The sequence below is a fragment of the Pseudomonas sp. Pseusp3 genome, from assembly GCF_047304225.1.
In the GTDB taxonomy this organism is placed as follows: domain Bacteria; phylum Pseudomonadota; class Gammaproteobacteria; order Pseudomonadales; family Pseudomonadaceae; genus Aquipseudomonas; species Aquipseudomonas fluorescens_CD.
Genome location: NZ_JBGLYV010000008.1, coordinates 1 through 102350, shown reverse-complemented (window position 1 = coordinate 102350; position 102350 = coordinate 1). Strand labels below are relative to the sequence as shown.

Sequence of the window (102350 nt, the reverse complement as noted above, 5' to 3'; positions counted from 1 at the left end):
TACGTCGCCAGTTCCGCCCACAACGAGTTCGCCGCCGGCACCACCTACACCGACACCTTCGCGGTGAGCAGTGCCGATGGCACCCTCACTTCGGTCACCGTGCATATCCTCGGCACCAATGATGCGGCCGTGCTGTCCGCCAACATCGCCAACCTCACCGAGACCAATGCTGCGCTGACCACCGCCGGCACCCTGACCATCAGCGACGTCGACAGCGCCGCAACCTTCGTCGCGCAAACCAACACCGCCGGCAGCTACGGCCAGTTCTCCATCGGCACCGGCGGTGCCTGGACCTACGTCGCCAGTTCCGCCCACAACGAGTTCGCCGCCGGCACCACCTACACCGACACCTTCGCGGTGAGCAGTGCCGATGGCACCCTCACTTCGGTCACCGTGCATATCCTCGGCACCAACGATGCGGCCGTGCTGTCCGCCGACATCGCCAACCTCACCGAGACCAATACCGCCGTCGACATTTCCACCGGCGGCACCCTGACCATCAGCGACGTCGACAGCGCCGCAACCTTCGTCGCCCAAACCAACACCACCGGCAGCTACGGCCAGTTCTCCATCGGCACCGGCGGTGCCTGGACCTATGTCGCCAGTTCCGCCCACAACGAGTTCGCTGCCGGTACCACCTACACCGACACCTTCGCGGTGAGCAGTGCCGACGGCACCCTCACTTCGGTCACCGTGCATATCGCCGGCAGCAACGACTCACCGACGATCACCTCCAACGGTGGCGGTGCGACGGCTTCGATCAATGTGGCAGAGAACACCACGGCGGTCACGACGGTGGCGGCGACCGATGCTGATCTGCCGGCGCAAACGCTGGGCTACAGCATCGTCGGCGGAGCGGATGCCGCGAAGTTCTCGATCGTTTCAGGCACAGGCGTGCTGAGCTTTATCTCTGCACCCAACTTTGAAGCACCGACTGATTCGGGGACGAACAACGTCTATGACGTGATTGTGCGGGCATCGGACGGCACGCTGTTTGACGACCAGGCGATCGCGGTAACCGTGACGGGAGTCAACGACAACTCCCCGGTGATCACCTCCAACGGTGGCGGTGCGACGGCTTCGATCAATGTGGCAGAGAACACCACGGCGGTCACGACGGTGGCGGCGACCGATGCTGATCTGCCGGCGCAAACGCTGGGCTACAGCATCGTCGGCGGAGCGGATGCCGCGAAGTTCTCGATCGTTTCAGGCACAGGCGTGCTGAGCTTTATCTCTGCACCCAACTTTGAAGCACCGACTGATTCGGGAACGAACAACGTCTATGACGTGATTGTGCGGGCGTCGGACGGCACGCTGTTTGACGACCAGGCGATCGCGGTAACCGTGACGGGCGTCAACGACAACTCACCGGTGATCAGCTCCAACGGTGGTGGTGCAACGGCTTCGGTCAACGTGGCGGAGAACACCACGGCGGTCACGACAGTGCTGGCGACCGATGCTGATCTGCCGGCGCAGACGCTGAGCTACTCGATCCTGAATACGGCCGGGACGGACTTCAGCAGGTTCTCGATCAGTTCGAGCGGGGTGCTGACGTTCACTTCGGCGCCCGATTACGAGAATCCCCAGGATATCGGTGGCACCGACGGCGACAACGCCTACGTTGTGGACGTTCAGGTGGCCGACGGCAATGGCGGAACCGACACGCAGACCATTACGGTAAACGTGCAGAACGTCGTTGAGACGCCAGTTGATACCGTGGCTCCAACAGTGACTTCCATTACTGCGTCCCCAATGTTAGAGAACAACGTAAGCGGCAAAATAACCATCACATTCAGTGAAGCTGTGATTAACTTCGATATCAGTGATTTCAGTGTCACCGCAGGCCGCGGAACCCTCAGCAACTTCTCCGGTAGCGGCACTACTTATACAGTGGATTTCACAAGAACCGGCAATGGATCTGTAAAAGCCAGCATTGCAAACACCTACACGGACTTGGCTGGTAATACGGGTGTTGCGTACACCTCTAGCGCAAATCTCCCGGCAGGTGTGGCTGGCGAACCCATCAATCTAGCCCTCAACGTTCCGTCGGCCGATATCAGCGGCCCGATAACGGTGGCCATCAGCGGTGTTCCCTCGGGCTGGAGGTTCAATGCAGGTACCGACAACGGCGACGGCACCTGGACCGTGCAAACCAGCGATCCCGGCGCATTGACTGTGACAACTCCAAGCGACTTCGCCGGTGCGTTGGTGCTCGATGTCAACATGCACTGGAGCAACAGCGATGGCAGCACCGCCAGCGCCAATGTGTTCAACAACGTCGAAGTCTATGCCCCGGGCACGCCGATCTTCGCCTTGTCCGCCGACGACAACCTGACCGGCTCGTCCGGTGCCGACACCTTCGTCTTCGCCCAGCCGATCGGCAACAACGTCATTTACAGCTTCGACGCGGCGGCGGACAAGATCGACTTGATCGGCTTCACGGGCGTCAACGATTTTGCGGATGTGAGTATCGTCAACGACGCGAACGGCAATGCCGTGCTCAGCATCAGCGCCGACCAGACGATCACGGTCAAAGGTGTGGATGCGGCGGCGTTGAGCGGGGCCAACCTGCTGTTCGATGTGGACCCGGTCACGACCAATACGGGCACCATCACCATTGCCGACGGCGCGATCATGCCGTTCGGTGGCCGCATCGACAACAGCGGCACCATAGCGCTCGGCTCCACCGGCCGCGGGACCGATCTCGAGATTCTGTTCCGTGGCGCGACGTTGACCGGTGGCGGCCAAGTGGTTCTGTCCGACAGCGCACATAACGTGATTTTTGGAGGCAGTGCAGACACGGTGCTCACCAATGCCGACAACACCATCTCGGGTGCCGGCCAGTTGGGTGCGGGGCAGATGATGCTGGTCAACTCGGGCCTGATCCTGGCCAGCGGCGTCAATGCGCTGGTGATCGATACCGGTAGCAACGCCGTCACCAACACTGGCGTGCTGCAAGCGAGCGGCAGCGGCGGATTGGTGATTGAAAGTGCGCTCGTCAACAGCGGCAGCCTGTGGGCGAACGATGGCAATATCACCATCCACGGAGATGCCACAGGCGCAGGAAACGCGACTATCAGCGGTTCGGCGATGCTGGAGTTCGGTGCTGCCTCCGATCAGCATGTGACGTTTGACAGCGGTGCGGCAGGCACGCTGAAGCTCGACATGTCGACGGCGTTCAGTGGCAGCGTCAGCGGATTTGCCGAAGGTGACAGGCTGGATTTTGGCGATATTGCGTTCGGCGCCAATACGCAGATTACCTATGCAGCGAATGACGCAGGCACCGGCGGCCTGTTGATCGTGAACGACGGCGCGCACGCGACGCAGGTCGCGCTCAATGGCCAATACGCGGCGGCGGGATTGCAGGCGAACACCGAGGGCAGCGGCAGTGAGCTCGCCTACGATGCAGCGGCGGCAAACCACACGATGCTGGGCGGCCTGGCCAACGACATTCTGGTCGGCGGTGCGGGTGACGATCTGTTCATCGGCGGGCTGGGCGACGACACGCTCAACGGCGGCCTCGGCAACGATACCTTCGCGTTTGCTGCCGCAGGCTTCGGCAACGACTCGATTCAGGGCTTCGACGTCGATCCGGCCGGAGGGCAGGACTTGCTCAACATCGCGGGGCTGGGGATCAGCAGCGAGACGTTCGCTGCCAACGTGAGCATTACGGCTGATGGGGCGGACACGCTGATCGGGATCGGAATGGACTCTATTCGCCTTGTCGGTGTTAACAGTGCGGGTATCGATCAGGCGGACTTTATCCTGTCGGCATGATGCGTTTGCTGCTGGTCGCACATTGATGCGCGGTTGCAGAGCCCATCGCGGATAAATCCGCGGTGGGCTCTGTGCGTGACGCTGGCAACTGCGCTCGCGCAAAGGCGGATCGGGTATCTCAACACGGTGCGTGCGTCGTTAGAAATCGAAGAACACCGTTTCCGATTCGCCTTGAAGGCGGATATCGAAGCGGTAGGCCAACTTCCCGTCAACCGTGCAGCGCTTGGCGATCAGGGATTCACGCCGATGTGGCTGTTCGATCAGGTTCAATACGGGATCCACTGCATTGGCCTCGGATTCGTCGTCGAAGTACATTCGCGTCTGCAAGTGAATGTTGATGCCCCGAGCGAACAGCGACACATTGATATGCGCTGCCATCGGCACACCCGAGGCGTTCTTCACCAGGCCAGGTTTCACGGTTTCGATCGTCCATTCACCGACATCCGTGGTGGCCGTACGGCCAAAGCCGTTGAAAGGTTTTTCCTGATCGTAAGCGGTGTCGTAGAGGCCGTCGTGGTTCGCCTGCCAAAACTCCAGAAATGCGTCACGAATCAAATGTCCATTGCCATCGTAAACGTGACCCATCAATAGAATGTGCTCACCGGGCGCGCCCGGTTTAGCCATGACGTTCCAGATTTCCTGCTCGCGCGGCGGGTTGCCGGCCGCCTCCAGTGCCAGTCCGATATGCACATAGGGGCCGGCCGTTTGCGACGGGGTTTCAGGCAGCAGTTGAACGGGCATGTGCAGGCCTCCTCAGCAGTTTTCGAAGTGAGTCTTGCGCTGGCCGCGCAGGACGATATCAAAGCGATAAGCCAGGCAATCCATAGGATTGGCCATGCTCATATCAAGCCTGGCGATCAGGCTCTGCACCGCGTCCGGATTGGCGATCGACTTGACGATCGGGCACATGGGGATGAGCGGATCACCTTCGAAATACAGCTGGGTAATCAGGCGCGTGGAAATTGACGGGCCACTGATGGAGACATGGATATGGGCCGGCCGCCAGTCGTTGGGGCCGTTGCGCCATGGATAGGGGCCGGGCTTGACCGTGCGGAAGCTGTAGTTGCCATCGCGGTCGGTCAATGCACGGCCGACGCCGCCGAAATTCGGATCAAGGGGAGCCAGATAACTGTCTTTTTTATGCCGGTAACGGCCACCGGCATTGGCTTGCCACATCTCCACCAGGGTATGGGGAATCGGCTTGCCGTACTGATCGCAAACCCGACCCGCGACAATGATGCGTTCGCCAACGGGCAAGCCGCCATGATTGAAGTTCACCAGCAGATCGTTATCGTGCCGGCCCAGTTTCAGGTGGGAAAAATCCGGACCGCTGGTTTCCGATAACGATTGAGGGATGCTCACCAGTGCCTGGCGGGGGGATCGCGGGATCGAAGTCTTGTAGTCAGGCGTCAGGGCTTTGGGGTGCCAGTTACGGTCACGAATGACGAAGCGGCTGTCATGCGCATCAGACATGTCGGTCTTCCTGTTGTCAGGGTTAGTCAGAGGCAAGCGCTACATTGGCGGCTACCTGTGGCTCAGTCTCCCTCGTTGCGCCCCAACCCGAAATTGAAAAAACCGACTTTATCCATATCCAAAAGGTTATGGATATTTCCCCTCACGATATTCTTGCCCGACCTCCCGCAGAGCCTCCACGCACCACTGCGCTGCCGGTGTCACAGGCATCGCAGGGTTTGTACATAACCCTACAGAACCGCCTGGCTCACGCATCCTCAGATCCAACTCCACCAACTCACCTTGCCGCAAGTCCTGTCGGACTGCGTCGAGAGGCGCGATCCAGATTGCCTGACTGCATTGCACGTAGCGCCGGCTCAGGGCTACCGACAGGGTTTCCAGGCGTTGGCGTGACGGGGTAATTCCGTGCTGCACAAACAGGCCGTCGGCGAATTTCCGGATCGTCGTTCCCGCCAATGGCAATACCACTGGATAGTCTTCGAGGTTTTTATGCCCCAGTGGATCGGTCAGCAGCGGATGGCCGCAACGTACCACCAGGGTCATGGATTCGCTGTAAAGGTGCTCGAACGACAAGCCGAGAATCGATGGGCTATCGGTCATTCTGCCAATCACCAGATCCAGCTCACCGACACGCAGTTGGGACAATAGGTAAGCGCTTGGCCCGGTCACGACACTGACCGTCAACGCGGGTTGTCGGTCGTGCAGACGGCAGACAACTTCAGGAACCAACAGGCTTTCGACGGTGGATAGCACGCCCAGTCGTACGGTAATCGGCTCATGTACACCGGAGCGCAGGCTGTTGACCCCTTCACGTAGCGATTGCACGCTCGGTCCCGCATAGCGCAAAAAGGCCACTCCGGCCTCGGTCAGTGTCGAGCCCTTTTTTCCCCGCTCAAACAACGTGGCAGCCAGCAGGGTTTCCAGTTCCTTCAGCGTTTTGGAGAGCGCTGGCTGGCTGATTGCCAACTTGTCGCAAGCTCGTGCCAGGCTGCCCTGGCGCGCGACCTCGAGAAAGCAGACAAGATGACGGAATTTGATTCGGGTATCGATGTTCAATCTGTGCGCTGCCTTCGTGGTTATCGGTCGACATTCGGCAGTTCGCAGCCGGGGATCACTCGTCCCAGTTTGACCGCCTGGCGATAAAGCACCTGCATGAGCTGCATGGCGGATTCGCCAAGCGGCTCAAACCGCGAGTAGACAAAGCTGATATCGAAATGAATCGCCTCAACCAGCGGTACGACGATCAGGCCACTGTCCTGGGCCACGAACTCATCAATGATGGTCAGCCCCATGCCTTGCTTGACCAGGGCGACCGCTTCGTTGGCATTGGTGAAATTCAGCATGGAGCACAGGTTCAGGCCCTGGCGTTCGATCTCGTCGGCCAGCAGCCGGCCAAAAGGCATGTCGGGGCGAAACAGCAACAACGGCTGGTCGACCAGTTCGTGCAGTGACAATGAAGATCGGTGGGCAAAGGGGTGATCAGCCGGCATTACACAGACCATGCGTGCGCGCATGAAGGCCAGCGAGTGCAGGTGGTCATGGATCAGCGGCAGCGCCGAAACAGCCAGGTCGACTTTCTTCGAGAGGATCTGGTTGGGCATGTCGCCCATCAGCGTGGTTTGCCATTCAATGTTGAGCGATGGCAATTCCCGCTTGAGTCGGGCCAGGGCGAACGGGATGACCACCGTCGACAGTGAAGCACTGCAGCAGATGCGCAGCTGACGGTGGGGGCCGTTGGCCAGGGCCAACGCACACTCATTGACGGCCAGCGCAGCCTGGTAGACACGCTCGACTTCCCGGTAAAGGGTCACGGCTTCGGCGGTGGGCACCAGGCGATTGTTGATGCGCTGGAACAGGCGGTAGACCAGCCGACTCTCGATATAGGTGATCAGCTTGCTGACTGCCGGCTGCGACACGTAGAGCATTTTTGCCGCACCGCTGATCGAGCCGGTCAGCATCACCGCCCGGAACACTTCCATGTGCCGCAGTTTGAACAGCATCGTGTTGGCGTCGGGGCCTTCGCCGTAGGGCATGGGTCATTAACCTTTGGTTATTGTTCGAGCGATCTCTGTATGAGCGCTATTGATCGCCTGGTCGTATCTTCACTGCCACGGCATCGCCCACGCGGCGAACAATAACAAAGATCAGTGAGCAGGCGCAGTGACGCTTGGCGGGAGCAGCCTTGAGCATCTACGACGAACCCAAGATCGATTGCCATAACCATCTGTTTGACCCCGCGCGCTTTGCCTATCGCGCCGACACGATTTACGCACCCGCCGGGCAGGAGGTCGCGACCCTGGAGCAGTTCGGCCGGGTCATGGGCGCCTATGGTGTGCAACACGCTTTGCTGGTGGGGCCGAGCAGTGGCTACCGCACGGACAATCGTTGCCTGCTGCATGCGCTGGGGCAAAGCGAGGGCCGCTTCAAGGGGATTGCCGTTGTCGACCATGACACCGGCCTGGATGAACTGGCCGCGCTCAAGGAACAGGGCGTGGTGGGCATTGCGTTCAATCCCGCGCTGGAAGGCGTGGACGTCATGAGTGATGCGGCCGGGCTTTTCGGGCGGCTCGCCGAACTGGACCTGTTCGCCCAGATCCAGGTCCATGGCAACCAACTGGTCGAGTTGCTGGGCTTGATTGAATCGACTGCGCCGCGGCTGCTCATCGACCACTGTGGCCGTCCCGACGTCCGCGCAGGCCTCGGTCAGCCAGGGTTCCAGGCGCTACTGGGTCTGGCCGCGAGCGGCCGGGCCTGGGTGAAAATCTCCGGCATGCAGAAGTTCGCCGCTCACGATCATCTCGATGAGCAAGCCGGTGCCTACGTGCGGGCGCTGCTCCAGGCCTTTGGCCCGGATGCGTGCGTGTGGGGTTCGGATTGGCCGTTCATTCGCGAGCAATCGCGCGTGGACTACGGGCCGCTGCTCAAACTGGCCGAGCGACTGATGCCCGATTGCAGTGTAAGGCGAAAGGTGATGTGGGACACGCCACGGCGACTGTTCGGTTTTGGCGAGCATTGAGCCGACCCAGGGCAACAGCGCTACCTGTAATACCCCCGATAACAACAAGGAACAAAACGATGACGACCGACAATAGATTTGCGGCGGCAACGCTCGCCTGTCCGACGGCGCAAACCGCCAGAACCCGCACCCGATTCATGATCCTGGCGCTGATTTCCGGTGGCACCATGATCAACTACCTGGATCGCAGCGTCATGGGTATCGCCGCCCCCAGCATCAGTGCCGACCTGGGCCTGAATGCCGTCATGATGGGGCTCATCTTCTCGGCATTTTCCTGGACCTATGCCGCCGCGCAGATTCCCGGCGGCATCCTGATCGACCGGTTGGGCACGAAGTTCACCTATTGGCTGGCGCTGACGTTATGGTCGTTGTTCACCGGCCTGCAAGGTCTCGCCCAGGGCTTTCTCTCGTTACTGGGTTTTCGCCTGCTGGTGGGCGCCAGCGAAGCACCGTGCTTTCCCACCAATAGTCGGGTGGTCGCGACCTGGTTCCCGCAGAGCGAGCGCGCTCGGGCGACCGGCATCTACACCTTCGCCGAATACGTCGGGCTGGCGTTTCTCACGCCGTTGCTGTTCTGGGTGCTGCACGCCCATGGCTGGCGCGTACTGCTGATGGCGGTGGGCATCCTGGGTGTTCTTTATGGCCTGGTGTGGTGGCGCAAGTACCACGAGCCCCATGAGTCGATCACGGCCAATCAGGCCGAGCTCGACTACATCGCCGAAGGCGGCGGGGTGGTCGATGGGGGCCAGAAGGCCACGCGATTCTCCTGGTCGCAGATTCCTGCATTGCTCAAGCATCGCAACATGCTGGGGATCTGCCTGGGGCAATTTGCCTGTAACTCGACGAACGTGTTTTTCCTGACCTGGTTCCCCACGTATCTGGTCACCGAGCGGCACATGCCCTGGCTTAAGGTAGGCTGGGTGGCGGTGCTGCCGTTCATTGCGGCTTCCCTGGGCACCCTGGCCGGAGGCTGGCTGTCGGACGCGTTGCTGCGCCGCGGTTACTCGTTGAATGTCGCGCGTAAGTTGCCGGTGATCGCAGGTCTTTTGACCGCATCGGTGATCGTGCTGGCCAATTACGTGGACTCCGACGCACTGGTGATCGCCATTCTGTGCGTGGCCTATTTCGCCCAGGGCATGTCGGCGCTGGCCTGGATGATCGTCTCCGATATCGCCCCCAAAGGCTTGCTCGGCTTGAGCGGTGGTGTGTTCAACCTGTTCGCCAATGCCGCCGGCATCGTCACCCCGTTGACCATCGGCGTCATTGTCACAACCACGGGCTCGTTCGTCTGGGCCCTGGCTTTCGTCTCCTCGATCACCGTACTGGGTGCGCTGTGTTACCTGTTCATGGTGCGCGATCTGCGCCGCCTGCCCGAAATCCAATCCGTTCAACAAGGAGCACTTTGATGACCCGATACCTTGAAGGCCAGACGGCCATCGTTACCGGCGGCATGCGTGGCATTGGCCTGGGCATTGCCCGTCGCTTGCACAAGGCTGGCGCGCAGATCGTCATCTGGGACCTGGCGGTCGATGGCTGGGACAGCGTCGCCAACGGCTTTGAACCGGTGATGCGGAAAGCCGTCAATGTCGCCTCACTGGCGTCCGTCGAGGCGGCTTTCGGCGAGGTCGTTGCCCAGCAGGGCGGCGTCAAAATCCTGGTCAACAATGCCGGTATCAATGGACCGGTAGCCCCTTGCTGGGAGTACCCGACAGCGGCCTGGGACCAGGTCATCGCCATCGACCTGACGGGCGTGTTCCATTGCTGCCGCACGGTCATCCCGCACATGCGCAAGCGCGGCTACGGGCGCATCGTCAATGTCGCCTCAATGGCCGGCAAGGACGGCGTGCAATACATCTCCGGTTATTCGGCGGCAAAGGCCGGTGTCATCGCATTTACCAAGGCAGCGGCCAAGGAGTTGGCCCAGGACGGCGTGCTGCTCAATTGCATTGCTCCGGCCATGGTGGAAACCGGGCTGATGGCGGAAATGACCCCGGAACACATTGCCGCGAGCAAGGCCAAGATTCCCATGGGGCGTTTCCTGCAAATCGAGGAGATCGCCAACATGGTGACCTGGATCGCCGGGCCCGAGTGCAGCTTCACCACAGGCTTTGTGTTCGACCTCAGTGGCGGCAGGGCCACCTATTGAGTGGCCTGGGTGTCGCGCACCTCACCGCGCTGGAGCTGGCGCCCGATGCCCTGGTACGAGAGGCGGCGCGCGCCGGTTTCAGTTCGGTCGGCCTGCGCCTGCACCCGGCCATGGCGGGTGGTGTCGCTTACCCGCTGGCGCCGGGCAGTCAGGCGCTGCAGCAGTTGAAGACGATGCTGGATAGCGAAGGCGTGGTGGTCAACGAGATCGAATTCGTCGAGCTGACGCCGCAAGTGGACGTCGCCGGGTTTGCGTCGCTGCTCGAGTCCGGGGCACAACTGGGGGCGCGTTGCCTCACTGTGTCGGGCGACGATCCGGAGCAATGCCGGCTCACGGACAATTTCGCTGCCGTGTGCGAGTTGGCTGCCGGTTATGGCCTGCGTGTGGATCTGGAATTCATGCGCTGGCGTCACATTGGCAACCTGCAACAGGCCGTCGCTTTGATCGCGGCGGCGGGGCAGGCCAACGGCGGCGTGCTGCTGGATGCGTTGCACCTGTTCCGCTCCGGCGGCAACGCCGCTGCCGTGGCTCAACTGGATCGGCGTTACATCCACGGTGTGCAGTGGTGCGATGCGCCGGCGCTGGCGCCCACGGGGGAGGGGATCATCCGCGAAGCCCGCGAGGGTCGCCTGCCGCCCGGTCAGGGACAGTTGCCCTTGGCCGAGTTGCTCGATGTCCTGCCACCCCGGCTGCACTGGAGCGTGGAAATCCCATGCCCCGCGACATGCGCACCTGAGCGGCTGGCTCAGGCTTTCTCGATCACCCGGGCCTGGTTGGCCAGCCATTCCTGATCCCCGGTGTTGGCAGGCTGTCGTTCAAGTTATAAATGCTGCGGCTTTAAATCCGTTCCCGATTTTTGGAACAACGCCGCTCAGCACCATCCGGGTAATGGTCGCCGCTGCGCACTTGTAGTCTGCGTCGTTCGGTTTTTGTGTGCCGGTAATGAGTGACATCTGCCATCCCAGATTGGTATAGGTTCGGGTTGCCGACCAAATGAAGAGCATCAAATGTTCGGGATCAGCCGGCGCGAGCAGACCACGATCAATCCAGCTGCGCAGGCAATCGACGTTGCGCTGGGCCTCCACTTGCAGCAAGTTCTTGCACTCCTCAGGTAAATGTTTTCCACCAAACAACAGTTCGTGGCTAAAGACTTTTGAACTGAGAGGGTTTTCTTGAATGATGCGAATCCGGGCGTGTATGTAGGCCTGCAAGCCAGCCACCGGGTCGTCGCTTTCTCTTAATGCCGCTGAAGCTTTGAGCAGTGGCTCGACAAAACTCAGCAGTACTTGAGCGTATAGATTCTCTTTGCTTTGAAAGTAGTAATAGAGATTGGCCTTGGGAACCCCGGCACGCGCTGCGATATCACGGGTCTGGGTTGCGTCGAAGCCAGTCGCTGAAAACTCTTCGCTGGCGGCCTTCAGGATCAGGTGCTGATTGCGCTGGCGGATGCGAGTCACTGCGGGCTTGAGAGAGTGATCCAGCGCGCTGCATTGGTCACCGGTTGCGGTGTTGGCGATTGTCATAAGGTTGGGTCGAAGCCTGGGTCATGGCTTTATCTTTGAAATCAAGTATCGCAATATACAAAACTATATAGCGCATGGCCTGCACTTTCTTACCAAGGGAATGAATGATGAGTACGTTTTTGAGCGGCAAAGAAGCGGTAGGTGAGCGTTACGAACTGGAAACGATGCGTCATGCGCAGCAGATGACCTGGAAGGCTATCGACCGGATCGCCCGTGTCATCACACCCGGTATGCGTGAATCCGAGGCGCAGTTGCGAGGCAAAGAGATTCTGGCGGAACTGGGCATGGACCGGATCTGGCACCCGTTGCTGGTTCGCTTTGGCGCCAACACGCTCAAGACTTTCAAGCAACGCTCCGATGGCGACCCCGAGCTGGGGGCCGACGACATTTTCTTCATCGACATGGGGGTGGTGTGGCAAGGGCACGAAGGCGATGCCGGCGCGACCTTCACCACCGGCACCGATCCAGAAATGCTCGCCTGTGCCGCAGCGGCCAAGGAGCTGTTCAACCGGGTCGAAAGTTTCTGGCGCAGCGAGCGTGTTTCCGGGGTGGCGCTTTATGACTTTGCGGACGCTCAGGCACAGGCCATGGGATGGAAGCTCCACCTCGACATCAAAGGCCACAGAGTCAGCGATTTTCCCCACGCGATTTACCGGGGCGGCGACCTCGGGGATCTGGATCATTACCCGAACACCGGCCTGTGGATTCTGGAAATTCAGATCACCCATCCCGAGCGTCCGTTTGGCGCGTTCCATGAAGACTTGCTGATCTGAACAACTTCGGAGCTTCCATGTTCCATCCAACCGAGCAACCGGTAATGCTTTTCTCCTATGGCACCCTGCAAGATCAAGCCCTCCAGTTGTCCACTTTCGGGTTTGAGTCAAAAGGGCGGCCGGACAGCCTGCCGGGTCAAGTCAGGCTGAGTTTTCCGTGATGTTCGGGGTCAGGCGGTAAAGCCGAACAGGCGTTTTGGGGTTTCCCAAAGAATCTGCTGGCGGTCACTGGCATTCGGGAACATCTCGCCGAAGTTTGTCAGAACGGTACCTAACTCCATGTGTTGGTGCGCGCGCAAGAACGGCCAGTCCGTGCCCCACATGCAGTTTTCGGCAGTGAACGCCCGCAAAAGTGCAAGCTGGTATGGCTGGGCATCGGCATACGGGTAGCTCTGCCTGGAGTATTGCGACAGCCCGGAGAGTTTGACGAAGGTGCGTCCGTTGCCGGCAAGAGCCAGCAGTGCCTGGAAGGCCGGCTGTTGCAAGCCGACGCTGGCATCGGGCCGGCCGGAGTGGTCGATCAGCACGCGGGGGCGTGTGCGCTGCAGCAAGGGCAACAGTGCAAGCAGTTGATCGTCTTTCACCTGGATCTGGGCGAACAGGTCCAGCTCGGCCAGGCGTCCCATCAGGGTGTCGACCTTCAGGAAACGCTCGGGACCCAGCAGTGCCGCATTGAGCGCCACGCCGACTATACCTTGTGCCTTGTACTGCGCGAGCGTCTCGCTGGAGACATCGTTCGGCACCACGACGACACCTTTATGGCGGCCCTTGTTGCGCGCCAGCGTGTCCAGCAGACAACGGTTGTCGTAGCCATAGGCGGAGGTTGGCTGCACGATCACTGAATGGCGAATGCCATAGGCCTGCATGACCTGTTCGTAATACGCCGCGGGTCCGACCTCAGGCCCTGCCGGTTGGTAGGTGGAGTCAGTGGGGTAGGGGTATTGGGCAGGGTCGATCACATGATGGTGGCAATCGATCTTGGGTTGCGACAACAGGCTCAGTAGTTGGGAATCCATGACGGTGCCTGGCAATTGATGGGGGTCTTCCTTGTTGTTGAGTGAGGTGGCCTGGCTCAGGATCGGCATGCCGAGCGCGGTGCTGGCTGTCAGCACAATGGAGCTTTTCTTGAGCAGCGAGCGGCGGGAAAAACCGCTGTCATCGAGACGCGTGACCATGTTCAAACCCCTATTTTATTAGTATGTGCGGCTACGGAGAGTCAATCACCGCTACCGCCGTCAAGGCAGTAGCGTCGACCTTAAGGCAAGCGTTTCCCGATCGTCGCCTGTGAAGTCATTAAGCAGTTATCGGTTTTTTTTATCGGCATTCCTGTATGGCCGCGCGGCACGCCTCAAATATCCGATAAACAAAACAGATACCCGTTTAAGGATTTCCCAGAGGCGCGGCAGGCACCTGCGGCTTTAAAGTCACGCTCAACGTTCGGCTGTCGGGCGGCCTCTGGCCTGCGCCAATCCCCAAGCCGTTCGGCATTTCTACAAAAATAAGAAGGTGAAAACATGAGTCACGAAACGGTCGACATCAAAGCGTGGATCGATAACCGTCCGGTTGCCAGGTACCAGTGGCTCATCATGAGCCTGTGTTTCTTCATTGTTCTATTCGATGGCCTCGATGTGGCGGTCATGGGGTTTATCGCGCCTTCACTGATTCAGGAATGGGGGTTGTCAAAAGCCGCATTCGGCCCGGTCATGAGCGCGGGCATGGTCGGGCTCGCCATTGGTGCGTTGACGGCCGGCCCTTACGCTGATCGCTTGGGACGCAAGAAGGTGCTGCTGTTTGCGGTGACCGGATTCAGCGTGCTGAGTCTTGCCTGTGCATTCGCCCGCAACCCCTACGAACTTGCGGCCTTGCGGCTGTTGACCGGCGTGGCCCTGGGCGCCGCGATGCCGAACACCACCACGCTGCTTGCCGAATACCTGCCAGAGCGCAACCGCTCGCTGTTCATCACCATCATGTTCACCGGTTTCAACATGGGCTCGGGAATGGGCGGTTTGGTCGCCGCCTGGTTGATTCCATTGCACGGCTGGCAATCGGTGTTGCTGGTCGGCGGCATCCTGCCACTGGTGTTGCTGCCTTTCCTCTGGTTGCTGTTGCCGGAATCCGCACGTTTCCTGGCGGCCCGCAATGCACCTGCTGCACAGATCGCCAAAGTGCTGAACAAGTTGGGTGGCACCTTTTCGGCCACCACGAAATTCACCATGACCGAGCCTCAGGCACAGCATAAAGCGCCGGTGCGCATGCTGTTCACCGAGGGCTTTCGGTTCGGCACTGTCGCACTGTGGATGACCTACTTCATGGGCCTGCTGGTGATCTACCTGACCATGGGCTGGATGCCGACCCTGTTGCGCGAAGGTGGCCTGTCCATCGAGCGGGCGGCGACCATCACCGGCCTGTTCCAGATTGGCGGTACGGTCGGCGCGATTGCGGTAGGTTGGGCCATGGACCGGCGCAATCCGAACAGGGTCATCGCCACGTCCTATGCCTTGGGCGGCGTGTTTATCCTGCTGTTGGGGGCGTTCAGTCTGGAATCGAGTCTGTTGGCGTTCGGTGTAGTCGCGGCAGGTTTTTGCATGAGCGGCGCGCAGACCGGACTCAACGCTTTTGCTCCCGGTTACTACCCGACCGATTTCCGCGCCACAGGCGTGAGCTGGATGCTGGGCATCGGTCGCTTCGGCGCTATCTTTGGTTCTCTCATCGGTGGTGCGGTGCTCAGTCTCGGGTTGGGCCTGCCGTTGCTGTTCGCCCTGTTGAGCGTGCCGGCCTTCATCGCCGCACTGGCGATCCTGGCCAACGGTCATGCGCGGCGCCAGGCCAACCAGGCCTTGCTGACGCAATAATCTTCTTCGCAAAAAGGAACTCATCATGGCACGCATCATCGGTGGCCTCGCTGTATCCCATACACCCACCATCGGCTTTGCCGTCGATCACGACAAACAGAATGAGGCCGCCTGGGCGCCGATCTTCGAAGGCTTCGAACCGATCAAGCTGTGGTTGAAGGAGCAACAACCGGATGTGTTGTTCTACATCTTCAACGACCACGTGACGTCGTTTTTCTTCGATCACTATGGTGCGTTCTCCCTCGGGGTCGATGAGCGTTACGAGGTGGCGGACGAGGGCGGTAACCCCCGCTCGCTGCCAGCGGTCGGCGGGCATGCGGCGCTGTCGCGGCATATTGGCCAAAGCCTGATGGCTGACGAGTTCGACATGAGCTTCTTCCGCGACAAGCCGCTGGACCACGGTTTCTTCTCGCCGATGTCGGCGCTGCTGCCTTGCGAACCTGAATGGCCGGTGGAAATCGTGCCGCTGCAGGTCGGCGTGTTGCAGTTCCCGATCCCCAGCGCCTTGCGCTGCTACAAGCTGGGCCTGGCCTTGCGCCGGGCCATTGAAAGCTATCCCGAAGACCTGAAAGTGGCCATTGTCGCCACCGGTGGCGTGTCTCATCAGGTGCATGGCGAGCGTTGCGGTTTCAATAATTCGCAGTGGGACGAGCAGTTCATTGATCTGCTGGTCAACGACCCGGTACGGCTGACCGAGATGACCCATGCCGAGTACGCCACCCTCGGGGGCATGGAGGGTTCGGAGGTGATCACCTGGTTGATCATGCGTGGCGCCTTGTCGGCCACGGTGAAAAACCTGCATCAGGACTATTACCTGCCGTCCATGACCGGCATCGCGACACTGTTGCTGGAGAACCAGGATCGGCCGGTTCCGGCTGATGTGAACACACGCCATTTGCAGCATATGCAACACCAGTTGGTCGGTATCGAGAAACTTGAAGGGACCTATCCGTTCACCCTGGAGCGCAGTGCCAAGGGTTATCGCCTGAACAAATTCCTGCATCGCATGATCGAGCCGCAATGGCGTCAACGCTTTCTCGATGCCCCGGAGGCGCTGTTCGAGGAAGGCCGCTTGAGCGAAGAGGAACGCGAACTGCTGCGGCGCCGTGACTGGCGCGGATTGATCCAGTACGGGGCGATCTTCTTCGTATTGGAAAAGCTTGCTGCGGTACTCGGCATTCCCAACTTGCAGGTCTACGCGGCGATGCGTGGGCAGAGCCTGGACGAGTTCATGAAAACCCGGAACCAGCAGGTGCTCTACTCGGTGGCGGGTAAAGCACCGCGCTGATCATCAGGGGCGACGGCCCCGTCAGTTCTCGGCGACCCTGCCCGGGTCGCCATCACCCATTTTTCGCTTGATCTCACCGTGCCCGGCAAATAAGGGCGCAGGGCATTCCTTTACCCAAAAACCGGAAAACAATAACAATGAAAATCACCGTTAATCATCGAGTCGTTTGCTCGCTGGCAGTTGCTTGCGTGTTACCTCTGGAAGGACAGGCTTCAGGTTTTATCGAAGACGCCAGCGCCAATCTGAACCTGCGTAACTTCTACATCAACCGCAACTTCACCAACCCGGCGTACCCGCAAGGGAAAGCCGAAGAGTGGACGCAGAACTTCATCCTCGATGCTCGTTCCGGTTTCACCCAAGGCACGGTGGGATTTGGCGTGGATGTGTTGGGGCTCTATTCGGTCAAGCTTGATGGCGGGCAGGGCACGGGGGGTACGCAGCTGTTGCCACTCGATAGCGATGGGCGTCCTGCCGATGACTTTGGCCGTCTGGCGGTCGCCGGAAAAATGAAAGTGGGGAAAACCGAACTGAAGGTCGGCGAGTGGATGCCGGTGCTGCCGATCTTGCGGTCCGATGACGGCCGCTCGTTGCCGCAAACCTTTCGCGGCGGCCAGGTCACCTCGCAGGATATCGATGGCTTGACCCTGTATGGCGGCCAGTTTCGGCAGAACAGCCCGCGCAACGACTCGAGCATGGAAGACATGTTCATGCAGGGTAAAACCGCGTTCACGTCCGATCGCTTCAACTTCGTCGGCGGTGAATACAGCTTCAACGACAAGCGTACCTTGATCGGCCTGTGGAATGCCGAGCTCAAGGATATCTATCAGCAGCAATACTTGCAGCTGGTCCACAGCCAGCCACTCGGTGCCTGGACGTTGGGCGCGAACCTCGGTTACTTCTGGGGGCGCGAGGATGGCAGTGCGCGGGCCGGCGATCTGGACAACCGTACCCTCTCGGTACTTCTCTCTGCGCGCTATGGCGGCAACACCTTCTACGTCGGCCTGCAGAAACTTAGCGGTGATGATGCGTGGATGCGGGTCAACGGCACCAGCGGCGGAACACTGGCCAACGACAGCTACAACAGCAGCTACGACAACGCCCGGGAGAAATCCTGGCAACTGCGCCATGACTACAATTTCGTCGCGCTGGGCATTCCCGGCCTGACCTTGATGAACCGCTACATCAGCGGCGACAATGTGCACACGGGCAGCGTCACCGATGGCAAGGAATGGGGGCGTGAGTCCGAACTGGGCTACACGGTACAGAGCGGCACCTTCAAAAGCCTCAGCCTGCGCCTGCGCAACTCCAGTATTCGCCGCGACTACAGCAGCAACGAGTTCGACGAAAACCGCCTGATCGTCAGCTATCCCTTCAGCCTGCTGTAGGAGCGAGCTCGCTCGCGATGGACATCAACGATAACGCGTGCAGTCTGAATGAACGTGTTTTCCGGACGTTTTTCGCGAGCAGGCTCGCTCCTACAGGGGATTGGCGTTGTATTCAAACGCTGCGCACGAACAACAACCAATGTAGGAGCGAGCCTGCTCGCGATGGACATCAACGATAACGCGTGCTGTCTGAATGAACGCGTTGTCCGGACGTTTTTCGCGAGCAGTGGATTGGCGTTGTACTCAGGCCCGGTGTACGACGAATAACCATTGTAGGAGCGAGCCTGCTCGCGATGGCTGTGCGTCAGTCACAAAGCAGATTTTGCTGTTCGCGGATCACCCGGCGAATCACATCCATCAGGGCTTGCGCCACGGGCGAGTGCAGACAACCACTGCGATAAGTCAGTCCGATGGCCCGGGTGGTCTGTTTCAACTCCAGCGGCAGGATGCACAACTCGCCCGAAGCAATCTCCTGTTCCAGTTGGTGGGCGGACACTGCCGCGAGCATGTCCGAGCGCAGCAACAGCCCGCGAATGATTGCCATGTCGCCGCTTTCCACTACCGGCTGGGGCGGCGCAATGCCGAATCGGGTGAAGCACTCATCGAGCATCCGCCGGGCTGGCGAGCCGGCACGTGGCAGCACCCACTGGGCCGCGCCGAGTTCATCGTGCAAGGTCGTTTTTGAATAGAGCGGATGATCACGCCGTGCCAATACCACCATGTCTTCCGTGAGCAGCGCCTCGCCGGTAAGGTCACTGGCATAGGCTTCCGGGCGCAGGGCGCCGAAAATGAAATCAACATCGCCAGCGCGTAGATCGGTCGCCAGCAAATCAAACGGACTTTCGTTGGTGATCACCCGGATCTGTGGATGATCGGCCATCATGCACACAATGGCCTCGGGCAATATACGGGTGCGACCCAAGGGCAGGGCACCGATATGCACCACGCCTTGCAAGACGCCGCGCAGAGCGGTGATATCGGTCTCGATATGGCGCAATTCGTTCAGCGCCCGGCGGATCGGAAAGAGGATTTCCTGGCTGGCGCGGGTTGGCTGCAATCCGCGAGGCGTGCGCTCGAACAGCGCTTGGCCGCAGCCGTTTTCCATGACCTTGATGGTCGAACTGATCGCCGGCTGGCTCAGGCCGAGCAGGCTGGCGACGGTCTGCATATGCCGGGTTTCGCAGAGTTTGACGAACACTTGCAGGCGCCGGGCCTGGAACAGGTACAGCGGCTCGACCGCTCGTTTGTCCGCGCCATCCAGCATTCGCGGCACACTGTCCAGCTCGGCCAGCACGCGACGCGCCCGAGGCAGCAAGCGCTCGCCGAAAGCGGTCAAACGCATACCGTTGGCGTGGCGTTCGAACAAAGGCACATCGAGACGGCTCTCCAGCTCGGAGATCGACCGGGTCACGACTGACTGAGCACGGAATAGCGCCACAGAGGCTTTGGAAACACTCCCGTGATCAGCCACCCGGACAAAGGCGCGTACGTGCATCAGGCTGGGCAGTTCGGTGGATTCCATGGGGCGCGGACTCTTCAAATAGTCATTTCGAGCTGGACTATGCCGCCGCCCTGATTGAGTAGCAATAAAAAAAACGCATACCTCCAACACTTCAACGCATTACTCCTGGAGCAGGTCGCGGTGCGATGCTCGTTCGAAACGCAGGAGGAGTATCCGCAATGGTCGATTCACCGAAAAACGCGCTGGTCGTCAGCGCCCACTCTGCCGATTTCGTCTGGCGCGCCGGCGGTGCCATCGCGCTGCATGCACAACAGGGTTATGCCGTGCACATCGTCTGCCTGTCCTTCGGTGAGCGCGGTGAGTCCGCCAAGCTGTGGCGCAAGGGTGAGATGAGCGAAGAGAAAGTCAAAACCGCCCGGCGCCAGGAGGCTCAGGCCGCAGCGGATATCCTCGGTGCCAGTGTCGAGTTCTTCGACATCGGCGATTACCCGATGCGTGCCGACAAGGAAACGCTGTTTCGCCTGGCGGACGTGTTTCGTCGCGTCCAGCCCGAGTTCGTCCTCAGCCACTCGCTGAAAGACCCGTACAACTACGATCACCCGTTGGCCATGAACCTGACGCAAGAGGCACGTATCGTCGCCCAGGCCGAAGGCTACAAGCCGGGTGAGAAAATCGTCGGTGCACCACCGGTCTACAGCTTCGAGCCGCACCAGCCCGAGCAATGCGAATGGCGCCCCGATGTGTTGCTGGACATCACCTCGGTCTGGGACAAAAAGTACGCCGCCATCCAGTGCATGGCCGGTCAGGAACACCTGTGGGAGTACTACACTCGTGTCGCCCTGCAACGAGGTGTGCAGGCCAAGCGCAACGTCGGCATCACCTCCAGCCGTGACATCGTTTATGGCGAGGGTTACCAGAGCATCTTCCCGCGCGTGACGGAGAATCTGGCATGAGCGAGCTGATCGGAAAAACCGGTGTCGTCGTGTGTAACATCGCCAGGGCCGAGCAGGTTTTGGTCGATGAGCTGGGGCGCTTCGGTGTCGCGACCATCCACGAGTCGCAGGGGCGAAAAGGCCTGCTGACGTCTTCGATCACACCGATTCAACGAGGGGCGGCCATCAGCGGCTCGGCGGTGACGGTGCTGGTTGCCCCGGGCGATAACTGGATGTTCCATGTGGCGGTGGAGCAGTGCCGGCCCGGCGATATTCTGGTGGTTGCTCCCAGTTCTCCGTGCACCGACGGTTACTTCGGCGACCTGCTCGCCACTTCGCTCAAGGCCCACGGCGTGCGCGCCCTGGTGATCGATGCCGGCGTGCGTGATACCCACACCCTGCGCGAGATGGGCTTCCCGGTCTGGTCCCGCGCCATCAGCGCCCAGGGCACGATCAAGGAGACCCTTGGTTCGGTCAACCTGCCGCTGGTGTGCGGCGGTCAGTTGGTCAACCCCGGCGACGTGGTGGTAGCCGATGACGATGGTGTGGTCATCGTGCGTCGCGGCGAAGTTGCGCAGGTTGTCGAAGCCAGTCGTGCGCGCGCCGACCTCGAAGAGCAGAAGGCGTTGCGTCTGGCCAAGGGCGAATTGGGGCTGGACATATACAACATGCGCCAGCGGCTCGCGGAAAAGGGCTTGCGCTATGTCGACAGCCTTGACGAACTCGGAGATTGAGCATGGGCCAGACACGTATTCCTTGCCTGTTGATGCGTGGCGGGACGTCGAAAGGCGTTTACTTCCTGGCCCGCGACTTGCCCGATGAGCAAGCGCTTCGAGATCGCGTACTGCTGGCGGTCATGGGCTCGCCGGATGCGCGACAAATCGATGGCATTGGTGGCGGCGACTCACTCACCAGTAAGGTGGCGATCATCAAACCTTCCGCGCGCGCCGAAGCCGACGTCGACTTCCTTTTCGCCCAGGTACTGGTCGATGAACCGCGTGTCGATTACGGCCAGAACTGCGGCAACATTCTCGCCGGTGTCGGGCCGTTTGCCATTGAGCGCGGACTGGTGCCCGCGGCGGGTGATGTGACCCCGGTGCGCATTTTCATGGAAAACACCGGGCAGATCGCGATTGCTCATATACCGACGCCGGAGGGTACCGTCAGCTATTCTGGCGAAGCACGTATTGACGGTGTGCCCGGCAGCGGTGCGCCGCTGGTCGTTGAGTTCAAGGACATCGCCGGCTCCAGTTGCGGCGCATTGCTACCCACCGGTAACGCTGTCGATGTGTTCGATGGTGTCGAGGTCACCTGTGTCGACAATGGCATGCCGGTCATTGTTATCCGCGCCGAAGACCTCGGGCTCAGTGGCTACGAGCACCCTGAGCAACTGGATGCCGACACCGGGTTGAAGGCCCGACTTGAATCGATCCGATTGCAGGCCGGTCCACGCATGGATCTGGGGGACGTGAGCCAGCGCAATGTGCCCAAGATGTGCCTGATTGCGCCAGCACAAGCGGGTGGGGCACTCAGCACCCGCACCTTCATTCCGCACCGATGCCATACCAGCATCGGCGTGTTCGGTGCGGTCAGTGTGGCGGTTGCCTGCCTGGTCGAGGGCAGTGTGGCGGCGGGTGTGGCGTGTGTCGTTGAGGGTGACGTCAAGCAACTCTCGGTTGAACACCCCTCGGGAGAGTTCACCGTAGAATTGCGTCCTGGGCATGATCGTCTGATGAGTTGCGGTCTGATGAGAACAGCCCGATTGCTACTGGATGGGACCGTATGTATTCCGCGGACGCTATGGCCAGGCAACCAGGGCAGTTGAGCGTTGTGTTCAAGGGGGCAGTGGGTGGACGAGCGCTTCTGGTCGGTAGCTACCTGATGCGAAAGACTGTAATTGACCCAAAGAAACGATTTTCACGCGCTAACCCGGGATTAGCCATGCCCGGTATTTCCTGCATATTTAATCCAGGTATCAAGCTCTGTAACCATTTTACTGACCTCACTATCTTCCCGTTCCGAGGGGCGAACGATTGCGTTCCAGGCGATATCCAGGCCGTCATTCAGGGCGGCCCACGCAAGCTCCCCACGCTCCAGGCTGGGGGTTACCAAATCCCGTTGTAATATGCTGATTCCGTATCCCGAACGGACCAGTTCGACGATGGCTTCGATCAACTCCACCGTGATCATGCGGCGCGGCAAGATGCTGGCGGGGGCGAAGAAACGGTCGTACTCCCAGCCACTGGCGCGATCGGTCGAATACGTCACCAGGTTGTAAGTCTTGAAGTCTTGCGCGTAGATATTTTTCCTTCCCGCAAGGGGGTGATCGGTTGCCATGATTGCAATCAGGTCGTCCCGAAAAAGCGGCAACCTGGCGACACCGCTAGGCACCATGCCGTCATCGATAATGGACACATCCAGTCTGCCTTGCATCAGGCTCGCGTAAACGTCGTTACGGGGCACGGTCACCAGTGTGATTTCGATATCTGGTCGAAGACTTGAGTAGTGCTTGATGAACTTTGGAATCCAGCGAAACGGGCCGTAGGAGGTGACACCCATACGGACAAACGCTGTGACGCCACCGGCCATGGACCGGGCCTCGGACTCAGCCTCATTGAGTATGGCGATGATGTCTTTGGCGGCCCGTTCCAGGCGCACGCCGGCAGGGCTGAGCCTGAGCTTTCCTCCCGATCTTTCCGTCAGGCTCACACCTAGCCGCCGCTCCGCTTCGCGTATGCGGTGACTGACGGCTGAAGGTGTCAGCCATAAACGTTCGGCCACCGCGGTTATCGAATCGACTTCCGACAGGGTTTGCAACATCACCAAGTGATCCAGCGTCAGTCTCATGGGAATACGACCTGAAAATAATTCACAAAATTGCGTAAAATTATGAGCGTGACTTGTTTTTGGTGCCGATGCAATCTGAATCCAGCAGAGCCAACGGAGACCAACAACAATGACTACCCTGCCTTTCACACCTGCGCTAACCCTGGGCGATCTCGTCGATCTCGAGCGTTACCCAATCACCAATCGCACCAGCCCCGCTTATCTCGCACTGGTCACTCACAGTCAGTCGTTGCTGGGACAAGAGGGCGTTGCGATCTTTCCGGGTTTTGTGCGCGATCCATCGGTTGTCGCGATGGCGCAGCAGACACTTGCACTGCACTCGCGCATGTTTCATTTTCGGGAAAACCACACGGTTTATTTCAAACCCCAGGATGAAAGCGTTGATCCGCAACATCCGCTACGACGCTTGATGAACACGGCAAAAGACACGGTTGCCTATGCCGATATTCCTGCCGACCATTTGATCCGGCAGATCTATGGGTCGGACGAAGTCCTTGCTTTCATCAAAGATGTTTTGGCTCTGGACACGCTCTATCGTCATGCCGATCCATTGGCCGCCCTTAACTTGCAGGGCTTCACGGCAGGGCAGGAGTTGGGGTGGCACTTTGATCGTTCCGACTTCAGCGTCACGCTGTCCCTTCAGGCTGCAAGCGCCGGTGGGGATTTCGAGTATGTGCGGATGCTGCGCAATGAAAGCGACGATTGCTATGACGCGGTCAGGCAATTCCTCGATGACTCGCAAACACAGCAGGTAGAGGTCCTGCCTCAAGTGCCTGGCACCCTGACATTGTTCCGCGGCCGCTATTCATTGCACCGGGTTACGCCGGTGGAAGGGGACAGGCTGAGGCTCAACGCGGTGTTTGCGTACGTGGACCAGCCCGATGTCGAGTTCAGTGCCTATGCGCGCCAGTTGTTCTACGGGCGTACGTCTGTAGATCCATTGGCTTGAGCTTCGCCAAATAACCATAAAAGCAATTGATTCACGCCTTCGCCTCACGTGTTTGCGCACGCACTTGTCCATACTGAATCTGATGGACTCGTTTGTTCCTGTGTCGCACACAACAGTTCGCTGCCCCCAATAATAATGATTCGGAGCGTCTGATCATGAAAAACAGGAAGAGTTTGTTGGCCTCTTTGCTCACCCTTGGCTTGCTTGTCGGTAGTGCTTCAAGCCAGGCATCAGGGTGGTGTGAATCGGGCAAGTCGGTGAAATTTGCCGGGCTGAACTGGGAGAGCGGGATGCTCCTGACCGACATCATGATGATCGTGCTCAAGGATGGTTATGGTTGTGCAACGGATCAGTTGGTGGGTAACACCATCATTCTTGAAACCGCACTGGCCGGCAATGACATTCAGGTGTTTGGCGAAGAGTGGATGGAGCGCAGCGAAGTCTGGAAAAAGGCGGCGGCGGCCGGAAAGGTTGTCGGGGTTGGCGCTCCGATCATCGGTGCGACTCAGGGCTGGTATGTGCCGCGTTACGTCGTTGAAGGGGACGCTAAACGTAACCGGCCAGCGCAGGCGCCCGACCTCAGGAGAGTCGCTGACCTGAGCAAGTACGCGAGTGTTTTTCACGATGCGGAGGAACCGTCCAAAGGCCGTTTCTACAACTGTCCTGCGGGTTGGATCTGTGAGCAGGACAATACCGAGATGTTGAAAGAGTATGGCCTTGAAACCACGTTCACGAATTTCCGTCCAGGCACTGGTGCCGCATTGGATGCGGCTGTCTTGTCCAGCTATAAGCGCGGTGAACCGGTACTGTTCTACTACTGGTCACCGACGCCGTTGATGGGGCAGATCGATGCGATAAGGCTGGAGGAAAAGACCGGCGCCAACAAAGACGTCATCACCATGGTTGGACTCTCCAAGGCTTTTCATGAACAGGCTCCTGAACTGGTCTCGGTACTGGAGAAGGTCAACATTCCCATCGACTTGTTGAATCAGAATCTGGCGAGGATGACCCGGGAACGCATCGAATCGCCGAAGCTGGCCAGAATGTTCCTCAAGGAACACCCGGAAATCTGGCATGCCTGGGTCGACGAAGCCGCAGCAAAAAAGATCGAGGCATCGCTCTAATCGGCCTCAAGGGCAAGGACGCCCGCCCTCTGTTACGCCCCTCTGAACACCATCTCTTGACTGTTTCTACACAGGAACGGCGTCTCTTTGCGTCCGGGAATCATGAACATGATCAAATCACGAGCGGCCGTCGCCTTCGCGGCGAACCAGCCTCTGCAAATCGTCGAAGTCGATGTGGCACCCCCGCAGGCCGGGGAAGTGCTGGTGCGGATCATCGCAACCGGCGTCTGCCATACCGATGCGTTTACGTTGTCTGGCGCCGATCCCGAAGGGATCTTCCCCGTCATTCTTGGCCACGAAGGCGGCGGTATCGTCGAAGCGGTTGGCGAGGGGGTCACTTCACTGGCGGTGGGCGACCATGTGATCCCGCTCTACACCCCGGAATGTGGCGAGTGCAAATTCTGCACATCCGGCAAGACCAATCTTTGTCAGAAGATCCGTGCCACTCAAGGCAAAGGCTTGATGCCCGATGGCACCAGTCGGTTCTCTTATGAGGGGCGCCCAATCTTCCACTACATGGGCACGTCGACTTTCTCCGAATACACCGTGCTTCCCGAAATTTCCCTGGCCAAAATCCCCAAGGATGCGCCACTGGAGAAGGTCTGCCTGCTCGGTTGTGGTGTGACCACCGGCATTGGCGCGGTGATCAATACGGCCAAGGTGGAGGAGGGAGCCAGCGTGGCAATCTTCGGTCTGGGAGGCATCGGCCTGGCAGCCATTATCGGTGCGACCATGGCCAAGGCCGGCCGGATCATCGCGATCGACATCAACCCGGCCAAGTTCGACATTGCCAGGCAACTGGGGGCTACCGATTTCATCAATCCCAAGGATCATGACAGGCCGATCCAGGACGTGATCATCGAGATGACCGAGGGCGGTGTGGACTACTCCTTCGAATGCATTGGCAACGTCCATCTGATGCGCGCCGCCCTGGAGTGCTGCCACAAGGGCTGGGGCGAGTCGGTGATCATTGGCGTCGCCGGCGCAGGACAGGAAATCAGTACCCGTCCTTTCCAGCTGGTGACCGGGCGCGTCTGGCGCGGCTCGGCATTTGGCGGTGTGAAAGGACGTAGCGAGCTACCCAGCTATGTCGAGAACGCGCAAAAGGGCGAGATTCCTCTGGATAGTTTCATTACCCACACCATGGGGCTCGAGGAGATCAACAAAGCCTTCGACCTGATGCACCAAGGCGAAAGCATCCGCACCGTTATCCATTTCGATCGCTGACTCAACAGATTGGCGAAGCCCGTCAGGGCGAGTCAAAGGCGCGAAAACCTGCAACATCAACCCACCGTATCTACACTAAAGAGAGCACAAAGATGACCATTTTCACTCATGTGACCGTCGGTACCAACGACCTGCAAAAAGCGCGCAGCTTCTATGACAATGTCCTGGGTACCCTGGGCCAAAAACGCATCGCTGATCTGGACGAGAATGGATCGATCTGGGGTGAGAGCGCCCCGTCCTTCTTCGTTCTGAAGCCGGCGAACGGCGCCCCGGCCAGCGTGGGTAACGGTGTCACCATCAGCTTCGAGGCGCCGAATCGTGCCGCCATTGACGCTTTCCACGCCGCGGCGCTGGCCAGTGGCGGCACCGACGAAGGTGCACCGGGTCCGCGAGGCTGGGCACCTGACGCCTATGCGGCTTACGCGCGGGATCTCGATGGGAACAAACTGGCTGCGTACTGTTTCAAGCCGGCCTGAGTTTCAAGACGAGGCCGCATTGGCGCAACCGTTCGCGCTGTTTTCCCGCTGAATTGGCGTAGCCGGGAATGGCCAGCCACTGTTGGATACTCAACAGTGCTTCAACAGCAAGTGTCTGGCTGGCTATTCCGGTTTCCGCTGTTTTTTATAAGATATTGATATTTAACGATTAAATGTCATGGCATGGATCGTGCTCCATCCGGGTAAGGCTCCGTACCGACAGTCATTTGCAGGACTGTGCGGCCGTTGGCGGAGCCACCGATAGAGTGAGGAATCCATGTCAGTTTCAGCCGCATACCCGATCAATCCACCTTCGGCCCATGTGATCCGTGATGATGCCGAAGCCATTCGCATTGCCCATGAAATCGCTGCGCTGTTGCAGGCTGGCGCCTCCGAGCGCGATCTGACGCGACAGGTGCCGGCCGAGGTGGTCGATGCTTTTTCCAGCAGTGGACTGTGGGGCATTACGGTGCCTCGGGAGTACGGTGGCGCGCAGGTGTCTTATGCGACCCTGGCCCGGGTCATCGCGATTGTCTCGGCGGCCGACCCATCCCTTGGCCAGATACCGCAGAACCATTACTGCCTGCTGGAAGACATCCGTTTGCAGGGCAGTCACGATCAGAAGCGGTTCTTCTTCGACCTGGCACTTGCGGGTAATCGCTTCGCCAACGCGCTGTCGGAAACCGGTGGCAAGAACGTGCAGGACATCCGTACCCGGCTGGTCGCAGAGGGCGAGGGTTATCGCATCGATGGGCGCAAGGGTTACTGCACCGGGTCGCTCTATGCCCATTGGTTGGGTGTATTGGCCCTGGACAGCGAAGACCGTGCACAACTGGCCTTCGTACCGCGCCATGCCGAGGGTTTGAACGTAGTGGACGACTGGGACAGCATCGGTCAGCGCACCACCTCCAGCGGCACCGTGCTGGTCGAGGGGCTGTGGGTGCCGGCCTTCAACCTGTTCCCGACTTACCGCTCCTATGAACGCCCGACCCTGGCCGGGCCCTTTGCGCAGATCACCACGGCGGCCATTGATGCGGGCATTGCCCGTGCGGCACTGCACGACACCATCGGCTTTGTGCGTGAGCAGGCGCGGCCATGGATCGATGCCGGGGTGGAAAAGGCCAGTGAAGATCCGTTGACCATCATTCAGGTCGGCGCACTGGATATCCGTCTGGAAGCTGCCGAGGCGTTGCTGGAGCGTGCGGGCCTTGTGCTCGACCAGGCCCGGTCGGCGCCCGATGAGCAGTCAGTCGCGCAGGCATCGCTGGCGGTGGCCAGGGCGAAGGTGTTGACCACCGAAATCGCCATCGAGGCCAGCAACAAGCTGTTCGAACTGGGTGGCACCCGGTCGACGCTGCGCAAGCACAACCTCGATCGCCATTGGCGTAACGCGCGGGTTCATACCCTGCACGACCCGGTGCGCTGGAAGTACCACGTGATTGGCAACTGGCTGCTCAACGGCATCAAGCCTCCTCGCCATGACTGGTCTTGAGGTCGCGCAGATGCCCAAGCAAATTCGTCTCAACGCCTTCAGCATGAACACCGTAGGGCATTTGTCGCCCGGCCAGTGGCGGCACCCGCGTGATCAGTCCACGCGCTACACCGACATCCATTACTGGATCGAACTGGCGAAAACCCTGGAGCGCGGCAAGATCGACGGCCTGTTCATCGCCGATGTGCTCGGCGTCTATGACGTCTACCAGGGGAGTGCCGACGAGGCGCTGCGCAGTGCGGCGCAAGTGCCGGTCAACGATCCGTTGCAGCTGGTGCCGGCAATGGCCGCAGCCACTCGCCATCTGGGCTTTGGTGTCACGGCGTCGGTGTCGTTCGAGCATCCGTTTCCGTTCGCCAGGCGCATGTCGACCCTCGATCACCTGACGTCGGGACGTGCAGGCTGGAACATCGTCACCTCCTACCTGAGCAGTGGCGCGCGAAACATGGGCCAGGAGCGGCAATTGTCCCACGATCAGCGCTATGCGCTGGCCGAGGAGTACCTGCAGGTTTGCTACAAGCTCTGGGAAGCCAGCTGGGAGGAGGGCGCGGTGCAGGCCGACCGCGCCAGCGGAGTTTACGCCGATCCGCGCAAGGTGCACGGCATCGATCATCAGGGCGAGTTCTTTACCGTGCCCGGCTTCCACCTCAGCGAACCATCGCCACAGCGCACTCCGGTGATCTACCAGGCCGGCGCGTCGAGCCGTGGTCGGGTGTTCGCAGCGGCGAATGCCGAGTGCGTGTTTGTCGCCGCGCCGAGCAAGGTGGTGCTCAAACAACAGGTCGCGCAGCTGCGCGCCGCGGTTCAGGCGGCCGGTCGCAAGGCCGATCAGGTGCTGGTTTTCGAGCAGCTCACGGTCATCGTCGCCGCGACGGACGCCGAGGCCCTGGAGCGCTTGCGCGAGTACCGCGAGTACGCCAGTGCGAGCGGTGCCCTGGCCTTGATGTCGGGGTGGACCGGGATCGATTTCGGCGAATACACGCGGGACCAGGTGCTGCGTGAAGTGCCCAGCGATGCCATCCAGTCGGCCGTCGAGGCGTTCACCCGCGCCGACCCGAATCGAACCTGGACCACCGCGGAAATTGCCGACTACTGCGCGATCGGTGGTGACGGCCCGATCCTGGTGGGCTCGGCGCAGACGGTGGCGGATCAGCTACAGGAGTGGGTCGAGGAGACCGGTGTTGACGGCTTCAACCTGGCCAGCGTGGTCGCACCCGAGACCTTTGAGGCAGTGGTCGATCTGCTGGTGCCGGAGTTGCAGGCACGGGGGCTGTTCAAACATGAGTACGAGGAGGGCACCCTGCGTCACAAGCTCTTCGGTCAGGGCGATCGGCTGGCTGCGCCGCATCCGGTAGCGGCCTTGCGAGCGGGAGAGCGGCGATGAACGAGTGGTTCGCCCATGTCAACTGGAGCGAAGTGGCCGAGGCTTGCCTGGACACCTCGAGCATGCTCGGCGTGGCATTGGGCTGCACGGTGTTGCTGGGGATGCCGCTCGGCGTGCTGTTGTACCTGACGGGCCAGCGCCAGTTGCTCGAGTCGCCTCGGCTCTACCGGCTGTTGTCGGTGGTGGCCAACGTGCTGCGCTCGATGCCATTCATCATCCTGTTGATCGTGCTGATCCCGGTGACCACCCTGGTCACCGGAACTTCGCTGGGCGTACGCGGCGCCATTCCGCCACTGGTGGTCGGGTGTACGCCGTTCTTTGCCCGGCTCGTGGAAAGTGCCTTGCGCGAAGTCGATCGCGGTCTGGTTGAAGCCGTGCAATCAATGGGCGCGAGTACCCCGCAAATCATCCTGTACACACTGCTGCCTGAAGCCCGCACCGGGCTGATCGCCGCAGTCACGGTGACCGCCATCGTGCTGGTGGATTACACCGCCATGGCCGGGGTGGTGGGCGGTGGTGGCCTTGGGGACCTGGCGATTCGTTTCGGTTACCAGCGTTTCCAGACCGATGTGATGGTGGTCACCGTGCTGCTGCTGATCCTGCTGGTGCAGGCGTTGCAGATGAGCGGCGATCGCCTGGTACGACATTACACAAGGCGCTGAGCGCCCTGCATACCCGAACGCAGCAGCCGGGTACCGCTGCTGCAGGCCTTACGTCCACCTCACGACGGCCACTTTTCGATCATTCTGGAGTCATGAGCATGAAAAAGACCCTGGCCGCCCTCGCTGCCGTTTTATCCCTGAGCGCCCACGCCAACGAAAAGCTGGTGGTGGGTGCCACCCCGGTTCCGCACGCGGAGATTCTGGAATTCGTCAAACCGGCGCTCGCCAAAGAAGGTGTCGATCTGGATATCAAAGTCTTCAGCGACTTCATCCAGCCCAACCTGCAACTGGCCGAGAAAAACCTGGACGCCAACTACTACCAGTACCGGCCGTTCCTCGATGACTTCAACAAGACCCGCCATACCGATCTGGTGCCGGTAGTGGGTGTGCACATCGAGCCTTTCGGTGCCTATTCGACCCGGATCAAGAAACTGGCCGATCTGCCGGAAGGCGCCAGTGTCGCCATCCCCAACGACCCGGTGAATACCGGGCGCGCACTGGTGTTGTTGCACGAGGCGGGGTTGATCAAGCTCAAGGACCCGAGCAATACCCTGTCGACGCAACACGATATCGCCGAAAACCCGCACAAGCTGAAGATACGTGAACTGGAAGGTGCGTTGCTGGCCCGTGCGGTCAGCCAGGTGGATCTGGCCTTCGTATTTGCCAACTACGCACTGGAGGCCGGTATCGACACCAACAGCGCGCTGATCGTCGAGAAGGGCAAGGACCTGTACGTCGAGTTCCTGGTCGCCCGCCCGGACAACATCAAAGATCCCGGCATCCAGAAACTGGCCAAGGCACTGAACTCGCCGCAAGTGCGCGATTTCATCCTGACTCGCTACAAGGGCCAGATCGCTCCCGGCTTCTGACCGGTGGCCGGCGTGCCACCGGTGCCGTGAGGTGCCGGTGCACGCGTTTTAGCGTACGCCCCGCGGGTGTCGGGGGCGTGGTCACTTTTGTTTGTGCAGGACTTTCATTCATGGTCAGTTTCAATCCGCAGGCCCTGGCCGCTGCCGTGCATATACGCCTGGTGGGGCTGGGCAAGCATTACCGGGTCGGGCAGCAGAGCGTGCAAGCGTTGCACGACATCAATCTGGACATTCGCCGCGGTGAAGTGTTCGGCATCATTGGTCGCAGCGGCGCCGGAAAATCCTCGCTGCTGCGCTCACTCAACCGTCTGGAACAACCGAGCAGCGGCCAGGTATTGATCGAGGGCGAGGATATCGTCGGCTTCGATCGCGCACGCCTGGCCGGTTTGCGCCAGCGCACCGGGATGATTTTCCAGCATTTCAACTTGATGGCCTCCAGGACCGTCGGCGACAACGTTGGCCTGCCGCTGCGACTGGCGGGCATCGGGCGCGCCGAGCGCGAGCGAAGAGTTGACGAACTGTTGCGTCTGGTGAGTCTGGAGGACAAGCGTGACGCTTACCCGGCACAACTCTCCGGCGGGCAAAAACAGCGGGTCGGCATTGCCCGTGCGCTGGTGTTGCAGCCCGATTTGCTGCTGTGCGACGAGGCAACCTCGGCACTCGATCCGGAGAGTACCCAGGCGATTCTGGCGTTGCTGCGCGATATCAATCGGCGCCTGGGGCTGACCATCGTGCTGATCACCCACGAGATGGAGGTGATCCGCGATCTGTGTGACCGTGTGGTGGTCATGGAGCATGGCCGGGTGGTGGAGCAGGGCGACGTCTGGCAAGTGTTCGGTGACCCTCGACACCACGTCACCCGCGCCTTGCTTGGCACGTTGCTGCCTGCTGATCATGACGTGTCGTCAGCGCCGGAGCCATCAGCACAGGAGCCGGCCGAAATACTGCTGGATCTGCACTACACCGGTGCCAGCGGCCACGAGCCGGAGCTGTCGGCCATCGCCGCGCTGTTCGGCTGCCGGACGCATTTGGTGCAAGGCGGTATCGAGCGCATCCAGGGTCGCGCGCTGGGTTGCCTGCGGGTGCGCGTGGAGGCCACCGTTGGTGGGTTGGACGTGTTGCTGCAACAGGCACGACAGATTGCCGATCGGGTCGAGCAGGCCGGCGCCTGAGTCGGCCTTCGGCGGCGGCAGTGCCGGGCAATCAAATCGATAGCTGGATAACCCGATTGTCCGGCTCGTGATCGGTGGTGCGACGTTTGTTGACCACCAGTTCACCGATGGCAATCAGGCGTGCCCGGGTCACGTTGCGCGAGAGACCGAGCAAGCTGGCGGTATGCACCTGGTTGTGATGGCAGAACTGGTAGGCGGCGCGCAGCAAGCTGTCCTCGACCTTCTCGTAAAGCGCCCCCTGGTGTTCTTCGAACAGTCGCTTGAACGCCCGTTGCAGGAGCGCCTGGGCAGATTCTTCAGAGGTGCTGACTCTTTCCTCCTGGCGCTCGATACGCAAGTTCGACAGGCGCAAATCCTCCTGCCGCACGAGACCGTCGCGGCAGATCAGCAAGGTGTGGTGGATGACGTTTTCCAGTTCGCGAATGTTGCCGGGCCAACCATAGTCCGCCAGCTTGCGTTCGGCGTCGGCACTCAGGGCAATCTGTCCATACCCCAGGCGTTCGCTGTATGTACGAATGAAGTGTCGGGTCAGGGGCAGAATGTCGCCGGGGCGGTCGCGCAGCGGATGCAGATGCAGGCTGACCACGTTGAGGCGGTAGTAGAGGTCCTCGCGGAAATGTCCGGCGTTGATCGCTTTCTCCAGCTGCACATTGGTCGCCGCCAACACCCGGACGTTGATCGCGATGCTCTTGCGCGACCCCAGTCGCACCACTTCACGCTCCTGCAGCACACGCAGCAGCTTGACCTGCACAGGCATTGGCAGATCGCCAATCTCATCGAGGAACAGGGTGCCGCCGTTGGCCTCTTCGAACCAGCCCGGCTTGGCGCTGATGGCGCCGGTAAAGGCGCCTTTCTCATGGCCGAACAGTTCGGCCTCGACCAGTGATTCGGAGAAGGCGCCGCAGTTGACGGCCACAAAAGGACCCTGGCTGCGCCGGCTGAGGTTATGGATATGGCGTGCGACCAACTCCTTCCCGGTTCCGGTTTCACCAATGATCAGGACGCTGGCCTCGCTCGGCGCAACCTGTTGCAAATGGGCGAGCAAGGCTTGCGACTTGGGGTCTTCGAAGACCTGGGCGGTGGCGCGGATCGACGTCGCCAACGATGGGGATGGGGGCAGAGTCAGCAGTTGCATGGGCTCCCTCGCTCATGAGTAAAAAGTAGGGGTAGGGCGGTTCTGGTTCAGCGCCCAGTCACCCAGTTCGTGAATCTTGTAGTCCACCGGGTCATGCAGCGTCTGGGTGCGCAGGTTGCGCCAATAACGGTCGAACCGCAGTGAGGCATGAGTCGCCCGGGCCCCGGTGACTTCAAACAGACGGGTGCACAGATCGAGGCCGGTACGGGTCGCTGCCACTTTGGCGCAGGCGATCGAAAGCGCCAGTTGCGCACGCTCTTCGCTGCCCAGGCCGTGTCCCTTGCGCCAGGCTTCGTCGAGTTGTGCCGCGGCACGCTCAACCAGCACACGCACGCTTTCCAGGCCGACCCAGAACTCGCCGTAGTGGCGCAGGATGTAGGGATCCTCGCTGACATGGCGGGCCTTGGAGGTGAACCACGGGCGTCCCTCCTTGAGGGTGTAATGACGTGCTTCCTCGAACGCCCCTTCGGCGATGCCGAGGAAAATGTGGGCAAAGTGCAGTTGGGCGATCAGTGGGCGCAGACAGGCAAACGGCGTACTCAGGGGGCCTGGATCAAGCAGCAGCTCAGACTCTTCCACCCGTACGCGTTCAAAGGTGGCGCTGCCACTGTCCGTCTGCCGCTGGCCCATGTTGTCCCAGTCGCCATGCAGGGTGATGCCGGTCCGGCCACTGGGAATGGCAGCGATCAGCAGCTTGCCGCCGGCGTTTTCGTCGACCGCTGAAGCGATCAGCATTTCCGAGTCGCTGGCACCGGAGCAGAAACTTTTCTTGCCGGAAAACTCACGCCATCCATCAAACGATTTCACCACGGTGCGGGTGTCGAGCGGGTTGAGGGCATTGCCCCAAAACCAGTTGTTGCGGGCGGTCTGTTCGAACCAGGGTTGCCATTGTTCGGGCCGCGAGAACAGGCGCACGGTTGCCAGCATCAGGTGCTGGAAGCCGAAGACGTGGGCGATCGAGCTGTCGACCTTGGCAAACTCACGGACTACGCCGAGTGTCTCGCTCCAGTCGGCACCCAGGCCACCGAACCGGGTGGGGATGCTCAGGGCCAGCAAGCCGCTGTGGCGAAGGGCATCGCGCTCGGCCTTCGGCGTACCGCCGTGCTCGTCCCGTTCGGCGGCGGTTTGCGCGAAGGTGGCGGCCAGTTTGCGCGCGATCTGCAAGGGGCTCAGTACAGTCGTTTGTGGTTGGGGGCTCACGCGCAATTCCTCGTTGGTTCTGTGGTGGCTGGTGGGTGACAGGTTCATGCGTTCTGTGTCCGTGGCAGGACATCATTGGCGATCATTTCGCCGAAGGGCCCGGTGAGATTGGTCACTCCCCGACCTGCCAGGCTGGCATAGGGTTCGGGTAACAAAGGGAACACCAGTTCGGCAAAGCGATAGGCTTCTTCGAGGTGCGGATAACCGGAAAAGATGAAGCTTTCGATGCCAAGGTCTGCGTATTCCTTGATGCGTGCGGCCACCTGTTGTGGATCGCCGACCAGTGCCGTGCCTGCGCCACCGCGCACCAGACCGACGCCAGCCCACAGGTTGGGGGCGATTTCCAGGTTGTCCCGGCGACCGTCATGCAGGGCGGCCATGCGACGCTGGCCTTCGGAGTCGAAGCGTGCGAATGACTTTTGCGCAGCGCTAATGGTCTCGTCGGATATGTGCTCGATCAGTCGGTCGGCGGCCTGCCAGGCTTCGGCTGCGCTCTCGCGCACGATGACATGCAGACGGATACCGAACTTCACGGTCCGTCCATGCCTGGCTGCACGGGCGCGGACATCGGCGATCTTTTCGGCCACCGCAGCCGGCGGCTCACCCCACGTCAGATAAACATCGAGCTGCTCGGCCGCCAGGTCATGGGCCGCGTCCGAAGAGCCACCGAAGTAGAGCGGGGGGTAAGGTCGCTGCACGGGTGGATAGAGCGCCTTGGCGTTTTCCACCTGGAAATGCTTGCCATGGAAATCCACGGATTCACCTTGCAGCACCCGGCGCCAGATCTGCAGGAATTCGTCGGTGACTTCATAACGCTCGGCATGGCTGAGGTGGATGCCATCGCCACGGTTTTCGTCGGGGTCACCACCGGTCACCACATTGATCAGCAAGCGCCCGCCAGATAACCGGTCAAGGGTGGCGGCCATGCGTGCGGACACCGTTGGCGAGATGATCCCCGGGCGAATCGCCACCAGATAGCGCAGGCGTTCGGTCAGCGGGGCCAGGGCCGATGCAATGACCCACGAGTCCTCGCAGGAGCGCCCGGTCGGAATCAACACCCCGTAATAGCCCAGGCCATCCGCCGCCTGGGCAATCTGCTTGAGGTAGTTGAGGGTCACCGGGCGAGCGCCCTGGCTGGTGCCAAGGAAGTGCCCGTCGCCGTGGGTTGGGAGGAACCAGAAAACATTCATCGTTCTGCTCCTCAGGCGCTCTGGCGCAAGCGTTGGTGGCTGCTGAAAAATGGCAGGGCGCGTTCTACGGCCAGGCCGATGCGGGCCTGGAGCAGGTCGCAGTTGATACGGTAATTGCTGAAGTCGGATTCGCTTGCATACACGCCCAACGGCAGGGTCAGCGACTGGAAGAAGCTGAACAGCGGCCGTAACTGGTGATCGATCACCAGCGCGTGACGAGGGCTGCCGCCAGTAGCGGCGAGCAGCACCGGCGTGTCGATCAGGGCGTCCTGGCCGATCAGGTCAAACAGGTGCTTCAACTGGCCCGGATAGGAACCGCGATAAACCGGCGAAGCGACAATCAACAGGTCGGCGTTTTCGATGGCCTGCAACTGTGCCTCGACTTCGGCAGGTAGCTCTTTGCGGCTGAGGGCGCCACCCACGGCGCGGGCGAGATCGGCAAGCTCGATGACCCGGCCAACGATATTCAGACGGTTTGCGACCTCGTCGAGAATGGCCTGGCTGAGAACCTGGGTACGAGAAGGGCGGTAGGCACCGCCGGATACTGCGATTACGTTCAAGGGGGCAGTCATTGTCTGATTCCTGTGCTGTCGCTCTACAAACAGAGTCGGTGGCAGTACTCAGCAAGAACCGAACCAATATTTATCTATATGAAACTAAAGGGTTTTATTTGATTTTTTTGGTTGGTGTGTTGCTGTCGGGCAATTTTTGTTGAAGTGCTGTTTGCCAGGGAACACTTGCGAGGTGTCCGGTTTCGGACAGTTATAGGAGATTGTTTATATTCTTCAAAGGAATTAATAATTATTTTATTATTCCTATTGGTTTTATGTGAGGGACTGCTTGACCGGCGCGGTGGGAGGGCGGTTCATCGGAGACGAATCAGTCGAGACCCGGCACCCGCCTCACTGCTTGTAGCCAATCTGCCGCAACAGGTTCTTGCGCCACAGGATGTCTTCATCGCCTTCAATGTCAGTGGCACGCAAACCATCCACGACGCCCAGGATGGCGCGCCCTTGTTCCGTCTCGGCGAGAACCACCTCGGTTGGATTGGCCGTTGCACAAAAAATACGGCATACCTCCGGGACCATTTTGAGGGTGTTCAACACGTTCAGCGGATAGAAACCGTCGCCCAGGAAAACGATGAAGCTATGGCCTGCGGCGATGGCTTTTGCATTCTTCTGCGCAAGCTCGATCATTGAGGCATCGGTGCCAGACCACCGCACCAGGCATTTGCCGGAGGCTTCACAAAAGGCCACGCCAAACTGGATACCGGGCACGGCATTGACCAGCGCTTCGTGGATGTCCTCGACGGACTTGATGAAGTGCGTCTGACCCAAAATGAAGTTCGTCACTTCCGGCTTATCGATTTTCAACGTGATGAGTTGCATTTCAAACACCTCCTTTCACGATGTTGCTATCAGGGGCTGGCGACACATCAAGCATAGCTACTCATTGGTTATTGCTCCGTTCACGGACTCGATTCGCAAGTCCCTGGCGCTCCTGAATGCCTCTTCCTGTGGATTGGCAATGATTGAAAGCTTAATGACAAAAGCGTCAATATTGAAATATCTCTCAATATTGCATACCTTGGTGATGCCTGACGATGAGACCTGCGCGCCTCACGACTTCAATCACAACAAGGGCTCGAGATGAACAACAACAAAAAAGTTTCCCAATTGCCTCCCTCCGCCGTCGATGTGCTGGTCGTCGGTTACGGTCCGGTAGGTGCGACAATCGCGGCGCTGCTCGGCCGTTACGGGGTTACGACCCTGGTGCTGGACAAGCTCCATGAAATCGTACTGATGCCTCGTGCCATTGCTCTGGACAACGAGGCCCTGCGTATCCTGCAACTCGCCGGATTGTCGGAGGACGCTTTCGAGAAGATCGTTATCCCGGAAGTGAAGATGCACTCTCCGGTCCTCGGGCAATTCGGTCGAGCCAATACAGAAGGGTGTATCGACGGCCATCCCAAGCTTGTGACCTTCTATCAACCCGACCTCGAGCGAGCGATGCGTGGCCAGGTTTCCCGACTGAAATCAGTGACCAGCCTGGGTGGTTTCGAACTGGAGGGTCTGGTCGAGGAAGCCGATTGCGTGGTCGCCACCGTACGGGATCAGGATGGGCACTCGCATGCTGTTCGCGCCCGGTACCTGATCGGTGCGGATGGCGCCAGTTCCAGGGTCAGGGCGCTGATCGGCCAGGAGTTCGAAGGACAAACCTATGCAGAGGACTGGCTGATTGTCGATGCGAAAAACCGGCATCAGTCAGCCATTGATCACATTGAGTTTATCTGTAATCCGCAGCGGCCCACGCCACACATGCCTGCCCCCGGTGGAAGGGAACGCTGGGAATTCATGTTGCAACCCGGTGAATCCCGGGAGGAGCTGGAAAGCCCGGAAAGCATCGCCCGGCTCATTGCGCCATGGGTCAATCCGCAGGAACTGGAAATCGAGCGCAAGGCGGTGTATCGATTCCACGCTCGTTGCTGCAACCGATTCAGCAAGGGACGTACGTTCCTCGTTGGCGACGCCGCGCACATTACCCCTCCCTTCGTCGGGCAGGGTCTCGTAGCGGGCCTTCGTGATGGCGCCAACCTTGCCTGGAAGCTGGCTTGGGTCCTTCGTGGCCACGCCGCGCCGGCGATACTCGATACCTACGATGTAGAGCGTCGCCCGCATGCTCAGGCGATGATCAATCTGGCAAAAATGATGGGCCGTCTGGTCATGCCCAAGAACAGGATCGCAGCGTTCTTCATCCACGGCTTGATGCGCATGCTGGCGTTGACTCCCGCGACCAGAAGGTACTTCGAGCAGTTGGACATCAAACCGAAGAACACCTTCAAGCACGGCCTGTTCGTGCAACATCGTCGGGGTGACAAGCTGGTACGTGGCAGCCTGTTTCCCCAAGCCTGGATTCGCACCCTGCAAAAGCAGATCAAGCTGAGCGACGATGCACTGGGAGACAACCTGACCCTGGTTGGATTCGGTGTCGACCCGTTGTCACTGCTCACTACTGATCAGATCGTTTGCTGGGAAAAGATGGGCGGTCACTTCCTGGAGGTCCGTTCCCGCGGTCAACGCTCCGGCGGCCGTTGTGACTTCATCGAAGACATGAACCATGACATCCTGCCGCTGGCTGCGAAAGGAACGCTGGTCGCGGTTCGTCCTGACCGTATCATCATGCACCACGCCCCAGGCACAGAGGCCAGCAAGCTCCTTCGAGACTGTCGGGGCCTGCTGATGAGTGATGACGCCACTCCTGACGGCGTTTCCATTACTATCAACGAGCCGATTAAATTACGAGCTTGATCATGGATTTCCCCACACCTCCTTTAGAAGCTGCTGCGCCAGAACCTCTCACCAGGGGGCACAAGAAGCGTGAGCGCACCCGTCGCGGTCTGATGGACGCGGCATTGCGACTTGTCGCACGCAAGGAGGTGGGGGAGATCGCATTGTTCGAAGTCGCCGCCGAGGCGGCGGTATCCAACGGCACCATCTACAACTATTTCCGAACGCGTGATGAAGTCCTCGAAGCGGTGGGCATTGCCATGGCCGCCGAGTTCTCTGACGCCATTTCCGTCCTGAGCACGGACGTGCAGTGCGGAGCACAGCGGCTTTCGATTGGCGTACGCATGTTCGTGTGTCGGGCCGCTGCTGACCACCAATGGGCGAATGCGTTGCTGCGCATCATCCATTACGACCAGGCCATGCGCTCGCGTTTGGCTGACCATGTGCTTGGCGACCTGCGTGCAGGGCTGCGGGAGGGCATTTTCACTTACGAGGAAGAAGGCATCGCCCTGGATATGGTCGTATCGTGCACAACCGGGGCAATGCGCGCGATTGTCGAGGGCCGTGCAGTGCTGGAGCACGATGTGCGGGTCGCCGAAATGATCCTCCAGGCGCTGGGCGTAACGCCTCCCAAAGCCCGGAAAATCGCTGCAAAGCCACTACCTGCCTGATCTGGGTTCTTGCCTGATCAACGACGCGACTGGCATCAGGCGACTTGATGGACCGCCCTGCGACTGCATTAGCTTCTGAACATGCGTGTTCAAGTATTTCAGTGCGAATGTATCTAAAATTCGCCCTATCGCCTTGAAAGCCCTTCGCTAAATAAGACAAATAAAGGGCGGTCGCGATTTTTATTCGAAAAAATAGCCTCTCATTGCAAAAACCAGATTGACGTCAATCGAACACGCGTGTTCAATTGACCCATAAGGCAATTCTGGAGAGAGACCGTGGAACTTCTGAATCCAACACAGCGCCGCATTCACCAGGCCGCTTTTCGCTTGTTCGCGGAAAAAGGCACCTCGCAAGTGAACATCCTCGACCTTGCGCAAGAGGCAGGGGTGGCGCGCGGCACGGTTTATAGCAACATCGAGAGCATGGAAGGCCTGTTCGAGGCGGTCGCCAGCCATCTCGCGAGAGAGATGCATGAACGGGTCAACAAGAGCTTCAACTCCCTCTCCGATCCCGCTCAACGCCTGGCCAATGGCATCCGGTTCTTCATCCGTCGGGCTCACGAAGACTCCCACTGGGGGGCATTCATCCATAAGTTCGCCATGAGCAACGCTTCGTTGCGTGAAATGTTTTCCAGCCAGGCGACGACGGATCTTCTGAGTGGACTTTCCACCGGCCGGTACCAGTTTCAGCAAGAGCAATTGCTCTCGGTTCTTACGCTGATATCGAGCAGTGTCCTCGGCTCCATTTTCCTGGTTCTGGAAGGGCACAGAACATGGCGCGAATCGGGATCTGACACGGCCGAACTCGTGCTGCGGGCCTTGGGCGTGCCTCTCGAGGAGGCTAGAGCGCTGGCGACCGTAGAGTTGCCGACGCTTCCTCCGATCGACTAAACGCAGTAACCGACACCACGAACAAACCCCTGGCATTTTCAGGGGTTCGGGGACGCTTTGCCCGAAAAAACCGGAAAACAAGAACAATGAACAACAAAAATGAAATCCCCCAGTTGACGACGCCACAACCTGCCCGACATCCGCAACCGACGGTGAAGGCCCAGGGTCTGACTCATCTGATTTTTCAAAGGCCGGACTTGAATGAGGCGGCGCACTTCCTGACGGACTTCGGTCTGACCGTCAGTCATCAGAACGCCGAAATGCTCTATCTGCGCGGCACAGCGCCAACTGCCTATTGTTACCGCGTGCACCGTGCAGAAAAGGCAGGTTTTATCGGGTTCGGCCTGGCAGTTCGATCGCTCAGGGATCTGGAAAAGCTGACGCAAATTCCAGGGGCATCTTCTGTCGAGGCCCCGACCCACCCTGGTGGCGGCCACTACGTCAGGCTGACCGATCCTTCCGGTTTTATTGTCGAGGCTGTTTGCGACCAGACGCCCAGTGAAAACCTGGAACACAGAGCTCCGCTTCCCTGGAATCTGGCGCAACAGCAATCGCGAATCAACGCCACGCAGCGCACGCCGATTGCACCGCCTGAAGTCATCAAACTGGGTCATATCGTCGTCGAAGTGGCCGACTATCAGGCGACCTGTGCCTGGTACACCCGGCATTTCGGGTTCATTCCCAGCGATGTGCAGGTACTCCCCGACGGCACCCCCATCGTCGCTTTCATGCGCCTCGATCTCGGTGACAAGCCTGCGGATCACCATACGCTCGCGATCGCCCAGGGGTTCATGGCGACCTACAGCCATAGCGCCTATGAGGTCGTCGACGCCGACGCGGTGGGCATGGGGCAACGGGTCCTGCGAGAGCGGGGTTGGGAGCACTCATGGGGAATCGGCCGGCACATCCTGGGCAGTCAGATCTTCGATTACTGGCAAGACCCCTGGGGTGACAAGCACGAGCACTACTGCGACGGGGATATTTTTACCGCCATGCAGCCTACGGGCATCCATCCCGTGAGCCCCGAAGCAATGGCGCAGTGGGGGCAGCGCATGCCCAAGAGTTTTACCAAGCCCAGGATGAGTTTCAGCAATGTACGAGCGCTGATCCGCAACCTGCGGCGCAGCCCGGACTTGACGATTCGCAAGTTGATCACGCTGATGCGGATGTTCGGGTAGAGCGGCCGCCATGTCGGGCAACGCTACACGGTATGGCCGGTGGCCCGTTGATCGACAGCGTCGCCAACTCACCCTCAGAACAACACCACAGTTCTCGCGCCATCGAGCGCGGGACAAACGCTGCTCCAGGAGTACCTTCAATGTCTGCTGTACACGTAGTCCGCTTTGAGTTTGAGAACGGTATCCACTGGGGCGTGTTGCGCCAGGACCGTATCACGATTGTCCCGGGCACTTTTGAGACCACGGGTGACTTCATCAGCCAGAACAGTATCGATGACCTCGCTCAACTGAATGGTACTCAGTTGGAGGCGCACAAAGTGAAGCTGCTGTCGCCGGTGACCCGCAATCAACAGTTCGTCTGCCAAGGGGCCAACTACCGACAGCACATGATCGAGTCGGGCATGGACCCGGATGCGAAGAAATACAACATGATGTTCACCAAGGCGACCAGTTGCCTGGTGGCCGCAGACAGCGTCCTGATCAAGCCGCGCAACGTCCGTTTCCTTGACTATGAGATCGAACTCGGGCTGGTGATGAAACGCGTGATCAGCGGCGCAGTGACCGTCAACGACGCCAACCTGCATGAGTTCATTGCCGGTGTGGTCATCGTCAATGACTACTCGGCACGCGACATTCAGATCCCGCAGATGCAGTTCTACAAGGGCAAGAGCTTCCGCACGTTTGGCCCGGTCGGCCCGTATCTCTGCCTGCTGGGCGCCCAGGACATGCGTTACCTGAAAGCATTGCAGTTGCGCCTGACGGTCAACGGCGAGGTGCGACAAAGCGACAGCACGGCCAACCTGGTGTATGGCCCCGCTGAAACCCTGAGCGAACTCTCCTCTGTCCAGGATCTCGCCCCCGGCGACCTGATCGCCACCGGTACTCCGGCGGGATGCGCGCTGACCATCCCTTCGCCCGCCAAACAGCGCATTGCGGCCCTGATGCCGGAAGCCACCAAGTGGAAGCTGTTCCTCAAGGCGCAGGAAGGGCGGACGCAGTATCTCAAGGCAGGAGACGTGGTCGAGGCACGCATTCGCAGTGCGGATGGCGTGATTGACCTGGGTGTGCAACGCAACCGAGTCGTAGAGGAAGCCTGAAGATGATGGTGCGATCTCTGAACGACATTGAAAGTATCGAGCAGGCTCCATTATCGGAGCGTGGCTTGGCTTGCAGCACCTATGAAGCACTGGCGCGTACGGCCGGGCTTTCTCCCAATGCGCCCGCGCTGAGTTTCTTCGCCGACGCCAGCAGCTTCAGGAACACCCACCACTGGAGCTATGCCGAACTCGTCGAAGATATCACTCGCGCGGCGAATGCCTTCCACGACCTGGGCATTACCCCGGGTGAAGTGCTGGCCTTCATCCTGCCCAACCTGCCGGAAACCCACTTCACTATCTGGGGGGGTGAAGCGGCCGGTGTCGTCATGGCGATCAATCCGCTGCAGGAGGCCAAACAGATGGCGGCCTTGCTACGGGCCGCCAAGGCCAGCGTGGTGGTAACGCTCGCCCCGACACCGGGCAGCGACCTGTGGCCCAAGCTGGCCTCGCAGCTGGATCAACTTCCCGAGATCAAGCACGTCGTTTGGGTTGGCATGGGCCCCTATATCGATGTCGCTCAGCGCGAATCCCTTGAATCCCTGGCGGAGAAAGAACGTGAGTTGCACAGGGGGGCCACGATTCATGAATTACGAACGTTGATGGATGCTCAGCCAGGCTCGCACCTGAAGGGTGCCCGGCTGTTCCGCCCTGAGGATCGTTCCTCTTACTTCTGCACCGGCGGTACCACCGGGCTGCCCAAGATTGCGATGCGTACCCATGGGGCGGAGGTCTTCAACGCGTGGGCCATGGCCACTCACATGCAACCCCATGGCGGGGGTCAGGTCATTTTTTGCGGGTTGCCGCTGTTCCATGTAAATGCTCAGCTGGTGACAGGCCTGATGCCCTGGACGCAGGGTGATCATGTCATCCTCGGCACGCCGCAGGGTTATCGCGGTGAGGGTGTGATCCCACGCTTCTGGGAGATGGTCGAGCACTTCGGCATCAACTTCTTCTCCGGCGTTCCAACGGTCTATTCCGCACTGTTGCAAAACGATCTGGAAGGCCGCGACCTGTCCAGCCTGCGTTATGCCATGTGTGGTGCCGCGCCGATGCCGGTCGAACTTTTCCGGGAGTTTGAAGGCCGGACCGGGGTGAAGATCCTCGAAGGCTATGGACTCACGGAGGGCGCGTGCGTCTCCTCGGTCAATCCGCCCCATGGCGAGCGCCATATCGGCTCCATCGGTATACGGATTGCCTACCAGGACATGCGTGCAGTCATGCTCGATGACGCGGGAGATTATCTGCGCGACGCCGACATCGACGAAATTGGCCTGATCAGCATCACGGGTCCGAACCTGTTCGAGGGTTACGTTGAGGAAAGCCATAACCGGGGCCTGTGGATCGGGATCAATGGTCAGCGCTGGCTGAATACGGGCGATCTGGGGCGTCAGGATGAAAATGGCTACTTCTGGCTGACCGGGCGCAAAAAGGAACTGATCATCCGCGGCGGCCACAATATCGATCCCAAGCAAATCGAGGAAGCACTGCAAGCCCATCCAGCGGTGGCGTTGGCGGCTGCCATCGGCAGCCCGGACGCCTATTCGGGTGAAGTGCCGGTCGCCTACGTGCAACTGCGACCAGGTCACATCTGCGACGTTGAAGAACTTGAGCAGTTTGCCCAGCGTCACATCAGTGAGCGAGCGGCTGTTCCCAAGCGGATCGAAATCCTCGAGGCACTGCCATTGACGGCGGTGGGCAAGATCTTCAAACCCGCCTTGCAGCAGCATGAGGTCGCCCGAGTCATTCGGCAGGAAGTGCAGCGCATGTGCCTGAAGGACATTGCGGTCGAGGTGATTCAGCATGAACAACGTGGATTGGTCGCGTGCATCCGGGCCGGGCGAGAACAAGAGTCCCTGGCCCTTCTTCTAGGTCGCTACAGCTTTCAGGTGGAGTGGCTTGAATGATCCTGACGTTGTCTTCGTAAATTCGATACTCCGCCCCTGGTACTAATCCGCCAGGGCCTTTTTCGCAACTTCGATCAACGCCAACCGGCACTGCCAAGTGCACCGGAAGGCGAAGCTTTGCCTGCGCACCAATCAATAAAAACAATTCGAGGTGGGAAATGAAACTGAGCAACCGTGCAACCCAGTGTCTCTGCGCTGTGCAAAAAATGTCTTCCTGGATCAAATTCACAGGTGCCGCGGCAATACTCAGCGTTTCAACAAGCGCGGGCGCCAACGGCATTGCCTTGAACGAGCAAAGTGCAAGTAGTGCGGGTACTGCTTATGCGGGGAGGTCGTCTTCCGCGTTGGACGCCAGCACTATCTTTGGAAACCCTGCAGGTTTGACCAAATTGAAACGTGCCGAGGTTTCCGGCGGAGCCGCGGTCGTTTCGGTGAACGTTGACATCAGTGATGCGCAGAGCAGTGCCCAGGGAACGAATAAAGGGGACTCGGTCCCTTTGGGGGTTGTGCCCTTTGCCTATATGTCGACGCCGCTTGACGATCGTTTTTCGATTGGTCTGGGCCTGTATGCCCCGAGTGGTCTGATCAATGATTACGAGAGCAGTTTTCAAGGCCGTTACCATGGATCCTATAGCACGACCAAGGAAATAACCCTGCAGCCCACCATTGCCTGGCGGATCAATGATTACGTGTCCATTGGTGGCGGGCCGACCATAAACCACTTCGATGCAAAGCTTCAGAACTACCTGGCCACCGGCGCCCTGAACAACGGCGAAGACACGCTGGTCACCATCAAGGGCGATGACACGGCACTTGGCTACAACGTCGGGGTTTTGTTTGACTTGAGTGATGCCACCCGTTGGGGGATTAACTATCACTCGAAGGTGGATTATGAACTCAAAGGGCATACCGAGGTTAGCGGCTCCCCGAGCGTAATTCCGCTGGACGGAAAGTATGACAACAAGATAGACCTCACGATGCCCGAATCCGTCGACACCTCTATCACCCATCATTTCAACAGTCGCTGGACGGGATACCTGGGGGCCACCTGGAAGCGTTGGAGCCGGGTCAAGAAGGTCGAGGCAGTCAACAGCGGACTTTCCCCCCTGGGCCAGGCGGCGGGCCTGGGAAGTGTGACCGAAGAAATGAACTGGCATGACACTTGGGCCACCGCCGTTGGCGCATCCTTTCAATTGAACCGGCAATGGCTGCTACGCGCAGGCTACGCCTATGATCCGTCGCCAATCGGCAATGCCGATCGTAGCGTGCGCGTTCCCGTCGGGAATCGCCAGGCCGTGACCCTGGGTGGCGCTTATTCGCCGAGTTCCGATCTGACGATCGACTTTGCTTACGGTTATCTCTGGGATTCCAAAGTCTCGGTGAAGCAGTCGAACAACTCAGGTCTTCAACCGGAATACAGTGCCAAATACGACAACAGTGCGAATGGGGTTTCAGTGCAGGCAACCTATCGGTACTGATCGGCTTGACCCAGAGCATTTCCACTACGAATTGATTGAATGGTTTTTCCAGCGCCCATAACTGAACTTGTCATGGGGGCTCCTTACAGCGGGCGGACGCTACGCGTTCCACGGCGTTAGTAGCCATGCCAAATCGAGGCGCTTCACCAGGCGCCTTGCTGTCGGTGCACTCTCCACAAGAGGGTCTCTGCTTTGTCTCTGCGCCTGTCTGAGGGTCGTCGCTATCCGTGGCGATCTGGAAGACCCCGAACTCGTGCTCCGCGAGTTCGGGACGGCGCCACCGAATCAGCAAATCAAAGTCTGCAGGTGTTGGATTGCCAGGCCACTGCGATTTACTTACGTGAAAGGTAGCTTTTGGCCTGTTTTTGCCTGTCACCAAGGGCAGCAATCGACCCTTTAAGCTACCTGCGATCCCTGTTGCGCGAACTACAGAGTGGCCAGGGCGACCACGCTCAACACCGGCCAAGTACTAGAATGCAATCGCACTGACGACAGGGCTGGCCCCATTGAAGAAGTGTTGCAATCCTCACAGCGGATCCTGATGACAAGTTCTGCTCGCTTTGACAAAAAACAGGACAAATGAGGTGAGGATTGACACTCCAGAGTGACCTGACGAAATGCCGGATTAATGCAACAACGAGCGGCGCCTCGCATAGGCGAAGTAGATCACCAGGCCAATTGCCAACCACGCCCCAAATACCAGCCAGGTCGTCTGCTTGAGGAAGGTCATCAAGGTTACGCAGAACACGATGGCGAGCAACGGAACAACGGGCACGCCCGGGCATCTGAATGCGCGAGGGAGATCGGGTCGGGTCTTGCGCAATACGATCACTGCCACCGAGATCAGACTGAACGCGGCCAACGTACCGATATTGATCAGCTCGGCGAGGACGTTCAGCGGAATCAGTGCCGAGATCAGCCCGAATGCTATTCCGACCATCCAAGTGGCGAAAAACGGGGTACCGAATCGTGGATGAACCCTGGAAAGGCGCTGGGGAAGCAGTCCGTCGCGCGACATCGCGTAGATGATCCTGGTTTGACCGTAAGCCATAACCAGAATGACAGTCGTCATGCCAATGATTGCGCCTAAATCGACGAACCCGGCAACCCAGCTTTCACCGGCATGTTGCAACGCCAATGAGACCGGGTGATCAACGCCAAGGAATTGGGCATAGGGCACGATGCCGGTCATGATCATTGAAACGGCAACGTACAACACCGCACAAACGGCCAGGGAACCGATAATGCCGATGGGGAGGTCACGCGCCGGTTTTTTCACTTCTTCGGCGGCAGAGGAAACTGCATCGAAACCAATAAAAGCAAAAAAAACCAAGGCCGAAGCACTCAAAATGCCTTGGCCACCGAAGGGAGCGAAAGGTTGCCAGTTAGCCGGCTGAACATGTCGCGCACCAACGGCGATGAAGAGCAGCACCACGGCGATCTTGATGATCACCATCACGTTGTTTACGCGCGCGGATTCCTTGATGCCCATGGAAAGCATCCAGGTAATTGCCAGCATAATCACCAGCGCGGGCAGGTTGAACCAGGTTTCCACACCGGGCAAAGAGCCTGGAGCCGCCGTAAGCACAACCGGAAGATTCAGCCCAAATCCGCTCAGCAGGGACTGGAAGTAACCCGACCACCCAACAGACACAGCCGAACTGGCCAGTCCGTATTCGAGCATCAGATCCCAGCCGATCATCCAGGCCACCAACTCTCCCAGCGTCGCGTAGCTGTAGGTGTAAATCGAGCCTGCTACCGGTACGGATGAGGCGAACTCGGCATAACAGAGCGCTGCAAATGCACAGGCCAACGCCGCTAACAGGAATGAAACCATGAGGGCCGGTCCCGCAGTCAATGCGCCGGTTCCGGTCAATACAAAGATGCCCGTCCCCACGATTGCACCGATACCAATCAGGACCAGATCCATCGGCCCCAGCACTTTTTTCAACCCGGAAGGCGCTCGGGCAGCAGCAATCATTGCGTCCAGGTCTTTTGTTCTGAAAATGCTCAATATTGCCTCCGTTGTTACTTGTTTTTATTGTCAGGGCGTGTGGCTTGGGTGTCGGAAGTGACAAGAAATTGTATTTCAGCGCCTCGAAAATTAGCTTTCGAAACGGATCTGTATTTAATTATTTTCAGACGTTAATTATCCAAAATGTGTTCGTTACGTAATTTTCTTTCTAATATCCGTTGTTTCTAGAAATGGATGCTTGATCAAGGACCTGCGGGATGGGGCCGATCGCCCTGCCGCGTACTCATTGTTAAAGGGAGAGAACACATGATGGAAATGGATAAGGTTGATCGTTCAATTCTGGAAATTCTGCAAACGAATGGTCGCCTGACGAACGCCGAGATCGCCGCTCGTGTCTGCCTGTCAGCGCCAGCCTGCTGGAAGCGCCTGAAGCGCCTGGAAGAGGAGGTGATTGTCGGGTATCACGCGCACTTGAACCCAAAGACCATGGGGCTGGGACTTTTTGCTTTCATCAGCGTCACCCTCGATAGTCACTCCGAGGACGCCATGGAGCATTTCGAAGCGGGCGTTCTGGCGCTGCCCAACATTATTGCCTGCCATAAAGTGTCGGGGAAATACGACTACCTCTTGCAGGTAGTCGTCAAAGACATGGAGGCATTCCATGAACTCGCCATGCATCGCATACGTACACTCGGCAGTATCAAGGAAATGTACACCGGGTTTTCGGTCAAGGAGATCAAGCACTGTAATACCTTGCCACTGTAAGTGCCGGGACTTGCCCCTTGCTCAGGACGAGTCAAGCATTACAAAAAAACCGGCAAGAGATCCTGAGGGTGTGACTCACCTACATAGGTAACAAAACAGTTCAAGCACATAGGTAACAGTTTTTACGTGCATGGGCAGGACGCCCACTGGAATCTCAAGAAGGCCCACAGGATTCTGCCGGGCGATCCGGTTTATGCCACAATCAATGCCGGGTTTGGCGGGGTCTTTGTATCCTCGAACTTGGTGCCGTCGATGTGGGCCGGCATTCTATCTAACGACAAAGCAACGACAGGGACCGTCATCAATGCAATCCAGTTTCAGCAAAGGCGTCATGTTTGCACTCTCCGCCGCGGCACTGAACGCGACGATCGGTGTGCTTAGCAAAGTCCTCATGAGTAATGGCTTCACTGCCAGCAGTGTGGCTGTCATCAAGACCCTGCTGGGTTGCATGCTACTTTCGATCCTGTTGCTTTTCCTCAAGCGCCCGGCGTCCACGGCCAAATGGACTCAGGCGGCAATCTGCGCCTTCCTGGGCATCTTCGTGCTGTTTCACTTCGAAACGTCCGCCTATCGGCATTACGCTGCGGCAGGTGTAGTGGTGGTGCTGATGGCCAGTGCCTCGATTTCCTCGATCATCCTGGGGCGCATTTTCCTCAAGGATGCCATCACCGCGAACGCGACCGTGGGCGCTGCACTGGCCATCGCCGGGATCGCGGTGATCTTTGGCGCCGACCTGCAACAGGGCTTTACCCTGCAAGGCGCTGCGCTTGCCTCCATGGCCGGCTGCGGCTATGGGGCCTTTTCGGTTGCCATGAAGCGGATGGGCGTGTCCGGGGGGCTGCACCTCACCCGGCAATTGCTGTTTTTTGGCAGTCTGTACCTGCTGATGCCGGCTGCGGCCGATGGTTTCGTGATCGGCGAGCTGTCGCCATTGGCGATCGCCGCACTGCTGGCGCTGGCCGCGCTGCCGACCATCCTCGGCTTCTTTTGCACCACCAAGGCCATCGAATATCTCAAGCCATCCCAAGTGCAGGCGCTGGAACTGACCGAGCCGCTGTTCGCCGCGCTGCTGGCGTTTGTGGTGCTCCATGAAGTACCACGCGAAAGCCTGTTCGCGGGGGCGGCACTGATCATCGTCGGACTGTGTTTCTCCAATGAGCTGATCCGCTTGGGCAGCAAAGCCCCGGCCCCGACGACTGAGTGAGCGATTGTCGGGTCCTTTGCTGGCATATTGATTTCAACGCTCCCTGTCACTACGTCACCACCCCACTTTAATGACGGGGCTCGATTTCCCTCGTTCTATATCAGGATGAGTGCACCGTCGAACAGTGTGACCATGGAAGGGAATGACCATGCTGGTAATGGATGATCTGGTACAACTCGGTAAGACGGAGCGCTTCGAGGACTGGCTGGGGAACCTCAAGACACTGACGTGTAGACTGGGTTACTCGAATTTCCTGCTGGGCGTAAAGCCTGGTCCTGTTGCGCCTGACGAGCAGGTATCGATTCAAAGCAACTACCCGGTAACCTGGCTGGCGCAATCATTACGACAGCCAGGCCTATGTCGCGATTGACCCGATCGTGCATCACTACCTCAACTCTGACCTGCTGTTGCCCTGGAACCGGGAGAACTATCGACAGCCCGCAGAATCGGCGCTCTTCGAAGAAGCCGCGATGCATGGGCTCCAGTTGGGGCTGGCAGCCATTTGCAACGGATTTGACCCGCCCCTCTAGCAACCATGACTGGCAGTGAACGGCCAGTTGCTGCCTGTCGCCACCTCCGGCTTGTGCAGTTTTCTCAAGTTCATGGCTCTGATGGGTAATTGCATCTGCTCTTTCGGCCAGGTGAAATACCCACCGATTCAAGCGCGGCGAGAATGTTGTGGACAGGAGATAAACCGGGCTGATGCGCTGTGGCTGTTTTGATACAACAACCGCACACATCAGACGCATGTGGAGCCTCTATCAATAAAAAGCCCGGCAGTGTCGCACTACCGGGCTTTGTTCTCAGTACCGCACTCAGAATCGATAGTTGGTGCTCAATTCCAGAGTCCGTGGCGCACCGGGTGTGATCAGGTCCACGGAGCCATGCGCCGAGGCGTAATAGTCCTTGTCGAAGACGTTACGCAAACGCAGGGCCATGTCCCATTTCGGCAGGTTGTAGAGCAAGGCTGCGTCCACGGTGGTGTAGGCCGGCATGACCACTTGGTTATCCAGGGAGGTGTAACGGTCATCGACATAGTTCGCCCCCATGCCTACACGCCATTGCTGTGTCAAAGAGCGTACCAACCACACATTGGCGCTGTGGCGCGGGGTCAGGGTCGGAGTCTGGCCTTCGTTGGCGACACCGTTGGTTCGGCTGTTGGATTTGGTGATCTCGGCATCCAGATAGGCGTAACCGGCATAGACCTGCCATTTGTCGCTCAACTGTCCGCTGGCGGTCAGTTCGAGGCCATCGGTACGCTGTTCACCCGCCAGTACCAGTTTGCTCGGGTTCGCCGGATCGCTGGTTTTCATATTGGTGCGTTCCAGACGGAACAGCGCCGCCGTCAACGCCAGGCGATTGTCGAGCAGGTCCCACTTGCCGCCGATCTCGAAGTTGGTGGTCTCTTCTGGTTCCAGGTCCTGGTTCGTCGTACTCAGGGCGAACATTTCAGCAGAAGGCTGGTAGGAACGACTCACCGAGACGTAATAGGACTGAACCTGATCCGGCTGATAAACCAGGCCGACTCGCGGGCTCCAGGTGGTATCGGTTCGGGACAGGGAGCTGTGCGTCAGGTCGTCGGAATATTCCTGGTCGAACACGTCATAACGCACGCCCACCAGCGCCTTCCACTTTGGCGCCAACTCGATGAGATCCTGGACGTAGAAACCGGCCGTGTCCTGGGTATTGGTGCCCTTGGCGGTTTGCCGGTTGGCCTGGAACGGCACGTCGACCAAGCCATCGCGGTACACCGGAACCTGCGCCACGTTGTTCTGGCTGAACACGGATTGGTCCTTGACCTGGCGCCCCAGTTCCACGCCATAAAGCAGGTTGTGGTTCATCCCGGCGAGCGTAGCCTGTTGCTTGAGCTCGGTCTGGTTGAACCAGCCATCCTCCTTGCGCTGCACATTGCCGCGGTTGAGCTTGACCAACAGTTCGCCATTGGCGGCGGTGACGAAGCGTGTCGGGCTGGAGTCGGCGAGTGTATTGTTGCGATCCAGGTCGTAGTGGTAGTAGCGGCTGGTGTTGCTCAGGCTGAAGTCGTCGTTGATCCGGTAGTCGACACCGGCCGTGAACGAAAACACCTCGCTGCGGGTGTAGTCGTCATCCGGGTCGGCAGCACCGAAGCGTTTGCCACGATCCACATCGACCGGACGATCGCCTCGCGCCGGGATGCCGAAGTCGATCAGGCGCCTGTCATACAGATAGCTGGCACCCAGGTTCAATTCCAGGTCGTCGGAGAGCTTGAAGTAGGCCGAAGGTGCGATGGCCTTGCGGTCGATATAGCCGTCATCGCGGAAGGTGTCGCTGTTTTCCAGTGCACCGGTCACCCGGAACGCCTTGTCGTACTGCTGTTGATCAGCCCAGCCAGCGTCGAACTGCGTGCGCTTTTTACCCTCGCTGTCGAAGCTGACACCCACTTCCTGTTTGGGGTCGAAGTTGGGCTTTTTGCTGATGCTGTTGATCAGGCCACCGGATGAGCCGCGGCCATAGAGCACCGCTGCGGGCCCCTTGATCACTTCCACGCGCTCGACGTTGGACAGATCGCGGAAGTACAGGGCGTCGTCACGGATACCGTCGATGTACATGTCGCCGATGGCGCTGAAGCCGCGGATGGTGACCTGGTCGCGCTGGCCATCGCCATTGGACAGACCGATCCCCGGGACATTCTTCAGCACGTCTTCCATCGACTGCGCGCCCTGGTCCTTGATCACGCTCTGGGGAATCACGTTCACCGTTTGCGGAATATCACGTAGCGGGGCATCGATCTTCAATGCACTCCTGCTCTCGGTCGACATATAGCTCTGCTCGTTGTACTCACTGTTTACAGCGGTTGCCGGCAGGGTCAGAGCAGTCTCGGTTTCTGCCTGTAGATCAGGTACGACCAGAACGCCCAGCAACGACAGAGAGGCTGGGTAAATGCGCGATAGAGCCACCATGGACACCTTTTGTGTGAATTTTCGCGCGAATAATAACGATTATCTTTTGTAAGTAAATACATATCATTTCGATACAAGCGACCGACACGAATCAGAACATTCGTCTCAATTTCGCCTGGCGGCTGTACTTTCAGAGGGAGGGTCGGTGGACGGCGTCGTGCGCAGGAATCAGGCTGTGGTAGCCAAACATGAACGCCGGCCGGCCACAGGCGATCCAGTCAATGCGTTTGAGGGGGGGGTTATAGGGGCGTTTTCAAAAAGCGCTGTTCATGATCAGGATCAGGCAACAGGCAGGTGTCGTATTTCCCGAAGAGACGATAACGATTGAGCGCAATGCGGTCGTATGCCCAGTCTCGAAGCTTGCGAGGGAAGATGCGCAACAGGTTTACGGGGCGCCAGCGTGCGGGAAACCGGGCAATGACTTCGAAAAATGCTTCCGAACGTTCCCAGTAGTGCCGGTCGCGGATCACCGCCATGGTGTTGAATTGATCCAGGGGTAAACCTGCCCACGCGAGCAGAGCCTGCCCCTCGGGTGACTGAACCGCCGCCAACCGCACGCGCCGCTGGCGGTCATGGCGAATCAGGAACCTCACCCAGCCATTGCACAGCTTGCAGATACCGTCGAACAAGACGACCGTTTCTCCAGGTTTGAGCAGTGGCGCGGGTAAGGGGCGGATATGCGAGGCTGGCATAAGCGTGGTTCCAAGGGGATCTCGGTCAAACCAGCGCCAGCAGCACCTTGGGTGCTGCATTTGAGGGTTGAGGCCGCACATTTGCGGCGGCCTCCTGGCGCGTTACACGGATCAGCTGTTGCTGTGATCGGAGACCTTGGCTTTGCTTTGGGCTACAGCGGCTTCAGCTTTCTGTTTCTGGGCAACCTGGAAGGCTTCCATCGAGACTTTTCGGGCCGACTCCATGCGAGTGAAGGTGCGATCACCGCCACCTGTGGCCATTGCCAGAGAAGAAGCGGTCAGAGCGGCGGCTACGAAGAGAACTTTCATGGATTTCATTTGGGTTTCCTCAAGTTGAGAGTTTGTAAATAACGAATAGCGGTATGTATTTGCTAACGCAGAACCTGCCTGTTCAACCTGGCCTTACCATCAAGCCAGGGCGGCGTTTCGTGCGATCCCGGTGTCTTGCTCCAGACGCCCTTCGCTGCCTTTGTTTTTTGCATAGGCGGTGAGCAGTACCATCATCGCGAATCCACCGACGATGAGAACCGGATAGGCTGCCAGCAACTCGACCAGCGAGTACTTCCAGGCCAACGGACGACCAACACCGAGCATGGCGGCATAGAACCACGACACGGCAGAGAGCGCACCGGAGAACAGCGCCAGCATGCGCAGGCTGAAGGAAAGATTAAGTATCGAACCGGCTTTTTTCAGCGCCGGCAATACAGCGCTATGCAACAGGAAGCCGTTAAAGGTCAACAGTACAACGATCCCGATCTTGGCCTGCAGTTTTGGATTGAGGAAGTATTCCATTCCTTTACCGGCATAATCGATCCCGACAATACCAATGCCGGTAATCCAAAGAGCCCAAAGTGCAAGTACTACGGTTTTTTGCAGGCTTTCCATGTGCGCGTCATCATGGTGACCTGACGCATCTCCCTTCAGGAGTTGCTTGACCATTGCGACGTCACTGGTCAAGACCAGGCCAATTGCAACACAGCAGGCGATTAGGTGGAAATATACAACGCCCAAACGAACATATTCCACGGTGGACGAAGAAAACATACTAAGTTCCATGGTGACCTCTTGGCTTCAATAGTGAATCAGCATGACGCTCGGCACGGCATGATTGGCGTTTGCCGTTGCTGATTGCAATTAAGATTCAGTAATCACTATTCATTAGTCTTGCGGCATTAGGCGGGCAAGATAATAGCGATTTTCGCGAATGAACTTTTAATCATTCGGTCATGTAAGTTTTCAGGTTACAAAAACATCAATTCGCACTGGGTGAATATGAAGTTCAACTTGCGCTTGCGGGGGAGGGCGTGGCCCGGAACCCTGGCGGCGAGCGGATCAGACAATGCTGGTTGGACTGGCAGGGCTTCCACCCCATTCGAGGAAACGGATCTTGTGGACCTCACCCTCGCTGTCTTCGTAGACCAGGGTCACCGGTACCATACCGGTCTTGTCGGATGTATCGGTGCGCTGCAGTACCCGCTTTACATCGATTTCCATTCCGTAGTGGTATTCGACGGCCGAGACATGCGCGCCGGGTTCTTGCAGGCCGTTCTGGTCAAAGACACTTGGGGCGAGACTGGAAATTACTGCACTTACTACTGTGGCGATGTTCATTAGGCTTTACCTCTTCTGAAGTTCGCTTGACGAGGACCTAATGTGACACGTGATGAACGCGAAGTTCACTAAACCGCGACGAACGCACCCAACCTGAGTCGCCTGTAGTGGCTTCAGGCTCCCGGCTATTCCCCGCGCTTGACGCCTTACGACCATTCGTCCATTAAACGCCGTATTTGTTGGGCGAAACGCCTTTTTTTGATGAGGTCATAACATGTCATGACGGATTTTTGCGCAAGATTTCACGCAGTGGATGTGACAGGACATGGACCGAAAATGACTGCTATCGGGCCACGGATCCACTCTGGGTTATCAACATCCGAGTGGCTCAAGCGACGTTCCGTTTGGCAATGAGACGGCGCAACCACCCATTCAGTCACAGACCGGCTGACCGGAGCATGTTTACGGAGGGCGGGGCAGGCAATCAGGCGAGGTCCACGGTTTCTACAGTGATTTGCGCAATCGCGTGAAACGGTGCGAGGGCAGCGTCATCGGCAGTTGCACAAGTAATCAATCGCCATTCGCGTTCGATAGGCGTCCAATGCTGCTGCCGCGCTCGCCCGAGTTTGTCGGTGTCGGCGAGAACGACGATCTGCGCAGCCCGCTTGATGATGCATTCCTTGAGATAAGCCTGCTGCGCACTCGCCTCGCACAAGCCGAATTCCGCGACGACGCCGTCTGCGCCGAGGAAGGCTTTGTCCACGCTCAGGCGGCTCAACGTCAGCTCGGCCAATGGCCCCAGGGTGCTCATGCTCGAACCGCGCAAATCACCGCCGATCAAGGTCAGGCGCACGCCCGGCGCGTTGGCCAGGGTCATTACGGCGAGCAGGTTGTTGGTCACCACATGCACGTCCTGGCGCGAGCACAAATGATGAGCCAGTGCGGCGCAAGTGGTGCCGCCGTCGAGCAGGACGGTGTCGCCGTCCTGGACGTGGGCAGCCGCTGCAAGGGCGATGGCGTCTTTCTGTTCCCACTGGCTGGTTTTGCGCTCTTCCAGCGAGGCTTCGGGTTCATGGACACCCACCACGGCGGTGGCGCCGCCGTAGGTGCGGACCAGGTGCCGCTGCTTGGCGAGCATGGTCAGGTCGCGCCGCACGGTCGCCTCCGAAACGCCGAGGGCCGCGCTCAATTGCTCGACGTTGGCATCGCCGATGCGTACGAGATCGAGGATGGCGCGGTGGCGTTCGGACACTTTCATGGCGGGGGCTCGTTGGTTGGGCGGTGGTCGATCTTACACGACAGTGCCGCTGCACCTCATCCCCGTCGTGTGGCTAGCTCAGCGCCCTGGCGCAGTGCTTCGAGCAGGCTGCGCTCATCGGCGATGCCCTTGCCGGCGATGTCGAAGGCGGTGCCGTGATCGACCGAGGTGCGGATCACTTCAAGGCCGACGGTCACGTTCACCCCGGCTTCGAGCCCCAGTACCTTGACGGGACCGTGGCCCTGGTCGTGATACATCGCCACCACCAGATCGAAGTCGCCACGCCCGGCGCGGAAGAACAGGGTGTCGGCCGGCAACGGGCCGGTCACGTCGAGGCCGCGTTCCTGCAGCAGCTTCACTGCCGGGATGATTTTTTCTTCCTCCTCGCCATAACCGAACAGGCCGTTTTCACCGGCATGCGGGTTGATCCCGCACACGCCAATCCGCGGACGGGCGATGCCGGCCTTGATCAGTGTGGCGTTGCCGCGTTCGATAGTGCGCTGGACCAGGCCCGGTTCGATCTTGCGGATCGCATCGATGATGCCGATGTGGGTCGTGACGTGAATCACCCGCAGCTGCGGTGCCACCAGCATCATCGACACTTCGTCGACGTGGGTCAGGTGCGCGAGCATTTCGGTGTGGCCGGGGTACTTGTGACCGCCGGCGTGCAACGCTTCCTTGTTCAGCGGCGCGGTGCAGATCGCATCGATCTGTTTGGCCTCGGCCAGTTCCACGGCGCGGGCGATGTATTGATAAGCAGCGTCACCGGCAATGGGTGACAGCTCGCCGAACGGCAGGTCATCGGGGATCAGGTCGAGATCGATGCAATCGATGGTGCCGGCCTCGTACAACGCCTGGGAGGCGTCTTCGATACGGCGCACTTTGGCGCTGCCGCCGACAATCACGTTGGCCTGCTCCAGGCGCCGCGCATCGCCGATCACCAATGGCCGGCATTGTTGGTAGACGATGTCGTGGGTCAGGCTCTTGACGATGATTTCCGGACCGACACCTGAGGCGTCGCCCATGGTGATGCCGATGATGGGGAGGTAGTTGCTCATAGCGTTCATTGGAGTCCTTGGATTCGGGTACGTTGGGGCGGGGAGCGATCGGCGCGTTCGCTCAAGTGCTGCCATGCCGCATACAAGGCGCGGTCAGTGCCGAATGCACCGGCCTTGGTGACAATGCCGGGACGATGCCCTTGCCGGGAAACGGTGGGGCGCGCGAAAGCCACGCCGGCTTCGATTTCCGTGAGCAATTGCAGGCTGTCGATGCCGACGGTGGTCAATATGGCCCGCGCCGTCTCGCCACCCGTGGCAATCAGGCCGCTGACCTTGGCGAAGTGCGGTTCTACCAGCACGGCCAACCGGGTTGAGAGTCGAGCACCCTCCTGGGGATCGAACGCCTCGTCGCGACCAATGCGCAGCAGCAGGTCGCTCCAGCCGTCCAGCCGCTCGCCGATGCGCGCTTGCCACAGCGCCCAATCGACGTGCGTCGTGCCTTGGCGCAGGACTTCGGGCGGGACCACCAGTTCGCTGACCCCGCCGCGCTCCTTGAGGAGTGCGCATTGCCGCTCGCAGACACCTGACAGGCTGCCGACCATGATCAGAATCGGTGCCTGGCTTTTTTCCTGTGCTGTGGGTTCGATTGCCGTGAAGCGTGCTTCGGAAAAATCCGCGAGACTGGCGATTTCCCGCGCCAGCCCACCCGAGCCGATCCAGAACAGCGGCTGTTCCATGGACGCGGTCAGGCGAGCGATCGTCAGCAGGTCGTCTTCGGTTTGTGTATCGACGATCAGCGCCTGGGTACCCTTGCTCGCCACTTCAGCGATGTGACGCACGAGTGTTTCTTCATTCCCGCGCAAGGTGTCGAGATCAAGCCTGGCAGTGCTCAGGCCTGCGGCCACCAGCATCGCCTCGACATCCGCCGGGCGATCGGCGTTTTCGAGCTTCCAGGTATCGGTGGTTTCCAGCGGCTGGCCGTTGACGAACACCCGGCCACCGCGCAACGTGCGCCCGGTTGCAGGAAACGCCGGGGCAACGATGGCCAGGCCCGCCAGCGGTTGCAGGGCGGCCACTTCCGCCGCCCAGTTGCCGCGCAAGGTCGAATCAATTTTCTTGTACAGCCGCTGACCGGGACGCTGCAGCGCCTTGTACGCAGCGACCGTGCGTTCGGCGGCTTGCGCCGGGGACAGGCGCCGTGTGTCCGTATCGGCGGCAATCACCTGGGCGTCAGCCTTGTCATGCAAAGGGTCGAGCGTGACGACCGTTTGCATCCCCGCGCTGGCAAAGCCGATGGCACAATCCGCCGCGCCCGACAGATCGTCTGCGATGATCAGAATGCTCATCGCAGGGCTTCCTGCTTTTGCGCCTGTAGGTCCGACTCGGGGATGACGGCGGGTTTGCGCTGTTGCACGCGTTTGGCCACCGCTGCGGTGAGCAACGGTGCGAGGATCGCGGTGACCACGACGCAGGCAGCCACCAGAATCGTCGCGCTCTTGGCCGCTTCGGCGTACACCGGATTCGCCGCTGCGATCAACGCCGGAACGGCGGCGGCATTGCCCGCTGTAGTGGCTGCCGCCACGCCGGCAACACCGGTGCCGCCGGTCAAACGATCGGCGAAGAACAGCGGAATGCCGGTCAGCACGACCACCGCGACACCCATGCCGAGCCCCAGCAAACCAGCCTGCCAGACGTTATGCAGGTCGAGGCTGGCACCCAGTGCGAGGGCGAAGAACGGGATCATCACCGGCACGGCCTTGGCCAGGAAGTCGCGCATGTCGCGGTCGAGGTTGCCCAGCAGCATGCCCAGGGCCAGCGGCAGGATGCTGCCTACCAGCGTCGGCCAGGGGAAGGCTGACAAGCCGGCAATGCCGAGGGTCACCATGGTCAGAAAAGGCCCGGATTCCAGCGACATCACCGAATAGGCGCCGACGTCTTCGGAGCGGCCGTACTGCCCCATCAGCGCCATGTACAAGCCGCCGTTGGTGTCGTTCATTGCGGCGACCACCGCCAACGTGGAGATACCGGCGAAAAGCCCGGAGGATATCGGCTGCTCACCCAGGAAGTGGCCAAGCACGATGCCGATGAGCACGGCGATGCCGACTTTGGTGACGAGCAGCGTGCCGCCCTTTTTGAGCAGGTAAGGCGTGGCCTTGATATTGATGCTCGCGCCCATGCACACGTAGAACACCGCCAGAATGGGCAGTGCGCCGGTGAACAGCGCATTGGTGAATGATCCGAAAAACTTGGGCGTGTCAGGCAGGAATGTCGCCACGAGCGAGCCGATCAGCAGAGGCACGATCATCATGCCGCCGGGGATGCGTTCAATGGTGCGCTTGATAGGAATCTGGGCCACGAGGGTCTCCTTTTATAATTGTTTGGCAAGACGTGTTTCACCTCGAATCTGACTGAATCGATCATCGCGTGATTGATTCAGTCAGATTGATCTTAAGCCAACCACTGAAACTGCGCAATTCAATCATTAAAATGATCGTTTCGCTCATTTCTGATAAGGATTCCGCTCAACGCAAGCGGTTCGAACCCTCCTGCGGTACGGGCCAGAGCCTTGCAACGCCGATAAAAAGCCCCTCGTCACAGGTTTCTTGCTCGTCTGAAAATTGTCTTGGGTGAACAGCAATGCTGCGATTCTTCTCGCTTGTTGCTTTAAGCGCAGTGCTAAAGAGCTGACATTTGAATGGCTTGGTTGCTGTCGTAAAACTGAAATAATTCGGTCATAGAATTGACACGAGAGCTTACATTTCCTCAAGTCGGCCTTTGGCCGTTTTCATGGATGAGAAAACCCTATGCGTCGTGTTGTGTTCAATCAGAAAGGGGGCGTTGGGAAATCCAGCATTGCCTGCAACCTTGCCGCAGCGAGTGCTGCCGAAGGCTACCGAACGCTGCTGGTTGATCTCGATCCCCAGGCCAATTCGACTCACTACCTGACAGGCCTGATCAACGAAAGCATTCCAACGGGCATCGCTGACTTTTTCAGACAGACACTATCCGGCGGCTTCGAAGGCAGAAGGAATCGAGTGGTCATCACCGAGACCTCTTACGACAACCTTCACTTGGTGACTGCCTGCTCCGATCTGACGGACCTTCAGTCAAAACTCGAGTCCAAATACAAGATCAATAAGCTGCGCAAGCTGCTGGTTGAACTGTCCGAGGACTACGAGCGCATCTATATCGATACACCAGCGACACTCAACTTCTACACATTCAGTGCGCTGGTGGCGGCGGACAGATTGCTGATCCCATTCGATTGCGACAGCTTTTCGCGCCAGGCGCTGTACCGCGTCATCGCTCAGGCAGAGGAGCTACGTCTTGATCACAATGAATCACTGATAGTAGAGGGCGTGGTGGTCAACCAGTTCACCGGGCATACCGGCTTGCACCAGAATCTCGTTGATGAGTTGTTGGCCGAAGGTTTACCTGTGCTGCCGGTTTACCTGAGCAGCTCCATCAAGATGCGCGAGTCGCACGAAGTCTCAGTACCCCTTGTTCATTTGGCTCCCCGGCATAAGCTTTCGCGGGAATTTTTTGGATTGCTGGATACCTTGGAGCGGGCGGCCTAGCGTCATCACTGACGGGCCGACCCTTAAGGTCGTCCCTCCATCTCGTTCAGCTGAAACACTGACGAAACATTCCAGCCATATGATTCGCGTCACCGAAACCCAGGGGATTGGAGATGAATCGGCCATCAAGAAGCATGCGCAAACTGCTCGACTCAGTCGCCACTCACAATGAGGTAGCGGCGCTCGATGTGATGCGCGCAGCAGAGCAGCTCCAGGACGAGGTGCTTCGTCAACGCTTGCTCAACATGATTCACCAGCTCAACCAGGACGCCAATGATTTGCGAATGGCGCGCGACGATATCCAGGGCGGCACCATAAAGCTCGCGTGATCGGTCAGGGAAGCGTTTCCAGGTCGCTCTTTCGTGTCAACGAGGCCGAAACTTTCATCGGCCCTGGCGCAGGCGCACTGTCGACCCTTTTCAACGCCATTGCCGATGCCGGGCTGACGAACCATTTTCCTGTCAGTAATGCTGGCTTAATTCTGATCCGCTGAGATCGTGCGCAATCGGCGCTTTGTGCAAGGCAACCGAGAGCGTGTGTTCAATTGATTGTTAGTACTATTTCCGACGGCTACACTCCAACCCCATGAAACGCTACCTGCGGTTTTGCCTCATTTTCGTGATCAGCCTGGCGCTTCCCCTCAGCGGGATGGCGGGCGTTCAGGCGCCGACAGAGCCGTGCCCGATGAAAGCAATGGGCATGGCGATGATGGACGACATGGGGATGGACTGCTGCAACGATATGAAAAGCCCGACCGAGCACGGCAAACCCTGCAAGCCGGGGCAGGAGTGCAAGACGGGTGGCATGTTGCAAGTCTCGATCATCAAGCCTCCTGTTACGTTGTTCAGCCCCGTAGTGCTTTCCCTCATCGGCGATTCCGTACCTGTATCGACCCCTTCCGGGGTATGGCGACCGCCCCGCGTTTGATTCCTGACCCACATTGAGCGTCATTCCGTTTTAGCGGGATGGCATGGCTGTGCGCGTGTCCTTTGATGCGTGCAGTGGATGATCACAGGAATCGTAAACATGAACTCCAAGTGCTATTGCACAGGCTGGTCCCTCGTGGCCGGCCTGGCGGCAAGCGTACTGGCATTGCCGAGCTTCGCTGGCGCCTTGACACTCGACGAAGCGTTGCGGCTGGCGGAAAACAATGCGCCGTCGCTGACGGCACAAGACGCGAAAATTCAGGCTGCCAGCAGTGCAGCTATTCCAGCCGGTGAGCTACCCGACCCCAAGCTGCTGCTGGGTGTGCAGAACTACCCCGTGGGTGGTCCGGATCGCTGGAGCATCGACCAGGACTTCATGACCATGCAAATGGTCGGAGTCAGGCAGGAGATGCCCAACGGCGACAAGCGCAAAGCGCGCATTGAAGTTGCCGATGCGGCCGTTGATCGAGCTGCTGCAGAGCGGCGGGTCGAACGTCTGAACGTTCGTCAATCCACGGCATTGGCCTGGATAAATAGCTACTCGGTTGAGCGTAAAGACGCGCTATTCCAGGACTTTTACAAAGAAAATCGCCTGCTGACCGAGACCGTCCGGGCGCAGGTTGCCGGTGGCCGCGCTCAACCCGCCGACGCAGTGACGCCCAGGCAAGAAGCAGCTCGGTTGGAGGAACAACAGGACGAGCTGATTCGCCAGAGAACGCAAGCACGAGCGGCGCTCAAGCGCTGGATCGGTCCTGCCGCCAACGATAAGCCTGCCGGCAGCTTGCCTGAATGGCCTGTCGATACTTCAAGCTACACCCATAAGCTGCAACACCATCCTGAGTTGGCAGTGTTTGCGCCGATGACCCGCGAAGCGCAAGCCAAGGTTCGTGAGGCCGTGTCAGAGAAGCGCTCGGACTGGAGCTGGGAAGTGGATTACCAGCACCGTGGCCGTGAGTTCGGCGACATGGTCAGCGTGCAGTTTTCCTGGGATCTGCCACTGTTCCCTGACGCTCGCCAAAGTCCCAGAATCGCGGCCAAACAGGCTGAACTCAGCCAGCTTGAGGCCGAGCGCGAAGCCCTGTCACGTGAGCATACCCAGCAACTGGAGAGCGAACTGGCTGACTACGAACGCCTGAATCGTGCAGTACAGCGAAACCGGCAAAGCCTGTTGCCGCTGGCCAGGGAAAAGGTCGAACTCAGCATGGCCAGTTATCGTGCCGGCAAGGGCGATTTGAATGCCGTTGTTGCCGCCCGACGTGAACTCATCGAAGCCCGCCTCAAACAGATCGACGTGGAAGAGCAACGAGCGCTGACCAGCGCGCGACTGTATTTTGCCTATGGGGAGTCCAGCCAATGATCCTGAATAAATGGAACGGGGCACTGCTGGTGGGCATCTCGCTGGCATTGGGGGTTGCCGGTGGTTATTGGTTCGCTCACCAGCGCATGGGCGAAGTACCCGTTGCCGCCCCGCAGCTGAGCCCCAATGCACCGGACGAACGCAAGGCGCTGTATTGGTACGACCCCATGTACCCGCAGCAAAAGTTCGATAAGCCGGGCAAGTCTCCCTTCATGGACATGCAACTGGTCCCGCAATATGCCAGTGGCGGCAGCGACCGTGCGACGGTCAGTATCGATCCCGGCCTGACTCAGAATCTCGGTCTGCGTTTTGCGACAGTCAGTCGCGGGATCTTTGATTCCAGTCTCGATGTGAGCGGTGTCCTGACATTCAACGAACGGGATGTCGCCGTGATACAGGCCCGCACTCCTGGCTTTGTGGAGCGGGTCTACGCCCATGCTCCAGGTGATGTGCTCAAAGCCAACGCGGCGTTGGCGGATATCCTGGTGCCCGAGTGGGTCGCCGCCCAGACCGAGTTCCTGGCGCTCAAGCGCAACGGCGATGCGGACTTGCTGGCTGCGGCCCGCCAGCGACTACTGCTCACAGGAATGCCGGCAACACTGATCACTCAGGTGGAGCGGGGCGGTAAGGTCCAACCCTACCTGACGCTGACCAGCCCGATTGGTGGTGTGCTGCAAGAGTTGAATGTCCGCACGGGAATGACCGTTGCAGCGGGCGAGACGCTGGCTCGCGTCAATGGTTTGAGCAATGTCTGGATGGCCGTGGCCGTTCCAGAGTCGGAGGCAGGAACCATCTCCGTAGGGCAAACGGTTGAAGCGCAATTGCCCGCATTCCCGGGGATAAAGCTCAATGGCAAGGTCAGCGCCATTCTGCCGGAGACCAATCCGGACAGCCGTACCCTGCGTGTGCGGGTGGAACTGCCCAACCCGGACGGACGCCTCAGGTCGGGTTTGACCGCGCAGGTACGCTTGAACCGCTCAACGCAGCACAGTGTGTTGTGGGTGCCGAGCGAGGCCGTCATCCGCACAGGCCGGCGTGCCTTGGTGATGCTTGCCGAAGACGCGGGCCGCTACCGGCCGGTGGAGGTGCAACCCGGGCAGGAAAGCGATGGCAAGACGGAGATATTGCAAGGTCTGGAAGATGGCCAGAAGGTCGTTACGTCCGGCCAGTTCCTGCTCGACTCGGAGGCCAGTCTGAAGGGCATTGTTGCAAGCCCGGAGCAAGAGTCGCCACCCGACGCAGCCGCCTCCGGCTTGCATGAAGCGGATGGGCAGATCGTCGAGATCAACGACAGGGAAGTCACGCTCGCCCATGGCCCTTTCAAGACGCTGGGCATGCCGGGTATGACGATGACGTTCCCGCTCGCCAATCCGGCGCTGACGCAGGGCCTCAAGCCGGGCGACAGGGTTCGGGTCGCGGTGAGCCAGACTGACGATGGCCTGCGGGTCGAGCGCCTGGAAAAAACCGGAGGCCAGCCATGATCGCCGCCCTCATACGTTGGTCCGTGGCCAACCGGTTCCTGGTGTTGTTGGCGACGCTGTTCGTCACGGCCTGGGGCATCTGGTCGGTGCAGAACACGCCCATCGATGCGTTGCCGGACCTCTCTGATGTCCAGGTCATCATCCGTACCCCTTTCGCGGGGCAGGCACCGCAGATCGTCGAGAACCAGGTGACCTATCCGTTGGCCACCACCATGCTCTCGGTGCCGGGGGCCAAGACGGTGCGTGGTTACTCGTTCTTTGGCGACAGCTTTGTCTATGTGCTGTTCGAGGACGGAACCGACCTGTACTGGGCTCGCTCGCGGGTCCTGGAATATTTGAGCCAGATACAAAGCCGCTTGCCAGCGAGTGCCAAACCGGCATTGGGGCCGGATGCGACGGGGGTGGGCTGGATCTACCAGTACGCACTGGTGGATCGCAGTGGCGGGCACGACCTGGCACAGCTGCGCGCACTTCAGGACTGGTTCCTCAAGTTCGAGCTCAAGACCCTCGCGAACGTCGCCGAGGTGGCGACAGTCGGCGGGATGGTCAAGCAGTATCAGGTGCAGCTGGATCCGCTCAAACTGGCCAGCCTCGGCATCACTCAGGCTGAGGTGACCGAGGCTATCGGCAAGGCCAACCAGGAAACGGGTGGCGCGGTGCTGGAGATGGCGGAGACCGAGTTCATCGTGCGGGCTTCCGGTTACCTGAAGTCGCTCAATGACTTTCGGGCGATCCCGCTCAAGCTCGGCGCGGGTAGGGTGCCCGTGACCCTCGGCGATGTCGCCACGATCCAGACGGGACCGGAAATGCGTCGTGGTATCAGCGAACTCGACGGCGAAGGGGAGACGGTCGGCGGCGTAGTGATCTTGCGCAGCGGCAAGAACGCTCGCCAGACCATTGCGGCGGTCAAGAGGAAACTTGACGAACTCAAAGGCAGTCTGCCGGCCGGCGTGGAAATCGTCACCACCTATGACCGCAGCAAGCTGATCGACCGCGCAGTGGAGAACCTCAGCCACAAGCTGCTCGAAGAGTTCATCGTTGTCGCGCTGGTGTGTGGCATCTTCCTCTGGCACTTGCGCTCATCCCTCGTGGCAATCATTTCCCTGCCGGTGGGGGTGCTCATTGCCTTCATCGTCATGCACTACCAAGGCATCAACGCCAACATCATGTCCTTGGGCGGGATTGCCATCGCCATCGGCGCCATGGTCGATGCCGCTGTGGTGATGATCGAGAACGCCCACAAGAAGATCGAGGCCTGGCACCTGGCCAATCCCGGGGAAGAACTGAAGGGGGAGCGTCATTGGCACGTCATGACCGAAGCGGCGGCAGAGGTGGGGCCGGCACTGTTCTTCTGTCTGTTGATCATCACCCTGTCGTTCATTCCGGTGTTCACCCTGGAGGCGCAGGAAGGGCGTCTGTTCGGTCCGCTGGCCTTCACCAAGACCTACGCCATGGCCGCCGCGGCGGGATTGTCGGTGACTTTGGTGCCAGTGCTGATGGGTTACTGGATTCGAGGACGAATCCCCAGTGAGCAACAGAACCCGTTGAACCGCTGGTTGATCCGGATCTATCAGCCAGCCCTGGATGCAGTCCTGCGTCGGCCAAAGATCACGCTGCTGCTGGCGCTATTGGTGTTTGTCAGTGCGCTATGGCCAATGTCTCGCTTGGGGGGCGAGTTTCTCCCGCCGTTGGACGAGGGCGACCTGCTCTATATGCCTTCGGCTCTGCCGGGGTTGTCGGCGCAGAAAGCGGCGCAACTGCTGCAACAGACCGACCGCTTGATCAAGACCATCCCGGAGGTCGAACATGTCTTCGGTAAAGCCGGTCGTGCCGAAAGCGCTACCGACCCGGCACCGCTGGAGATGTTCGAAACCACCATTCAATTCAAGCCCCATGCGCAATGGCGCCCGGGCATGACCCAGGAAAAACTGGTGGAGGAACTGGACCGTGTGGTGAACGTTCCCGGTTTGACCAACATCTGGATACCGCCGATTCGAAACCGTATCGACATGCTGGCGACGGGTATAAAGAGCCCGATCGGTGTGAAGGTTGCCGGCACCAATCTGGTGGAAATCGATGCGGTCACCCAGGCGGTCGAGCGAGTGGCCAAGGACGTGCCCGGTGTCAGTTCGGCGCTGGCCGAGCGGCTGACTGGCGGGCGCTATATCGATGTGGATATCGACCGCAAAGCCGCCGCCCGCTATGGGCTGAACATTGCCGATGTGCAGTCCATCGTCGCCGGTGCCATCGGTGGTGAAAATGTCGGCGAGACCATTGAAGGGCTTGCTCGCTTCCCGATCAACGTACGTTACCCACGAGAGTGGCGCGATTCGCTCGGTGCCCTGGAGCAACTGCCGATCTATACCCCGCTGGGCAGTCAGATCACCCTGGGCACGGTGGCGAAGGTCAAGGTCAGCGACGGTCCGCCGATGCTCAAGAGCGAAAACGCACGACCTTCGGGCTGGGTGTACATCGATGTGCGGGGTCGGGACATTGCCTCGGTGGTTGCCGATCTGCGTTGGGTCGTCAATGAACAGGTCAAGTTGCAACCGGGCATGAGCCTGAGTTACTCCGGGCAGTTCGAGTTTCTCGAAAGGGCCAACGCACGCCTCAAACTGGTGGTGCCGGCCACGCTGTTGATCATTTTCGTGCTGCTGTACCTGACGTTCGCCCGCTTCGACGAGGCCTTGTTGATCATGGCCACTCTGCCGTTCGCGCTGACTGGCGGGGCATGGTTCCTCTATCTGCTGGGGTTCAACCTGTCGGTCGCCACCGGGGTCGGCTTTATCGCCTTGGCCGGCGTTTCTGCCGAGTTTGGCGTGATCATGCTGCTCTATCTGAAGAACGCCTGGGCCGAACGTGAAGACCTCGGCGACAGCACTGAGCGCGGACTGGTGGCGGCGATTCGTGAAGGTGCCGTACAGCGTGTCAGACCCAAGGCCATGACCGTGGCCGTCATCATCGCCGGCCTGCTACCCATCCTGTTGGGCAGCGGAACGGGTAGCGAAGTGATGAGCCGCATCGCCGCACCCATGGTCGGCGGTATGGTCACGGCACCCTTGCTTTCCCTGTTTGTCATTCCGGCGGCGTATCGCTTGATGCGTCGCCGGCAACTCCAGATTGTACCCACCAATGTTCAAGGAAAAGTCGTATGAAACTGACCCTTATTGCAGTTGCAAGCACCGTATTTGCGCTATCGCTTTCTGCCCGCGCGGAGGATATGCCAGGTATGCAAATGGATGGTATGGAGGGCATGGAGATGAAGCAGGAGTCGAAGCAGGCTCCAGTCGCCAGCGCCGAGGGAACGATCAAGGCCATGGACACTGCAAAGCAAACGGTGACTCTCGCTCACGGTGCCGTTCCAGCTGTGCAATGGCCTCCGATGACCATGGCCTTTTCAGTGACGCAAGATCAGCTCAAAGGGCTGAAGGTTGGAGACCATGTATCGTTTTCCTTTCAGCTGGAGGGCGGTAGAGCCACGATTGTTTCCATAAAAAAATGAAGTATTGATATTGCTTGTGGCCGGTTGTCGCCTTTCGCGGGGCTGATACAGGATGCCCCAAGGAGACGGACAGCTATGCTGAAATCACTACTTGCTATCGCTATCGGCGCATCCCTCGGGGACCGGTAACGCGGGCTACACGTGGCAGGTTCGCTGGCGATGACCGTTGCAGGGCTTGTATCGCTTCAATTGATTGGCACACGCTAGAGAGGTGATGAGTCATGAAAGGCTTTTTGGTGATTTTCATTACCCAACAGAGCCGTCGACATCACGGAAAAATGCTGGGTGATTGGCTCGTCGACCTGGCCCAGGAGATGGGGCTGCGCGGTGCCACCCTGGCAACCGGTATCGAAGGCTTCGGGCATTCAGGGAAACTGCATTCCTCGCATTTTTTTGAGCTGGCCGATCAGCCTACCGAAATCCATATGGCAATTACCGAAGAAGAGTCAGTTCGCCTGTTTGAGCGACTTGAGGCCGAAGACATCTCCCTGTTTTACATAAAGACCCCGGTTGAATTCGGATCTGTCGGCAGGCAGGCGAACCAGCCCGCCAATTAGCGTAATGCAGTTCGGTCAAGGACTCCGTAGGAGCGAGCTTGCTCGCGATGGACTCAAGAGCGCCGCGTTTAGCCAGTAAACACGCGTAATCGTTAACGACCATCGTCGGAACGCCGCCCGGAGCAAGCTCGCTCCTACAGAGTCCTTGACTGAACCGCCACTGACCTATTTGCCGATTTTCCCGGTCGTGCTGGTCGCTGTCCTCGCAACCGCAACACTTCGTTTACTCTTACCCGCCTGAATGATCAGTCGAGGATTCCAATGTCATCGTTTGTCTGTGCCGAAACGCTTTGGATCGATACGCCACATGGGCGACTGTTTACCCGACGCTGGTTTCCGGCGGGCGTGGAGTACAGCCAGGTAAAACCGCCGATCATCCTTTTTCATGATTCCCTTGGATGCGTCGAATTGTGGCGAGACTTTCCTGAACGACTCTGTCAGACCACAAAGCGCGAGGTGATTGCCTATGACCGACTCGGCTTCGGGCAGTCGGATCCGTACCCGGGGCACTTGCCCATGCATTTCATTCGCGACGAAGCCGAGCGCTTCTTCGTGTTTATAAGGGCCGAATTCCAGTTCGATCGGTTTGTCGCCTTTGGCCATAGTGTTGGCGGCGCGATGGCAACGAGCTGCGCGTCCTTGTACCCGCAGGGCTGCGTTGCATTGATCACCGTTTCAGCGCAAGCGTTCGTTGAAGAGCAGACGCTGCGCGGCATTCGGGATGCCAAGGCGCAGTTTGAGGCGCCGGGGCAAATGGCGCGTCTTGAGAAATATCATGGCGATAAAGCGCAATGGGTGCTGTCAGCCTGGACGGATACCTGGCTGTCGGAGGCATTCAGCGGCTGGACGATTGAAGATGCCATTGACTCGATTCACTGCCCGCTGCTTGCGCTTCATGGAGAGCAAGACGAGTACGGATCCGTTCTGCATCCCATGCGCATCGCCAGACTTGCGACCGCGCCCGGGGAATACCTGATACTGGAAAATTGCCATCATGTCCCCCATCGAGAGGCCCCGGACGTCGTTCTGGATGCAGTCGCTCGACTCCTTCGAATCAGCCATTGATGAATGACTGATTCTGGGCGATTGCTGTTTGTCACGAATGGCCGCTTTCGGCCCAGCCCTCATCCCGGACCAACGATCCGAGAGATTGCGTGGGCGCCTACGGCGTTTTCGGTGAGCCGCGGCAAGTCAGTACTGTCAGTTTACAAACTGTCTTTTTTGTAGCCAGGTGATTGCGCCAGAAACTCTGCTATCAGTGATGTAACTTGTTGCTGAATCAACCCACGAGCGCGACCGTTATCGCCATCCCGGCAAATGATGCCATCGCCTGGCACGTCTTCTTCGAGCATTGCTTGCGCACCAGGTTTGCACATCGACATGAAGCTGAAATGGCTTGCGTCGCTGATCTCGACGTAATGGCTTGACGCCGCAGGCAGGCGTTTGGCCAGGTTGGCAGACTCCAACTCCGCAGGAAGGTCGTGCGACGGTACGCCGGCAGCGATCACCAGAGCGGGTACAGGCAGTGCGGCCAGGCTTTCGTTGGTCAGGCCCCGTGAAAGGCCCAGGTCCAGTGTAACCACGGCAGTGACGCGTTTATCGCGCCAATCGGCGGCCAACGCGGCCTTTGATTCTGAGGTGTCTGCGGGGTTTATCTGTCCGTAAACGGTGCAACCGGCTAACTGCGGGTGGGCTTTGCAGTCATGGGCGAAGAGGTCTGGATCGAAACGAGCACCGGCGATCTCCAGGGCGGTCCAGCCGCCGAGTGAATGGCCCACTACTGCAATTCGGCCATTGGCGACCAGGCCAAATTTTTCAGGTTGAGTCGTGACCCTGTCAATGGCTCGGCGCAGATCAACCGGCCGCTGCCATAACTGTGCAGCTGCTTGAGGGCTGCGGTCATGGGTCGTGGTGCCAGGGTGATTGATTGCGGCGACGATGTAACCCTTTTTGGCCAGGGAACTGGCAAGCCAGGTCTGGTTGCTCCAGTTACCCCTGTATCCGTGGGATAGCACCACCAATGGATGTTCGCCGGCAGATGGCGGCGCGTTACGAACGGCAGAAGCACCGACAAACACCGCAGTGTCGGCGATCAGTTGCGTGGCTGCGGTAGTTGCACTCGGGTACCAGACCACCATCTCCAGTGCGCGGTCATTGTGCGAATCCGGCAGTGTGGAAGACTGGAAACCGACGGGGTACTCGTCAGCAAATGCGGTAGTCGTCAGCCAAGCCAACAACAGGGCGCCGAAAGATATTTTCAATGTCGTTTCTTCCTTGATCAGACAAGTGCATAGCACCTGACCCCGCCGTTAGGCGCATCCACCGTCCTGCGGAGTCGAAATTAATGGGGTTGCCTCTAAGCACGGACATTAAAGCCCAGATTCGAACCGCCGCGCATAATTTTCATCGTTAACTCTATTCGCGGTGTTGGCGAGAATCCTGACGTTCGCTTTTAACCCGAAGCAGCCGTTGAGATCTATTTGTTGTCGCTTTATGTTATTCGCTTTCATGGAGGATTCTGACTGATGGCACGCTTGGGCTTGATACTGACACCCGGTTTTGCGGACTGGGAATACGCTTTCATTGCAGGAACCGCATCGCCGTTTTACGGGATCGACGTCAGGTTTTTCGCCTCGACTACGGGGCAGTTCCGCTCGCAGGGTGGATTGGCTGTAACTGTGGATAGCAGCTTGCAACAATGCCTGGACTGGAAGCCGGACGTTGTTGCAGTCATCGGTGGAATGATCTGGGAGCGTGCAGATGCACCGGATATTCGGGACTTTCTTCATACCAGTCGTTCAAGTGGAGCGACAATTGCCGGTATCTGTGGAGGAACGCTGGCACTTGCGAGGGCCGGGCTTCTCGACACGGTTCCTCATACTTCGAACAGCGCTGACTTTTTACAACAGAATGCCGTAGGTTATGACGGGGCCGCGCTTTATCGAAGCAGTCAGGTTGCTGTGGTTGCTGACCGCATCATCACTGCTCCAGGTCCTGCCCCTGTTAGCTTTACCTGCGCAGTATTCGAAGCTGCCGGGTTATCTTCAGAGATCATTTCGCAGTTCAGGTCATTGTTGGCAGCGGAGCACGGGTGACCGCTTCGTCCTACAAAAACAGCCGATCAAGTTATGTGTTCGAGTGTCCGCTCTTTGGCTTTGCGGACATTAGAAAACGTCTGCACAGGGTCGTTTCAAGTAACTCACCCGTGATAGCTGACCAGGTTAAAACCTTTGAACTCAAGGATGCCGAGGAGGTTCTGACTGGACCACGCTGGCTCTTAGCGCTTTGGCTACCTGGGTTTGAATCTCGTAAGCAGGCGCCTCGACGGCGGTGTAATCACGGGTATAGCGCGTAGAAAACTCCCGAACACCCCATTGCAGGTACTGCTGCACGTGCTTCAATTCATGCGCCCACAGCGCGACATTGTTAAGTGCATCATCGGCACTGCGAAAGACGATGATGTCTATAAGGGTGACTGCACTTACATCGGGATTCTGTAGCATGGTGTTTGCGGCGTTCAGCTCCACATCGTCGCCTACCTTGTAGCGAGCCGAATCAAGCACTTGAATGTCATAGTAGGGTTCGAGTTGGGCTCGGATATTCAGCGGGATTGTCTGAATATCGCCAGTTGCCGCGGTGTTGCGCGATTGCACAATCCAACTCTGTAATCCAGAGGAAGCCATTTGGTTCATGCTTTCAAAGATCGCCCCCGTTTCCTCTTTGGAGCCTGGAGCACAAAAGCAAGCGACCACGCAGGCTTCGTACTGCCCTTTTGGGCAGGCGTAAACAGAAAATGATGTACCTACGGAAAAGAACAGTACCGCTAAGCGGAAGACTTGACGCAAAAAGACAGCTGACAATTGGTTCTCCCAGAGGTAGTGGCGGTCGGCAGGTGATGCTTCTGGTATCTCGCACCCGGTGTCCAGCCACGCGTATGACCGCTGCGGCCACCGTTTGTTGCCTTAGCCCGGATTCATCCGCATTCAAACGCCAGTTCGGCACATCACCCAGTACTTGGCGCAGACAATCAGCATGAGAAGTTTCGGTGCCTGGCTCCCAATTGCTATTCGACCTTCAAGGCTCCCGACCCTGGCAAGTCCGTCACCAGATCGGCCCCCAGCAGCCTCGCGGGCGTGTAAGTGCCGCCAGCCGGACGCACCTGCAACAGGTAATCGACCACGGTCAACGCACCGTAGATCGTCAAGCTGTAGACGTTCGCGGTGTGCACGCGTGCCACTTTGCATTCTCCACGAGCGTTACGGGCTTCGCCCCACACGTAAGTGCCTTGATCTGCACGCTTTTCGTCATCCGGGCCGATCACCGTCTTGGCGATGCGTGCCTTTAGCAGCCTCTGCACGAACGACAAACCCAGCAGCGGACGAATGAAGTTGGCGAACCTGGCGCCGCGAATCATGCCAGCAGAGCCCGGTATGAACACCTTGATGTTGGGAATGCCGGTGGTGTGCCAGGCCGTGGAAACGTCACCCCAGGGAATGGTCATCGCCAGCTTCTCGCCGTCGCCGAAATCGATACGACGCACCTGATAGGCCAGCGGTACAGACACGATTTTCCCGTCGCGACGTATCTTGCCGCCTTGCGCCATGCCTTCGATTGACGTCTTGGCAGTGCCAGGCGAAAAGCTGGAGCGGGAATCAAAACCCAGTGCCAGATGCGTTGCATCCGGCAGCGCACTCTTGAGTGCAGCGGCGACACAGTCAGTGGGGATCACGTCGAAGCCGACGCCAGGGCAAATGACTACGCCCGCCGTTTGCGCACGTTCTTGCAGGGACTGGGCATGTTCGAAAACGGCAATTTCGCCGGTGATATCCAGGTAGTGCGCATTGGCACGCAAGCAAGCGTCCATCATCGGGGCGGCGGTCGCCGAAAACGGTCCTGCGCAATGCAGAACCAGACCATGGCCCTTGATCTGGGCGAGCAATCGCGCCTCGTCATCCAGTCCGAAAACACGGGCTTCAAGACCCAGCTCCCGGGCCAGGGCTTCGATCCTGTCGCGGCTTCGTCCCGCCAAAACCGGCCTGAGTCCGCGCTTGACGGCTTCGCGAACGATCAACTCGCCGGTATAACCGTAGGCGCCATAGATCATCCATTTCATCTGCGTCACAGGGTTGTCTTGCTGACTCATGCATTGCTCCTGACAGGATTGATGAAGTGCGTCATTGCCTTGCCCAATCAGCGTCAGACGCTAACGTTAAAGTCAGGTTTAGAGTCAAGCAGAAGTGTGCCAGCGCCGGCAGGAAACTTTCAGAGGTGCAGGGGTTGACCTTAAAGTAAGGTTTAAGGTGAGCATGCGCGGACATGCATGACTGTTGGAACCCGGATGATGTTTAAGACCTTTCTTTCTTGTGCGTTGGTATTGATAGGCGGTGCTTTCATGACCTTTTCAAATGCTGAGCCGAACGCTTCCATTGCTATTGCAAAGGACCGCCAGATACTGGTGATCATGACCAATCACGCCAGCTATCCCTCACGAACCGATACCACGGGGCTGTGGCTGACCGAGCTGACGCATTTCACCGATGTTGTGGAAGCGGCAGGCTACACGACGGTTTTTGCCAGCCCCAAGGGTGGAGCTGTTCCTTTGGACGAACGCAGCCTCGGTTGGCTCTATATGGACAAGGCAGCCCGTGAGCATTTGCAGTCGCCGGCCTTTCTCGCTCGACTGAAAAACACGATTCCGGTTGCCGATATCGACCCGTCTCGATTCAGCGTCATCTATTTCACGGGGGGGCACGGTGTCATGTGGGACTTCCCCGCAAACCCGGACCTGCGTCGGGTCGCCGAAAAAATCTACAACCAGGGCGGCATCGTCTCTGCCGTCTGCCATGGCGTAGCGGGACTACTGGATCTTAAGGACGAGCAAGGCCAGTTGATCATCAACGGCAGAAACATCACCGGATTCTCTGATCGCGAAGAGCTGTTTTCAGGCATGAAGAGTCAGGTGCCTTTCTTCCTGGAGGACCGGCTGGTGAGCCAGGGTGCGCGTTACCGCAAGGCCTGGCTGCCCTTCACGCCATTTGCCATTACCGATGGAAGGCTCGTGACGGGCCAAAACCCTCAGTCGCCCAAGGCCGTGGCTGAAGCCGTATTGGCCTTGCTCTCCGCCGACACTGTAACTCGCTAAGCCTTTGTCGATGACACGCTGAAAACACGGCAGCGAGCGAACCAAAAAATCTGTCTCCCTGACGCTTGACATTAAAGTTAAGTTTAACGTTAAGGTTTCTTTCGGCAGGCCTTAAATCCATCAAGCAGATGCAATCACCGGGAGAGAGAAAGATTGAAACTCGCAAGCGCCGTTTTAACAGGATTGCTTTTCAACACTGTTGCCAACCATGCGTTGGCGGGGATGCCTGAAATGCCCAGCCAGACCGACACCACCATGATCGATATCGCAGGTCACCAGGTGCCTGTCGTCAAGGGCGGCTTGTACGACCGCTTTCGCTCCAACCCGCCTTTGTCGGTGATTGCGGCAGAAGTACCGGGCGTTGATTTAGGCTGGTTCAAAGGATTGGAAAAGAACAAGGTCGACATTGGCTTTGAATCGTACTCGCCAAACTTTTACTACGAGAACAGCCGCGTGACGGCGGTTTATACGGCGGATCTGGAAAAGCTCCGGGAACTCATGCCACCCGAGATACTGGCAACCGTCCAACCTCTGCAGATCTGGCCAGGCCGAGGCTTGATCGCATTTACCGCGTACACCTATGAGCACTGCGATAACGACGCTTATAACGAAGTCGCTGTATCGATCATCACCAACAAACCTGGCAAAGCCAATCTGGGTCCGTTCACGCTGATTGGCCAGTCGATGTCTGGAGATTTCTGGGGTTATGTGCTCAAGCTGCCGGTCAATACCGAGCTGGCGAGGGTTCGCGGTGTCGTCGGTTACAACCTGCCGAAATGGCTGACGGGCATTGATCGAAAAGAGGATGCCCAATCGGTGGTCTATGACATTACTGATAGCCAGACCGGCAAAGTGGACGTGTCTTTCAAAGCGAAGAAGCTCGACGACCTGTCCAGTGACGTCGATATTGTCACCAGCAGTTTCACCAATCTCGATCATCAAGGCCAACTGGCCTATGGGTATGCCGTTTCCCGCCAGCTCAGCCACGGCTCCAGCAGGAACGAGGATTCGGCAACCCTCACGCTGGGCGACGGCAGCCTGTCGAACTACATCCGCTCCTTGAAGCTGGGGAAAATGATGAAGTACGAATACGTGCCAGCGTTCCAAAGTGCGCTCTACGCGCCGAAGCCGTTAGCGGCACTGGCTAACGCGCATTGATTCAACGATCCGGCAAAAAACCTGTCAGGTTTCACTAGCCTGACAGGCCACGCTTCACTTGGACGACGCGATATCGCGGCCACGCGGTGCTGTCGCCGCACCTTCCTCGCGCAGACGATGCAATAACAACTGGGTGTTATCCACGCAGCCCATGCCTTCGGGCTTGCTTTCAACACCCTCGATCACCAGCAGCAGTTGCGCTTTGTTCCGGGCCAGCCGTTGCTGGAGGATTTCGATTTCCTCGACCTTGCGCTTGAGCCCGCTGAGCAGCTCTTCATGCTTCCAGCCGTTCGCATTCATCGGCAGTAATTGTCGGATTTCGTCCAATGAAAAACCCGCGGCCTGTGCGCCCGTGATGATCTCCAGAACCCATTCCGTGTCAGGTGCATAGTCGCGATACCCATTGGCTTTGCGCGCGACAGATTTGATCAGGCCGCTCGCTTCGTAAAAGCGGATGCGTGAAGGCGCCAGCCCACTGATTTTCGCCAGTTCGCCTATTCTCATATTCCCCCCCAAAAAGCCATTGACCTTAAAGTTGACTTTAAACCTAAAGTGATTTGGCGGCCAAGTGGCGCAGAGGTGATGCGTTGCTGAGACGCCATGGAATTCAGGGGTAGGGAAAACCAGACCAGGACCATTCCCTGGGAACCGCCTATTGGATGGACTGCACGTTATTCACCAAGGGCGAGGCTCAGCAAGGGTCAAGATCAGAACACGATTGGTCATGCCCTCCATTTCATTCGGGAGATGTGAACATGGGTTATGTCACTACGCAGGACGGTGTTGAGATATTTTACAAAGACTGGGGTCCACGCGATGCCCAGGTGATCTTCTTTCATCACGGATGGCCACTCAGTGCGGACGACTGGGATGCGCAGATGCTGTTTTTCCTGGCGAACGGCTACCGGGTCATTGCACACGACCGGCGTGGCCACGGGCGATCCAGTCAGGTCTGGGACGGGCATGACATGGATCACTATGCCGATGACGTCGCGGCCGTGGTCAACCATCTTGGGGTGCAAGGTGCAGCTCATGTGGGGCACTCCACCGGCGGTGGTGAAGTCATCCATTACATTGCGCGCCACGGCGAAGATCGAGTGTCGAAGGCCGCCATCATCAGCGCCGTGCCACCCTTGATGGTTCAGACGCCGAGCAATCCAGGCGGTTTGCCAAAGTCGGTTTTCGATGACTTGCAGGCACAGCTGAAGGCCAACCGCGCACAGTTCTACCATGACGTTCCAGCTGGACCTTTCTACGGTTATAACCGCCCTGGTGCAAAACCGTCCGAGGGCATCATCCGGAACTGGTGGCGACAAGGCATGATGGGCTGCGCAAAGGCACACTATGACGGGATCGTGGCCTTTTCCCAGACCGACTTTACCGAAGATCTAAAAAGCATCACGATCCCCGTGCTGGTGATGCATGGGGATGATGACCAGATCGTGCCTTATGAAGATTCTGGACTGTTGTCGGCCAAGCTATTGCAAAACAGCACGCTGAAAACCTATTCGGGCTTCCCGCACGGAATGCCTACGACGAACGCCGATACAATCAATGCCGATTTGCTCGCTTTCCTGCGAGGTTAGGCAACTTGGGGGGCAGGTAAAAAACTGCCCCCTGTTTTCTTCAAAGCCAAAAAATCGATGCGTTGAAGATTCGACCAAGTGGCTAAAAGTTGAGCTGACCGAGTGTCGGCTCGTGGCCGATAGCTACCCACTACAAAGCGCAGCTATCACCCCAAAATCCGCCCCACCATCAGCCCAACCTCTTCTGATAATAAAACCGCATATGCCCCGGCGGATAATCCGCCAAACGCCCGAATTCAACGTAACCAAGTTTTCGATAAAACCCGGGCGCCTGGAAACTGAAAGTCTCCAGCCAGATGCCAACGCACTGCTTCTCCCGCGCAACTTCTTCGGCCTTGCGCATCAACTGTTCTCCGATGCCTTGGCCGCGCATCGACTCGGGGACGCTGACCAGATCGATGAGCAGCCATCGATAAGAGATCTTCCCGTACAGCCCGCCAATGACTTCGTTACTGTCAGGGGCCCGAAGCAACAGGGCGAAAGTTTCATGGGCGTCGTCACCACCGTTGGCCAGGTTGTGGGCCAGCAACGGTGTCAGGATTGCCAGCCGCTCTGCTTCAGTCACATTTTCCGAACGTTCGATTTTCACAGACATGCTGCTCTCCCTGAGCAATGAGGAACGGGGTCGCCAAGGTATCCCATTCCGGTCATCCAAGGGAGAACCAGGGTATTGTCATGGCTTTACTCCTTGGCCATCGTCAGTGTGAGGGGCGTCGGTTGATTTCTTTTCCGGAACGCTGAAACTCACTGTCGTGCTGGTGAGGATCCTGTGATTCGGGTCGGCCACTTCCAGAAGAAGCTTGTGACTGCCGGGCTTGAGTCCGACCAGGATAATCGGGTCTTCACTGGTGTGTGCCCATGTGCCGCTCCAGTTGTCGACGGTCACGTGAAGGTGGCCGAGGCGGGGTGATACTTCTACAGCCTCTTTACCAAACACCGGCATGATCCTGGCGTGCTCGGTTCGATACTGGATAATCACAACGCCGCGAGCGAGCGGCTCGGCAAGTGGCGGATAGGCGGTGAGTATTGGCGCCGTTTCGGATTGCAATGGCAGTATCGCCGGTGGGGCGATGGAGTCTGCACTGCATGCGACTGTGCAAAAGAAGGCACCCATGGCAAGAACGGACAGATTTCCGAGAGCGAGGGACATGGTGTTTCTCCCGCAGGATGTCATTCAAGCCTAGATCAATCTTCGGACGCGCTCCTGCTGTAAAATCGTAGACATTGCAGTGTGCAAGCAAAGACGCACAGCTACACGACCACTCTCAAGACTCCGGGTCAAACCCAAAGACGCGCAGCTCTTGGTTGCAGCGACAGGCCCTCGCGATCCGCGCGGCCCATGCGACAGCCTCATCGCGCGAAGATAGCTACCGGTGAGCGTGGAAGTTCGGTTGAGCCATTCCCCGCCCGCCGTATGACCTATTGCGGGTTATGCGCCCTACGGTACTCGCGATCGTTGCGATAGCGTTCGGTCAAGGACTGCACGAGGGTGACGTAGGATTGCGTCTCGGCGTAGGGAGGCACCCCGTTGTACTCGACCACGGACGCTTCGCCGGCGTTGTAACCTGCCAACGCCAGCACCTGGTTGCCGTTGAAGCGCTTGAGCAGCCAGGCCAGGTAGCGCACGCCGCCACGAATGTTCTGTCGTGCGTCGAACGGATTGTCCACGGCGAAGCGCTCGGCGGTGGCGGGCATCAACTGCATCAGCCCCTGGGCGCCGGCTTCGGAAATGGCGTTGGGGCGAAACGCCGATTCGGCATGCATCACCGCGCGGATCAGCGCCCTGTCGACACCATAATGATCCGAAGCAGCTTCGATCTCCCGCCGATAGGAATGGGTGTCCAGGCGCAGTGAGGCGACCTTGAAATCCTTCGGCGCCATGCACAGATAGCAGCCCTTGATGTAATAGAGCTCAAGGACATCGACCCGTGCGGAGATCCCGACGGGGCGCCGGCTCACATATTGACGAATACCCTTGTGGATGAAGGTCCACACCCGAATCCGCACCGCGTCCGGGTTGTCGTCCCGCACAAGCCGTGGCAGGGCCATTGCCTTGGCGCCGACACCGGCGCCCGCCATGCCATTCAGGCGAGTGCAGCGGGCGCTGGCGATGGCTTGGCTGGTGTAGCTGATGGCTCCGTCCCTGGCCTGGCACTTGAACATGGCACTGGCGCACAGTGGAGCGACCAGCAAGGCCAGCTCTATGCAGCCAACAAGAAGGCTCTTGCGAGCCCATCGCCATGTTCTGGAACTCATCACATCGCTCCGCGCCGCAGGCGCCGATCAGGCTTGGGGCGCCTGGCCCGGGCGCTGCCTTTGGAGGGCCTGTTCCGGGTGACCCGCCTTTTGTTCTGATAGTTATACCCCTTGTAACCGGCCTTGGAACTTGCGTTGACGTACGGGCTGCCGGCGTTCCCAGGCGAGGCGCAGGCCTGATTGCTCGCACGACGCATCGTCCCGGCTTGCCAGGGCCGAACGCATCCGCGAATGAAATACACCTTGCGCCCCCGCGTGATGTTTTCCCGGGTTCCCTTGAACCCCGCCGCCACCACGAACGAATCCCCCCGGCCCGAAGGTCTTCGCCACGCCGTCCGCATCGGTCAGGCGCACGGTGCCTTCGAGGATGTGGCACATCTCGTCGTAGTCGCACTCGCATCTCGGTCTACGCACTGACCGAAACACGGCTGCTTCCTGCGAAGCCCCGGCGGTTCATCGAGTTCATACGCGACCATCTCAACAGTGCTTAATGCCTGACGACTGAATAGGGGGCATCCCGACGCAAACGAATGTCTCCTTCTGGCCGTTTTCTGCCTGTCATGACTAACAGATATCGACCCAAAGGGACCAATACCGCGTCGACCGGCGACAAGGCCACAACGGCTAAGTCTGCTAGCGTTGAGTGCTTTGGGAGCTAATAGAAGGACTGATGATGCAGATGTTTAAAATCGAGGCGAGCGGATTGAGTCAACTCCGTGAGGCTCTGAGTCAAGCCGCATTGCCCTTTGATGATTTAAGCGAACCGGGTAGGCAGTTTTTCCGTTTTGAGATGGACGGAAAATGGATCGCGTACGGAGGACTGGAGGGTTGTGATCAAGACATGCTGCTTCGCTCACTAGTCGTTAGTGATTCGCATCGTGGGAAAGGGCTTGGCAAAGCAGTGCTGTCAGAGCTGGAACGATATGCTGCCTTCCATGGTGTGCTTCGGTTGCATTTGTTAACTCAAAGCGCGACTGGATTTTTTACAGCCAACGGGTACGAAATTTTCGATAGGGGTGAAGCGCCGGTCGCTATCAGTCAAACCCTCCAGTTCAAGCATTTGTGTCCTGCATCGGCAACCTATCTACGAAAGTCGTTAGGTACCGCGGTTGTTACGGAGTAGTTCGTCGATTCGCGCTAATGGACGGAATCCGTGTGTTCGCACTTGGTCGATTTCTGTTGCGTCGACCGGTTGAATCCACAACCCAAAGCTGCCTGTCATATCAGGCATCAACCGGCCAAAAACAGTCACCCCTTTGTAGTAACACGCCTATCTGTTACAGATTTCAAGACTGGCGATTGGGCTGCTCGGCCTTTTTACCGAAGGTCGCGAGTTCAACCAGATCCTTTGTACAACAAGCAGATAGACATGCCAGGTGGGGTTCGACCTTGCCTGTCTCTATAAGCTATGAATTTTCGCTGGCTCACAACGTCGAGGGAAAACATGCGGAGCCCCGATTCTCTCCTTGAGCCTGGTTGCATGGTCCTGAGCACTTTTTTCATGCCGAAACTGCACTCGTCGGATGCCAAGCCATACAGACCTAAGAGCTTTGCTTTGACTGGATAGAAGCTCGACCTTCACTGACATGATCATGTCTCCAGGGCGTAACCCGAGGGTTAAAAATGGATTTCAGCGGTCTTGAGTCCCAAGTCTCGAAGTTCGGCGATCAAGTCATCCAGATGCCCGAAAGACTCGACCTCCTCGTTGTCATCAACCAAGAAATAACTTCTGCCGGCGTCCTTCTTGAAGAACACAATCCACTCTTTGGGGTTGGTCGGGTTTGCGATCACATGGGTGTCAAAGGTCACGCCTTCGGCATGTTTGCTTTTCACAGCTTTACGATTCATGTCAGTCACCACGCTACACGCGCTCTCGAATTTTCTATTTGCAGTGCGCGCCCGTTCAGCCTCATGCGAGTCTTCGCTATAAACATTTCCAGCCGCACGACGCAGTGGGTCTAGGGTATTTCAATTAACACTGCATGTTAATATTATGCACATGCATCCACTGAGGAGCTAGCCATGATTGCGATAGGCGAGGCATGGAAGGCGGGGTTGTTGGGGCGAGGACACTGGCTTCGCAATATGGTGTCTGGCGTGATCGTAGGGGTAGTGGCACTCCCCCTGGCAATGGCGTTTGCCATTGCGTCTGGCGTCAAGCCAGAGCAAGGCATCTACACCGCAATCATCGGCGGCCTGCTGGTTTCACTCTTTGGGGGAAGCCGCCTGCAGATTGCCGGGCCGACAGGTGCGTTCATCGTGATTCTGGCGGGAGTCACGGCCAAGCATGGCGTTGACGGCCTGCAAATCGCCACGATGATGGCGGGGGCCATGTTGTTTTTGCTGGGTATTTCCCGGCTCGGTGCAATCATCAAGTTTATCCCCGATCCAGTGATCGTCGGATTCACCGCGGGCATCGGCGTGATCATCTGGGTCGGGCAGTGGAAAGACTTTTTCGGTTTACCGACGATCAGTGGAGAGCACTTCCATGAAAAGCTCTGGCATTTGCTACAGGCACTCCCGGATCTTCATATGGCCACCACCCTGCTGGCTGCGCTCAGTCTTTTCCTGGTAATCACCGCTTCCAAAATTCCCGGTCTCAAACGGGTGCCTGGCCCGCTAGTCGCAATGGCGGTCGCTACAGCGATACAGACAACCTTTCATTTCGAGGGAGTCGCCACGATTGGCAGCGCATTTGGTGGCATACCTCAAGGTCTTCCCGCGTTTAGCCTGCCTGAAATCACGTTGTCCCGCGTCATCGATTTGATTGGTCCGGCGTTCACTATCGCCATGCTTGGAGCAATCGAATCGCTGCTGTCCGCAATGGTGGCCGATGGTATGGCGGGCACTAAGCATAATTCCAATCAGGAACTGATCGGTCAGGGGGTGGCCAACCTGGTCACGCCATTGTTTGGCGGCTTCGCAGCTACCGGAGCCATTGCCCGTACTGCAACCAATATCCGTAACGGCGGCACGAGCCCACTGGCCGGCATTACGCACGCGGTCACCTTGGTGCTTATTATTCTGTTCCTGGCACCTCTAGCCTCAAACATCCCACTGTGCGCCCTGGCCGCCATTCTTTTCGTGGTCGCGTACAACATGAGCGAGTTGAAACACTTCAAGCGCATGGTCCAGCGAGCCCCACGCGCAGATGTATCCATCCTGCTCATCACCTGCAGCCTCACCGTGTTCAGTGACTTGGTGATCGCCGTGAATATCGGCGTCATTCTCGCGATGCTGCACTTTATGCGCCGCATGGCCTCATCTGTGGAGGTGCAGCAGATAGTCGAACACGAACTTGAAGAAGAGCTGAGGGCCAACGGGCATGCTCGCCTGCCGCCAGGGATACTGATTTATACGATTGAAGGGCCATTGTTCTTTGGCGCGGCTGAGACCTTCGAGCGTGTGTTAGCACAGACCCATACCGACCCACGCCTGCTGATTATTCGTCTGAAGCGCGTACCGTTCATGGATATCACGGGCTTGCAAGTGCTGGAGGAGGTTATTCAGCAGCTGCACAAGCGGAATATCGTGGTGAAACTCTGCGAAGCGAACACAAAGGTGCTCGGCAAACTCGATAGGGTGGGGATCCTGCAAGAAATCGGCCCGGAGCATTACCACGCCGATTTCAACATCGCACTGGCCAACGCGGTCAGTCACGTAGAGGGTACGTCGACTCTCTAGAGGCTAACTGTCCGTGTTGGATTATGACTTGGTGTTGGTGGCATGCTTACTCTTGGTCGAATAGCTGGCACCGTGAGTATCCAGGTAGTCACGAATCAGTTGACGGACCACCTGTGAAGGCGTCAGGTCTTGTGCTGCACAGAGTTCCTCGAAAGCTTTTTTCTTGATGGGGTCAATGAGTACAGTGAGGCGCGCAGTCTTGCTTTCCATGGGGTATTCAATCGCTTAAGTCGCTGGATGTTAATCAAATTGTAATTGCCTTGTTCTGTGCTGTCACTGTACAGGCGGCTTGCTGCTCGGTAGCTCGACTTTACTCACAAGTAAAGATTTGGTTCTCACGGTGGGTGATGAGCCGGATCTGCTTCGACTCAGCATGGATCCCCATCCGCGAGAAAGGGAACAGATTCATTCCACGCTGGCCGCCTGCCTGCACCGGGTCGACTGTGATCAGTCACGAGCGACCGGAAATGGCCGTTTTCTGCCTGTTGCAACAGACTGAAAACGGCCAATTGCCGCTTGTTGCGAAGGGCAGCAATCGATTCATCTGTCGATATGCGCTGAGACTTTTCTCAACGCATACAGAAATGCTGGTTGCCGCTTTCAAGGCAGGGCATAGAGCTTGAACAGCATCCGGGATGTGTCGCTGGTACCCCCTAAATGTTTGTCGTATGCGTGCTCAACCTCACCCGAGCGATACATCTCGCTGAGCGCGGTATCGACGAGCAAGCGGAAGTTTTCATCGTCTCGATCAACCATCAGCGAGGTCGCTGAATACTCAAATATTCGATCGAGCAGTACAATTTTTTCGTTGGAATATTTGTCGGCCAGGTCATGCGTGAGCATCGTGCGTTCGGCAAAGAAAACATCCGCCTTGCCATCGGCAACACGCTTGAGACCCGCGCTGGCGTCTGCCACCGTGACGAGTGTGGCGACCACGCCCAAGGACCGCATTTGTTGATTGATCCACTGCTCGGTTACCCCGCCAGCGATCGTGGCATAGGTCATGTTGGCCAGTGCGCGGTTGATGTCTGTGCGCCAGGTCGGGCCGGTTTTAGCTACTTCACTTTTGAGAACCCTGAGCAACGCGTTGGGCGCATTTTTGCTGACAACGGCTGATAAGCCGGCAGTGTAGACAGGAATCGAGTAGCTGACTGTTTTACGGCGTTCCAGCGTTGCTGGCGTCGGTGTGCAGAGAATGTCGATTTTTCCCGTACTGACGGCGCTGGTTTCTTCGCCCAATTGAACGGGTTGGTAGCGCACTTGCAATGAAGGCAGGTTCAGCTCGGTCTTTATTGTGTTGACGATGTTCAAGCAGAGATCAATCGCATAACCGTTGGCTTTGTCACCCTGCTGGATACTGAAAGGGGCGAAGTCAGGCACATACCCCAGAACGACTGACTGATTGTTTCGTACCCGTTCAAGGGTCTCGGCGCCGGCGATCGCTGGCACGAATGCCAGCAGGCACACAAGAAACCGATGGGCAGCTTTGGTCAATTGAGCGTTCACTCCTCATTCTCCCGTTACCTGTTTTGTTGAAACGCGCTTTATCCATCGTTCAGATTTTTTCTGGGGAAACCACCCACACGCTACAGGGTAACTTGTACAGCAGATGTTCCACCGTACTGCCAACCAACCGCTCCATGCCGCGGTGTCCAACGCGCCCCATGACAATCACATCGGTGTCATAGGCCCCCGCGTAGCTGCAAAGCACCTTGGCCGGATTGCCCATGATCATGTGCTGGTGTTCCGGCGGGATGCCATTGCGTTCAGAAAGGTCGCGAAACGCATCAGTCTGCGCATCGAATAATGTCTTGGCTTTTCCCGAGGAGAAAAACGCCGAGCCATTACTGAAACCGAATTCGTCCGCACTGATACTGGAAAGGTCATGGGCGTAGATCACGTCCAGTTTTGCGTTACAGGTGCTCGCCAGTTTGGAGGCCTCACGCAGAATTCTGTCGTTGAAGCCTTCGTATTGGTCATCAGAATGAAAAGGGTCAACGGCGGCGACGATCTTGCGCGGCAAAGCGTTGTGTAAATGACTGACAAAATGCAGGGGCACCGGGCATTCACGTAGCAGGTGGATATCCAGTGGCGTAAACATCAGGCGTGACAGCAGCGATTCGTGTTCCAACGCCTTGATCAGTACGGCCATCGGCTGTTCTTTGAGATGAATGAGGATTTCCTGCAAGGGCCTTTCGACCCAGATGACTTCCGTGGTGACATGCACACCGATCTTGCGCAAGGGGCGGGCCTGGTCTTCCAGCCACTGACGATGGCGCTCGACATAGCCCCGTCGCATCTGTTCCAGCGCCTGTTCGTTGACCATTCCGGCAGTCGCCAGCCCTTCAAGATAGTCGAACGCCACGATGTGCAGGGCAGCACCTGAAGCCTTGGCCAAAGCAGCGGCCCGGTCGAAGGCGGGGCTGTTTTCCATCAGCGGCGAGACGACCAGCATGAAGCGTAATTGATCAGACATGACGGATCTCCGGTAGGTAATCGCGCAATCGCATTGCCCCAATGCTGCGGCGTTATTGGGCAGTAAAGCCTTGCTCTTAGCCTGCCGCTGTTTAGGGCGCCGGGTTTGATCTTTGTCAAAGGGAAGGGAATGGATGGTGTTGCCCGACGTGCGGTTGTCCGGGCTTTGTCCAGTGACGAAATTGTTGACCATTATCAATCTTTCGCCTGGCTCCCCGGTGCAGTCTTTGGGCTCGTGCTGAACTTTGGCTTACGCACTTAAAGAAGGGATCACCGTGGCAACCATGAGAGCGGCTGTTTTCGTTGAAAAGAACCGGATCGTGCTGGAAGACAAACCCGTCCCTGAAGTCGGACCGCTGGATGCATTGATCCGTATCACCACCACGACCATTTGCGGCACCGACGTGCACATCCTGCGCGGTGAATATCCGGTGGCCAAAGGGCTGACCGTGGGCCACGAGCCAGTGGGCGTCATTGAGCGACTGGGGTCGCAGGTGCGCGGTTTTTTCGAAGGGCAGCGGGTTATTGCCGGCGCCATCACGCCCAGCGGACAAAGTTACGCTTGCCTGTGCGGCTGCGGTTCCCAGGATGGGCCAGATACCCGCCATGGCTTTCGTGCTACCGGCGGCTGGAAGTTCGGCAACAGCATTGACGGTTGCCAGGCCGAGTACGTGCTGGTACCGGACGCACTTGCCAATTTATGCCCGATTCCCGACGGACTCAGCGACGAGCAGGTATTGATGTGTCCGGACATCATGTCCACCGGGTTTTCCGGTGCAGAGCGGGGCGAGGTGAATATCGGCGATACCGTTGCCGTGTTTGCCCTGGGTCCCATCGGCCTGTGCGCGGTGGCGGGAGCACGGCTCAAAGGCGCGACGACAATCATTGGCGTGGATGCCGTGGCCGAGCGGATGAGCGTCGCGCGACGGTTGGGTGCGACCCATGTCGTCAACTTCAAGGACGGCAATGTGGTCGAGCAGATCATGGCGCTGACCGATGGCCGTGGTGTTGATGTGTCCATCGAGGCATTGGGTACCCAGGGAACTTTCGAATCCGCGTTACGCGTGCTACGCCCGGGTGGTCGACTATCCAGCCTTGGCGTTTACTCCAGCGATCTTCGCATTCCCCAGGATGCCTTTGCCGCAGGATTGGGCGACTACAGCATTGTCACCACCCTGTGCCCGGGGGGGAAAGAGCGCATGCGCCGCTTGATGGCCGTAGTGCACAGTGGTGGTGTGGACCTGTCGCCACTGGTGACCCACCGCTTCAAACTCGATGATATTGAAGCGGCCTATGAATTGTTTGCCCACCAACGGGACGGTGTGATGAAGGTCGCAATCACCCCTTGAGGATGTCCGCGCTTACTCGAAGCAGTACGGAGGTATCTATGATCATTGATATCACGGAGAAGCCGGCAAGCCATTGCTGGGTCGTGTGCATGGATGCCTTGAAAGTGAACTTCAACAGCTTGGGAGAAGCACAGGCGTTTGTTGGCCTGCTCAAGGCACGTATCGAGGCGCCCCATGTCTGGCCAGTTGGTGCTCGCCTGGCAGACGACACAAGACGGATGTCTGGCTGTCAAATGGCTTATCCCAATGGCAAACGGGTTTGCGCCGACCGCATGGAGTAACAACGTGGACCAGTGCGGGGCGCAGTTCAAGCAGATGAAGATCCAATGAACGGAGCCATTGGGCTGACAGGAGCAGCCGCAGCGCTGGGGATTGGCATGCTCATCGGTCTTGAACGCGAACGGCATAAGGATCAGGGCGAGACCCGCGCTTGTGCCGGTTTACGGACGTTCGCCATTACGGTGTTGCTGGGTTATGTGGCGATGCAGGTCGGTGGCGGTTTGCTGGTGGGCATCGTGGTCATCGCTCTGGGATTGCTCGTCACTGTGGCTTATTGGCGAAGCCTGAGCGACGACCCCGGGGTGACCAGTGAAGTAGCATTATTTACGGTGCTGGTATTGGGGGCGTTGTGTGGCATGAACCCTGAGCTAGCGATTGCTATCGGCGTGGTGATGGCAGGGCTACTGACTTATCGAGAGAAGCTGCACCACTTTGCCCGCAGCCAATTGACTGATGCGGAATTAGGCGACGGCCTTATCCTCCTGACGGCTGCTCTTGTAGTGCTACCCTTGGCACCGGACCGCTTTATCGGTCCCTACGTTGCTATAAATCTACGCACCATTTGCAGCCTGACCGTATTGCTGATGGCGGTGGGGGCGATTGGACATATTGCCGTTCGGACCTTGGGGACGCGGTACGGATATGCGATCAGCGCGATTGCCTCCGGTTTCGCTTCCAGCACCGTGACGATCGCTGCCATGGGCCATCTCGTCGCCCGGCAGCCCGACAATATCAAGGTCCTGAGTACGGCAGCGATCCTGTCCAATATGGCCACCGTTACGCAGGTCGGCTTGATTCTGGGGGCGGTCGACCCCGGTTTGCTGCGCCATATGTGGGGGCCATTGATGTCCGGAGCAGCCGCCACGACGTTGTATGGGGTATGCCTGATGTTTCCCAAGTCAGCGACCGAGGCCAACCAGCCGATCAAAGTCGGTGGGGCGTTCAACCTCAAGCTGGCCCTGATCGTCACATTGACCATGACCGGCATTACCTTTGTTTCGTCTGTGATGCTCAGCCATTTCGGCCAGCTGGGGGTGATGTTGACGGCCACATTCAGCGGTTTTGCTGATGCGCATGCTTCCACGGCGTCGATTGCCACGCTGGCCAAGTCCGGTCAGTTGCCCTTCGATGCCATTGTCGGGCCTGTGCTGATTGCGATCAGCAGCAACTCCGTCAGCAAATGCGTGGAGGCGTGGGTAAGCGGCGGGCGACGCTTCGCCGCTTACGTGATCCCGGGCCAGGTGTTGCTGACCCTGGCGTTGTGGGCGGGGATGGGGCTGCTCTGAAGGATATCGCGCGCGCAACTGATAAAAATCAAGTGGTCGGAACAAGGAGCAATCAATCTGTGGTTCTACTCCTGGATTGAAATGGCCGTGTGCCGAGGTGCCCTATGTCGCAATCTCAGCGTTTACTCTTGATTGCTCCTTCAGCCATGACTCGGACACCGGCATTCAACCGGGCTGCTGCGCTTGCGCTTGCGATGCAATTGCCGTTACACATTGTGGCGTTCGACTATTCACAGGCCCTGGCGGTGGCCGGGCTGTTCGCCCCGGAACAATTCAGTCTAGCTCGGGACGGCTATCTGCAAACCCATCGCCAATGGCTCGTGGAGCAGGCCGGACTGATGAGCAAGCACGGCGTCGAGGTCACCAGCGAAGTGGTATGGGTACAGCATCCTTATGAGGAGATTCTGAACTTCATCAATGAGATGCCGCTGATGCTAATCATCAAGGACGCCCAGGAAGAATCGGCGCTCAAGCGCGTGTTTTTTATACCGCTGGATTGGCAGCTGCTGCGCGATTGTCCTGTGCCGGTGCATCTGGTGACTACTCCGCTGAATGCCCGACCACGCAACGTACTGGCCATCATTGATGTGTTGCGCGATGAGGATCAGGACCGTGTGTTCAACGACCAGATTATCGACGCTGCGGCGAAACTGGCCGCGGTCTGTGATGCCAGTCTTGAGTTGCTGCATGTGTATGACTGGACGGCCGTATACGTCCAGGACATGGGCTTTGCCGCATTGCCGTTGGCCACCGGAATTTATGAAATGTTGGGAACGGTTCAGCGTGAAGCATTTGCGGCCATCGCTGAACGCCACGGCGTGTCACCGGAGCGTCGTCACTTCATAGAGGGGGCACCCGTGCCGAGTATTTGTGAGTTTGTCTTCGAGTACCGCAGCGATGTCATTGTCATGGGCACGGTGCAGCACAAGGGCTTGAGCAAATTACTCGGAACCACGGCCGAGCAACTCCTGCATCGGGCGCCGTGCAGTGTGCTGGCGATCAAGCCAGGAAGAATACTGCAATCCTGAGGGATTGATCGCCCCTCGATGAGCCGTTGGCCGGAACATCGCGGGGGCGATTTTCTACAGGTAAAGACGATGAATCACCTGACGGCTGTCGTCGGGATCATTGTGCGTCTCGAATCCGAGCGCCTTGACCAGGTCGCGCATTGGGGCATTGCTGGAGGCGTCCACCGAATACATCTGGCGAAAGCCGTTTTTGCGGGCCGCCTTGATCAGATGTTCCATCAGCAATGTGCCCAGACCCAGGTACTGCCATTCATCGGCGACCGTTACGGCACATTCACACTCACACTCATGCTCGCGAGTGGCCGCGTAACGGCTGATGCCGATCTCGACCAGATGCCCGTTGTCATGGACCAAAGCGATGTAGGCCACACGCTGGTTATGATCCGTGTCCATCAACTGATTGAGCATCGCAGCACCGGGTTCGTTGATCTGCGCGAGAAAACGCATGTGGCGGGACTCGGGAGACAGCCGTTTGATGAATGCGTATTCACGGTCGCGATCCTTCTCCGCCAGTGGCCGAATCAGCAGGTATCGCCCGTCCCTGAGCGCTTCGATCCAGTATTGGCCGTCGACCGCAGCGGAGGGTGCCGCGGCCCGATCATTGTGGTCTTTGACGGTAAGCATGGGGTGTTCCTCCTGTGCGGTTTGAAAGGTTGGCATGCGGCAAAAGAACCGCGTTTGAATCCTTTTCTGCACCGCTGTCGATGCTTGAATCTGATCTGGATCAGACAGCTGTGCCGGCGGCACTGGTTTGCGTGTGCTTGATGTAAATCAAACCGCACGAGGTGATAGAGCGCAGTCTTGAAAGCATGCTGGCACTGTATGACCGGAGTCGAACGGAGGTGTGTGATGGGTCAATATCTACGTTTTCTGCTGATCTCTGACCAAACCCTGCATCAGTCTCCCGCCCAGTTGCGTGCCGTCGCATTGGCTAAGGCAGCCGGGGCCGTACTGGATGTGCGGGCCTTTGTCGAACCGGCGCCGGTGGTTCATTTATGGCAAGAAAAAGTCGACGACGCAGAGCAACAGCGGTACTTGCGTCACTACCGCCGCTGGGAGGCCGAAGAGCTCGATCGACTCAGCGACCTGGGGCTGGACGTGACGGTCAAAGCCGTCTTCACCACCCATCCGCTGCTGGATATTTTGAAGACGGTCGGAGATCTCAAGCCCGACCTGTTGATCAAGGATGTGACCTTTGAACCTGTGCTCAAGCGGGTGTTCATCACCCCGCTTGATTGTCACTTATTGCGTGAATGCCCGATCCCCGTGCATCTGGTCAACCATGTCCGGTACAGCTTGCCGCACCGAATCGTGGCAGCAGTGGATCCGTTCGATCCGTCGACACAAATCAGCGGATTGAACGACACCATCATTCAGACCGCCAACGCCCTGGCTCTGCAATGCGATGCGCCGTTACACCTGCTTTACGCCTATGATTTATCGCCCGCTTTCAACAGCGACGCGCCATTGGCCGGGGGCGGTTGGGGCGTGGATCTCAGCGAAGAGCTGCGTCAATCCTTGCACCAGGCGTTTGTTGCACTGGCGGAGCGCTACGGGGTGCCACCGGAGCGACGGCATTTCGTCATGGGACTGCCGGTGCCGGTGATCAGTGAGTTTGTCGAGCAATACCTGGCCGATGTAGTGGTGATGGGCACTGCGCATCGGGTGGGGCTCGACCGGTTGATCGGTAGCAACACAGAGCGAGCGCTGTACTCTGTGGCGGGCAGTATTTTGGTGGTCAGGTCGCGTGTCAGGGAATGAGCACTATTGCGCCGTTGAACTGACCTGTGCGCAACAGCGCCAGCCCGAACCATGGCACGCATGAAGGTTCTCCAGTCAGCAGGTGTCAGCGGAGATTGCGATGGCAGCCCATGATCAGTTGCTTAAGCTCGTCCATGTTCAGGATGTTGACGTCGCGTCCGTTTATTTCCACCACTCCCTGGTCACGCAGGTGCGCGATGCCCCGACAGATGGTTTCAAGGCGCAGGCCCAGGTAAGAGCCAATTTCCTCCCGACGCATTTTCAGCACAAAGCTGCTGGACGAATAACCGCGGGTATTCAAGCGCTGCGACCAATTCAGGAGAAAAGCGGCCAAGCGTTCATCCGAGTTCATGTTACCCAGCATCATCAGCATGTCGTGATCGCGAACGATTTCCCTGCTGAGGATTTTGTTCAGGTTGTGCTGCAATGAAGGCAGTTCTCGAGCAAGTTTTTCCAGGTGAGAAAAATGGACGGGGCAGACCTCGCTATCTTCCAAGGCAACTGCATTGCATGCATGCAGATCGGTGCTGATGGCGTCTAGACCAAGCATTTCGCCGGGGATCTGGAACCCTGTGACTTGCTCGCGACCATCGACCGAAAGCACGCTGGTCTTGAACGAACCGATTCGCACCGCATACAGCGAACGCAAAGGGTCGCCTGCGCGGTAAAGCGCCGCGCCCTTTTTGACCTTCAATCGTTGCACGATCAGTGTGTCCAGGCGTTCGATTTCCAGACCGGTAAGGCCAAGCGGCAGGCACAGTTCCAGGACGCTGCAGTTGGAACATGCAGACTTGAGGTTTTGACTTTGAAACGGCCTGGCTTCAGACATGACCTAAATGCCCCGAAATGGATGGGATAAGCATAGGTGCTACCTGCCCAAACCACCTTTTGTTCCAAACTATTGTGGGCGTAACAGACAAGCGGGTAAAAAACCGTTCCGTCGGCTGGCTCACATGCGCAATTCAGTTCATATGCAATCTTTGAGACTTGATGCAAATCAAGTCATGAGCGCTTCAGACTCTCAGAATCGAGGAAAAACCTGCTGGTTGCCTGATGCTCTGGCGGAGAAGTTCATGAGCGATTATCTAAGTGCCGAGCAACTGTAGGGACATGAAGCCTAGGCTGAGCCGGCAATGGACATTGATGGCCAATCACTGACGTCTACACAGAGTCGGCCTGCGTCGAATATCCACCCCACGGGAGATTTATCATGAGCCAGTATCAAAGCCTGTTACTGATCATCAACCCGGCCTTGCGCCATTCTCCAGCCATGAATCGTGCAGCGGCGCTGGCCAAGGCTAGCGGTGCAAGTTTGCATATCGCGGCGCTTATCCCCTCGTTCAAATGGTTATCGCTGCTTGAAGAGGGCGATCGAGAATCGGCTCGGGAGCGATACCTGCAGGACCATCGCGGCTGGCTTAAGGCTCAGGCCGAAAATTTGCGTGACAGGGGGATAGAGGTGACCTCCGAGGTGGCCTGGGTTGAAGACATGAAGCAAGACATCATTGATCACGTCACGGACATGCAGCCCGACTTGTTGATCAAGGAGGTTCAGCATGAGTCCGTGCTCAAGCGAGCCTTCTTCACCCCGTTGGATTGGCACTTGTTGCGTCACTGTCTGGTGCCGGTCTATCTGGTAGGCGGGAGCAGCTTCGTTTTGCCCCGCAAGGTTGTAGCAGCGGTCGAGGTATCGGATATCGAGTCAACCGACAATGGACTGAACGACCGAATCATCAAACAGGCTTGCAGCCTTGCGATGCAGTGCAACGCCGAGCTGCATTTGCTATACGCCTGCGATATCTCGGCCGCTTTTCTGGCGGACATGGGCGGCCTGACACTTGCTGACCTGACCAAAGCGATTCGCAGAGACCTGGAAAATTCTTTTCTGGGGTTGGCAGGTCGGTTCGGAGTGCCCTCCAATCGTCGACATTTCATTGAGGGAAACCCGGTCACAGCGTTGAGTGAGTTTGCAAATGAACACAATGTGGATGTGATCGTGATGGGCAGAGTTCAGTCCCACGGTGTGGACAAGCTTCTGGGCAGCACGACCGAGCATATTCTGTATCAGGTGCCATGCTGCGTTCTGGCGGTCTAGATCGAGTCTGTACCAGACTTGATGGCACACCGTCAGTTCGACAGTTGAGTCTGATACGAGTCAGAAAGGGGATTATTTGCGCTTCCAGTACTTCTGCATTTCCAGAAACAGGAAGGATGCGGTCCACGTGATGAGCACCAGCCCGGTAAGGGCTTGTAGACCGGTCAAGTATTTGAGGTTACCCACAGGCGAAATATCGCCGAAGCCGATCGTCGTGTACGTCGTAAAGGAAAAGTAAACGCAGTCCATCACCGAACCGTCGAAGTTGCCCGTCAGGCTGCCCCATCTCCCTGAGTGCACCATCAGGTAATAGACCAGCGCAAAGCACCAGACCTCTATTGCGTGGGCCAGGAGGGCGCCGAATACTCCAACTACGATTCTGAAGCGGCTCCACAGCTTGAGCCGGGGTAGCCAATCATTCAGGCGTAACAGGCATTCATAGTGGATCAATACGGTGATGATGACCACCAGCGTATTGATCAGCGTGACTGCCAGCATGGCAAATCTCCAGTGAAAGGGGAGACGGTGAATCAGAGTATTTCTACGCCAAGAAGCCGGAAAATCGTTGAGCTGAATCAACAAGGGTTTTAGTAATCGAGAGCCAGTCGTTCCGTTAACGATAGCTGCTGATTAGTTGATAAAAGTCAGGTTCCCCACGGCATAACTCCAAATAATCGAACTACCGCTTTCCAGTCGTAACAAGTCGACGGGACGATTATGAAAACGTACTTGTTCGTTGTATTGCCGGATATTTTGCTGGCTGCAGTCACGAGCTCACTCGAAGTAACAGGCGTTTGATTCAAGGCCCCGACAGCCAGGCGGGTTCGCACTCAGGCAGGTTTCAGGGCGAGGTATGTGATGCTCAAACTCAAACGCATTCTATTGATAGCCCCCAGCGAAATGACCCTGACCCCGGCGTTTGAGCGTGCACATGCCTTGGCTGGTGCAACCGCTGCCTTATTGCACATTGTCGCGTTCGATTATGTCCAGGCACTGGCGGTAGCCGGTCTGCTTGACCATGATGCGATGGCTCAGGCACGAGAAGGCTACCTGCAGGTGCACCGTCATTGGCTGGAGCAGCAGGCCCGGTTTCAACGATGTGGCGGCATACAGGTGACCACCGAAGTGGTCTGGGCCAAGTCGAGCCTGACAAACCTGCTTGAGTACGTGAACGACTTTCTTCCGGACCTGGTAATCAAGGACACCCATTATGTGCCGGCACTTGACCGTGCCTTTCACCGGCCTGTGGACTGGCGACTGCTACGCGAGTGTCCGACTCCCCTGCACCTGGTTACCAGCGCCAAAAATCCTAAACCCTTGAAAATTCTCGCGGCGATCGATTTATCCCATCTGGAAGAGCTGACTCGGGGATTAAATGACCGAATAATCGACCTGGCATCTACTCTGGCGGCCAGTTGTGGTGCCCAGTTGCACTTACTTAACGTCAGTCGTTGGTCAGAGATAAGCGATGTGCCGATGAGTGTGCCGACAGGCAGTCTTGATAACAGTTTGAGGGACGCAATTGAAGATGCCCAACAAGAGGCTTTCGATGTGCTTGCCGAGCGCTATTGCATCAGCAATACACGCCGACACTCACTGACAGGCGTCCCCCACAAGGTCATCGGACTTTTCGCTCAACAGAATGCCTTTGACATGGTGGTGCTGGGCACGGTTTATCACCGTGGGCGTGACCGGTTTATCGGCGATACTGCCGAGAGCGTGTTAAACCGGGCACCGTGCAGTTTGATGATCGTCAAGCCATTAGTCTTGCCCGATTGAAAGGAACGCCGTCGAGCTTGCAGTTGATAAAAATCAACTGTCTGAATCGCCCCTGATTTTGTAGACAATGAATGACCGTTATTGGCTGTGGATTACTGCCCGTCACCAAGTGCAGAAATCGACCCATTGCAAGCGATCGCAGCCAATACAGTTACGGTCAGTTTGCCCGCGCCGAGAGTCGCGTCGTGCAAGATCTACCCGGTTGCGCCGCACTAGAGCATCACGCTGCGTCAATGCCTGTTGCAACCGCCGAGCCACTGCTACGCCAGGACAATACGTTTGAGCTTGGCGTTCAGTGCGGCGAACGCCGCTTCGGTACTGGCCTTGTGGTTGGTGATGAGCACGTCGATGCGTTCTGGCGGGCAGAAAGCGACGCGGCTCTCCACGCCGATCTTGCTGTAGTCGGCGAGGATGACCACGCCTTCGGCATTGTCGGCCATGGCGCGCGCCACTTCGGCTTCGCGGTGGTCGTAGTTGCTGGCACCGCGCTGGGCGTCGATGCCGACGGGAGATAACAGCGCGAGGTCGGCCCGATAGCGGCCAATTTCCGCCACCGTGGTGCCGCCAACCGTAGCGGGAGCTCGGTCGTCGAGCGAACCGCCCAGTACGATCACCTCGTTGTGCTGGCCGCCTGGCACAGCGGGATTACGCAATTGCAACGCCACGTTGAACGAGTTGGTGATCACGGTCAGCCCTCCCAGCTTGGCCAGCTCTTCGGCGAGGATGACGGTGGTGGTGCCCGCGTCGATAAACAAAGTCTGTCCGTGCGACAGCAGGCTGACCGCTGCGCGCGCGAGGTCACGCTTGAATTTGACGTTGATATTCGCCCGCTCGGCGATGGGCGCTTCGTCTTCAACGCGGATGGCGCCGCCGTGTATCCGCTTCAACTCCCCCTGTTCTTCCAGAGCGACCAGGTCGCGTCGCACCGTCTCGCGTGAAACGTTCAGCTCCGTGACGATGCGGTCGGTGGTGACGCGCTGCAAAGTCGATAGCAGTGCGCGGATCCGCTGGTAACGCTCTTCTTGCCACATACCGGGTGTCCCTGCTGTTCGAGTCGCTGTCCGAGCACGCATTGTGGAGGGGCGTCAGTCGCTGTCAAGTTTGGCGCGGCCTCATGATCATTGGGCTGGCGCAGCCTGCGCGTCATATTTGTGGAATGCTGAGGCATCATTGTTTTTTTGTGTATTTGGAGCTAGCCTCGTGGCCGGACGATTTCTTCCCCTCGTCCGCATTTCGAAACACGCTTTCGCCATCGCCTCGGTTGTAACCTCTCATCTAGAAGTAGGAGCTATGCCATGCAGCGTCGCCAGTTTCTGAACACCCTCGCCACCGTTTCCGTTGTCAGTCCGCTGTTGTTGTCATCCCGCATAACGCAAGCCGCCACGCCCCCGGCCACACCAAGTGCGCTGGACCCGGCGCGCTGGTCGCCGCTCAACCAAAAGCGTCTGCAGGCGGTGATCGATGAGCACGGCGTCAAGAGCGCGTCCTACCGCCCTGACCAGCGCCCGTACGCGGTGTTCGACTGGGACAACACCTGCATCATGAACGACTGTGAAGAAGCACTGCTGGTCTACCAGATCAATCATCTGCAGTACAAGCTGACGCCCGATGAGTTCGCTGAGGTGGTGCGTCAGGACGTGCCGAACGGCGCATTCATGAAGGACTACACCACGGTGGACGGCAAGCCGGTCAAGATGGAAGACATCGCCAGCGACGTAGAAGCGGATTACCGCTGGTTGCACGCCAACTACAAGGGGCTCGCCGGCGACAAGAGCCTGGAAGAGATTCAGGCCAGCGAGCAGTACAAGGATTTTCTCGCCAAGCTCTACTTCATGTACGACGCAATCTGCGACAGTTACCCGGTGGAGATCGGCTATAAGTGGATTCTGTATTTCTACAAGAACATGACCACGGCTGAGTTGCAGGCGATGGCCGAGGCTTCCAACAATTACGCCATCGGCGACGCGCTGCGCAAGGTCAAGTACGAGAGCTCACGCACGTTGCCGGGCAAGGCCGGGGTGGTGGCGGATACGCACTTTCATGGCATCCGCATCCATGAGGAAATCCGCGGCCTGATGCACACGCTGCGCGCCAACGGCATCGACGTCTATGTCAGCACAGCCTCGATCGACGATGTGGTACGCGTGTTCGCGGGCAATCCTCATTACGGATACGGCGTGCCGCCTGAGAACGTGATCGGCCTGCGCATGGCGATGGAAGGCGGCAAGTACACCACTCGCTATCAGCCGGACTGGCACTTCAACTACGGGCCGGGCAAGACCGTCGGCATCAAGAACGTGCTGGTTAAACAGAAGGGCTATGGCCCGGTGTTGGTGGCTGGCGACAGCGATGGCGATGCCTGGATGCTGCGCGACTTCAACGATACGGCGGTGGGGGTGATCGTCAACCGCATGAAGAAGGGCGAGATCGGCACCGACAGCCAGCAGGCCGCTACCCAGTTGGGCACCCCGAACGCCCGCTTCATCCTGCAGGGGCGCAACGAGCACACTGGCCTGATGATTCCAGACGAGAAATCGCTCAAGTACGGTAAAGACGAGCTTAAGCTACTGGCTTGATGGCACTGGCTCGCGGGTGGCCGGCGGCCATCCGCGAGCCGCAGTGCAACTCGCCTTGTACCTGCGGTAATGATGATTCTGCGTCGGAAAGTCGATACCGCTACCGGCCCGAGTAAGTCAGTCGTATCGAGTCAAAATTGTGAGTGGCCCTGGATTTACGAGGCGCGCCCCACAGACCGCTTTTGGCCGTTTTCTGCCTGTCGCGAGAGGCAGAAAGCGACCCAGGACTGCCGTCTTGGATAGGCCGATTAGAGTAGAAGAAATAAATATGCGCCCAGTTTTCAAACGAAGTAAGCGGTGGTTGAGCGCATTGTTAGCTGTCACCACCATCCGTTGCTATGTAGGAAGGTTTTTTTGTAAAAGTCTATGTTTGCGCGGAGTGCATAAAATGCACTTACTCCATATTTGAGGGCATTGGATAATTCGGGGTATCCGAGCGCATCTAGAAGAAAACTTAGGACTATAATAATGGCAACTGACAAGATTAAGTATGTGATTGATTTCTTCCACATTCCTTTTGATAGGTAATATATTGGGCCGAAGAGATACGCCAATATGTTAAAAGAGAAGGCTTTTCTTCGCTCCGGCTTTGGAAGATTTTTGAGGTTGGGTAGCTTTGGCCCGCCTGCATGAGCGATTGCCTTGAAGCGCTCTTTCCAAACTGCAGAAATCGGTAGGTTTTCTATCATTTCGTCAGTTGGTTGTTCGTTGAGTTCGAGAACCACTGCAGTGGGTGGGGAGTAGGGATTATGAGATTCCATGAGGCTTCCTTATTATAAGTAGACGGCAGAAGTGGCGTAGTATTTTCCGTCGTTTCTGTCGCATAACGTTCCTTGCTCATGCGTAACTCCCTGTTTTGCTTGAGTGTCGCGCCAGAAACACGAAATGAGGCGAGTAGGAATGGCGGCATTGTCTTTGGCCTCATTGCGGAGTCTAGCAGCGCGTCCGAGGTCTGCTATGTAATGGCCGGTTGCTGCCGGTCAAAAAGGTCAGCTTGCGAACCAAAGTACTCCTTCCCTATGGTGGCGCTTTCAGCACGGTTGGGCGTTTAGGGCGAGGGCTGTACCGTTCTACCTCTCGAATGTACTCGCGCGCTTCGCGAAAATAGTAGCGCATCAAATGAGTTCGCAGGTTCTGTCGTAGACGCCAAGTACTGTATGCACTTGCGCAAAGAAAGACGAAAAAATAGATCCACTCATTAGTGTCAGATAAAAATAAAGCCAGACAAGTAAGCAGTATGAAAATTAATTGATCAGATGTATTGAGCCATCCACTGTCTATTTCCCGCTTTCTCAGGGTCCGAAGCAACCACCTATACATGGCGAAAAAAAGTGCACTCAAGAAAAAGAATACGAATCCTATAATCCAGCTTCCTGGTATGGGCGAAAAAAAGAAACTGACCCCAAAGCCCGCAAGGATAATACTTGTGGCGAATGCACCAAGAAGAGCATCCCACTGTTGATCGGCGTAGCGATACAACCGTCGTTTGATCTCGGCCCGGTGTATCTCGTGATAGCGAGGGTTCATAGGCCTAACCTAGGCTAGCTAGCCAGAAAACAAAAACGTGCCTTTGTTTGCCAAGTGTATGGTAGGTAGTGCTTTTGTCCAGGTTGTGCTCCCTACACGGAAGAGAATGAGAGATTGCCGCTTCCGGCCGGTCTCAGCCGGTCGCGACCGGCTGAGACCCATTGCTGCCGGTGGCGACAGGCAGCAATCGAAAGACTTCATTCGTCACGCTACCTGGAAGCATCACGCAAGAGATGACGGCCCTGGCCGCATAACCCCAACCCCAACACCGTGATCACCGAGTCACTCATTCTGCCCGAAGTCGGGGTGATTGGATTCTTGAGATCGGCCTGTATGACGTCAGCGGCGATCTAGTCGCCGTAGTCACGGAGGCTGCGATGTTCAATGTGTGTCAGTTGAAAGAATCTTAGGATGTCTGTGACAGCGTTCTCGGAGCTACACACAATCGATGGAAGTACGGGCTATATCAAGCAGGGACTAGCAAGGATTAAAGCGCCAGGACTCAGGAATGCAATCGGGTGAGTAGTCCTCTTCGGCTTCTAAACAAAAGATTCAGTGATAGCATTTTGATCTAAGAGTTTTTAATTCATCCGGCGCGCCTAGTCTACGCTCGCATTAGTGTTCCTTCGTCAGGGGCAGAGTCGAGTGGTGTTCATTTTGGCGCGATTGTAGATAAGGACGGAGGTACAGTCGCCGACGCTGTCAGCGTGTCCAATGATGCGATCGAAGATTAAAGGCTTGGTCTTTTATATAAAATCAGGATCTTGAAAAATAAAGTTAGGGTGATGGGGTGGGATATTCAGCTGTCACTTTTGGTGTCAGTTGCAGCTGAAGTAAAATCTGATAGCGGAAGGGTGATTGATTGTGTGCTAATTCCTCTTGGTCGCCATGTTTCTGGAAGTGCGAGGGATCAATAGCTATGAGGTTTTATTTTCTGATTGCGTTAGTGTTAACTACTTTGTCGGTATGGGGTAGGGTTGTGACTGAAAGTCAGCAAGTGAATTATTTTTTGGTGGACGGTGTGAAGTATTGTTTAAATTCAGATTTGATGTCGAAAGGAGTTAGTTCTAAAGATGGGAGTCAGACGGTTTTTATCAACGGTGTAAATGTCGTTGGTAGTAATGTTGGGAAGGTTAAGGTGTTTGTTGATCGCAATGATATTGGCAAGAATGACCCAGGTAGGTCTGCTTTCGAATTCATCAAAAGTTGGGGTGGGACCTTGGAGGTGGTAGAAGCGACGAATGATTTCGTGGTCTATCGCTCTGATGAGGTTGCCCGCAAGAAAGAATGGATTTTTAAAGACTTGCGTGATGATGAATATTTTTACTATGACTGTATATTTCAGCTTACCTGCTCTATTAATGGGGCTTATGAAGAGGAAATTGGATTGCGAGTGGATTTTAATCCTGGTGAGAAAGTACTTTCTAACAAAGAAGTTTTGGAAATTTATCGGGCGATTAAACAAATAGTCTTCGGGGCTTTCGCGAACCACCAATGTTGAGCTCATCGCTAAAGTAGGTTTGTTGAAAATGCTACTGCCAAACTCTGGAGCAGCAGATCTTTGGCGTCTTCTTCGAGTAAATCCTCGGCAAATGTTGCAGCGGCAAGTCTTCTGATTCTTGCATGAATTTGGGAATGACTGCTTTTGGCTGTGGATTCAACCGGTCGATGCAACACAACTAAATTCTGTGTGAGCAGAAGGAGTGTTGCAGATGAAGCAGAGACC

Annotated in this window: 97 protein-coding genes and 2 pseudogenes; 58 read left to right on the top strand and 41 right to left on the bottom strand. The window is 58.1% G+C overall.

Translation table 11 applies throughout. The features are described 5' to 3' along the window. The coding region (locus ACCD00_RS05025; protein ID WP_413422447.1) for a beta strand repeat-containing protein at positions 1-3777 on the top strand (3777 nt) is incomplete at its 5' end. Positions 3778-3915: 138 nt separating this feature from the next. Here the strand turns inward: ACCD00_RS05025 and pcaG are convergent. The 4 genes from pcaG to ACCD00_RS05005 form a co-directional block, all read right to left on the bottom strand. Beyond that, the gene (pcaG, locus tag ACCD00_RS05020; protein ID WP_413422445.1) at positions 3916-4518 is read right to left on the bottom strand and encodes a protocatechuate 3,4-dioxygenase subunit alpha; all 603 of its coding nucleotides are present in this window, start codon (positions 4516-4518) and stop codon (positions 3916-3918) included. Positions 4519-4530: 12 nt separating this feature from the next. Next, the gene (gene pcaH / locus ACCD00_RS05015) at positions 4531-5250 is read right to left on the bottom strand and encodes a protocatechuate 3,4-dioxygenase subunit beta (protein WP_413422443.1); all 720 of its coding nucleotides are present in this window, start codon (positions 5248-5250) and stop codon (positions 4531-4533) included. A 126-nt stretch (positions 5251-5376) separates the two neighbouring features. Then, positions 5377-6306 carry a pca operon transcription factor PcaQ gene (gene pcaQ / locus ACCD00_RS05010; RefSeq protein ID WP_413422441.1) on the bottom strand — a complete coding sequence of 310 codons (930 nt, stop codon included), beginning with the start codon at positions 6304-6306 and terminating at the stop codon, positions 5377-5379. A 20-nt stretch (positions 6307-6326) separates the two neighbouring features. Then, a complete protein-coding gene (locus ACCD00_RS05005; RefSeq protein WP_413422439.1) occupies positions 6327-7283 on the bottom strand; it encodes a LysR family transcriptional regulator in 957 nt (318 codons plus the stop codon). Between the two features lie 149 nt (positions 7284-7432). Here ACCD00_RS05005 and ACCD00_RS05000 point away from each other — a divergent pair, with 149 nt between their 5' ends. The 4 genes from ACCD00_RS05000 to ACCD00_RS04985 are packed head-to-tail and all read left to right on the top strand — an operon-like array spanning position 7433 to position 11203. Next, positions 7433-8266 (top strand): amidohydrolase family protein, encoded by an 834-nt coding sequence (locus ACCD00_RS05000; protein WP_413422437.1) that lies wholly within the window; start codon positions 7433-7435, stop codon positions 8264-8266. A gap of 59 nt (positions 8267-8325) precedes the next feature. Beyond that, positions 8326-9672 carry an MFS transporter gene (locus tag ACCD00_RS04995; protein WP_413422435.1) on the top strand — a complete coding sequence of 449 codons (1347 nt, stop codon included), beginning with the start codon at positions 8326-8328 and terminating at the stop codon, positions 9670-9672. Further along, positions 9672-10412: an SDR family NAD(P)-dependent oxidoreductase gene (locus ACCD00_RS04990; RefSeq protein ID WP_413422433.1), complete on the top strand. Its 741-nt coding sequence runs from the start codon at positions 9672-9674 to the stop codon at positions 10410-10412. The genes ACCD00_RS04995 and ACCD00_RS04990 overlap by 1 nt, the downstream gene beginning before the upstream one ends. Beyond that, positions 10409-11203, top strand: a complete 795-nt coding sequence (locus ACCD00_RS04985; RefSeq protein WP_413422431.1) for a sugar phosphate isomerase/epimerase family protein — start codon at positions 10409-10411, stop codon at positions 11201-11203. The genes ACCD00_RS04990 and ACCD00_RS04985 overlap by 4 nt, the downstream gene beginning before the upstream one ends. A gap of 24 nt (positions 11204-11227) precedes the next feature. Here ACCD00_RS04985 and ACCD00_RS04980 read toward each other — a convergent pair whose 3' ends face one another. Beyond that, positions 11228-11869 carry a TetR/AcrR family transcriptional regulator gene (locus ACCD00_RS04980; protein WP_413422455.1) on the bottom strand — a complete coding sequence of 214 codons (642 nt, stop codon included), beginning with the start codon at positions 11867-11869 and terminating at the stop codon, positions 11228-11230. 173 nt (positions 11870-12042) lie between these two features. Between ACCD00_RS04980 and ACCD00_RS04975 the strand changes: the two genes are divergently transcribed. After that, positions 12043-12708 carry a M24 family metallopeptidase gene (locus ACCD00_RS04975; protein WP_413422428.1) on the top strand — a complete coding sequence of 222 codons (666 nt, stop codon included), beginning with the start codon at positions 12043-12045 and terminating at the stop codon, positions 12706-12708. A 17-nt stretch (positions 12709-12725) separates the two neighbouring features. Continuing rightward, positions 12726-12845: pseudogene (locus ACCD00_RS04970) on the top strand (gamma-glutamylcyclotransferase); the annotation flags it as partial. A 33-nt stretch (positions 12846-12878) separates the two neighbouring features. Here ACCD00_RS04970 and ACCD00_RS04965 read toward each other — a convergent pair. Then, complete coding sequence (locus ACCD00_RS04965; RefSeq protein ID WP_413422426.1) at positions 12879-13883, bottom strand: amidohydrolase family protein; 1005 nt, start codon at positions 13881-13883, stop codon at positions 12879-12881. A gap of 339 nt (positions 13884-14222) precedes the next feature. Between ACCD00_RS04965 and ACCD00_RS04960 the strand changes: the two genes are divergently transcribed. From ACCD00_RS04960 to ACCD00_RS04950, 3 genes are all read left to right on the top strand, one after another. Then, complete coding sequence (locus ACCD00_RS04960; protein ID WP_413422424.1) at positions 14223-15560, top strand: MFS transporter; 1338 nt, start codon at positions 14223-14225, stop codon at positions 15558-15560. 25 nt (positions 15561-15585) lie between these two features. After that, positions 15586-16848 (top strand): gallate dioxygenase, encoded by a 1263-nt coding sequence (locus tag ACCD00_RS04955; protein ID WP_413422422.1) that lies wholly within the window; start codon positions 15586-15588, stop codon positions 16846-16848. Positions 16849-16985: 137 nt separating this feature from the next. After that, positions 16986-18233 carry an OprD family porin gene (locus ACCD00_RS04950; RefSeq protein ID WP_413422420.1) on the top strand — a complete coding sequence of 416 codons (1248 nt, stop codon included), beginning with the start codon at positions 16986-16988 and terminating at the stop codon, positions 18231-18233. Between the two features lie 304 nt (positions 18234-18537). Here the strand turns inward: ACCD00_RS04950 and ACCD00_RS04945 are convergent, their stop codons facing one another. Then, on the bottom strand, positions 18538-19755 hold the full coding sequence (locus ACCD00_RS04945) for a LysR family transcriptional regulator (protein ID WP_413422417.1): 1218 nt from the start codon (positions 19753-19755) through the stop codon (positions 18538-18540). Between the two features lie 158 nt (positions 19756-19913). Here ACCD00_RS04945 and galB point away from each other — a divergent pair, with 158 nt between their 5' ends. The 3 genes from galB to ACCD00_RS04930 are packed head-to-tail and all read left to right on the top strand — an operon-like array spanning position 19914 to position 22452. Further along, entirely contained in the window at positions 19914-20648 is a 735-nt protein-coding gene (gene galB, locus ACCD00_RS04940) for a 4-oxalmesaconate hydratase (protein WP_413422415.1), read from the top strand. Next, entirely contained in the window at positions 20645-21361 is a 717-nt protein-coding gene (locus tag ACCD00_RS04935; RefSeq protein ID WP_413422413.1) for a 4-carboxy-4-hydroxy-2-oxoadipate aldolase/oxaloacetate decarboxylase, read from the top strand. The genes galB and ACCD00_RS04935 overlap by 4 nt, the downstream gene beginning before the upstream one ends. Before the next feature lie 2 nt (positions 21362-21363). Continuing rightward, the gene (locus tag ACCD00_RS04930) at positions 21364-22452 is read left to right on the top strand and encodes a 4-oxalomesaconate tautomerase (protein ID WP_413422409.1); all 1089 of its coding nucleotides are present in this window, start codon (positions 21364-21366) and stop codon (positions 22450-22452) included. 110 nt (positions 22453-22562) lie between these two features. Here the strand turns inward: ACCD00_RS04930 and ACCD00_RS04925 are convergent, their stop codons facing one another. Next, positions 22563-23474 (bottom strand): LysR family transcriptional regulator, encoded by a 912-nt coding sequence (locus ACCD00_RS04925; RefSeq protein ID WP_413422407.1) that lies wholly within the window; start codon positions 23472-23474, stop codon positions 22563-22565. Between the two features lie 109 nt (positions 23475-23583). Here ACCD00_RS04925 and ACCD00_RS04920 point away from each other — a divergent pair, with 109 nt between their 5' ends. The 9 genes from ACCD00_RS04920 to ACCD00_RS04880 all read left to right on the top strand — a co-directional run bounded on the left by ACCD00_RS04920 (position 23584) and on the right by ACCD00_RS04880 (position 32829). Then, positions 23584-24423 (top strand): hypothetical protein, encoded by an 840-nt coding sequence (locus ACCD00_RS04920; RefSeq protein WP_413422405.1) that lies wholly within the window; start codon positions 23584-23586, stop codon positions 24421-24423. Between the two features lie 155 nt (positions 24424-24578). Continuing rightward, on the top strand, positions 24579-25547 hold the full coding sequence (locus tag ACCD00_RS04915; RefSeq protein ID WP_413422403.1) for an ABC transporter substrate-binding protein: 969 nt from the start codon (positions 24579-24581) through the stop codon (positions 25545-25547). Between the two features lie 108 nt (positions 25548-25655). After that, positions 25656-26774, top strand: a complete 1119-nt coding sequence (locus ACCD00_RS04910) for an S-(hydroxymethyl)glutathione dehydrogenase/class III alcohol dehydrogenase (protein WP_413422401.1) — start codon at positions 25656-25658, stop codon at positions 26772-26774. Positions 26775-26866: 92 nt separating this feature from the next. Further along, entirely contained in the window at positions 26867-27250 is a 384-nt protein-coding gene (locus tag ACCD00_RS04905; protein ID WP_102669643.1) for a VOC family protein, read from the top strand. 277 nt (positions 27251-27527) lie between these two features. Continuing rightward, positions 27528-28742: an SfnB family sulfur acquisition oxidoreductase gene (locus ACCD00_RS04900; protein WP_413422399.1), complete on the top strand. Its 1215-nt coding sequence runs from the start codon at positions 27528-27530 to the stop codon at positions 28740-28742. A 10-nt stretch (positions 28743-28752) separates the two neighbouring features. Further along, positions 28753-30126, top strand: coding sequence for an LLM class flavin-dependent oxidoreductase (locus ACCD00_RS04895; protein WP_413422397.1), 1374 nt, complete (start codon positions 28753-28755; stop codon positions 30124-30126). Next, positions 30123-30788, top strand: a complete 666-nt coding sequence (locus ACCD00_RS04890) for a methionine ABC transporter permease (RefSeq protein WP_413422395.1) — start codon at positions 30123-30125, stop codon at positions 30786-30788. Before ACCD00_RS04895 ends, ACCD00_RS04890 begins: the two co-directional genes overlap by 4 nt. Positions 30789-30886: 98 nt before the next feature. Further along, positions 30887-31657: a MetQ/NlpA family ABC transporter substrate-binding protein gene (locus tag ACCD00_RS04885; RefSeq protein ID WP_413422393.1), complete on the top strand. Its 771-nt coding sequence runs from the start codon at positions 30887-30889 to the stop codon at positions 31655-31657. Between the two features lie 110 nt (positions 31658-31767). Then, positions 31768-32829 (top strand): methionine ABC transporter ATP-binding protein, encoded by a 1062-nt coding sequence (locus ACCD00_RS04880; protein WP_413422391.1) that lies wholly within the window; start codon positions 31768-31770, stop codon positions 32827-32829. A 31-nt stretch (positions 32830-32860) separates the two neighbouring features. Here ACCD00_RS04880 and ACCD00_RS04875 read toward each other — a convergent pair whose 3' ends face one another. The 5 genes from ACCD00_RS04875 to ACCD00_RS04855 all read right to left on the bottom strand — a co-directional run bounded on the left by ACCD00_RS04875 (position 32861) and on the right by ACCD00_RS04855 (position 37742). Next, positions 32861-33964 carry a sigma-54 interaction domain-containing protein gene (locus ACCD00_RS04875; protein WP_413422389.1) on the bottom strand — a complete coding sequence of 368 codons (1104 nt, stop codon included), beginning with the start codon at positions 33962-33964 and terminating at the stop codon, positions 32861-32863. A gap of 12 nt (positions 33965-33976) precedes the next feature. Next, a complete protein-coding gene (locus ACCD00_RS04870; protein ID WP_413422387.1) occupies positions 33977-35212 on the bottom strand; it encodes an acyl-CoA dehydrogenase family protein in 1236 nt (411 codons plus the stop codon). Continuing rightward, on the bottom strand, positions 35209-36354 hold the full coding sequence (ssuD, locus tag ACCD00_RS04865; RefSeq protein ID WP_413422385.1) for an FMNH2-dependent alkanesulfonate monooxygenase: 1146 nt from the start codon (positions 36352-36354) through the stop codon (positions 35209-35211). Before ssuD ends, ACCD00_RS04870 begins: the two co-directional genes overlap by 4 nt. Before the next feature lie 11 nt (positions 36355-36365). After that, entirely contained in the window at positions 36366-36926 is a 561-nt protein-coding gene (msuE, locus tag ACCD00_RS04860) for an FMN reductase (RefSeq protein WP_413422383.1), read from the bottom strand. 330 nt (positions 36927-37256) lie between these two features. Next, the gene (locus ACCD00_RS04855) at positions 37257-37742 is read right to left on the bottom strand and encodes an adenosine-specific kinase (RefSeq protein WP_413422381.1); all 486 of its coding nucleotides are present in this window, start codon (positions 37740-37742) and stop codon (positions 37257-37259) included. Positions 37743-38003: 261 nt separating this feature from the next. On the opposite strand from ACCD00_RS04855, the gene ACCD00_RS04850 reads away from it, so the two are divergent. From ACCD00_RS04850 to ACCD00_RS04820, 7 genes are all read left to right on the top strand, one after another. Next, positions 38004-39662 (top strand): bifunctional 3-(3-hydroxy-phenyl)propionate/3-hydroxycinnamic acid hydroxylase, encoded by a 1659-nt coding sequence (locus ACCD00_RS04850; RefSeq protein ID WP_413422379.1) that lies wholly within the window; start codon positions 38004-38006, stop codon positions 39660-39662. Positions 39663-39664: 2 nt separating this feature from the next. Continuing rightward, the gene (locus tag ACCD00_RS04845; RefSeq protein WP_413422377.1) at positions 39665-40312 is read left to right on the top strand and encodes a TetR/AcrR family transcriptional regulator; all 648 of its coding nucleotides are present in this window, start codon (positions 39665-39667) and stop codon (positions 40310-40312) included. Positions 40313-40588: 276 nt separating this feature from the next. Next, positions 40589-41203 carry a TetR/AcrR family transcriptional regulator gene (locus tag ACCD00_RS04840; protein WP_413422375.1) on the top strand — a complete coding sequence of 205 codons (615 nt, stop codon included), beginning with the start codon at positions 40589-40591 and terminating at the stop codon, positions 41201-41203. An 86-nt stretch (positions 41204-41289) separates the two neighbouring features. Further along, positions 41290-42381: a VOC family protein gene (locus tag ACCD00_RS04835; protein ID WP_413422373.1), complete on the top strand. Its 1092-nt coding sequence runs from the start codon at positions 41290-41292 to the stop codon at positions 42379-42381. Positions 42382-42521: 140 nt separating this feature from the next. Then, positions 42522-43478 carry a fumarylacetoacetate hydrolase family protein gene (locus ACCD00_RS04830; RefSeq protein ID WP_413422371.1) on the top strand — a complete coding sequence of 319 codons (957 nt, stop codon included), beginning with the start codon at positions 42522-42524 and terminating at the stop codon, positions 43476-43478. Between the two features lie 2 nt (positions 43479-43480). Further along, positions 43481-45382, top strand: coding sequence for an acyl-CoA synthetase (locus ACCD00_RS04825; RefSeq protein ID WP_413422369.1), 1902 nt, complete (start codon positions 43481-43483; stop codon positions 45380-45382). 158 nt (positions 45383-45540) lie between these two features. Beyond that, positions 45541-46860 carry an outer membrane protein transport protein gene (locus tag ACCD00_RS04820; RefSeq protein ID WP_413422367.1) on the top strand — a complete coding sequence of 440 codons (1320 nt, stop codon included), beginning with the start codon at positions 45541-45543 and terminating at the stop codon, positions 46858-46860. Between the two features lie 625 nt (positions 46861-47485). Here the strand turns inward: ACCD00_RS04820 and ACCD00_RS04815 are convergent. Next, complete coding sequence (locus ACCD00_RS04815) at positions 47486-48874, bottom strand: amino acid permease (RefSeq protein ID WP_413422365.1); 1389 nt, start codon at positions 48872-48874, stop codon at positions 47486-47488. 267 nt (positions 48875-49141) lie between these two features. Between ACCD00_RS04815 and ACCD00_RS04810 the strand changes: the two genes are divergently transcribed. From ACCD00_RS04810 to ACCD00_RS04795, 4 genes are all read left to right on the top strand, one after another. Further along, on the top strand, positions 49142-49600 hold the full coding sequence (locus ACCD00_RS04810) for an Lrp/AsnC family transcriptional regulator (protein ID WP_413422363.1): 459 nt from the start codon (positions 49142-49144) through the stop codon (positions 49598-49600). A gap of 304 nt (positions 49601-49904) precedes the next feature. Continuing rightward, positions 49905-50804: a DMT family transporter gene (locus tag ACCD00_RS04805; protein WP_413422361.1), complete on the top strand. Its 900-nt coding sequence runs from the start codon at positions 49905-49907 to the stop codon at positions 50802-50804. Between the two features lie 142 nt (positions 50805-50946). Then, a complete protein-coding gene (locus ACCD00_RS04800; protein ID WP_413422359.1) occupies positions 50947-51174 on the top strand; it encodes a hypothetical protein in 228 nt (75 codons plus the stop codon). Between the two features lie 7 nt (positions 51175-51181). Next, a complete protein-coding gene (locus tag ACCD00_RS04795) occupies positions 51182-51334 on the top strand; it encodes a hypothetical protein (protein WP_413422357.1) in 153 nt (50 codons plus the stop codon). A 285-nt stretch (positions 51335-51619) separates the two neighbouring features. On the opposite strand, the gene ACCD00_RS04790 is transcribed toward ACCD00_RS04795, so the two are convergent. From ACCD00_RS04790 to ACCD00_RS04750, 9 genes are all read right to left on the bottom strand, one after another. After that, positions 51620-53743, bottom strand: coding sequence for a TonB-dependent receptor (locus ACCD00_RS04790; RefSeq protein ID WP_413422355.1), 2124 nt, complete (start codon positions 53741-53743; stop codon positions 51620-51622). A 239-nt stretch (positions 53744-53982) separates the two neighbouring features. Beyond that, a complete protein-coding gene (locus ACCD00_RS04785) occupies positions 53983-54435 on the bottom strand; it encodes a thiol-disulfide oxidoreductase DCC family protein (protein ID WP_413422353.1) in 453 nt (150 codons plus the stop codon). A 111-nt stretch (positions 54436-54546) separates the two neighbouring features. Beyond that, the gene (locus tag ACCD00_RS04780) at positions 54547-54753 is read right to left on the bottom strand and encodes a co-regulatory protein PtrA N-terminal domain-containing protein (RefSeq protein ID WP_413422351.1); all 207 of its coding nucleotides are present in this window, start codon (positions 54751-54753) and stop codon (positions 54547-54549) included. Between the two features lie 90 nt (positions 54754-54843). Continuing rightward, positions 54844-55491: a hypothetical protein gene (locus tag ACCD00_RS04775; RefSeq protein ID WP_413422349.1), complete on the bottom strand. Its 648-nt coding sequence runs from the start codon at positions 55489-55491 to the stop codon at positions 54844-54846. Between the two features lie 276 nt (positions 55492-55767). Beyond that, positions 55768-56046 (bottom strand): DUF2790 domain-containing protein, encoded by a 279-nt coding sequence (locus ACCD00_RS04770; RefSeq protein WP_413422347.1) that lies wholly within the window; start codon positions 56044-56046, stop codon positions 55768-55770. Between the two features lie 424 nt (positions 56047-56470). Continuing rightward, complete coding sequence (locus tag ACCD00_RS04765) at positions 56471-57244, bottom strand: DeoR/GlpR family DNA-binding transcription regulator (protein ID WP_413422345.1); 774 nt, start codon at positions 57242-57244, stop codon at positions 56471-56473. Between the two features lie 56 nt (positions 57245-57300). Beyond that, positions 57301-58302 (bottom strand): 4-hydroxythreonine-4-phosphate dehydrogenase PdxA, encoded by a 1002-nt coding sequence (gene pdxA, locus ACCD00_RS04760; protein ID WP_413422343.1) that lies wholly within the window; start codon positions 58300-58302, stop codon positions 57301-57303. Between the two features lie 5 nt (positions 58303-58307). Beyond that, positions 58308-59588, bottom strand: coding sequence for a four-carbon acid sugar kinase family protein (locus tag ACCD00_RS04755; RefSeq protein WP_413422341.1), 1281 nt, complete (start codon positions 59586-59588; stop codon positions 58308-58310). Next, positions 59585-60598: a 2-keto-3-deoxygluconate permease gene (locus tag ACCD00_RS04750; RefSeq protein WP_413422339.1), complete on the bottom strand. Its 1014-nt coding sequence runs from the start codon at positions 60596-60598 to the stop codon at positions 59585-59587. Before ACCD00_RS04750 ends, ACCD00_RS04755 begins: the two co-directional genes overlap by 4 nt. 448 nt (positions 60599-61046) lie before the next feature. On the opposite strand from ACCD00_RS04750, the gene ACCD00_RS04745 reads away from it, so the two are divergent. The 9 genes from ACCD00_RS04745 to ACCD00_RS04705 all read left to right on the top strand — a co-directional run bounded on the left by ACCD00_RS04745 (position 61047) and on the right by ACCD00_RS04705 (position 70708). Continuing rightward, positions 61047-61820 carry a ParA family protein gene (locus ACCD00_RS04745; protein ID WP_413422337.1) on the top strand — a complete coding sequence of 258 codons (774 nt, stop codon included), beginning with the start codon at positions 61047-61049 and terminating at the stop codon, positions 61818-61820. A 113-nt stretch (positions 61821-61933) separates the two neighbouring features. Beyond that, positions 61934-62149, top strand: coding sequence for a hypothetical protein (locus ACCD00_RS04740; protein WP_413422335.1), 216 nt, complete (start codon positions 61934-61936; stop codon positions 62147-62149). A 256-nt stretch (positions 62150-62405) separates the two neighbouring features. Further along, the gene (locus ACCD00_RS04735) at positions 62406-62747 is read left to right on the top strand and encodes a hypothetical protein (protein WP_413422333.1); all 342 of its coding nucleotides are present in this window, start codon (positions 62406-62408) and stop codon (positions 62745-62747) included. 99 nt (positions 62748-62846) lie between these two features. Then, the gene (locus tag ACCD00_RS04730; RefSeq protein ID WP_413422331.1) at positions 62847-64103 is read left to right on the top strand and encodes a TolC family protein; all 1257 of its coding nucleotides are present in this window, start codon (positions 62847-62849) and stop codon (positions 64101-64103) included. Next, positions 64100-65584 (top strand): efflux RND transporter periplasmic adaptor subunit, encoded by a 1485-nt coding sequence (locus ACCD00_RS04725; protein ID WP_413422329.1) that lies wholly within the window; start codon positions 64100-64102, stop codon positions 65582-65584. The genes ACCD00_RS04730 and ACCD00_RS04725 overlap by 4 nt, the downstream gene beginning before the upstream one ends. Then, positions 65581-68739, top strand: a complete 3159-nt coding sequence (locus ACCD00_RS04720) for an efflux RND transporter permease subunit (protein ID WP_413422327.1) — start codon at positions 65581-65583, stop codon at positions 68737-68739. Before ACCD00_RS04725 ends, ACCD00_RS04720 begins: the two co-directional genes overlap by 4 nt. Continuing rightward, positions 68736-69086, top strand: coding sequence for a copper-binding protein (locus tag ACCD00_RS04715; protein ID WP_413422325.1), 351 nt, complete (start codon positions 68736-68738; stop codon positions 69084-69086). The genes ACCD00_RS04720 and ACCD00_RS04715 overlap by 4 nt, the downstream gene beginning before the upstream one ends. A gap of 221 nt (positions 69087-69307) precedes the next feature. Further along, on the top strand, positions 69308-69643 hold the full coding sequence (locus ACCD00_RS04710; protein ID WP_413422323.1) for a DUF190 domain-containing protein: 336 nt from the start codon (positions 69308-69310) through the stop codon (positions 69641-69643). A gap of 261 nt (positions 69644-69904) precedes the next feature. Further along, the gene (locus ACCD00_RS04705) at positions 69905-70708 is read left to right on the top strand and encodes an alpha/beta fold hydrolase (protein ID WP_413422321.1); all 804 of its coding nucleotides are present in this window, start codon (positions 69905-69907) and stop codon (positions 70706-70708) included. A gap of 140 nt (positions 70709-70848) precedes the next feature. On the opposite strand, the gene ACCD00_RS04700 is transcribed toward ACCD00_RS04705, so the two are convergent. Further along, a complete protein-coding gene (locus ACCD00_RS04700) occupies positions 70849-71904 on the bottom strand; it encodes an alpha/beta hydrolase family protein (protein ID WP_413422319.1) in 1056 nt (351 codons plus the stop codon). A 264-nt stretch (positions 71905-72168) separates the two neighbouring features. Between ACCD00_RS04700 and ACCD00_RS04695 the strand changes: the two genes are divergently transcribed. Then, positions 72169-72738, top strand: a complete 570-nt coding sequence (locus tag ACCD00_RS04695; protein WP_413422317.1) for a DJ-1/PfpI family protein — start codon at positions 72169-72171, stop codon at positions 72736-72738. Between the two features lie 141 nt (positions 72739-72879). On the opposite strand, the gene ACCD00_RS04690 is transcribed toward ACCD00_RS04695, so the two are convergent. Next, positions 72880-73503, bottom strand: coding sequence for a DUF4157 domain-containing protein (locus ACCD00_RS04690; protein ID WP_413422315.1), 624 nt, complete (start codon positions 73501-73503; stop codon positions 72880-72882). A 203-nt stretch (positions 73504-73706) separates the two neighbouring features. Then, positions 73707-74786, bottom strand: a complete 1080-nt coding sequence (locus ACCD00_RS04685) for a saccharopine dehydrogenase family protein (RefSeq protein ID WP_413422313.1) — start codon at positions 74784-74786, stop codon at positions 73707-73709. Positions 74787-74981: 195 nt separating this feature from the next. Here ACCD00_RS04685 and ACCD00_RS04680 point away from each other — a divergent pair, with 195 nt between their 5' ends. Both ACCD00_RS04680 and ACCD00_RS04675 read left to right on the top strand, forming a co-directional pair. After that, positions 74982-75785 carry a type 1 glutamine amidotransferase domain-containing protein gene (locus ACCD00_RS04680; protein ID WP_413422311.1) on the top strand — a complete coding sequence of 268 codons (804 nt, stop codon included), beginning with the start codon at positions 74982-74984 and terminating at the stop codon, positions 75783-75785. A 153-nt stretch (positions 75786-75938) separates the two neighbouring features. After that, positions 75939-76943 (top strand): acetoacetate decarboxylase (ADC), encoded by a 1005-nt coding sequence (locus ACCD00_RS04675; RefSeq protein ID WP_413422309.1) that lies wholly within the window; start codon positions 75939-75941, stop codon positions 76941-76943. Between the two features lie 54 nt (positions 76944-76997). Here the strand turns inward: ACCD00_RS04675 and ACCD00_RS04670 are convergent, their stop codons facing one another. Next, positions 76998-77447, bottom strand: a complete 450-nt coding sequence (locus ACCD00_RS04670; protein ID WP_413422307.1) for a MerR family transcriptional regulator — start codon at positions 77445-77447, stop codon at positions 76998-77000. A 251-nt stretch (positions 77448-77698) separates the two neighbouring features. Between ACCD00_RS04670 and ACCD00_RS04665 the strand changes: the two genes are divergently transcribed. Then, positions 77699-78529 carry an alpha/beta fold hydrolase gene (locus ACCD00_RS04665; protein WP_413422305.1) on the top strand — a complete coding sequence of 277 codons (831 nt, stop codon included), beginning with the start codon at positions 77699-77701 and terminating at the stop codon, positions 78527-78529. Positions 78530-78698: 169 nt separating this feature from the next. Here ACCD00_RS04665 and ACCD00_RS04660 read toward each other — a convergent pair whose 3' ends face one another. From ACCD00_RS04660 to ACCD00_RS04645, 4 genes are all read right to left on the bottom strand, one after another. Continuing rightward, positions 78699-79124: a GNAT family N-acetyltransferase gene (locus ACCD00_RS04660; protein ID WP_413422303.1), complete on the bottom strand. Its 426-nt coding sequence runs from the start codon at positions 79122-79124 to the stop codon at positions 78699-78701. 78 nt (positions 79125-79202) lie between these two features. After that, positions 79203-79679, bottom strand: a complete 477-nt coding sequence (locus tag ACCD00_RS04655) for a DUF6130 family protein (protein ID WP_413422301.1) — start codon at positions 79677-79679, stop codon at positions 79203-79205. A 269-nt stretch (positions 79680-79948) separates the two neighbouring features. Next, positions 79949-80785 (bottom strand): lytic transglycosylase domain-containing protein, encoded by an 837-nt coding sequence (locus ACCD00_RS04650; protein WP_413422299.1) that lies wholly within the window; start codon positions 80783-80785, stop codon positions 79949-79951. 102 nt (positions 80786-80887) lie between these two features. Further along, positions 80888-81163, bottom strand: coding sequence for a hypothetical protein (locus ACCD00_RS04645; protein ID WP_413422453.1), 276 nt, complete (start codon positions 81161-81163; stop codon positions 80888-80890). 20 nt (positions 81164-81183) lie between these two features. Between ACCD00_RS04645 and ACCD00_RS04640 the strand changes: the two are divergent. Further along, positions 81184-81276 (top strand): annotated as a pseudogene (locus tag ACCD00_RS04640) (LysR family transcriptional regulator); the annotation flags it as partial. Between the two features lie 179 nt (positions 81277-81455). Then, positions 81456-81908, top strand: coding sequence for an arsenic resistance N-acetyltransferase ArsN2 (gene arsN2 / locus ACCD00_RS04635; RefSeq protein ID WP_413422297.1), 453 nt, complete (start codon positions 81456-81458; stop codon positions 81906-81908). 494 nt (positions 81909-82402) lie between these two features. On the opposite strand, the gene ACCD00_RS04630 is transcribed toward arsN2, so the two are convergent. Then, positions 82403-82633, bottom strand: coding sequence for a hypothetical protein (locus ACCD00_RS04630; RefSeq protein ID WP_032828974.1), 231 nt, complete (start codon positions 82631-82633; stop codon positions 82403-82405). Positions 82634-82807: 174 nt separating this feature from the next. Here ACCD00_RS04630 and ACCD00_RS04625 point away from each other — a divergent pair, with 174 nt between their 5' ends. Next, positions 82808-84469 carry a SulP family inorganic anion transporter gene (locus ACCD00_RS04625; RefSeq protein ID WP_413422295.1) on the top strand — a complete coding sequence of 554 codons (1662 nt, stop codon included), beginning with the start codon at positions 82808-82810 and terminating at the stop codon, positions 84467-84469. A 21-nt stretch (positions 84470-84490) separates the two neighbouring features. Here the strand turns inward: ACCD00_RS04625 and ACCD00_RS04620 are convergent, their stop codons facing one another. The 3 genes from ACCD00_RS04620 to ACCD00_RS04610 all read right to left on the bottom strand — a co-directional run bounded on the left by ACCD00_RS04620 (position 84491) and on the right by ACCD00_RS04610 (position 86945). Beyond that, on the bottom strand, positions 84491-84679 hold the full coding sequence (locus tag ACCD00_RS04620; protein ID WP_057399463.1) for a ribbon-helix-helix protein, CopG family: 189 nt from the start codon (positions 84677-84679) through the stop codon (positions 84491-84493). Between the two features lie 390 nt (positions 84680-85069). Further along, positions 85070-85975, bottom strand: a complete 906-nt coding sequence (locus tag ACCD00_RS04615; RefSeq protein WP_413422292.1) for an amino acid ABC transporter substrate-binding protein — start codon at positions 85973-85975, stop codon at positions 85070-85072. 49 nt (positions 85976-86024) lie between these two features. Beyond that, entirely contained in the window at positions 86025-86945 is a 921-nt protein-coding gene (locus ACCD00_RS04610) for a universal stress protein (protein WP_413422451.1), read from the bottom strand. Positions 86946-87219: 274 nt separating this feature from the next. Between ACCD00_RS04610 and ACCD00_RS04605 the strand changes: the two genes are divergently transcribed. From ACCD00_RS04605 to ACCD00_RS04590, 4 genes are all read left to right on the top strand, one after another. After that, on the top strand, positions 87220-88293 hold the full coding sequence (locus ACCD00_RS04605; RefSeq protein ID WP_413422290.1) for an NAD(P)-dependent alcohol dehydrogenase: 1074 nt from the start codon (positions 87220-87222) through the stop codon (positions 88291-88293). A 38-nt stretch (positions 88294-88331) separates the two neighbouring features. Beyond that, positions 88332-88574: a hypothetical protein gene (locus ACCD00_RS04600; RefSeq protein WP_413422288.1), complete on the top strand. Its 243-nt coding sequence runs from the start codon at positions 88332-88334 to the stop codon at positions 88572-88574. 45 nt (positions 88575-88619) lie between these two features. After that, positions 88620-89858 (top strand): MgtC/SapB family protein, encoded by a 1239-nt coding sequence (locus ACCD00_RS04595; RefSeq protein ID WP_413422286.1) that lies wholly within the window; start codon positions 88620-88622, stop codon positions 89856-89858. 104 nt (positions 89859-89962) lie between these two features. Continuing rightward, on the top strand, positions 89963-90886 hold the full coding sequence (locus tag ACCD00_RS04590) for a universal stress protein (RefSeq protein ID WP_413422284.1): 924 nt from the start codon (positions 89963-89965) through the stop codon (positions 90884-90886). Between the two features lie 54 nt (positions 90887-90940). Here the strand turns inward: ACCD00_RS04590 and ACCD00_RS04585 are convergent, their stop codons facing one another. Continuing rightward, complete coding sequence (locus tag ACCD00_RS04585) at positions 90941-91510, bottom strand: N-acetyltransferase family protein (protein ID WP_413422282.1); 570 nt, start codon at positions 91508-91510, stop codon at positions 90941-90943. A gap of 225 nt (positions 91511-91735) precedes the next feature. On the opposite strand from ACCD00_RS04585, the gene ACCD00_RS04580 reads away from it, so the two are divergent. Then, positions 91736-92647: a universal stress protein gene (locus ACCD00_RS04580; RefSeq protein ID WP_413422449.1), complete on the top strand. Its 912-nt coding sequence runs from the start codon at positions 91736-91738 to the stop codon at positions 92645-92647. An 85-nt stretch (positions 92648-92732) separates the two neighbouring features. On the opposite strand, the gene fnr is transcribed toward ACCD00_RS04580, so the two are convergent. Beyond that, complete coding sequence (gene fnr / locus ACCD00_RS04575) at positions 92733-93476, bottom strand: fumarate/nitrate reduction transcriptional regulator Fnr (RefSeq protein ID WP_413422280.1); 744 nt, start codon at positions 93474-93476, stop codon at positions 92733-92735. 381 nt (positions 93477-93857) lie between these two features. Between fnr and ACCD00_RS04570 the strand changes: the two genes are divergently transcribed. Continuing rightward, complete coding sequence (locus ACCD00_RS04570) at positions 93858-94742, top strand: universal stress protein (RefSeq protein ID WP_413422278.1); 885 nt, start codon at positions 93858-93860, stop codon at positions 94740-94742. Between the two features lie 72 nt (positions 94743-94814). Here ACCD00_RS04570 and ACCD00_RS04565 read toward each other — a convergent pair whose 3' ends face one another. Beyond that, on the bottom strand, positions 94815-95240 hold the full coding sequence (locus tag ACCD00_RS04565; RefSeq protein ID WP_413422276.1) for a potassium channel family protein: 426 nt from the start codon (positions 95238-95240) through the stop codon (positions 94815-94817). 360 nt (positions 95241-95600) lie between these two features. Here ACCD00_RS04565 and ACCD00_RS04560 point away from each other — a divergent pair, with 360 nt between their 5' ends. Beyond that, complete coding sequence (locus ACCD00_RS04560) at positions 95601-96521, top strand: universal stress protein (protein WP_413422274.1); 921 nt, start codon at positions 95601-95603, stop codon at positions 96519-96521. 260 nt (positions 96522-96781) lie between these two features. Here ACCD00_RS04560 and ACCD00_RS04555 read toward each other — a convergent pair whose 3' ends face one another. Then, positions 96782-97552, bottom strand: a complete 771-nt coding sequence (locus ACCD00_RS04555; protein WP_413422272.1) for a DeoR/GlpR family DNA-binding transcription regulator — start codon at positions 97550-97552, stop codon at positions 96782-96784. A 264-nt stretch (positions 97553-97816) separates the two neighbouring features. Between ACCD00_RS04555 and ACCD00_RS04550 the strand changes: the two genes are divergently transcribed. Next, positions 97817-99097, top strand: a complete 1281-nt coding sequence (locus ACCD00_RS04550) for a haloacid dehalogenase-like hydrolase (protein WP_413422270.1) — start codon at positions 97817-97819, stop codon at positions 99095-99097. A gap of 320 nt (positions 99098-99417) precedes the next feature. On the opposite strand, the gene ACCD00_RS04545 is transcribed toward ACCD00_RS04550, so the two are convergent. Beyond that, the gene (locus tag ACCD00_RS04545) at positions 99418-99858 is read right to left on the bottom strand and encodes a DUF2628 domain-containing protein (RefSeq protein ID WP_413422268.1); all 441 of its coding nucleotides are present in this window, start codon (positions 99856-99858) and stop codon (positions 99418-99420) included. A gap of 1745 nt (positions 99859-101603) precedes the next feature. Here ACCD00_RS04545 and ACCD00_RS04540 point away from each other — a divergent pair. Next, the gene (locus ACCD00_RS04540; protein ID WP_413422266.1) at positions 101604-102125 is read left to right on the top strand and encodes a hypothetical protein; all 522 of its coding nucleotides are present in this window, start codon (positions 101604-101606) and stop codon (positions 102123-102125) included. Positions 102126-102133: 8 nt separating this feature from the next. On the opposite strand, the gene ACCD00_RS04535 is transcribed toward ACCD00_RS04540, so the two are convergent. Next, positions 102134-102350: hypothetical protein (locus tag ACCD00_RS04535; RefSeq protein WP_413422264.1), on the bottom strand; the 217-nt coding region annotated here is incomplete at its 5' end.

Bases quoted from the DNA above. Each gene is read 5' to 3' on its own strand.
- ACCD00_RS04560 (WP_413422274.1), top strand. From the start codon at position 95,601: ATGCTCAAACTCAAACGCATTCTATTGATAGCCCCCAGCGAAATGACC.
- ACCD00_RS04890 (WP_413422395.1), top strand. From the start codon at position 30,123: ATGAACGAGTGGTTCGCCCATGTCAACTGGAGCGAAGTGGCCGAGGCT.
- ACCD00_RS04720 (WP_413422327.1), top strand. From the start codon at position 65,581: ATGATCGCCGCCCTCATACGTTGGTCCGTGGCCAACCGGTTCCTGGTG.
- ACCD00_RS04880 (WP_413422391.1), top strand. From the start codon at position 31,768: ATGGTCAGTTTCAATCCGCAGGCCCTGGCCGCTGCCGTGCATATACGC.
- arsN2 (WP_413422297.1), top strand. From the start codon at position 81,456: ATGATGCAGATGTTTAAAATCGAGGCGAGCGGATTGAGTCAACTCCGT.
- ACCD00_RS04610 (WP_413422451.1), bottom strand. From the start codon at position 86,945: ATGTCTGATCAATTACGCTTCATGCTGGTCGTCTCGCCGCTGATGGAA.
- ACCD00_RS04915 (WP_413422403.1), top strand. From the start codon at position 24,579: ATGAAAAACAGGAAGAGTTTGTTGGCCTCTTTGCTCACCCTTGGCTTG.
- ACCD00_RS04745 (WP_413422337.1), top strand. From the start codon at position 61,047: ATGCGTCGTGTTGTGTTCAATCAGAAAGGGGGCGTTGGGAAATCCAGC.
- ACCD00_RS04835 (WP_413422373.1), top strand. From the start codon at position 41,290: ATGAACAACAAAAATGAAATCCCCCAGTTGACGACGCCACAACCTGCC.
- ACCD00_RS04660 (WP_413422303.1), bottom strand. From the start codon at position 79,124: ATGTCTGTGAAAATCGAACGTTCGGAAAATGTGACTGAAGCAGAGCGG.
- ACCD00_RS04850 (WP_413422379.1), top strand. From the start codon at position 38,004: ATGAACAACAACAAAAAAGTTTCCCAATTGCCTCCCTCCGCCGTCGAT.
- ACCD00_RS04845 (WP_413422377.1), top strand. From the start codon at position 39,665: ATGGATTTCCCCACACCTCCTTTAGAAGCTGCTGCGCCAGAACCTCTC.
- ACCD00_RS04755 (WP_413422341.1), bottom strand. From the start codon at position 59,588: ATGAGCATTCTGATCATCGCAGACGATCTGTCGGGCGCGGCGGATTGT.
- ACCD00_RS04620 (WP_057399463.1), bottom strand. From the start codon at position 84,679: ATGGAAAGCAAGACTGCGCGCCTCACTGTACTCATTGACCCCATCAAG.
- ACCD00_RS04820 (WP_413422367.1), top strand. From the start codon at position 45,541: ATGAAACTGAGCAACCGTGCAACCCAGTGTCTCTGCGCTGTGCAAAAA.
- ssuD (WP_413422385.1), bottom strand. From the start codon at position 36,354: ATGAATGTTTTCTGGTTCCTCCCAACCCACGGCGACGGGCACTTCCTT.
- fnr (WP_413422280.1), bottom strand. From the start codon at position 93,476: ATGTCTGAAGCCAGGCCGTTTCAAAGTCAAAACCTCAAGTCTGCATGT.
- ACCD00_RS04965 (WP_413422426.1), bottom strand. From the start codon at position 13,883: ATGGTCACGCGTCTCGATGACAGCGGTTTTTCCCGCCGCTCGCTGCTC.
- ACCD00_RS04930 (WP_413422409.1), top strand. From the start codon at position 21,364: ATGGGCCAGACACGTATTCCTTGCCTGTTGATGCGTGGCGGGACGTCG.
- ACCD00_RS04570 (WP_413422278.1), top strand. From the start codon at position 93,858: ATGAGCCAGTATCAAAGCCTGTTACTGATCATCAACCCGGCCTTGCGC.
- ACCD00_RS04655 (WP_413422301.1), bottom strand. From the start codon at position 79,679: ATGTCCCTCGCTCTCGGAAATCTGTCCGTTCTTGCCATGGGTGCCTTC.
- ACCD00_RS04895 (WP_413422397.1), top strand. From the start codon at position 28,753: ATGCCCAAGCAAATTCGTCTCAACGCCTTCAGCATGAACACCGTAGGG.
- ACCD00_RS04740 (WP_413422335.1), top strand. From the start codon at position 61,934: ATGAATCGGCCATCAAGAAGCATGCGCAAACTGCTCGACTCAGTCGCC.
- ACCD00_RS04725 (WP_413422329.1), top strand. From the start codon at position 64,100: ATGATCCTGAATAAATGGAACGGGGCACTGCTGGTGGGCATCTCGCTG.
- ACCD00_RS04550 (WP_413422270.1), top strand. From the start codon at position 97,817: ATGCAGCGTCGCCAGTTTCTGAACACCCTCGCCACCGTTTCCGTTGTC.
- ACCD00_RS04705 (WP_413422321.1), top strand. From the start codon at position 69,905: ATGTCATCGTTTGTCTGTGCCGAAACGCTTTGGATCGATACGCCACAT.
- ACCD00_RS04830 (WP_413422371.1), top strand. From the start codon at position 42,522: ATGTCTGCTGTACACGTAGTCCGCTTTGAGTTTGAGAACGGTATCCAC.
- ACCD00_RS04585 (WP_413422282.1), bottom strand. From the start codon at position 91,510: ATGCTTACCGTCAAAGACCACAATGATCGGGCCGCGGCACCCTCCGCT.
- ACCD00_RS04870 (WP_413422387.1), bottom strand. From the start codon at position 35,212: ATGAACCTGTCACCCACCAGCCACCACAGAACCAACGAGGAATTGCGC.
- ACCD00_RS04900 (WP_413422399.1), top strand. From the start codon at position 27,528: ATGTCAGTTTCAGCCGCATACCCGATCAATCCACCTTCGGCCCATGTG.
- ACCD00_RS04910 (WP_413422401.1), top strand. From the start codon at position 25,656: ATGATCAAATCACGAGCGGCCGTCGCCTTCGCGGCGAACCAGCCTCTG.
- ACCD00_RS04780 (WP_413422351.1), bottom strand. From the start codon at position 54,753: ATGAAATCCATGAAAGTTCTCTTCGTAGCCGCCGCTCTGACCGCTTCT.
- ACCD00_RS04555 (WP_413422272.1), bottom strand. From the start codon at position 97,552: ATGTGGCAAGAAGAGCGTTACCAGCGGATCCGCGCACTGCTATCGACT.
- ACCD00_RS04905 (WP_102669643.1), top strand. From the start codon at position 26,867: ATGACCATTTTCACTCATGTGACCGTCGGTACCAACGACCTGCAAAAA.
- ACCD00_RS04875 (WP_413422389.1), bottom strand. From the start codon at position 33,964: ATGCAACTGCTGACTCTGCCCCCATCCCCATCGTTGGCGACGTCGATC.
- ACCD00_RS04800 (WP_413422359.1), top strand. From the start codon at position 50,947: ATGACCATGCTGGTAATGGATGATCTGGTACAACTCGGTAAGACGGAG.
- ACCD00_RS04600 (WP_413422288.1), top strand. From the start codon at position 88,332: ATGATCATTGATATCACGGAGAAGCCGGCAAGCCATTGCTGGGTCGTG.
- ACCD00_RS04545 (WP_413422268.1), bottom strand. From the start codon at position 99,858: ATGGAATCTCATAATCCCTACTCCCCACCCACTGCAGTGGTTCTCGAA.
- ACCD00_RS04950 (WP_413422420.1), top strand. From the start codon at position 16,986: ATGAAAATCACCGTTAATCATCGAGTCGTTTGCTCGCTGGCAGTTGCT.
- ACCD00_RS04590 (WP_413422284.1), top strand. From the start codon at position 89,963: ATGTCGCAATCTCAGCGTTTACTCTTGATTGCTCCTTCAGCCATGACT.
- ACCD00_RS04650 (WP_413422299.1), bottom strand. From the start codon at position 80,785: ATGAGTTCCAGAACATGGCGATGGGCTCGCAAGAGCCTTCTTGTTGGC.
- pcaH (WP_413422443.1), bottom strand. From the start codon at position 5,250: ATGTCTGATGCGCATGACAGCCGCTTCGTCATTCGTGACCGTAACTGG.
- ACCD00_RS04580 (WP_413422449.1), top strand. From the start codon at position 91,736: ATGGGTCAATATCTACGTTTTCTGCTGATCTCTGACCAAACCCTGCAT.
- ACCD00_RS05005 (WP_413422439.1), bottom strand. From the start codon at position 7,283: ATGCCCTACGGCGAAGGCCCCGACGCCAACACGATGCTGTTCAAACTG.
- ACCD00_RS04805 (WP_413422361.1), top strand. From the start codon at position 49,905: ATGCAATCCAGTTTCAGCAAAGGCGTCATGTTTGCACTCTCCGCCGCG.
- ACCD00_RS04925 (WP_413422407.1), bottom strand. From the start codon at position 23,474: ATGAGACTGACGCTGGATCACTTGGTGATGTTGCAAACCCTGTCGGAA.
- ACCD00_RS04785 (WP_413422353.1), bottom strand. From the start codon at position 54,435: ATGCCAGCCTCGCATATCCGCCCCTTACCCGCGCCACTGCTCAAACCT.
- ACCD00_RS04715 (WP_413422325.1), top strand. From the start codon at position 68,736: ATGAAACTGACCCTTATTGCAGTTGCAAGCACCGTATTTGCGCTATCG.
- ACCD00_RS04595 (WP_413422286.1), top strand. From the start codon at position 88,620: ATGAACGGAGCCATTGGGCTGACAGGAGCAGCCGCAGCGCTGGGGATT.
- ACCD00_RS04685 (WP_413422313.1), bottom strand. From the start codon at position 74,786: ATGAGTCAGCAAGACAACCCTGTGACGCAGATGAAATGGATGATCTAT.
- ACCD00_RS04810 (WP_413422363.1), top strand. From the start codon at position 49,142: ATGATGGAAATGGATAAGGTTGATCGTTCAATTCTGGAAATTCTGCAA.
- ACCD00_RS04995 (WP_413422435.1), top strand. From the start codon at position 8,326: ATGACGACCGACAATAGATTTGCGGCGGCAACGCTCGCCTGTCCGACG.
- pdxA (WP_413422343.1), bottom strand. From the start codon at position 58,302: ATGAGCAACTACCTCCCCATCATCGGCATCACCATGGGCGACGCCTCA.
- ACCD00_RS04960 (WP_413422424.1), top strand. From the start codon at position 14,223: ATGAGTCACGAAACGGTCGACATCAAAGCGTGGATCGATAACCGTCCG.
- ACCD00_RS04945 (WP_413422417.1), bottom strand. From the start codon at position 19,755: ATGGAATCCACCGAACTGCCCAGCCTGATGCACGTACGCGCCTTTGTC.
- ACCD00_RS04955 (WP_413422422.1), top strand. From the start codon at position 15,586: ATGGCACGCATCATCGGTGGCCTCGCTGTATCCCATACACCCACCATC.
- ACCD00_RS04975 (WP_413422428.1), top strand. From the start codon at position 12,043: ATGAGTACGTTTTTGAGCGGCAAAGAAGCGGTAGGTGAGCGTTACGAA.
- ACCD00_RS04625 (WP_413422295.1), top strand. From the start codon at position 82,808: ATGATTGCGATAGGCGAGGCATGGAAGGCGGGGTTGTTGGGGCGAGGA.
- ACCD00_RS04775 (WP_413422349.1), bottom strand. From the start codon at position 55,491: ATGGAACTTAGTATGTTTTCTTCGTCCACCGTGGAATATGTTCGTTTG.
- msuE (WP_413422383.1), bottom strand. From the start codon at position 36,926: ATGACTGCCCCCTTGAACGTAATCGCAGTATCCGGCGGTGCCTACCGC.
- ACCD00_RS04735 (WP_413422333.1), top strand. From the start codon at position 62,406: ATGAAACGCTACCTGCGGTTTTGCCTCATTTTCGTGATCAGCCTGGCG.
- ACCD00_RS04680 (WP_413422311.1), top strand. From the start codon at position 74,982: ATGATGTTTAAGACCTTTCTTTCTTGTGCGTTGGTATTGATAGGCGGT.
- ACCD00_RS04790 (WP_413422355.1), bottom strand. From the start codon at position 53,743: ATGGTGGCTCTATCGCGCATTTACCCAGCCTCTCTGTCGTTGCTGGGC.
- ACCD00_RS04920 (WP_413422405.1), top strand. From the start codon at position 23,584: ATGACTACCCTGCCTTTCACACCTGCGCTAACCCTGGGCGATCTCGTC.
- ACCD00_RS04730 (WP_413422331.1), top strand. From the start codon at position 62,847: ATGAACTCCAAGTGCTATTGCACAGGCTGGTCCCTCGTGGCCGGCCTG.
- ACCD00_RS04885 (WP_413422393.1), top strand. From the start codon at position 30,887: ATGAAAAAGACCCTGGCCGCCCTCGCTGCCGTTTTATCCCTGAGCGCC.
- ACCD00_RS04665 (WP_413422305.1), top strand. From the start codon at position 77,699: ATGGGTTATGTCACTACGCAGGACGGTGTTGAGATATTTTACAAAGAC.
- ACCD00_RS04990 (WP_413422433.1), top strand. From the start codon at position 9,672: ATGACCCGATACCTTGAAGGCCAGACGGCCATCGTTACCGGCGGCATG.
- ACCD00_RS04670 (WP_413422307.1), bottom strand. From the start codon at position 77,447: ATGAGAATAGGCGAACTGGCGAAAATCAGTGGGCTGGCGCCTTCACGC.
- ACCD00_RS04770 (WP_413422347.1), bottom strand. From the start codon at position 56,046: ATGAACATCGCCACAGTAGTAAGTGCAGTAATTTCCAGTCTCGCCCCA.
- ACCD00_RS04630 (WP_032828974.1), bottom strand. From the start codon at position 82,633: ATGAATCGTAAAGCTGTGAAAAGCAAACATGCCGAAGGCGTGACCTTT.
- ACCD00_RS04935 (WP_413422413.1), top strand. From the start codon at position 20,645: ATGAGCGAGCTGATCGGAAAAACCGGTGTCGTCGTGTGTAACATCGCC.
- ACCD00_RS04710 (WP_413422323.1), top strand. From the start codon at position 69,308: ATGAAAGGCTTTTTGGTGATTTTCATTACCCAACAGAGCCGTCGACAT.
- galB (WP_413422415.1), top strand. From the start codon at position 19,914: ATGGTCGATTCACCGAAAAACGCGCTGGTCGTCAGCGCCCACTCTGCC.
- ACCD00_RS04855 (WP_413422381.1), bottom strand. From the start codon at position 37,742: ATGCAACTCATCACGTTGAAAATCGATAAGCCGGAAGTGACGAACTTC.
- ACCD00_RS04695 (WP_413422317.1), top strand. From the start codon at position 72,169: ATGGCACGCTTGGGCTTGATACTGACACCCGGTTTTGCGGACTGGGAA.
- pcaG (WP_413422445.1), bottom strand. From the start codon at position 4,518: ATGCCCGTTCAACTGCTGCCTGAAACCCCGTCGCAAACGGCCGGCCCC.
- ACCD00_RS04565 (WP_413422276.1), bottom strand. From the start codon at position 95,240: ATGCTGGCAGTCACGCTGATCAATACGCTGGTGGTCATCATCACCGTA.
- ACCD00_RS04645 (WP_413422453.1), bottom strand. From the start codon at position 81,163: ATGTGCCACATCCTCGAAGGCACCGTGCGCCTGACCGATGCGGACGGC.
- ACCD00_RS04825 (WP_413422369.1), top strand. From the start codon at position 43,481: ATGATGGTGCGATCTCTGAACGACATTGAAAGTATCGAGCAGGCTCCA.
- ACCD00_RS04765 (WP_413422345.1), bottom strand. From the start codon at position 57,244: ATGAAAGTGTCCGAACGCCACCGCGCCATCCTCGATCTCGTACGCATC.